The sequence below is a fragment of the Chitinophaga sp. sic0106 genome, from assembly GCF_019219075.1.
Classification (GTDB): domain Bacteria; phylum Bacteroidota; class Bacteroidia; order Chitinophagales; family Chitinophagaceae; genus Chitinophaga.
Genome location: NZ_JAHUWJ010000002.1, coordinates 115,062 through 230,404, shown reverse-complemented (window position 1 = coordinate 230,404; position 115,343 = coordinate 115,062). Strand labels below are relative to the sequence as shown.

Genomic DNA, 115,343 nt, shown 5'->3' with positions numbered 1-115,343 from the left:
GGAATAGTTGAGTACCATCTGGCTTAAACCTTGGGAATACCTGATCATCATCCACCGGAATGAAGTGGATCATATCCAGGTAGTTGTCGTTCTGTGTACCGTTGATTGGATTGAAGCGGATAATCTGGCGGTCGGTAGTGGTAAACTCATAGGTACCTACGAGGCGGCCCACCATTTGGGACGCAGCATTTTCCGTATACTGTTTGTATCCTATCGCTTCCAGCTCGGCATTAGTACCTGTTGGGCGTTTTACTACAAAGTTGAACGTACGTGGCATCAGGGTACCGTTTACGTATACTTCGCAGAGCTGCTGGGAGCTGGTAGACTGGTTACGGGCAGAGTAGCAGATCCAGATCTTATACTTTCCTTTAATGATCGGCGGGGTACGCAGCTCCAGGTAGGTAGGCCTGTTAGGTAATCCCAGTGGCATCTTGATGGCATCCTGGTAGTTGCAGTACTGGCCAATACTCACCGTAGGACCGTAGTAATAAGAGAGCACATTTGTTCCTGCCAATGCGCCCCAGCCCCAGGTAATGTCTTTCAGTGGCTGATCCGCTTCACTCTGTCTCACGAAATCTTTGGATGCTTTTCTGTAGGTAGCCGGCAGCTTAAGAATTTCTTCAAAGGTGGCCACATCCCAGTATACAGCTGTAGGTTTACGGTATTTCACCTGGTAGTGTCCTTCAATGGAATGCCATACACCGTTGGTGGCTGCGTTATCGCTGGCCACTCTGTCCACCGTCATTCCTTTTTCCAGCACGCCGTTAAACACATTTTCATTCACCACTACTTCCTGGTTAATCAACTGGGTGCTGATCACCTCCTGCGGTTGCAGGGTCTGGTGGGAAGGCGCGTTAATAATATCTCCCAGGAACTTAATACCACTCAGGATATGATAAGCCATATACATGTGCAGGCTATCTGTTGCACCAGCTGGATTGCCGGTATGACTATAGCGTGCCTTTAAATCAGCGAAGGAGAAGATACCGCTGTCGGCCAGTGCTTTATTACTTTCTGCGATCACGGTCATCCAGCGTTTAGCTGTATCCGCATCCACGGTATTGAGCCTGTCGTAGTAACCGGTTGCTTTCATGGCTTCCACAAAAATGCTGAAGTCAGGTTTTGCTGCCAGCTCTTCGGCGATGGTCAGTTTGGCTGGCTCCAGTACCTGGTCGATCACATGGATCAAACCATTACCTACCCGCACATTCGATTTGGTTACCGCACCCTGCCGGTTTACCAGGTAGCTAGAGCCTCTTTCTCCGGAGGCCACACCCGTTACCAGGAACTGGCCAAACATAGTAGGCACCGGCAGCTTACCATCTTTAAATGAAGCAGTGGTAAGGGTATCTGCAAGGAGATGGAATTTAACCATGTCCTGCAGGGTATTGATATCAGCAGCTTCTACATTGCTGGCTTTTACTTTATTGAGCCAGAGCTGCACAGCGCTGTTAGTAGGAGCAAAGCAGGTATAGGCACCATAGGCGTTCAGGTAATCGCTATAGCCTGCGCGCACCAGTACTTTTTCAAAGAGGGAGAAGGAATCCGGATGCTGCCGCAGATATCCAACTATATTAACATCCTCCGTAGTACTCTGTTTGAGCGTAGCTTTGGTGCAGGCGGTAAAAACACCGCAAATAAGCACCATCATGTAAAACAGTTTCTTTCTGGTCATAACGTGCGGTTGAATTATTTATAGAATGGATTCTGGACAAGCAGTTTATTCGTCTGTAATTCGTACAGAGCAATCGGCATGAACAGGCTGTTTCTGTCTCTCAGCTTGGCGTAGGCCGACTGCTGCATATCCGGTGCAATGCTTTTGGAGGCGGAATTGATCAGGTAGCGCAAGCCTGCAAAGTTGTTACGTTTTGCGTTTCTAACCAGATCGTACCAACGTTTTCCTTCAAAGGCAAATTCCCTGGAACGTTCCTGCAGGATATATTCTTCCATACCGGATTTGCTGGTGCTATCCATTGCATCACCAAAATCAAGTGCTGTAGCACGTTCCCGGATGGTTTTTACCAGGCGGGAAGCCTCTATAGGCTGATCCAGCTGATTGATAGCTTCTGCTTTCATCAGGAGGATATCGGCATAGCGGTAAAATATCCAATGTGCAAAGGACTGATCAGCGGTGCGTGTAGCCGTCCCCGCATCGTTGGCCCCCATATATTTCCAAATGGTAGCATCTTCGGCACGCAATGCCATACCGTCGCCACGTTTATCTTTAACCGGAATGGCATTCACCATATCTACACCATATACTTCTTCCATCAGGTGGGAGGCAGCGCTCCAGCGGCGGGAGTTGGCCGCAAACATCATGAAGAAAGGGTTGAGTTTTTGCGCATCATACTGTAATTCAAAAATGCTTTCTACGGAATTACCTATCCAGAACAGCGCATTGAACAGCGAGGTTTCCTGGTTTACCAGGCCATATCTGCCGGAAGCAATTACTTTATCGCATTGCGCCGCACATTCTGCATATTTTTCCATCCACAGATAAGTATCAGCCAGAATGGTAGCTGCCGTGTATTTAGTTGCGCGGCCCCTGTCCACGGAAGTGTTACCGTAGCTTTCAGGCAGCAGGTTTTCTGCCGCTTTCAGGTCAGATACAATCTGGTTAAGAATAGAATCTGAAGAGCTTTTCACCATGGACGACAGGTCGTTGTCACTCACTGTGGGTTCCAGTTTCAGCGGTACCTGATCAAAAGTACGTACCAGGTAGAAGTACATTAACCCGCGGATGGTAAGTGCCTCTCCTACTGCGCGGTTCAGCATATCCTGCGTGAAGGTGTTATCTTCATTCATCACATTCGGCGCCAGTTTTATAACGGTATTGCAGTAGTTGATGGTTTCGTAGAAAGTCCTCCAGTTGGCGTACGAGTTAGTTGGCAGGATGTTCATGTTGACGATGTCAATCTCCTCGGCCCTGGTGGCAAAACCCGGCGACACCATGTCTGCCCTGGCTTCTCCCCAGATAAAAAGATATTCCGGCATCGCCCACGTTTTACCAGTGGTATTATCCAGCATACTTGCATAAATGCCGGTAACAGCGGCAGATACCTGCTCTTTGGTTTTCCAGAAGTCCTCCCGTACAAGACCATCGTTAGGTTTCAGTTCCAGCCATTTATTACAGGACACGGACCCTGCCAGGATAAGGAACATGGAAATATATATCAGCAACTGCTTCATATCGCAAATCTTTTTTTAGGATCAAAAGTTGGCCATCAAACCGATCACATAGTTCTTGGATGGTGGTGTCATGGAGTTGTCGGTAGCTACGCGGAAAGGATCAGAGCCTTGTGGTGAAACTTCCGGGTCCTGACCGGTATACCTGGTGAGCGTGAACAGGTTTTCTGCGGTGAAATACACGTTGAGCGATTTCATTTTCAGTTTGCTCAGTTGTTTGCTGTCGAAGGTATAACGGACGGTGAACTGTCTGAAACGCAGGTACGATGCATCTTCCACATACCGGTCGCTACCCAGCCAGTTGTAAGCACCACCAATAACGGCGCGTGGCATATCTGTCACATCGCCTTCTTTTCTCCACCTGCGCAATACCGCCGTGCTCTGGTTATCGAAACCATACATATTGGTAGTATTCATCTTCGTCGCATTTACGATATCGTAATTCATACGGAAGTTGAAGAAAGTAGAGATATTGATTTTTCCTTTCCAGTTGATGGTAGGCCCGAAACCACCATTCAGCTTAGGGTTGCTGTTACCGAGGTATACCACATCCATGTAGTTGATGTTCCCGTCGTGGTTGATGTCTTCATAGATCGCATCTCCCGGCTGGAAGGTATAATCCACATTCGGATAGTTGAATCGCATTTTTACGATCTGGCCGTTAGGTCCGATAATAGGCTTACCGGATTCACCTTTTGCAATGGTCGCCTCTTCATCTTTATAAACTCCCTTGTAGCGATAACCATAGAAAGAGCCAAACGGATTATCTATTTGCAGCAGGCTCATATAGGAACCTAAAGCGGTTACGTCCCCTTTGCTGCTTGGGTAGAATTCGGAGATATTGCGGATGATATTTTCGTTTTTAGCCAGGTTCACATCGAATCTTACTGTCCAGTCCTTTGATTTGAAAGGAGTGGTGAAGATGGCGATTTCCCAGCCCTGGTTATCCATCGTACCCACGTTCATGTTCACAGCGGTATAACCGTTTTGGGAAGCCACTTTTAAATCAGGCAGGTACATGTCTTTGGTACGCTTGCGGTATAACTCTGCGTCAATACGGAAGCGGCCTTTGAGGAAGGAAGCATTCAAACCGAGGTTCTCGATGCTAACCGTTTGCCAGCGCAGGTTCTGCAATTCCATGGTAGAGGGATAAACAGCACTTTCTCCCATATACCCCCATCCGATAGTGGAATAGCGGTTGTAGAAAGTATAGTCTTTATCGGGCGACTGACCAGCCAAACCATAAGAAGCGCGGAAGCTCAGGTCATCCAGTTTTTTCTCGTAGCGTTTCATAAACTGCTCACCGGATAAGCGCCAACGGGCGCCTATAGAAGGGAAGTAGCCGTAGCGGTATGCAGGTCCAAAGCGGGAGCTGCCATCCATGCGCACGTTACCCATGATCATGTAGCGGTCGTCCCAGCCGTATTGTGCGGTGAGGGCAGCGCCAATGCTGCGGGTTTGTGAGGTGGTGTTTACCGCTTTCAACTCCTCATTTTGTGTACGGCCGCCGGCAGATGGATCTACCAGCAGAGAGGAGGCTGTATTGGAAACCATTACTTCCTGGTTCAGGCTTTTACCATCGTCCGTAATTACGTTGAGGAAGCCGGAGAACTCATGTTTTGGATTTTTGAAGCGCGGTGTATACTCCATAGTGAGCTTGGAGGTAACGCCGAACAGATCAATGTCCCCGTCGTAAGCGCGGTTTACTACTGTTTCCGTATAGGGGCGACCGGTAGCAATCTGCGGCAGGAAGCTGGTATTTTTTGTATTGAAGATATCAAACTGCACGTCTACAATAGCGCGGAGTACATCCTGGAGGATGTTATACTGCATCTGGAAACGAGGTACCACACGCTCGCCGAGCACACCGTACTTTGCTTCCTTAGCCATTGCCACCGGGTTGTAAATACGGGAGTACTGACCCTGCACGTTGGAAGCCGGAGAGAAATAGTTTGGCGTTACATTACCCTGCTCATCGTATTCAAACACACTCATATTCGGCATTTTCAGGTAAGCGACCCCTCTGATTGCATTCTCCTTTGTGCTCATATAGTTACGGCTCTGGTCCGTGTGCGTATAGGCAATGCTGGTAAATATTTTTATTTTTTCAGAGATATAGTAGTCGAGGTTGATACGGGTGTTCAGTCGTTGCAGACTGGTTCCTATGGTAGTACCGGTTTGATTGAAATAACCAATAGACGCATAGTAGCGGGCTTTTTCACCACCACCGTTCATGCTGATGGTATGATCCTGGATATACCCTGTTCTGGAAATCGCATCAATCCAGTTGGTATTGTTGCTATAGTTATGGTACCAGTAAGGATCATTTACATCGTAGTTGAATTCGCGTACAGTGTTAGTGTTGAGTGCCGAACCAATCCTGTTGATGAAGGCTTCCGGAATAAGGGTGGAATACTGATCACCCGTTAGCATGGGGATCGGTTCCGGCAGTTTCGACATCGTTCCTTTGAAGGAGTAGGAAATGGCAGGTTTACCGATACCACCACGTTTGGTGGTGATTACCAGTACACCGTTTGCAGCGCGCGCGCCCCAGATAGCGGTGGCGGCGGCATCTTTCAGCACGGAGATATCTTTGATATCTGCGGGAGCGATGTTGAGTAATTGCGCATATCCTTGTTCATCCGCGGTACCGAAGTTGAAGTCGCTCGGAATATCCGTCTGATAAGGCATACCATCTACGATGATCAGTGGGTTACCGTTACCGGACAGCGATGACACACCACGGATACGGATACTCATGGCCGCACCCGGATCGCCGCTGCTGGCGGTGATATCCACACCACTCAAACGGCCCTGAAGCGCCTGGTCAATACTGGAGGCTGGCATTTCTTCCAGTTCCTTGGCATCAATTTTAGCAATGGCCATGGTGGACTTTCTGTCCGGAATGCTGATCATACCATTGGTGCTGGTAGCTCTTGCTGACACACTGAATTCTTTCAGGTCGGTAGAGCCCGAGCCCAATTGAATATTAATGGTAGTACGGCCGTTGATAGCGTCTTTAAATGTGCCGTATCCGATGATGGAGGCGTTAATCCTGCTTCGGAGGCTAGTTACCTTCAGTACATACTGCCCATTTAGATCGGTGGTGGTACCTTTGAGTACGCGGCCGTCAGCATCTACTTCCATCACCGTTACACCAATCAGCGGTTCTTTAGTGCCTTTATCTGTTACCTTTCCTTTAATAAGTATGGAGGTAGCCGCAGTAGCCGGGGCCTGTGCCACAGCGGTTCCTGTGAGGAACAGCACTGCGCACAATAAGGGGAGAATTGTAAATAATTTTCGCATACTAAACTGGTATTGGGAACAGATTACTCTGTATATTTCAGATAGTTGTTAATAAGGTGAATTACACAGCGGTTGCCAAGGAAGTTGCTCTGATCCATTCTGATGGAAGAAATACGATTATCCGCATCCGTTACCGTCATAGAAGTACCTGTTTCATTGGTAACGAACAGGGTGGCGGCTTCTCCGTTCTGATCTTTGAACAGCGTTGGGAAAGCTCCACTTTGTACCCCATCGCTGGCCACCACTTTCTTATCCAGGATATGATACTGGATGAAGGATTCCACTGCAAACTGCTCTGCCGGGGTAAGACTGGTGTATTTTGGCACCTTGTTAGGCGCAGTGCCGGTACCAGGGAGTATGCCGGCATTTACCGCTGCCACGATGGCTGCATTATCAGGGATAAAAACGGTATAGAAGGCGCCACCCGATACACCAGTGATATCGCCGGTGGTAGCGTTGAACATGGTGGCATTTTTCAGGTATTGGTAGAAGTAGTTGAACTGAGAAGTAGTGGCGGCACCTAAGGCTTCAATGTGCTTACCAACGGTAGTTTCAGCAAAGCTCAGGGCTTTATCCAGGTATTGGGCAGTACCATTTTTTGCTGTTTTAGCCTGCACCACATTGGACGCGGTATTGGTGGCAAGTTCACCGCTCGCATATATTTTGTTGGCATTGAAACGGATATACTCTCCACCGTAAGTCATTACCACACCGGAACCGCTGAGATCTTTCAGGTCACGTTCAGGAATTACACAAAGGCTGAGTATACGCAGCAGTCGTAACAGCGCATCAGGGCCGGTAAGCTGCGTACCACCGGCAGGAGGCGTGTATCTCCACTGGTAGAGTGGGTTGGTGTTTACCATCGGATCAGCAAAGTAGCCGGCTGCATTCAGCACATCGTTGCTCAGCATCAGGATGGAATAACGTTGACGGATATTGGAAATCTGGAATTTCAGCTCCTGGTTGAGCAGGCTGGTCATCATGCTGTAAGCAGGGTCCAGGTAAGCTTTTCCGTAAACACTGCTGAATACGTTGGCATCCTGTACTTTGTTGGTGCCGTAGAAGATAGCGTTACTCAGGATCTTACGATCGGTGATATTGGCATTGGGATCGAAGCGGGCTTCTTCACCGGATGCATTGTAGGTAGTGGCAAACTTGGTGGGCCATACGGCTGTAGGCCAGAGATGCGCATTGATGAAATCATAGATGATATTCACTGGCATGTCCGAGAGTTTATTATAGTGTTCCAGCAACACATTTTTAATAAACGGCTCCAGGGCTTCGTTGGTAGGCACAAAAATGCTGTAGGCATTTTGCTGACCATCGTTGTCCTGCAGTTTCATGAAGTTCTCGTTATTGGGAGCAAATGTCATGGCGGCATTGAATACTTTCGTATATACGTTGAATTCGGAGCCGGTGATAGCCTGGTATTTGGCGGTCATGTTTACGTTGATGGCGTACTTGATCAGGAACTGATCGAAGATTTTCTTAAACTCGCTGTACTGCGGGTTTTGCGCCAGGTACTCATCGATGCCGGGTAAGGTGGTGATCACTTTGTTTACTACATGAATGATCCCGTTTTCAGCAGGTATATCTCTTTCAGTAACGTTTGCGTCCAGTACGTTAAACCCGGTATAGGTAGTTTGCGGGTAGAAATAATTGTAGTCGGCGGCAGACAGGCCTTTTGCCAACATGAAGTTATCCGTAAAATAAGTGATGTACTTGTTGTTGTTATCAGCATCGGCATAAATGGTAGTCCCGTTACGGTTGCTGTTGATAACTTTGATTTTGTTACCCAGGCTGTCGGTACCATCGTACACGCCGGTATAGGAGGCAGTGCGGCGGCGGAAGCCCAGGCCTGGAATCCAGCCGGTAGTACTCTGGTAATCAGCCAGGCGATCCAGGCGGAACGCGTTGTACACTAAGCAATAGGTAACAATTTTCTGACAGGCAGCGCTGTCCAGCTGTGCAACGCCACTGATGTTGTTTGCTTTGAAATACACGTCAAACGCGGAATCCGAAGGAGCAAAAAACGTCCAGTAGCCAGCGGCAGATAAAGTAGTTTTGTACCCTGCCTTATCAATGGCAGCAAGCATGGTTTTGAAGTTGCCCTTCTTTTCAAGTACCTGGTAAATAGGAGGCTCCAGATTGTCGGGGCGGCCGTAGAATTCATCCCATGCTTTCTTTTTGCATGACGGTAGCAGGATAAAAACGGATAAGTATAGAAATAGTGTGGAAGAAATTACTTTCATCCTGGATAGTTTGTAATCCATTACTATCGTGGTTTTGTACCCGGGGGTTGACTGCCCGGTTGTTTAATCAATAACGTGAATACTGTTCATAACGAGTGTCTACTCTGGCGACACCCTCTGTTGGTTGCTGGTGTGTTTCTGTTTTAAAAATATCTTATTTGTATAATAGTACTGTCCTGCGCCATCCTGTTTTGCTAAATTTAATTGTTATTTTGACACTTATTTTCAGGAGCGCAGGACTTCAACTTACTGATTGTTAAATTAATGCACAAAAAAAATTAATTTCCGTCAGGTTTAGCGGATGCTCTCAGTCGGCTCGCCGGCCAGTACAGCATTTCAGGAGAATCAGGATGGGCAGGATCAAAAGCAGGGAGATTTTTTCTCAGTAATTTCACAAGCGGAATATTGTTATCCTGGATTTCTTTTACCACACATTTGGCTACTTCCCAGGCGCCAAAATTGTTAAAATGAGTATTATCTTTTAGTTCGGCAGTTTGTCCGGGAAATGTGTTCGCAGGATAATGCACAAATGCCCTGATCGACTTTTCTTCTCCCCATGCCTCATACATTACCTTCGTAACTTTATTCAGGTCAATAACCGCCGTACCTTTTTCTTTGGCCACTGCACGTACGGCAGCAGGGTAATCGCCCAGGGTATGCTGAATATGACCTGTACTATCAAAACTTCTTCTCTGTACGGAAGTCACCAGCACAGGAATTCCCTTTTTCTTTCTTACCTCATCTATTACATACCTCAGGTCTTTACTGTAAGATGTAAAGGCGCCTATGCCCTCCCCTTTCTGTTTCTGATCATTGTGCCCGAATTCTACCAGCAGGTAATCACCTGGTTTCATTAAACGCAGTACTTTCTCAAAACGTTTGGCACGAATCCAGGAGCTGAGGGATTCACCGCTTTCCGCGTAATTGGCGATGGCCACTTTACCGGGTTGAAAAAACGCGGGAATCATTTGTCCCCAGGAAGCCCAGGGTTCTTTGTCCTGGTCTACTACAGTGGAATTGCCGGCAAGGAAAACAGTGGTGGCTTTGGTGTTTGGCGTAACAGCCAACGTTCTTACACTGGGGCTGTCACCTGCAAACTCAATGGTGAGGCGGTTATCCCATTGGGCATAATTTCTTTCCCGGGGCTTGATGCGTACACGGTCAGTGACTTCCCCGTTACTATTGCGAATGAAGGTATCCCGCACATGTACCGTGAAACTGACCTGCGTTAAATTAGCAGGCGCCAGGTCGATTTTACCGGTCATGTTACGCCGGTTTTCCGCACGAATGGCAACACTTTTAGGGTCGCTGCCCGCTACCAGGCCTACGGTAACATCATAATTACCTTCCGGTAATTTTACTGAAAAGAAGTAAGGGGACTCGCCGGTAATGAGGCTACGGCCTTTGGGGCGCACATCCACGACCTTTGATTCTTCAAATCCAAATCCGATACTGTCCGAATAAATAGCATTGGCTGTCACCTGTTTGCATCCACGTACATTTTCACCGCCGAAATAAAATTTCGTTGTGTCTGACGGAGGGATAAGTCCCGCCAGCAAGAGAGTCGCATGTAATAACATTTAAAGAGATTGTCGCATTGTTAAATAAAAAGGAACTTCTATTTGTGCGGTAGTATTTTCAAGAATCAGCTGTGCAGCTGTTTCGCCCATGTATTTAAAGTCGGTTGATATTGTGGTGAGTCCGTTGAGGATCAGCTTTTTCAGCGGTGTTTCGTTGTAAGAGATAATGCCAACATCTTTCCCGATTACCAGGTCCAGCGAGATAATTTTTTCTATTAAAGTAACGAGATCACTTTCCCGCAGGTTGATATACACATCTCCCCGGTTAATAGTTTCTTTATCAATATCTTTTACAATTTCATACTGGAAGGCATAGTTCTGGCAGAATTGCAGGAAGCCCTGCTGGATTTCTTCCGGATAGTAGCTATGATCCGGGAAGATGATTTTGAGCGTCTGGTACTTTTGCAGCCTGTCTTTGGCTTGTTCCAGCACGGAGATAATATCTTCCTGGAAATTTTCCACTACTGCTCCGTATTCTCCTGTTACCCCTTTCAATTTTTTATCGAGGAGAATCAGTTTTTCCTTTGGAATACTGTTCACGACTTCGTCTACGTTATCCCAGCGCTCCCGGAAGTGCGGCAGTATCACCACATGCGTATAGGCGTCCAGGTTCTGGGACAGCAGCTTACGAAACAGCCCGAAATCGCTGTTATAAATATAAAAGTCGATACTGGCCTGCTCCCCGAGCTTATCCGCGAAGCTGTCGTATATAATTTTCTTGTGCTCGCTTAATTTATTGAACAAGAGCAGTATCTTATACTGCTTTCCGAGGTTGGTATGTTTTATAAAGTACCCTTTTCCAGGCACAGAACCCAATATACCCAGTCCTTTCAGGTACTTATAGGCTTTTTCGGCCGTATCCCTGGAAATATCGAACACACAGCTTACCTCGTTGATGGATGGCATGATATCGTCCTGTTGCAGCTTACCGTCTGCAATGGATTTGATGATAGAGTTGGCCAGCTGGAAGTACTTCGGTGTAACCGAAAAATCATCAATATATATATACTTAAATAGCGGGTGTTGTTTGATCAAATCGCTGTGGAATTTATCGTTTCAGCAACAAGTTAGTAAAATTACTGAAAGTCTGTATCATAAGCATGACAGTACATGACAGTTAGACATCCCCCATTATATAACTTTAAATATCAAACCAAAAAACAACTTTAGCCTTAAAATTCCACCATGCAAGCAATTCTAGGTATTCTGTTCCACTTTATCGGTGGCTTCGCCAGCGGCAGCTTTTACATTCCATATAAAAAAGTAAGAGGCTGGAGCTGGGAAAGTTATTGGATTACAGGAGGTATTTTCTCCTGGCTGATTGTTCCTTTTATAGCGGCCTGGCTTACCATACCCGGCTTTATGGATATCATCGGCAATACTGATTTCACTACCCTTTTCTGGACATATACCCTGGGTGTGTTATGGGGTATTGGTGGGTTAACTTTCGGGCTGAGCATGCGTTACCTGGGCATGAGCCTCGGCATGGCAGTTGCCCTGGGCTTCTGTTCTGCGTTTGGTGCGCTCATTCCGCCTATTTATCGTGAGTTTACCGGTGGCAGCGAAGATACATTCTCCCGCATGATCCAGCAGCCCAGTGGTCATTTTATATTGCTCGGCGTGGTAGTATGCCTGTTAGGTATCGCCATCTGCGGCAGAGCAGGTATGTTTAAAGAAGGGGATTTACCTGAAGAGAAGAAGAAGGAACATATTAAGGAGTTCGATTTAAAGAAAGGCCTTACAGTAGCCATCATTTCCGGCATCCTGAGCGCCTGTATGAGCTTTGCGATTGCTGCCGGTGAGCCGATGGGCCGTGCCGCCGTGGAAAACCAGGCCAACCCGCTGTTCCGTAATAACGTAATATTTGTCATCATCATGCTGGGTGGCCTTACTACCAACTTCATCTGGTGCATGATCCTCAATACCCGCAACAAAACCTTTGGTGATTATACCAACCGCAGCACCCCGCTGGTCAACAACTACGTGTTTGCTGCCATTGCCGGTACCACCTGGTTTTTACAGTTTTTCTTCTATGGCATGGGCGAAAGTAAACTCGAAAATGCGCCCAGCTCCTGGATACTTCACATGGCCTTTATCATCCTGATTTCCAGCCTCTGGGGCTTTGCGCTGAAAGAATGGAAAGGCGTCAGCAAAAAAACTTTAACCACCATCCTTATTGGTATTACCACCATCATCATTTCCGTAATGCTGGTAGGATACGGTAATTCACTGGATAAATAAGATCAAGCGAAAATTATAGCAATTATGTCAATCAACAATGGCACTATCACCCAATTCAAACATGTAAGTTATTTGTGGGATGCTGAAAAAGCCGCATCCATGGCGGGTGACGAAGTTGCCCTCCTCATCTACCGCTCTAACCTGCTCGGCGCTGATCTGCGACTGACCAACTACGGCGGCGGCAACACCTCCTGCAAAGTAACAGCCACCGATCCATTGAGCGGTGCTGAAACGGAAGTAATGTGGGTGAAAGGCTCCGGCGGTGACCTCGGCACGCTTAAGAAAAGCGGCCTGGCAGCGCTGTACGTAGAAAAACTGCACCAGCTGAAAAATATCTATAAGGGTAAACAAATGGAAGATGAGATGGTAGAACTGCAAAACTACTGCATCTACGACCTCCAGTCCAAAGCCCCTTCCATAGATACCACCCTGCACGCTTTCCTGCCTTTCAAACACATCGACCACCTCCACCCGGATGCAGCCATCGCCATTGCTGCGGCAAAAGATGGTAAACGCATCACCCAGGAGCTGTTTAACGGTACCATCGGATGGGTAGAATGGCAGCGCCCCGGCTTTGACCTGGGTCTGAAACTCGCCCAATGCCTCGCTGAAAATCCAGGCATCCGGGGTATCATGCTCGGCTCCCACGGCCTCTTCACCTGGGGGGATACCGCTTATGAAAGCTATATCAACACCCTGGAAGTGATCGAACGCTGCGCTGCATTTATCGCCGAAAACGAAGGCGCAAAACGCCCCGTATTCGGCGGACAAAAATCAGCGCCCCTGCCTGCGGCCGACAGATCCAAACAAGCCGCCACACTGGCACCGGTGCTGCGCGGATTCTGCTCCAGCTACACCAAAATGATCGGCCACTTTACCGATGATAAACGGGTACTGGAATTCACCAACTCCAACGACCTGGAACGCCTCGCACCGCTGGGAACCAGCTGCCCGGACCACTTCCTCCGTACCAAAATCAGTCCGCTGGTATTGGAAATAGCCGCAGACACAGATCTCTCTAATACAAAAGAAATTAAAGAAAAGCTGGCACCGCAGTTTGAAGCGTACCGTAAAATGTATGCCGACTACTACGAAACCTGCAAACATGCCAACAGCCCAGCCATGCGCGACCCTAACCCGGTGGTGATCCTATGGCCAGGCGTGGGTATGTTTACCTTCGCAAAAGATAAACAAACTGCCCGCGTAGCCGCTGAATTCTATATCAACGCCATCAACGTAATGCGCGGCGCTGAAGCCATTTCGTCCTATACATCCCTGCCACGCCAGGAAGCATTCGACATCGAATACTGGCTGCTCGAAGAAGCGAAGCTCCAGCGCATGCCTAAGCCTAAACCACTCTCCGGCCGCATTGCCCTCGTTACCGGCAGCGCCGGCGGTATCGGTAAAGCTATCGCCCAAAGGTTCGCCAACGAAGGCGCAGTAGTTGTCATCTGTGATAACGATGCTAATCGCCTCGAAGTGGCCAACGCCTCCTTCGAAAAACAATATGGTAAAGACGGCTTCACCGCACACCTGATCGATGTTACCGCTAAAGACAGCGTAGTAGCCATCTTCCAGCATGCGGCCCTCACCTTCGGTGGTGTGGACATCGTAGTAAACTGCGCCGGCCTCTCCATCTCCAAACCGCTCGACGAGCATACAGAGGCCGATTGGGACCTGCTGTATGATGTACTTGTAAAAGGCCAGTTCCTCGTTACACAGGCAGGCGTAAACATCATGCGCAAGCAGGGTGTAGGTGGTGATGTACTCAACATTGTATCCAAAAATGCACTCGTATCCGGCCCTAACAACGCAGCCTACGGCTCCGCAAAATCCGCACAGCTGCACCTCAGTCGCCTCAATGCCGCTGAACTGGGCGCCGATCGTATACGCGTAAACGTAGTAAATCCTGACGCCGTAATCTCCGATAGTAAAATCTGGGAAGGCGCCTGGGCACAAGGCCGCGCAAAAGCTTACGGTGTGAAAGTGGAAGACCTGCCGGCATTCTACGCCAGCAGAACTTTGCTCAACGAAATCATCCTGCCGGAAGATATCGCCAATGCATGCTTTGCCTTTGTAGGCGGCCTGCTCAACAAAGCTACCGGCAACGTGCTGAACGTAGACGGTGGCGTGGCCATGGCTTTCGTAAGATAATCACCTAAATCCCGTAGTATGCCCAGGGTAGCATCTAAAATGAAACTCTTCAAAGGCTTTGAAGCTGAATATAAAAAACGCCACGATGAACTGTGGCCGGAACTGCACGCCCTGTTAAAGGAAAATGGAATAAGCAATTATTCCATTTTCCTTGATCATGATACGAATTACCTGTTCGCCCAAATGGACATTGAAGACCCGCAGGCGTTACAAAATCTGCCGGATCATCCGGTGATGAAACGCTGGTGGGCCTATATGAAAGACATTATGGAAACCAACGAGGATAATTCTCCTGTGAGTTTTCCATTAAAAGAAGTATTTTTTCTGGCCTAAAAACACTACACGTTATGGATATTGAGAAATACCAGATTGAAGCGTATAACGAACCACTGTTGGCCGCGCATGGTAAGGCTTTCGATTATATCGCCTCCACCGTGCCTAACGCTGCTGCTATTATCGACAAGCTACGCGCCTTCCAGATAGCCATCCCCAGCTGGGCACTCGGCACCGGCGGTACCCGCTTTGGCCGCTTTCCCGGTGGTGGTGAACCACGTAACCTGGAAGAAAAAATCTCAGACATCGGTATGCTGCACGCCCTCAACAGATCGAGTGGCGCCATTTCCCTGCATATTCCCTGGGACATCCCTTCCAATCCATCCCATATTAAGGCCTTAGCTGCCCAGAAAGGGATCGTATTTGATGCGATGAACTCCAATACTTTCCAGGACCAGCCAGGTCAGACACTGAGCTATAAATTCGGTTCCCTGCAACATGTAGACGCTGCCACCCGCAAACAGGCCATCGACCATAATATCGAAGTAATCAACTACGGTATCGAACTCGGTTCCACCTCACTCACCGTGTGGTTGTCCGACGGCTCCTGCTTCCCAGGGCAGCTCAACTTCCGTAAGGCCTTCCAGAACACCCTCTCCGGCCTCCAGGAAGTATACAAAGCACTGCCTGAAAACTGGAAAATGTTTGTGGAATACAAAGCCTTTGAGCCTAACTTCTACTCTACTACTGTGGGCGACTGGGGCCAAAGCTACCTGTACGCCAGCAAGCTGGGTCCGCAGGCGTATACCCTGGTAGACCTGGGCCACCACCACCCGAATGTCAACATCGAACAAATCGTTTCGCTGCTGCTCATGGAAGGAAAACTCGGTGGCTTCCACTTCAACGATTCCAAATATGGCGACGATGATCTCACCGTAGGTGCGATCAAACCTTACCAGCTATTCCTTATCTTCAATGAGCTCATCGAAGGTATGGACGCCAGAGGCATGGAACATGCCACTGACCTGGGCTGGATGATCGACGCTTCCCATAACGTTAAAGACCCGCTGGAAGACCTCCTGCAGTCCGTGGAAGCGATTATGATCGCTTATGCACAGGCGCTGCTGGTAGATCGTAAGGCCCTCACAGAAGCGCAGCTGCAAAATGATGTGACCCGTGCACAGGAGATCCTGCAACAGGCATACCGTACAGACGTTCGTCCGCTGGTAGCCGAAGCACGACTGCTGGATGGCGGCGCATTACAGCCGCTGGCAGCCTTCCGTAACGGTGAGATCAGAAAAAATCTCATCAAAGAAAGAGGCGCCGTGAGCATCGCAACCGGATTATAAAGAAACCCAATACTCAAGTTCAGCCATTCATGCGTTGGCCCCAAATCCTTGAGGCATGAAAAAGATTCCCGTTATAGTCGTATTCGATGTTGGTAAAACCAACAAGAAACTGTTCCTGTTTGATGAACAGTACCAGCTTATTTTTGAAAGAACAGCCCGATTCAATGAAACAACAGATGAAGACGGAGATCCATGCGAAAACCTCGAAAGTCTTCGCCTGTCTGTGTTTGATTCCCTGCGTGAAGTTTTCAAAAAGAAAGAGGTAGAGATCAAAGCCATCAACTTCTCCACTTATGGGGCAAGTTTTGTGTATGTAAATGAAGATGGTAACCCGCTTACCCCCCTTTATAATTACCTGAAACCCTACCCTGCCGCCTTGCAGCAGCAGTTTTATCAGGATTATGGGGGAGAAGATATTTTCTCTGTGCAAACAGCCTCGCCCGTACTCGGCAGCCTCAATTCAGGCATGCAGCTATACCGGCTCAAGCATGAACGCCCGGACGTGTTCCGCTCCACCCGCTATGCGTTGCACCTGCCACAATATATGAGCTACCTGCTCACCGGCCAGGCCGCCACCGACCTTACCAGCATTGGTTGTCATACCAACCTCTGGAATTTTGGAGAGAATAAATACCACCAATGGGTACATCAGGAAGGTATATACGAAAAGCTGGCACCGGTAATGCCGGCCTCCCAGGTGTTGCCAGCACTGTTTCCAGGAGGAGGCTACCAGATAGGCACCGGCCTGCACGATAGCTCCGCAGCACTGATCCCTTACCTGGTATGCTTTCATGAGCCGTTTATTCTACTGAGCACCGGTACCTGGTGTATCAGCCTCAACCCGTTTAACAACTCCCCGCTCACCGCTGAAGAGCTCCGCCAGGACTGCCTCTGCTACATGACCTACCAGGGTAACCCGGTAAAGGCGTCCCGACTCTTTGCAGGCTATGAGCACGAGCAGCAACTGAAACGCATCTCCGCACACTTTGGTCAGGCCGCCATGAAATACCGGCATATGGACTACCAGCCGGCTATTACCTTGCGACCGGCGGGCAACTTCGCTGACCGCGACCTCAGCATCTTCACAGATGATACGGAGGCCTACCACCAGCTGTTATTTGACCTGGCCACGCAACAATACCACGCCACCCAACTGGTGATGAACAATGGTGGTGTAAAACGCATATTTGTAGATGGAGGATTCAGCAAAAACCAGATTTATATGAACATGCTGGCCATGCTGTTTAACGGGATAGAAGTCTTTGCCGCTTCCATGGCACAGGCAACGGCTATGGGCGCCGCTTTGGCCATTCACCATTCCTGGAATTCAAAGATGATTCCGAATGGGATTATAGAATTGAAATACTATGCTGGTGGCCTTCCCACCATGGCGGAATAAATAATACCTGATCCTAAATTTTAGGATCAGGTACAAAGTTTAAAAAGGCCTGCTTATTAGCGTCGTAGCGCTTCCGGTCGATCCGGTAATAAAAGGCTCCTTTCTTGGAGTTCAACTTATCTTTATCTGCCAGTTTCACCAGCAATTTGGTGGACAGTATTTTGCGGGAGAAATTACCTTTATCAAATTCTGAATTGTATACTGATTCATACAACTGCTGTAGCTGCGGGATCGTGAATTTGGAAGGCATCAGTTCCAGCAATAACGGGTGCAGTGCTGCTTTATAGCGTAGTTGCTCCTTGGCTTTATTCACCATCAGCTGGTGGTCGAAAATCAGTTCCGGATGTTGATTGATAGGAAACCAGACAGCGTGGAAATCTTCATGCAGGTGCTGCTTGAATTTCTGCAGGTCTATGAGCGCCGTGTAGGCAACTGATACGGTACGTTCTACCGTGTCCCTCTGCGGGTGACTGAAGGTATGCAGCTGCTCCATATAGATGCCATCGAGGCCGGAAAGTTTTTTGAGAATCCTTGCTGCGGCAGCGTCAGCACTCTCATCGGGTTGAACGAACCCTCCTACCAGGCTCCACTCTCCTTTTCTTGGCTGAAACCCGCGCTGGATAAGTAACAGCTTGAGATCCTGCCCGTCAAATCCGAATATAATACAGTCCACTGCCAGGAGCATCCTGGTTTGTTGCGAGTACTTTTTCATAACTGAATTAAAAAGGGATCATCTTCCCGTGCAGCAAAGATAAGTGATTGCTTCGGGGGAAGATGATAAATTATTTGGGGTGATAGTCGTCATTTTTGTGGTGGATACCGGAGGAGCTAATGAGCTGAAGTCCTTAGCTGCTCCGGGTTTATCCCGAAGGTAAACCTGGAAAAACTGACCGTAATCATGGCCCTGTTTATATGTTATCCCGGTTCTTCCAGATATTAAACAGTACTAATCCTACCGCTAACACCAGGAAAATACCCCCGGTAATCAATGTTATTCTAAACTGGCGGCGCTCCAATAAAAGCTGCTCTTCCGGCGGTAATTCCCGCCGTCTTTCGTTTATATCCTGCTGCATATCAAGCAATATCAAACCACCGGTGATAAAGGCAATAAAAATAGCAACTACGAAAATTGTCCTATAAATTAAGCCGGAAGCAAGTAAACAGGCAAAGATGAGCAGCAGCGCGGAAATACCAAGGAAAGCAGTTTTTTTCATAAGTGAGGTGATCATTTCTAATAGCAGAGGGACCTTTGGCCCCTCTGCTGTTCCGCTCTTTCGCCTTCGGGGAAAGAGCGGAATACTTAAAATACCAAACCACTCAAAGATCGCTACTATTAACGAAAACTCGCATCATTCCACCTGATTTCATTTTCAAACTGGCGCAGCTGTGTATCCTGGTCGATCAGCAGCATTTCAATTCCGGCGATACCGGCAAAGTCCTGCAGCTGGGACGAAGTCACATTTTGACTGTAACAGGTATGGTGTGCGCCACCTGCGAGTATCCAGGAGGTGCAGGCGGTTTTCATATCCGGATAAGGCTTCCAGAGTACGCGTGCAACCGGCAGTTGTGGCAGCTCTCTTGGAGGTGCTACGGCCTGTACTTCGTTTACCACGAGGCGGAAGCGGTTACCCATATCTACCAGGGAAGCATTGAGCGCTTCACCAGGAGCAACGTTGAACACAAGGCGTACCGGATCAGCTTTACCACCGATACCCAGCGGATGCTTCTCACAGGAAGGTTTGCCGGCAGCGATGGAGGAGCAAATTTCCAGCATGTGCGCACCCAGTACCATTTCATTGCCTGGTTCAAAGTGGTAGGTATAATCTTCCATGAAGGAGTTACCGCCAGGGAGCCCATGGCCCATCACTTTCATTGCGCGTACCAGGGCAGCTGTTTTCCAGTCGCCCTCACCGGCAAAGCCATAGCCTGCCTGCATAAGGCGCTGTACGGCAATACCCGGCAATTGGATCATACCATGCAGGTCTTCAAAGGTATCAGAGAAACCTTTGTAGTTACCCGCTTCCAGGAAGGCTTTCATGCCCAGCTCTATCCTGGCGGCATCGCGCAGGGCGGGGTCCATGAGCAGGTTACCCGAAATCGTATAGGCGTCCGCGTATTCTTTTACCAGGTTATCCACTTCACCATCTCCGATCTGGTTGATGACATGTACGAGGTCCCCGATACCATGGGTATTACAGGAGAAACCGAACATGGATTCAGCTTCCACTTTATCACCGTCGGTAACGGCTACAAAGCGCATGTTATCGCCGAAGCGTACGTAGCGGGCGCCTTGCCAGTCGTTCCAGCCGGCGGCTACACGTGCCCATGCTCCCAGTTCTTCCAGCACATCAGCATCCTGCCAGTGACCGGTGATTACTTTGCGGTTCATGCGCATGCGACTCATCATAAAACCAAATTCACGGTCGCCATGGGCGCTCTGATTCAGGTTCATGAAGTCCATGTCAATAAACTGCCACGGGATATCGCGGTTGTATTGGGTATGCAGGTGGCAGATAGGCTTGGATAAGGCTTTGAGGCCGCGTATCCACATTTTCGCCGGTGAAAAGGTGTGCATCCAGGTGATCACGCCGATGCAGTTTTTGCTCACGCTGGCCTCCATACACACGTTGTAAATTTCTTCCGGTGTGGTGACTACCGGCTTGTATACCACGGTAACGGGCATACGTTTATCGTTACTTAAAGAAGCGGCAATTTCCTGGCTGTGTGCAGCTACCTGCTTCAGTGTTTCTTCTCCGTAGAGGTGCTGGCTGCCTGTAATGAACCAGAGTTCGAGTGTTTTCAGGTTGATCATAACGTATGAATTTATTGCCCGTAGTAGGAGTTAGGTCCGTGCTTACGTTCAAAATGTTTGCGAATAAGTGCATCTTTTAGTCGCGGTGCGTTGCGGTTGATGCTTTCAGTGAGTTGCGCCATTTGTGCGATGGACTCCAGCACGGCGCTGTTGTACACTGCTTTGGCGGCGGTTTTGCCCCAGGTAAAGGGGGCGTGGTTGCCTACGAGCACCATTTCAATATCGTGGTAGGTAAGTCCTCGTTGGGTAAGTGCATCCATGATCTGGAAGCCGGTTTGGTATTCATAGTCGCCGGCAATCATTTCGTCGGACATTGGAGCGGCGCAGGGAATATCCACGGTGTTGTGATCGGCGTGGGTGGTGCCGAAGAGCGGTATGTCGCGCTGACTCTGTGCCCATGCAGTCGCATAGGTGGAGTGCGTGTGTACGATACCGTTAATACCTTCCCAGTGTTTGTATAACACAGCGTGGGTGAGGGTATCGGACGATGGCCGGAGCTGACCGTCAACGGTTTTACCATCAAAGTCGACGATGACCATTTTGTCGGGCGACAACTCCTCGTACGGTACGCCGCTGGGTTTGATAGCGAAGAGGCCTTTGCTGCGGTCGGCAGCGCTCACGTTGCCGAAGGTGAAGATCACCAGGCCTAGCGCAGGCAGCTGCATGTTGGCAGCATATGCTTCCTCACGCAATGTCTGATAGGGCTGCATGTGCTTTGGTTTTAGTAAGTGTAGCGGTGAATTCGCCCAGTGCTTTGTAGCGCTGGTATCTTTTTGCGTATATGCTTACCCGTGAGTGATCCGGGAGGTATTCTTTTTCAAAGCCTTGTCCCATGGCTTCCATGGCGTCTTCCACTTTGCTGTACACGCCAGCGGCGGTGGCGGCAAACATGGCGGCGCCGAGGGCGCAGGTTTGTTCGGAGCGGTGGATGCGGATTGGCATGTTCATCACGTCTGCCATCATCTGCATGATGAAGGCAGATTTTTTGGCTACGCCGCCTATGCCTATCAGACCTTTCACGGGCACGCCTTCTCTTTCAAAGCGCTCCACGATGGCTTTGGCGCCAAAGCAGGTGGCCTCGGCAATGGCGCGGAAGAGTCGCGGTGCATCTGTGGCCAGTTGCAGGCCGGTGATGCTGCCTTTGAGTTCCTGGTTGGCGTCAGGAGTACGGCGTCCGTTGAGCCAGTCGATGGCCAGTTCACTGGATTCTTCCGGCGGGAGCAGGGCTGCCTGGCGGGAGAGTTCCGGAATCATCTTATCCAGCAGCGTTTGTTTGAGGTGGGCAGCTTCGGGTGTGTCGGGCAGGAGGTGCTGCAGTGGCCAGGCCAGCACGTTGCTCAGCCAGGCGTAGCAGTCGCCAAAGGCCGACTGCCCCGCTTCCATACCCATCATGCCGGGTATTACCGATCCGGGCACTTGTCCGCAGATCCCTTTTACCAGTGTATCGTTTACCTCTTCCATGGGGGCTACCAGCATATCGCAGGTAGAGGTACCCATTACTTTGGAGAGATGGTATGGTTCTATCTGGCCACCTACTGCGCCCATGTGGGCGTCAAAGGCACCGATACCCACGGTAACGGATGTACGCAGTCCCAGGCGTTCGGCCCATTGGGGCGACAGCTGTCCGGCGGCTTCACTGCTGGTGTAGGCTTTATCGAACAGGCGGGCGCGAAAGCCTGCCAATAGCGGATCTATGGCGGTAAAGAATTCTTCCGGCGGCAGTCCACCGAATTCGGCGGCGTATAGAGCTTTGTGACCGGCGCTGCAGATGCCTCTTTTGAGGTCCGCGGCATTGGTGCCACCGGTAAGCAGAAACGGAATCCAGTCGCAGTGCTCCACCCAGCTATGGGTGGCCTTACGTACCTTTTCATCTGCCCGAAGGATATGCAGCAGTTTAGCCCAGAACCATTCGGAAGAATAGATGCCTCCCACAAAACGCAGGTAGTTGCCCGGGAAGGTGGCGGCGGTGGCATTTATTTCAGCGGCTTCGCGGATAGAGGTATGATCCTTCCAAAGCACGAACATGGCGTTGGGGTTGTCCTGAAACGCCGGCAGTAGTGCCAGTGGCGTACCCGTGGCGTCCACGGCAACTGGTGTGGAGCCGGTGGTATCAACCGAAATAGCTACTACGGCGGCAGCCACCTCGGGCCCTGCCTGGGCCAAAGCTTTACGGATGCCTGTTTCCAGGCCTTCGATATAGTCGAGTGGGTGCTGGCGGAAGCGGCTTTCTGCGGCGTTGCAGTAAAGGCCTTGCTTCCAGCGGGGATAGTGCACTACAGCGGATGCCACCTCGTTGCCGTTGCCGGCGTCTACTACGATGGTGCGGACCGAGTCAGTGCCGTAGTCAACTCCTATCACATATTGGCTGCTCATATTAATTGTTTGTATGACAATTATAAAAATGGGTATATATTTTTTACTGTAAAATCCCTGGAACCTTCGGTTCCAGGGATTTTACAGTTTTGGTGGCACCGCAGGTGCCACCAAAACTGTAACTAAATGACTATTGCAACGTCAGCTCCACCACAGAAAACGGCGGCAGCTTCACTGCCAGCGTACCACTCTTAAGGGTAGCACCATTGAAGGCCACCGGCTTAATGCGGTCAGGGCGGGAAAAACTGTTATAATCCTGCAGTTTGGCGGAGGTCAGCACACGGCCGCTTACGTTTTTGTAAGCAGCATTTTTCGTGTCTATCGTGATCTCCTGCGTTTTACCGGCATCAATGTTTACCAAAGTGATATGGGAGACACCATTTTTATCTTTGGAAGCGGATACCGATACTGCCGGGAGTTTTTCTTTGCCATACGTATAGTCGTTGGCGTGAACCGTCATTGGAATCAGGGTAGCATCCTGGTGCACTTTGTACATTTCCATTACGTGGTAAGTGGGTGTCAGGATCATTGTATCTCCCTTGGTAAGAATAACAGACTGCAGCACATTGATTGCCTGGGCCAGGTTGGCCATGCGTACCCTGTCGGCGTGGTTATTAAAGATATTGAGGGTAGATCCTGCCAGCACGGCATCGCGCATGGTATTTTGCTGAAAGAGGAATCCCGGGTTGGTGCCTTCTTCCACATCGTACCAGCCACCCCATTCGTCTACCACTAAAGCTATTTTTTTCTTTGGATCGTACTTATCCATGATGGCGCTGTGGCGGGTTACCAGGGTGTCCATAAACAGGGCCGAACGCATGGAAGCGAAATATTGCTCTTCATTGAATTTCACCGCAGGACCTTTGCCTTCCCAACGGATCACCGCATAGTGGTGCAAGGCAATCCCTTCAATAAGTCCTTTCGGAATGTTGCGCATCAAGACTTCCGTCCAGTTGTAATCGGAAGAGTTGGCGCCGGATGCAATGCGGAAGAGTTTACCACCGCTGTTGCTCATAAAGGTGGCATATTTACGGAATTCATCTGCATAGTATTCTGCACGCATATTACCACCGCAGCCCCAGGCTTCGTTGCCAATACCCCAGTACTTCACTTGCCAGGGGGTGGCCCGGCCATTGTTGGCCCGTAAATCCGACATCGGGCTTTTTCCCTTGAAGTTGGTATACTGTACCCAGTCGCTGAGCTCCTGCACGGTACCGCTGCCCACGTTGCCCGATAAATAAGGCTCCGCACCCAGCTCCTCACACATATTCAGGAAGTCATGCGTACCAAAACTGTTATCTTCTGTCACATTCCCCCACCAGGTGTTTACGATGGTAGGCCTTTTTGCCTGCGGACCAATACCATCTTTCCAATGGTAAGTATCCGCAAAGCAACCGCCCGGCCAGCGCAGGTTGGGAATATTTAAGTTTTTAAGTGCGGCAATTACATCTTTACGTACACCGCTGCTGTTGGGGATATGTGAGGTATCACCCACAAAAAAACCGCCGTAAATGCAGTTGCCGAGGTGTTCCGCAAAATGTCCGTAAATATCCCGGTTGATCACCGGACCGGTAGAATCAGTAATAAAGCTGGCTTTGTTTTGCGCACTGGTGGCCTGCCATGAGAGCAGCAAACCCATTATACCCAGGCGGAAATAACGAAATTGTTTCATAACGAGGTATTACATGTTTATCATTGACGACGTGGACCGTCCTATACTCAAAAAAACAAATTAATTGTCAGATTAACAATTATTAACTGGAAAATATTTTACCGTTCATAAAATTACCCCTACCGGGGTTTCGGGAGGATATACGGACACCGCGAAAACCCCATCTTTCCTACAAACGATGGCGTTCAGCACTGAACTCAATCTGGTAACACTACCCCACATGATAATCCCCCATTAATTTCCCCATTCACCCTGTCATTTCTCGAACCTTTCCCTTAATTTCAGGTTCTATTAAGAAACGAGCGCCAGGAATGAAGACACTAACGCGTTTGTGCCTGTTACTGCTGATCACCGCAGCCGCACAGGCACAGCAAAAAAAGGAGTATACGAAAATGTTCAGGTTGTATGAAGACAATGACTTCATCAACTTCACCAGTTTTGACAACGACGAGGCGTATACCAACGGCACCCGCTTCGACCTCTTTTACCAGCCTAAAGAGCGGTCGCGCTCCATCATGGACTGCTGGATGCCGAAGGCGGGAAAAGCCAGTGTGAACACCTATGGATACGGTTTTATGCAAACGATGTTCACCCCGTCCCGGCTGATGACGCCAGACCCGGACCCTGCTGACTTTTACTACTCCGGTGGATTGTTCGTGACACATACCCAGCACTCCTCCAACCCGGAAAAAAAATACAACATACAAACGGAACTCCTGCTGGGCGTAATGGGCCCACCTGCACTGGCAGAATCAACCCAGCGCCTTATCCACAGCATTATGAATTATCGCAAGCCGGCCGGCTGGGACAAACAACTCAAAACCGACCTGCTGCTCAACCTCAATATAATTGTAGAAAAGGAACTGGTGGCCGCAGGCGATTACCTCCAGGTGAGCGGCGGCGCCCAGGGATTCCTTGGCACCATGGTAAACGGCATGGCCGTCTATTCCAATATCCGCATTGGCCGCATGACGCCCTACTACAATGGTTATATCCAGCAATACAGCTCCGGGGATAACTGGCAATTATATGGCACCATACGTCCGAGCCTGTCCGCCAACTTCCACAACAGCCTGGTGAGCGGAGGGTACTTTAGCAGTCTCCCCTACCCAGCTGCCCAGCCGGCGGACGAAAGACCGTTCGCACAGCATAAGATCCTGCCCCGGCTCGACGTCAGCATTGCCGCCAGCATTCAGCGGTGGGGCTTTTCCATCTCCCAGAAAACAACTACGCCAGTGGTAAATGGGCTGTCGGATATGGAGACCGGAAATTTATCAATCTATTATTCATGGTAAAGCCGCCATACTGGCGGCTCCCCGATAAGATCTCCTCCTTCTCCCAAAAAATCAATTGATTACAGTAGGGATATTAGCGGGGACTTTAGCGAGGAGCCGCCAGCATGGCGGCTCTACAAGATTTTGTTCCACTTTAATTTTACTGCCTGCTGATGCGGCCAGTGCTCAACCTGCCCTCATTGTTGAGTATCAGCAGATAATTTCCACTGCTCACATCCGACAATGGCACCGTATAAGTATGCTTACCTGCAGGCAATTTACCACCCACAATATGGCGGATAAATCTTCCGCTGACATCATACAAATTCAGGGCTACACGCGCAGGCTGCTTAAGGGTAAACGAAACCGTGGTCTGAAGGCCGGCAGGATTCGGATAGATATCCAGCTGCTCTGTAGTAGTAACTGCCAGCTTCGGCGTAGCAGCCAGCATGGCGCTGCCGGTAATGGCATCCAGCGAACTACCAGTAATCGCCTGCACTTCGGCATAACTGTTCCATAAGTTAGTGCTGTTACCATGACCAACTATTCGTACATACTTACCCGTTAGGGCTGTGAAGTTGAACGTTTCCAGCGCAGTGGAGGTACCGCTGCTTACAAGTCCGGTGGCTACCGTGGTAAGGCTACTGGTATCATTTCCCACCTTCACATCAAATGTGCTCGTACGGGTATTACCGCTGAAGAAGGCGATTTTAACCCCTGAAACGCTTTGCGCTGTACCGAGGCAGAGCTGTATCCACTGGCCATTACCACTGGCAGACCAGCGCGTGTTCAGATCCCCGTCCAACACATTGGCAGGCACGTTCCCATCGTCCGCACTGGCGATCACGGGCACACAGGGGGTGGTACCGGTTACTACCTGCACTTCGGTAAAGCTGTTCCAGGCATTTACGTTGTTGCCATGGCCTACAATGCGTATATATTTTGCAGATACCGGTGTAAAACTGAACGTTTCCAGCACCCTGGAAGCACCGCTGCTGGTGAGGCCGGCAACTACCGTACTAAAGCTGCTGCCGTCGTTGCTGGCAAGCACGTCGAAAGTACTGATCCTGCTGTCTCCATTGTAGAAAGCTATTTTCACCGCTGAAACCGACACGATGTTATCCAGGCAAAACTGAATCCATTGGCCGTTGCCACTGGCGGACCAGCGGGTGAGCGTATCCCCGTCCAGCACATTGGCGGGCACATTGCCATCATCCGCACTGGCGCTGGCAGGCACGCAGGTACCCACGGGGGTGTCGGAGCCGTTTACGCCTACCATAGTGCCATCCAGGATGCGGGCAGTTACCGCGGCGGTGGACACTTCGTCCGCACCAATATCAAAGGTGCCACTGCGCGATTGGCCATCCATATCCGTATTCAGTGTACTATAGCTGCCAGTAGCCGCATTAATGGCCGGGCTGCCGCTCTGAATGTGGAAGGTACCGGTGGCATCCCTTGCCAGCAAAGGATTACCGGTAGTATAGGTACCGGAAGGCACCGCTCCTGCGCCACTGGTGCTGTACAAAATATTTCCACCCCAGGTAGCATTCGTATAGGGGCCGGCGATAGAAGCAGCTGCACCACCGCCCTGAATGATATTGTTTACGAAGGTAGTATAGGTGGCGCCTAAACCACCGCTGCGGCCAGCTTGTACATAATTGGTAGCACAATTCACGAGGGTATTGAATGCAATCACGCAGCGGTCCGGCCGGTCATGACTGGTCAGCGCGGCACCATCAGCCACCTCTCCATCGCCATTCCCGATGTTTATACCGGGACTACAATTTTCGAAATGGTTACTGTATACTTTGTGGTCATCTCCGAAGATGCGGATACCCTGCGTGTTCAAAAAATAGTTGCCATACACGTTACAGAAATTACCGTGTCGCAGGGTAAACTGTGAAACGCAATCCCTGATAGTGTTGTAGCGCAGTGTTACTGCGGAAGCTTTGATGGAGATCATTTCATTCTCTCCCTCACAACCCTCAAATACATTATACTCTACAATACTATTGGAAGATGATAAGCTCAATCCGCTCAGCCCAAACTGTAATGTTTCAGCGCCATTGGCAGTTTGCGGTTGCTGATCATAAAAATAATTGTGATGGATATGCAGGCGCTGCGCAATCTGGCTGCCACTCCCGCGTACCGCAATAAAGCGGCCCATTGCATTTTTATGCTGAAAGGTATTGTAGTCCACTTCGTGGTCATTACCATTCAGCAGCAGGTTTTCACCATCGCCAGGTGTTTCAAACAGGTTGCGCGTCCAGCGGCAAAAGCTCGTACCAGTGGCCATGGTAGCCTGGCTGGCATTGAACTTAAATTTGAAACCTTTAATGATGATGTACTTCGCAGGACTCACAATATTAATCCCCGCAGTACCATTGATTTCCACCCCACCAATCGTTTGCGCCTGAATGGTAATAGGCTGTGAGGCAGTACCTTGTTTATTGATGGAGATGTCGGTGCTGGCAGTGTATACACCATTGGCAAGGATAATTACATCCCCCGCAACAGCACTATTGATCGCTGTTTGCAGGGCGGATAGAGAACTGACATTAATAGTGGCCGCAGATAGTTGTAACGTGGTAAATACAAACAGGAGTAACAACAGCCACTTGTGGGCACAACGGTTTAACCGTGAGTAGAGAACGGGAATCATTTGGGTGATTTTAAATAATGATAGATTTTGGTTTACACAACAGCGCATTTGTGTGACGGGGACTCACACACTATTCTCATAAAGTGGAACAAAATTTTGTATACTAAAAATAGTAAAAATCCATCGAATTGCAAACGATTGCAAAAATCGGTAATTTTAAACCGTAAGCCTTTACCACAAAGGATTTCAACCACAAAAAACCACTAATACTCCTTTCGCTGTTTACGGTATTTTTTTCACCGCAGCTTTTAAACCCCAATTTTCCTTGATACCAACGGCATCTTTTCTTATACAAACGACATTTTTCCTTATACACACACAAATGGCCATCACCACCATTTATAGTAGTTTTCAGGTTTGGGAAACTGAGAACAAAAGACAAATATCCAAGTATCAATATGAAGAAGTACATTTTATTGATTTCCACGTGGTTGCTATGTTGCTGTATCACCTATGCACAGGAATTAAAATCACCGAATGACCAATTTACCATGAGCTTTAGTTTGCTCCAGGATGGCAGCCCTGCCTACCAGCTGAGCTACAAAGGCAAACCAGTCATCAAACAGAGTACACTGGGCCTGGAACTGAAAAATGATAAACAGCCGCTGCTCCATGGCTTCACCATCTCCAACACCGCCAACGCGCAGGTAAACGAGAGCTGGAACCCGGTATGGGGTGAGGTTAAAACCATCCGTAATCAGTATAATGAAATGGCCGTAACCCTGCAACAACAGGAAACCAACCGCCACATCATTATTCGCTTCCGCCTCTTCAACGACGGGCTGGCTTTCCGCTACGAATTCCCGGCGCAGAAAAACCTGACCAACTTCGTTATCGCAGAAGAAAAATCACAGTTCGCCATGACCGGTGATCATACCGCCTTCTGGATTCCGGGCGACTATGACACACAGGAGTACGATTACACCACCTCCAAACTCTCTGAAATCAGGGGGCTGATGAGCAAAGCGGTTACACCAAATGTCTCTCAAACCACCTTCTCCCCCACCGGTGTACAAACATCGCTGATGATGAAGTCAGCAGACGGTATCTACATCAACCTGCACGAAGCAGCGCTGATCAACTACTCCTGCATGCACCTGGACCTGGACGATAAAAACTTCGTGTTCCAGTCGTGGCTCACCCCTGACGCACAGGGCGCCAAAGGCTATATGCAGGCCCCCTGCCAGAGCCCATGGCGTACCATCATCGTGAGCAATGATGCCCGCGATATCCTGGCCAGCAAAATGACCTATAACCTCAACGAGCCTACGAAAATTAAAAATACCGACTGGATCAAACCAGTGAAATATGTAGGTGTATGGTGGGAAATGATCACAGGCAAATCCACCTGGTCGTACACCAACCAATACCCCACTGTACAGCTGGGCACCACTGACTTTGTACACGCCAAACCAAACGGCACACACGGCGCCAACAATGCCAATGTAAAAAAGTACATCGATTTTGCCGCTGAAAACGGCTTCGACGCAGTACTGGTAGAAGGCTGGAACGTAGGCTGGGAAGACTGGTTCGGCAACTCGAAAGATTATGTGTTCGATTTTGTAACACCGTATCCTGACTTCGATGTGAAAGCATTGCAATCCTACGCTGCTTCAAAAGGCGTGAAAATCATTATGCATCACGAAACCTCCGGCTCCGTACGCAACTACGAACGCCATATGGATACTGCCTATAAATTCATGCGGGAGAATGGCTACGATGCCGTTAAGAGCGGCTATGTAGGTAATATCCTTCCTCGCGGGGAACACCATTACAGCCAGTGGATTTTGAACCATTACCAAACAGCCATCGAAAAAGCAGCGGACTACGGTATTATGGTTAACGCCCACGAAGCGGTACGGCCTACCGGTATCGCACGTACGTGGCCAAACCTGATCGGCAACGAAGCCGCCAGAGGTACCGAGTACCAGGCATTTGGAGGGAATAAACCGAATCACGTAACCATCCTGCCATTTACCCGCCTCGTTGGTGGACCGATGGATTATACTCCCGGCATTTTCGAAATGGACATCGATAAAATCAATCCCGATAACCATTCGCATGTAAACAGTACACTCGCCAACCAGCTGGCTTTATATCTCACTATGTATAGCCCCCTGCAAATGGCAGCCGATTTACCGGAACATTATATGCGATTTAAAGATGCATTCCAGTTTATTAAAGATGTAGCGGTTGACTGGGACGACAGCCAGTACCTGGAAGCAGAACCAGGGCAGTATGTAACAGTGGCGCGTAAAGCGAAAGGCACAGGACAATGGTTCCTCGGCAGCGTACAAGGTGATAGTGCCCGTACCTCCAATATCAGTCTCAGTTTCCTGGAACCGGGTAAAAAATATACTGCTACTATTTATGCGGATGCAAAAGATGCACATTATAAAACTAACCCACAAGCCTATACGATTAAAAAGGTAACGGTTACGAATAAATCGAAACTGGCTACTTATGTGGCACCTGGCGGCGGTTATGCGATTAGTTTTGTGGAAGAGAAGAAATAACTATCTCCTGATCAGGAACAAAAAAAGACAGCCGGCGGCTGTCTTTTTTTGTTCCTGATATTACGAGAGAGCCCAAGGACTACTGATACAAATAATCTGCCGCTACTACCTTACCCAAGCCGGATAAAGTATAATATAATGTTGCAGGAGTTGGATCAGGCGTGATTTTAAGCACATCCACCTTACCGGATACATCCGGCATCGACGGGTCGTATACGCCTACCTGTAAGCCTATTAATCCGGGTTCCAGCTGCCTGGTTACCGCCGGATTCGGGTTTACCGACACATATATCCAGGCATTTATCTGTGGATTCGTACGCGCCTTCATCATACTGATCTTAAAGTTGGAGGGATACTCCCTGAATACAATCAACTCCTTTGTATCTGTGTTATAGCGGTACACTTTATTACCGGCACTATAAAACAGGTAACCATACCTTTCATCCACTGCATAAAAATCTGCCTTGGTAATATCCGTAAGTGAAGTTATATCATCCATGGCAAACGGTTCTGCTATACCGTTGATATATTTCCAGGTAAGCCTTGCCAGGAAGCGCTTTCCTTTACCATCATCAAATACCCCAAGTCCGAGTCCTCCCTGAACAGGTGTATAGCCTAACCATACCACATCCATGCCTAAACTGTCTGGTTTAAACGAACCGTTCCCTGCTCCAAGCGCTTTCACCGTATTGGAGTTTTCACCATAATGCATCAACAGTCGTTTTTTGGTTACATCAAACATTAAGCATTGCATGAAGATCTGGTTATAAACAGTGGCAATCACCGGAGATACATCAAACACCAGTCCGTTGATCTGGTTAATAGGCACATCAAACCACTGATATCCAACCGCATTATTCTTGAACAATTTTTTATCCTGGTAGGCATACCCTACCCCAGTGTTTTGTCCACGTACCCAGTCCGGACGCTGGCACATTTTACTTATGGCCTCCATCTCGAAGTTGTATTTTGTTTTTTTCCAGATAAAACCATCTGTGATATTTACTTTTTCAATACCCTCTGATGTACCCACATACAACCAGGTCTTTGCCCTTGCCTCTGCCGGGGTAACCGTATTAGCCCATATACTCATAAACTTGGGTTTACCGGCAAACCGCAGCTGGGTACCATCAGTGGGATCAACCAGTCGCTGGCTAAAATCACGATAAACCTGCAGGTAGGTACCAAGTGATGCTGCATCTTCCTGGTAATAATCCAGGCGTGTGGCCCCATTCACTTCGGACATCACAAACCAGCCCTGTGGTTTTATGGCTCCTACAACTGCTAACTTAAATTGCTTTTGCCAAAGGATACCTGTTGCTGTTTCTCTCACCTGGAAAAACATGTCGTAAGTACCCAACGTCACCGGGATGAGCGCGGCCAGATTGCGCTTTTCAGATAACACCCTGTTAGAAGAGGCGCCGGCATTTCCCACGAGAATCCACTTATAGGTATAATCATTTTCGCCACCACCTTTTGTGAAGGTAATTTCCGGAGAAATGAACGCAGAATCTCCATTCATTACCACCACAGTATCCTTTATCCCTTTTATTTCTGCCGAATTAATAGCCACATAGTCGTAGTTGCCCAGATCCTTATAGCATCCGGTAAACAACAGGAACAAAATAGCAGCCGTCAGTATATATGAAATTCGCATATTTTTGTTTTGTGTTTGAGAGATATTATTACCCTTGCGCATAGCGGCCCATCGTCATAGCAGTACCGTCAGGGTTGGTATAAAAGCGGCCTTCTGAAGCCTCCTTTGCAAACCACCACACCATATATCTTGACCAGATAATAAAATTATTGAAGTTAAATCCAGTCTTGGGCATCACGGTAAAATCCGTCATCTGCAAGCCCATCGCCTTTATCATCAGCATCACTTTTTCCGCACTGTAATCACCAAAATAGCCCACGGTAGTGTTAGCCAGGGAAGTATTCGTCCACAGGTAAGGCTTGCTGGTGCTGTTATCCCCATACAGGGTATACTTCAGCAGGTTGATAGAATCGCGGTTGGAGGTAAATGCGGTTTTCGCAAAAGGCATATTTACATTCAGTTCCGGACCACCTGCCAGCATAAAATCCAATCGCAGCGGGGTCGTATTCATATTGGCATTTCGATGCACGGTAATCTTCAAACTATCCACAAACCTGCCGGCACCTATGATAGCCCGGGTAATTGAATAGTCGCGGCCTTCCTGCATTGTGGTGGAGTCCACCGCCAGCACCTTATATGCACGGTCATGATCCGCCGGCACACCCGATACCTGTACGGCAAAGTAGACCACGCTGTCTTTAAATTCTGCCGGCAAAAATCCCATACCTACCCAGAAAAATTTCAACGTATCATCCTGCACCAACGTTCCGGAAGATTTCCGGGAGGCATCAAATGGTTTCTTCAGGTAAATATTACTCTTTGCCTGTTCCTGGTCAAACAATTGAAGCGGCTCATGCTGGCAGGACCAAAGCATACAAGCTGCTGCTATAATGACGATAATTTTTTTCATATCTAATGCGTTTTAATTATCTGGAAGACATTTCAGAATCCGGGTAAGCGAATACAAAACGGCCGGCATCTACATTCAGGGTACCGTTTGCGGCATTAGGTGTAGGTAGCTGTGTAATATTCTTTCGCTTGTAGTAAAACCACAACTGTCCTTCCCCAATAAACTCCTTGCGGTATTCCTTCAATATTTCTGCCTCCAGTTTCGTAGGATCAGTGATCTTAGTGGTGATGCCACGTGCGGCAATAACGGTGTTCAGGTAATTGAGCCCATCCACCGGATCAGGGTCCGCCTCTGCCGCTATGTAATACACTTCACTCAACCGGATCAGCGGTTGCACATATCGCATGGTATAGCTGGTGAGCTTTACATCTTCATACCTCCTGAAAGTGCGGTAGCCGAGTGGCGATGATAGCTGCCACAATATGCTGTAACGGAAGTCTTCCAGCTTACTTTCAAAAATTTTATCTGTGAAATTCTGTGTGGCCGGTGCCGTGATCCGGCCACCCGCCAGGATGCGGAAGTCCAGCAGATTTTCATCATAAAGCGCCACCTGATTTGAATACAGCTGGCGGTTATAAATACCGAACAACACTTCCGTAGCAAAAACCTTATCTGTACTGTCCTGATTGAGCTTGATGTTATCCGGGTTTACCCAGGGAAACAACTTAGGGTTATTGGCGGCAATCACCTCTTTGGCAGCAGCAAAGGCAGCAGGCTTGTTGTTCCGGTATAAGAATACACGGGCTTTCAGGGCTTTTACACTGAAAAGGTTCATGCGCAAATTATTATAACCCCTGTAACCCTCCGTAGCTACAGGATCTGCTGCCAGCAACTCTTCTGCCTGACTAATATCCCTGCAGATCGTATCCATCACTTTTGTGGCTGGTATGAAATCACTCACGTCTACACTCACCTTATTGTACACAGGAATAGAATTTTTTACAGAATCTGCGGTGGAATAACGGGGCCCCCACATGCGCAACAGATCAAAATAAAGGAAAGCGCGTAATGCAAGTGCCTGCCCCTTGTAGTATTTGATCCTTTCCGGTGCGATGTTCCGGGCTTTATCAATATTCTCAATAAAATTATTAACATTGGCCACTGCGATATACATATTCCCCCATACGGCCTGTAGATTTTGGGACACAGTAGCATCTGACTGGTTGATCGCCGCAAATTGATACCATGGATAAGTAGTGTTGGTACACCAGTAATTTTGCGCAAATAAATCAAGTATGGTCAGCGTCAGATTCTTTCCGTATAAGGTATTATCAGCCATTTGGGCATACACTCCTGTGAGCGCGTCTGACACATTATTTTCAGCATTAAATACTGCCTCTTCTGTAATCCGGTCTTCCGGCTTTACATCCAGCCATTTACTACAGGAGCAGATCAGCAGCGATAATAACAGGTGGAGTCCATATATTTTCTTGATATTTTTCATCTTCGAATGTTTTAAAGTAGGCTGGCAGACAGCGTGAAAGAAAATGTTCTGGCATATGGATAGCTGATCCCACGCTCTCTCTTGATGGTAGAAATGCGGAACAGTTCATTAGTCATTCCCATCAATCGTATGTTAGACAGGTGCATATTGCGCAACCAGGCTTTATCGCGGAAGGTGTAGGACAAACTGGCCGACTCCAGTGAGAAAGTATTTTCTTCCTGTACAAAGCGGGAACTCATATAGCTTTTGTCGTAGATGCTGATACCTTTAAACTGTGTTTGGTCGCCTGGCTTTTTCCAGCGTTCATACAGCGCTCTTTTATCCTGGTTGTAATTGGCCATTTTCTCAAAAGATATATTCTCTACCTTATCATACAGGGCAGTGTTAAAGGCATCCTGTCCCTGTATGTAGCGACAGCTGAGGTTTAGCACGAAGTTTTTCACAGAGAGGTAGGAGCTTACCACACCTTGTATATTCGGGCGGGTATTCCCCATCACTACGCGATCTTTATAATCGTAGTCAAACGTTTGGGTACCATTTTTTTTCAGGAAGATTTCACGTCCGGTAGCAGGATCAATGCCCAGGGAAGGCACGGCCCATAGGTCATCCGGAGCATATCCATCGCGGTATTGTACCAGCGCATTGGCTTCTCTCAATTTATCATTTACCACATCGAGGTATTTATTCAGGTCGCTGTAACGGGAAGTGTAGTGCGAGCCCGTAGCGCTCAGGGTCCAGGTGATTCCTTTTTCCTGGTTAGCGATAATACTATAGGACAATCTAAATTCCTGACCTTTGGTGGTGAGTGTACCGGCATTAAATGGATAATTGGTTAAACCGGTGGATGCAGGTAAGCTCACGGCGATCACCAGTGGAGAGGTCCGTTTCTCGTAATAATCCAGCGATAGTTTCAGGCGACCACCGAGGAAGGCGGCATCCATACCCGTGGATTTTTCCGTGGTATTTTGCCATTGGAGATTTACATTACCTTTTGTGGCGAGATTAAGTCCCACCGCATTCACATAGGCGGCACCGTTATACACGTAGGTAGAAATCGAGCTAAAGGCATTAAAATTTTGGTTACCGGTAACGCCTATATTGGCGCGTAAACTTAACTGGTTGATCCAGGTAGTATTTTTCAGGAATCCTTCTTTGGCGAGGTTCCATCTTGCACCTACCGAATAAAATGGCGAATATTTATTGGCGGCACCAAAAGAGGTAGAACCGTCATAGGCCACCGTTCCATCGAAGCTGTACCGGTTATCATACGAATAGTTTACTGACCCGAGTACTTTGTTTTTACGGGAAATATTGGTAGTAAATCCTGGAACAGAGCCGAGCGCATAATCAAATGCAAATCGTGGGTTTCCGTTAGCGGTCATAGGAAAACCTTCCAACAGGTAAGATTCCCGTTTATTTTTAACCTCTGATATATCACTACGCAGGTTCGCATTAATCATATGTTTACCCAACATTTTATAGTAGGTAAGCATCAGCCAGGCGGCATAGTTAAAGGTGTTGGTTTTAGTATTGTTATAGGTGCCTTTTCTGGATGGATCAGTTTTATCAAACTGCAGGTCACGCGGGCTCCTGTAAACTTCACCTGTCAGGTTATTGGATGCCAGCTGCAACCCACCGCTGATACGTAGCGCATCTGTCACATCCGCGGTCAGGTTAAGGTTATTGGTGATATTCAGTGACTTACTTTTATCATAGTTCCCTACTGCCGCAGCATACAGCGGATTTTTCACCATCAGGTTATTCCAGTTTGAATTGGTTTTGTCCCTGGTTTTGTCGAGATAGGGTTCATACGACGGTAACTTTTCAAAGTAAGGGTTTGTATTCACCCAGGTAGAAAAGGAACCATATGGGGATTCGGTGGAACTATATCCCTGCACAAATACGCTGTTGGAGATATTTACCTTTCCCGTTCTATAACCCAGCGTCAGCCGGCCACTCCACTCATCGCGGCCGGAGCCTTTCATTACTCCCTGTACTTTCCGGTAGCTGCCGCCTGCATCAAAGGTAATGGGACCGGAACCACCGCCGGCATACAGCGAGTGGCGTTGTGTGATCCCGGTTCGTACCGGTTCATTGAGCCAGTAGGTATTTACGCCGCGTTCTACATCCTGGAGGCGGCGACTGTATAAGGAATCATAGTACAGGAACTGATCAATGGGCTGGTCAAAAACACCATTGGCCACGTACCTGCCGGCGAGCTTTTCAAATTCCAGCTTTTCACGGGCGTTCATCATGTTATAGCTGGTGAGGTCCGGTGCATCTACAGATAAATCATGTGTATACGACAGCGTTACCTTTCCTGCACCGGTGCGGATGGTTTCTACCACTACCACGCCGTTAGCCGCACGGCTGCCATATATAGCCGTAGAGGCAGCATCTTTCAAAACGGTAATAGAGGCGATGCGGTTGATATCCAGGTCCACGATCTGGCGCAACGAGGCTTCAAAACCATCGAGCATAAATAACGGCTGATTGGGATCACCCGAAAACTGGTCGCGCAGGTCATTGCTGGAAATGGCTGATTGCCCCCTGAGCTCAATGGTGGGCAGCACGTTGGGGTTACTACCGGCCATATTATTTTCCATCACAAGAAAGGAAGGGTCCAGCGTACGCAGCGCCTGCACTACGTTATTATTGCTCACTGTTTTCAGCTGTTCGCCGGTATATACATCCGTTTTTCCGGAGAAGCTGTTTTTATTACGTGTAAACATGCCCGTTACTACTACCTGTGATAAGCTCTGGTCGGTAGTTTTGAGTATTACTCTTACAACAGATTTGCTGCTGGCATTGATGGTTTGTGTTTTAAATCCGATGGAGCTGATTTGCAGCTGCACATTATCCTGGTCAGTTTTGAGTTCGAAGGAGCCGTCGGTGCGGGTAGCCACTCCTTTGGACTGGCCGGCGAGTGCTACGCTGGCGCCAGGGATGGGTTCCCCTTTTTCGTCCGTTACCTTACCGCGGATGATCACCTCCTGCTGCACCGGAGCGGGTGCAGTTACAGGAGGTTCATCCTCTTTTTTGCGCAGCACCACCGCAGTTTGGGTGATGCTGTAGGTAAATGGCTGGTTTTTGAAACATACTTCCAGTACCTCTTTCAACGTGGCATCCTGGAGATGAAGGTCTACTTTGCGGGACTGCGCCATGAGGTCATCGCGGTATACAAAAGTATAGCCCGTTTGTAGTTTAATTTCTTCGAACACCGATTCCAACCGGGCCGCGCGGGCCTCGATGGTGATGCGTTGTCCCATCGTTTTTGCAGAAATGTGCAAAGCGAAAAATAATGTTAAGCAGAAAGTCAGCTTCATTATGCGTCCTATTTGTCTGATATTCAGATACTGCCGCCAAGTCCCGCTCCTTCCGGGGGGCACGGCTTTGCCTTTTGCAAGTAATTGCATAGATTTGAATGTGTTTGGTTAGAAATAACAATCTTCCGGATTGAGAAAGCATACCAGACCCTGGCCGGGAATACTGCGAATATTTCCGGCTTTTTTATGGATATACTTTACTGTTAACTGTGCATACTACCTGATTATAGCAGCGGTTGTACTTTCACTGTTGGTTGATACATAAATGCTGATTTTGATTGATACTAATAAAATGGTTGGTTTCTGCTATTAATACACTACAATAGTATTTCCTTTCAGTTCGCAATTAATACCGCTATAGTTCATGATCTTCAGGGCGTCGGCTAAGCCCACCTTACGTTTGAATTCCCCTGACATAAGTACATCCGGGATGGCTCCTTCATAGGAGATATCCACATTATACCAGCGGGCAATCATATTCATTACGGCTGGTACTTCCAGCCTTTCAAAGGCAATCATCCCATCTTTCCAGCTGGCTACTTTATAGGCGTTTACTGTTTTCAGGGAGATGTCAGTGCCGTTGTTCACTACTCCTTGCTGATTGGGTCGTAATACCTGTTCTTTTGTTGCGGTATTTACTTTTACGGCGCCGGTGAGCACCGTGGTTTTGATCGTTTCTTCTTCCTCGTATGCGCTGATGTTAAAGCTGGTACCCAGCACCCGGGTGGTTACTCCCCTGGCTACTACTTTAAATGGCCTTTCCTGGTCCGTGGCCGGCTCAAAAAACGCTTCCCCTTCCAGTGCCACTACCCGTTCGCTGCCGGTAAATGCAGCCGGATAATGCAGCTTTGAATCAGCGTTGAGCCATACCTTGCTGCCATCGGGCAGCTGTAGCGTATATTGGCCGCCACGGGGCGTTACCAGTGTATTCATACCCGTAGTGGCGGCGGTGCCGTAGCGCAGGTTCCCATTATCCTGCTCAATAGCCTGCCGGCCCTGCAGGATGGTTTTCCTGGCGCTGTCCAGCTGCACCACCGTACCATCGGCCAGGGTGAGGGTGGCTTTGTTGCCTCCGGGCACGGCCACGGCCACACGGGCAGGTGCGGGTGGCTTATACAGGGATAAATATGCAATGGTTGAAATAATCAGTATAGCAGCTGCCGCAGCGGCAGCAATGGTGAGCATTTTCCGGATACGGCCATGTGGCGCCACGGCCGGCTCCTGCATCAGCACGGCAGGCAGCAGGGCCTGCAGACGCTGTATCACCACCGGGTCCACTTCGCTGGCATCGGGAATCGCCTCCAGCTGCTCCCTGATCAGCGCAGCTGCTTCCGGGTCCTCTGCCGCAGCAGCGGAACCCAGCCAGCTGATAATCGCAGCTGTGTCTGCCGGTGTACAGGATTCGGTCAGCAGCCTGTTAAACAGGGCCGCTTTATTTTCTGGTTGACTCATCTTACTATTATGACAATGGAAAACAGAAATGGAGGGGGTACCGGAAAAAATATTTTTTAATTTTTTCCCAATATGTTGAAAAACAGCAGCAACAGCAGCACTTTTCCAGGATCATTGCCGATGATACCCCGGATTTTGCGGTTGGCCTCTTTCAGGTATTCTTTCACGGTATAAATGGAAATGCCCAGCTGCGCCGCCGCCTCGCGGTTGCTCAGCCCATCAATGCGACACAGGCGGTAGGCCCTGGCCTGCTGCGGTGGCAGCTTTTGCAGTAGATCCTCCAGCATATCGCGACTCTCCTGGTAATGCAGCGCCTCTTCGATATGTGAATAGTGCGCCTCCGCATACTGACGGAACTGGTCCTGCCTCAGCTTATCTTGTTGTAACTGCCGGAAGTAATTGAAGACGCGGTTCTGGCCGGCCCTCACGAGGTAACCGGCAAAGTTGGCAATTTGTATCTCAGTCCGGTTTTTCCAGATGCCTGAAAAGATTTCCTGTATAATATCGGTGGTGGCAGCTTCATCTTTTATCATACCCTGCACTACCACGTACAACCCCGGGCTGTAGTGATAATACAGCGCCGTAAAAGCTGCTTCGTTGCCCAGCCGGAGGTCGGACAACAGCTCAGCTTCATTGGATAAGGATTGTACCGTCATGATAAGTTTTATAAGCTACGGACAAATCTACAAATTGGCGGCTCAAGTTCTCAAAAAAAATAGGTTTTATCCGCTGCCTACCGTGTGAATATATTGGCAGCGTCGCTTACAGGGGAGAAAAATCCATATGCATATTACGTACAGAAAAAAGCCGGGCCATGCAAAACTGCATTACCCGGCTGAAAAATAGTTGCTGGTTGCTAGTTGCTGGTTCCGGTAAATGTCACCACGCTGCTCGCCGGTACATTCACCACAAAGCCACCGGATGCGTTGGCGCTAACAGGCGTAGCTGCCGCCCAATGTGCTGAGCTGGAAGCGGCAGTAACATAACCGGTGAGTGTGCTGGCGGCAAAGCCGCTCAGCGCCACTGCACAGTTAACAGGTACTGATCCGGTGTTGATTACCACCACACTGAATTTGCCGGTAGTGGGGTCTTTATAGGCAGATACTTTGAGGTTGCCGTTATTGGATACGCTCGCTGCAAAACGGAAATAGCCGGGGCGCACAAACCTGGAGAACTGCCCCATCACATCATAAGTCTTGGGGAATTCAAGCGTGCCATCTGCTTTGGTACAAATGAGTGCTTCGTTATTCTGAAACGCCAGCATTCCGAGCCAGTACACATAGGCGTTTACGTTACACTCGGCCAGGAACTTATGCATGCTGGTAGCCAGTTTTAACCCCATGGTCATGCTGGCATCGTAGGTACCTGCATCATCAGAAGCTTCCGTTACCCATACCGGCTTGTTGGCGGTAGCGTAATTCCAGATGGAGGGGTTTTGATTGAGGCCGCGGTTACCCACAATCAGGTCGCCGATTTCTACGTAGCCATGTCCGGCGAGGATATCTACATTGCTTTTATCCATGGAGGACAGGAATGTGTTAGCGGTACCCCAGGCGGCATTTTCGGAAGAAATAATTTTCACACCATTGAGGCCTTGCGCATTTAATGCCGGGCGGAGGTTATTGGAGATGAACTCGCCGAGGTGGGCAGCGGTCCAGTAGCTGGCAGGCCAGTCGGAAAATACGTTTTCCGGCTCGTTGCTAGGTGATACCCCATACAAACTCACGCCTTCATTCTGATACCCTTTTACAAAGCCGGCTACATAATTGGCGAAGGAGCCGGAGCAGCAGTTGTAATTGAGGCCATTGAACCATTTAGCGCTCACCACGCTGGTATTGGTTTTCATGCTGAGTGGAGGGGTCCAGGTGCTGGCAAATGCAATGGGTGTGCTGTAGCGCTGCTTCACCGACTTCATAATCCACAGCTGGGAAATATGCGTTTTCTGGTCGGCGGTAAGGCCGGTGTAAGCGGCCGCGGTGGGCAGCACATCAATGTCTACCGTGGCTGGTTTAATGGTAACTGCACCGGTAGATGAATTAAAAGGATAGGTGTGTAATACCTCGCCACGAATCATGTTTAACTGCAAGCCGCTGTTGCCCCATAATAAGTCCAGGATGCTGTCGCGCTTAGGCGATTCGAAGAAAGGAGTAACACGGCCGGCAAAAGCACCAAAGCCATCGATCCGCTGATAGCCCTGTGCCCAGTTGAGGGAAATATTGGCACTGTCGGTACCAGGCGTAGCAGAGGCAATCTGCGTTTTCGTGCCTGTAATTTTCTGCAGGCTGCCCTGGCTGGCATCTTTAGAGCAGCTAACGCCGAAAAGAGCAATGATGGCCGGCAGCGCAAGCTGCCTTACGTAAGTGTTTTTCATTATTCAATTTTGGGTTTAGAGAAAAAGGATATTGCGTAGGGATACTCCCTTTTAAATGCTCTGTTAAATAACGCGGACAGCACAGCTCTTTTCGTAACTAAATTTAAATGGAAAAAAACAGGAAACAGCATTTGGGGAAATGGCTGCAAAAGTTTGGATAAAAAAGTATCATTAACAAATTGTGAAGTGGATTTTCATATAAACAAAAGCGTCCACCGCCGTTGGCGGTGGACGCTTTTGTTTATTGTGCGGACCATCGGCCCGCACAATAAACAAAGCAGGAATAACACTATTCCTCGCTCGCTTCCTCATTAATAGTACTCATAGCAATCTCTGTCAAAGCCACGTCTGTAGCTTTTTCATTTTCAAGTGTTTGCTCCAGCAAGTCCATTACATCGGTATGACCCATATTTTCCGCGAAAACACGTAAAGTACCATACGTGGCAATTTCATAATGCTCTACTTTCTGGGCAGCCAGGATCAGTGCAGCATCACGCACCATAGACCCCTCTTCTGTATCTTCAATGATACTCTGCGCTTCGGAGATCAGTCCTTCCATCGCATCGCATTTTTTAGCCTGTGCTTTTTTTCCCAGCAGCTCAAATATCTGCTCCAGGGTTTGCACATGTGTTTGCGTTTCTGCCGCATGTTTTTCGAAAGCATCCTGCAACTCTTCGCTGGTAGCGGCTTTCTTCATTTTAGGCAATGCTTTGGTCAATGCTTTTTCTGCCCAGTAAATATCCTTCAGCTCATCAACAAACATCTGGTGGAATTCAGAATTTTCCATTTGTTCGGAACGGGCGTTAGAACGGGAAGTTGAAGCACGTTTGGTGGTGCCATTGGAGTTAGACCTGCCGGCAACTTTGCTGGTAGCAGCAGAACGGGAGTCAGTGCCGGATTTTGAACGAGAAGTAGTTTTAGATGCAACTTGTGATGTAGCCATAAAAAATAATTTTTTAGGTTCTCAATATTTTTTAATTAGAAAACCAAATTGCATGCCTTGTATGCCAACACACTTTTTTAGAAAGGATTCCTTACCTATAAAACTAAATTTATCGTGCAATTCACAAACCATTCATTCTCAATTATTATCCCGCTTTACAATAATTATTTATCGTTTTTCGATAAATTTATGTTGTTTTTTAATAAATAATACATATCTTCGATTCATTAAATTCTCCCTAAATGAAAATCAAGCACCTGATAACCTTTCTTAAATCCATACTCATACTAGGAATCCTTATCGCTGTCGCCTCATTGGCTTTTTTGCTTGTCAATGTATTTATAGGCAATTATAACAGTCGTTATATTACAACCCCATCCTATGAAATGCAGGCCTTTGGTGTAAAAGAGAAACCAGTAAAAATTTACAGCGCTGATTCCACAGTAACGTATACGCAGTTGAATGACCGTTACACGGTTACTTTAGAAAAAAAAACACGCAACGCACTCCCCATTCTGTTATCGGTTTGCCGGTTGTTGACCGCAATAGCCATTATGTGGATATTTCTGCGTATACTGAAGGAATTGGACCTCAGCAAGCCATTCCACCCGCGGATAGTACGTTACGCTAAAATAGCAGCAGCGCTTTTTATCTTAACAGATGTGCTCAATCTGATAGAATATAATGTAGTAAACAGCCTGGTACGCCACGCAGTACCGGTGCCCTACTTATCGTACCTCAAGGAATTGGGCAGCAGCACTATCACCGGCGTTATCACTTTCCTGCTGGCGGTAGTATACCAGCGAGGCGTACAATTGCAATCAGAACAGGATCTAACTATTTAGTATGGCCATCATCGTAAACCTGGATGTAATGCTGGCCATGCGTAAGATGTCGCTCACAGAACTCAGTGAAAGAGTAGGCATCACCATCTCCAATCTATCCATCCTGAAAACCGGCAGGGCAAAGGCTATCCGCTTCGAAACACTGGAGGCTGTTTGTCGCGAGCTCAACTGTCAGCCAGGCGATATTCTGGCTTATCAGCCTGATGAATAAAAAAGCTCCTGCTGACGCAGCTACAAGTGGCGCGCTCTTTGGAACCCCATTATTAAAACTATTATCATGACCAAACATACCAATGCAAAAAAGCAGGACACCATCCAGGAAAAGGTGCAGCCCAATACAGCTGATTACCAGCAAGCCAATAAAAATCCCATGCAAAAACCGGAAGAAGGACTAAGCAGAGGGCCACTAAAAGGGAAAGATCAAACAGACGAGGAACTTGCAGCAAAAGCCAATGCGCCGGCTGAGAAAAACGGCCCTAAGACAGGCAAACAGAAAAATGATGTGGCTGATGAAGAGGACGTTTCGGATATTGATAACACTGATCCTGATCCGGATGAAGAAGACCTGGAAGAAAATGATCTTACGGATGAAGAGGCCGACGATATTGAGTGGGACGATGACGACGATGTACCAGAAAAATAAGGATAGCAGCGGGAAAATACTTTTCCCGCTGCTATTAAAAATTTATTCGTCCTCTCCGGTATTCTTCAATTTCATTAATAACGTATAGGCGTTTTTCGTTACCACCTGCTTCCCGCTAAGGTCCGTTGTTACAGCAGTAAACCCGTCGAACTGCGTACCGGTTTCTACCGGCAGCATGGTAAAATTATTAGCCCCATCTGCAATAAATACATAAGGCTTATTACCCCATTTCACCACCGCATCATCCGGCACTGCCTGTACCTGTGCATTGTTCAGGGAAATTTCTGCGTTCATAAACATACCCGGTACCAGCTTTTTATCGAACTTGTCAAAGTGGCAATGTACCTCACTGCTGCGACTTTCATCCACATTCCTGTTGATCAGGTGCACTGTGGCAGTGTATTTTTCAGCGGGGTTATTTACCGCATAACAGGTAATTTTTTGTCCTTCGGAGATGTGATCGATATCTTTTTCAAACACCGTCAGACTCAGGTGCAGGTCCGCAGGATTGATGAGTTCAAACAGCACATCTGTAGGGCTTACGTAACGGCCAGCGTTCACGTTTACTTTAGTTACATAGCCGGAGATGGGTGAATAGATGCTGGCGGACCTGGTGATATTACCGTCCGACAACCTATCCGGGTTGATGTTGATCAGCAGCAGCTTTTCGCGGAGGGCACCGGCGGTTACGCGCTGCCCTTCATACTCAGCCTTGGCCTGCTGGAATACTTTATCGCTGTTGGCCTTGGACTCATTGAGTTCTTTCTGGCGGAGATAGTCGGCCTCGAGGTAGCGCAGTTTACTTTTTGCCATGAGGTAATCCTGCTGCAGCTGGATATATTGCGGGTCTTCAAGTGTAGCCAGCACCTGGCCTTTACTTACCGGCATCCCTGGCAGCAGCTTCATGGTTTTAAGGTAGCCACCGAGCGGCATGCTCACAGATACTACGTTTTGCGGCGGCACATCTACTGTACCGTTTACACGCAGCAGCGCTGCCATGGAACGGGTGGTAGCGGTACCGATTTCTATATTTCCGTTTTTAACCTGTACCGGCGTAAGTGCTACGGTGGTGGCTTCCACTACCACGGCAGCAGTGTCTTTAGCGGCCTCCTGTGCTGGCCTTTCGCCGTTTTTACACGCAAACAGCACGCATATAATAGGAATAATCTTTTTCATCAATTGTATATTAAATGTTACCGCTCAATTTTTCTACTGTGAATGCAGCGTTATTCAGCTGCTCTATGGTGCTATAATAGCTGCTTCTCATGTCCAGGGCCTGGTTGATGAGGATCACCCAATCCAGGTAACCGATTTCGCCGCTTACCATACGTTTGTTAGCCGCATCGATTACCAGCCTGGCGTTGCGCAATGTTACCGTTTCATAATTCTGCAACAGGCCAAGATTACGGTTATACACTTCAATCGCATTTTCCAGGGCATTTCCCAGTTGCTGCCTGGAGGCTTCCAGTTCGCGCTGCTGCTGCATTATCTGTACATTGCCGGCCTTGATGCGGGCGCGCTGCCCGGTATTGAAGATGGGCACGCCCACGCCTACACTAACAGACGAAAAGCGGTCCCCGCTGCCGAAATACTGTTCATCATTGCCCACCCGCTGATAACCGATAATGCTCATATTATTATAGCCGAGGTTCAGCGTAGGCAGGAGTTTACTTTTTTCGAGACGGTACTCCTGCTGACTTCTGTTGACCAGTTGCTGCTGCATGGCTACCAATGGTGTGCTGTCGATAGCGGTAGTGTCGGGCACTAACGGTAAGTGATATACGAGCTTTTCCTGCTGCGGCACTACGATCGTTTGTTCATTCAGCAAAATCCTGAATTGGTTTAATGCTACGTTGTAGTCTGTACGCAGCGTAGTCAGCTGGTTGGCAATTTGCTGACGCTGGTTTTCGGCAGTCGATTTTTCGAGTATATCCGTATCCCCTACTTTGAAGCGCAGCGAGGCTTTTTGCAGGAATACATTGTACATGCTGTCCGCCTCCAGCAGCAGCCGTTCGCGCTGCTGCATCACCAGCAGTGAATAGAACAGTTCTTTTACGGCTGCTTTAATTTCCTGCTCTTTCTGTAAGGTATTGATCTTACTCAGGAGAATGTTGGTATTATTTACTGCACGCTGGCGGGAGTACACCGTCGGAAACTGTATTCCCTGTGATACGGTAAACTTGTTATCGTTCGCAACGCTGTTGATTTTGCCATACTCCACGCCAACATTGGTTTTATCCAGGTCCAGGTTACTGCGTTTAAGTGCCTGGTGGTACTGCTCTCCCAAGCGGGAAGCCTGTATGTTCAGGTTATTACGGACAGCCTTCTGCAAGGCGCTGTCCAGTGTAATGGACTGCTGTGCATGGGCTGCAAACGGCAGCGATACACACAGTATAGCCATTACCGTGAGTACTTTCTTAGCTTTAAAAAAGCTGAATCCTTTTTCAAAAAGGATATAGAACACGGGCAGCACAAAGAGTGTGAGCATGGTTGAAATAATTAATCCTCCTATCACCACGGTGGCCAGCGGCTTTTGCACTTCCGCACCTGCTCCCTGGCTGATAGCCATAGGAATAAAGCCGAGGGAAGGCACCAGCGCAGTCATGAGCACGGCGCGGAGTTTTGTTTTGGTAGCATGAATAACGATTCTTCTGACGTCCGTCCAGCCTTCATTACGCAGGCGGTTAAATTCCGTTACCAGCAATATCCCATTGAGTACCGCCACCCCAAAGAGCGCAATAAACCCAACGCCGGCGGATATACTAAAAGGCATATCCCGCATCCAGAGGGCGAGGATACCACCAATGGCTGATAATGGAATAGCGGTATAGATCAGCAGTCCCTGCTTCACGGAATTAAAGGCCATATACAGCAGGAGGAATATTAGGAGTAACGCTACCGGCACTACGATGGACAAGCGTTGTTTGGCAGCGGTGAGGTTATCGAACGCACCACCGTAAACGATAGAATAGCCTGCCGGCAGTTTCAGGGTGGCGTCTACTTTTTGTTGCAGCTCATGTACAATAGTTTGCACATCGCGGCCACTTACGTTAAAGCCTACTATAATACGGCGGCGGGTATCTTCGCGCTGTATCTGGTTAGGACCTTCTATTTCTTCCACCTTAGCCACCTGTTGTAACGGTACCTGGTTACCTGAAGGTGTGGGTACCAGCAGGTTTTGTACATCGCTGATGTTAGTGCGTGCATCTGCGGCGAGACGCACCACCATATCGAACCGCTTTTCACCTTCGTATACCACGCCGGAGGCCTGCCCCGCAAAAGCGGTATTGACAACGCGGTTGATATCTGATACATTAAGGCCGAACTGCGCCATGGCATCACGGTTATAGGTGATCACCAGCTGTGGCATCCCTGTTACCGTTTCTACGTAGAGGTTTACGGCGCCGTCTACTGTTTTAATAATGTCTCCCAGATTATTAGCATAATGAGCCAGGGAATCCAGGTCCTCCCCGAAAATCTTGCACACTACATCCTGTCGCGCACCGGTCATCAGTTCATTAAAGCGCATCTGCACCGGGAACTGGAATCCTACGCTGATCCCAGGAACGGCGGCCAGCTCTTTGGTCATTTTTTCCGCCAGCTCCGGGAAAGATTTCGCAGAGGTCCACTGCTTTTTATCTTTAAGGATCACCATCATATCGCTGGCTTCCAGCGGCATAGGGTCCGTAGGAATTTCAGCGCTACCTATTTTGGTCACCACTTTTTCTACTTCAGGAAATTTCTTTAACAGGATACCGGAGGCCTGCTGGGTAGCATGGATGGTGGTATTAAGATTACTACCTGTGAGCAGCCGGGTTTCAACGGCAAAGTCGCCCTCTTCCAGCTGCGGGATAAATTCACCCCCCATACCTCCTAAGATAATAACAGCCACAACAAACAAGGCGAGCACCCCGGCAATGATAGTTTTAGGATAGTACATTACCTTCCCTAACAAGGGCTGGTAGCGTCTCTCCAACCAAATCATCATTTTATCCGCTACTGATTTTTTATGACTGATTTTTTTACTGAGGAACAAGGCACTCATCATCGGCACATAGGTGATCGATAGCAGGAAGGCACCCAATATCGCAAAGCCTACGGTAAAGGCCATCGGCTTGAACATCTTCCCTTCGATGCCCTGCAGCGTGAGGATAGGAATGTATACGATGAGGATAATGATCTGACTGAAAACGGCCGACTTAATCATGGCGCCGGTGCTGTTATTTACCTCCGCATCCATAGTGGCCTGATCAATTTTCATCAGTGTTTTAAACTTCTTTGAATGGCTGAACCGGTGCAGGATGGCTTCCACCACGATCACGGTACCATCCACAATCAGCCCGAAATCAATAGCACCCAGACTCATGAGGTTACCACCCACCCCAAATTTGTTCATCAGGATGATGGCAAACAGCATGGACAACGGAATTACTGAGGACACAATAAGGCCTGCACGTAAATTACCGAGGAAGAACACGAGCACGAACACGACGATCAGCGCTCCTTCTATCAGGTTTGTTTCCACGGTTTTAATGGCGTTGTTCACCATTTTGGTACGATCGAGGAAAGGCTCTATCACCACGCCTTCCGGCAGCGATTTCTGGATGGCGGCTACTTTATCTTTCACGCGTTTGATTACCGCAGAAGAGTTTTCCCCTTTCAGCATCATCACTACGGCACCGGCAGCTTCGCCTTTATCGTTGAAGGTCATGGCCCCATACCTGGTGGCAGATCCCAACTGCACTACCGCCACATCGCGGATCAGCACGGGCATACCACCCGGCAGCGTTTTCACCACGATCTTCTCAATATCCTCCATGCTCTGGGTAAGCCCTTCGCTTCGTATATACAATACGGTTGGTCCTTTTTCAATATAGGCACCACCAGTGTTTTCATTGTTTTTTTCCAGTGCGTCGAAAATATCTGCAATGGTTACATTATTGGCCTTGAGCTGACCCGGGCGTACGGCTATTTCATATTGCTTGAGGCGGCCGCCAAAGCTGCTCACATCCGCAATACCGGGAGTGCCCAGCAGCTGTCGGCGTACAATCCAGTCCTGAATAGTACGCAGCTCCATAGGACCGTACTTGTTTTCGTAGCCGGGCTTGGGTCTTACCACATATTGATAAATTTCCCCTAAACCGGTGGTCACCGGGGCCATTTCGGGAGAACCTACCCCCGCAGGAATCTGTTGCTGCACCTGTTGAAGGCGCTCGGCAATCTGCTGGCGTGCCCAGTACACATCCGTTTCATCGTTGAATACGATGGTAACCAAACTCAATCCAAAGCGGGAGAAACTACGAATTTGCTTCAGTCCGGGGATATTACTGCACGACTGCTCAATCGGGAAAGTGATGAGCCGCTCTACATCCGGCGCGCCCAAAGCGGGCGACACAGTAATCACCTGTACCTGGTTATCGGTAATGTCGGGCACAGCATCGATAGGCAGGCGGGTCAATTCAAAGCTCCCCCAACCAATCAATGCAAGTACAAACAGCCCAACGATCAGCTTGTTCCTTACGGAAAAGCTAATAATCTTATTAAGCATGATAATAAAAAATTGGCATTAATAATTGCTCCATGCCAGTTGCATGGATAACAGCATAAATCGGGTAAGGTTTATACCTGCGGAGGGCGGAATAAGGAGGATAAGGCAGGTTCAGGAAGATGAAACTGCTTCAGCACAGGGTAGTTGATAGCAATCGTACGGCTGATCTGTGGCCTTTCGGCAATTACTTTTGCCAGCGGTACATAGGCATGCTGGAACCCTTGTGCGTTTACACTTTTGTAGGGCAATTGCATATCGCGGTCGTAATCATCATCTTTATCGTCATCGCCGATATAGTGCATACATAAGAAGTCTGTCACAGTAAGATTTTGGTTCAGCAGGTGATGCTCCTGGTAATGGGTAACCAGGATAGGCAACTTCAGCAGCTGATCTACCGTTGTGTTTTGCAACAGAAATATGCTCAATAATATGTATGCGATGATACGTTTCACAAGGATGCAAAGATATAAAAATACCCCGTATAACGAAAGAAAGGGCCCATGGCCCTTTCCTAACTAAATTAACTCCTTTCGCAAGCTAATGATTCTTTATCCAGTCTAGTATTTCCGAAGCATCGTCCTCCCAGGTGGGGAGTCCGAGTACATAATGGTTACGTGCTTTAACGATAAAATCTGTAACAGAATCCTTATCCTGATAAGCCCTGAAATTACGGCGGTTCAGCGTCCAGGGGATACAGTGATCGTTAGTACCGGCTACTATCAGCAGTGGCGCATGTGGCTTTTTAAAATCCACTTTTGCCGCCTGGCTTAGTCCTCCCCGGATAGCCCGCTTGGACTCGGGGATACAATGGTCGTAGTAGGCCTCCTGTTGATCTGCAAACGACATCCCGTTGGTAAACACCTTACGCCAGCTTTTGAAGGGCATCAGGTAGGTTTTACTGATATCGGTAAACAGGCCGAGTGAGGCTGTATTACTGAGGTAAAACCGGGGCTCCCAGGGGATAATACCCTGGGGAGGTACGGAATGGATGGCAACGCCTGCTGCTGCCAGATCGCGGTTTAGCAATATCTGGATGAGCAAGCCTCCGAAGGAGTGGCCAATCAGAATCGGGGCTTCCGGCAAACTATGGATGACGGCAGCATAATAGGAAATCAGCTCCCGGATAGTAACTGCGGCCAGCACCGGATCGGGATGCCTGCCACGCAGGGCCTCTGCACTGGCGTCTTTAGCCGGCCAGGGCACTACTATCGCTCTGTAACCTTTATGCTTAAAAAACTGCTTCCAATTGTCCCAGCACCTATGGTCTACAAATGCACCTGTAATAAACAGGACCGTTTTAGATGTGATCCGGGTCATAAAGCAGCATAGTTTGTATGCACAAAGATAACTGCCGTCAACACCCTGATCAACGGACAAATTGAGCTTACATATGTATATTTCAAATATCAGTACCGGGCTTTATCAATCCCCAGTTTTTTTATGCGAGAGTTAAGGGTGGATACATTCATGCCCAGCAGCTCGGCAGCTCCGTTTTTACCGAAGATTTTACCATTGCATTTGATGAGTACGGAAATGATATGCTCTCGCTCGTTTTCCTCTATGGTCTTGACTTTCGGCGGTTCGGCAGGTTTAGCTGCCGGCATGGGTACCTGGTTAATGGTTTTCCCGTCGCTCAGGAGTACCGCTGTTTCCATCATATGCTCCAGCTCCCGGATATTGCCTGGCCAGTCATAGTTCAGAAACATATCCATTATTTTGGGAGAGATGGATTTGATCTGGCGTCCGGCCTTCACGTTGTAAATATGCAGGAAGTGATAGGCCAGCAGGTGGATATCCTCCTTCCTGTCCCGCAGCGGGGGCAGCAGCAGCGGGAATACGCGCAGGCGGTAATACAGGTCCATGCGGAAGCGGCCTTCAGCCACTTCCTGCTCCAGGTTGCGGTTGGTGGCGGCAATAACCCGCACATCGATTTTAATGGTGGCATTGCCGCCAATACGTTCTATTTCTCTTTCCTGCAATACACGCAGCAGTTTCATTTGCAGGTCCATTGGCATCTCCCCTATTTCATCCAGGAAAATAGTGCCTTTGTTGGCCTGTTCAAATTTACCGATGCGGCGCTCCGTAGCACCAGTGTAGGCACCTCTTTCATGTCCGAACAGCACTGATTCAATCAGGGTGGCCGGCAGGGCCGCGCAGTTGACCTTCACGAGGGGCTGATGGCTTCTGGCCGACAGCTCATGCACCAGCTCCGCCACTTTCTCTTTCCCTGTACCGCTTTCGCCCAGGATCAGTACAGATGTATCTACCGGGGCCACTACCTGCAGGTGCTCCAGCATTTTTTTGAGGCTGCTGCTATTGCCAATGATCCCATGAAAATTGCTGTCGGTGTCAATTTCCGGTTCGGGAGATGTTACCGTATTCCGGATCATGGACTCGAGACTGTGCAGATGCAGGTACCTGGCAACTTCCAGTGTAACCAGCACATCTTTTTCTCGAAATGGCTTGACGAGGAACCCGTACGGATAGGTAGCCTTTGCGGCATCCAGAATTTCTTTGTTGGAATTGGCAGACAGGTAAATGAACGCAATATTTTTTTCGCGCAGCACCTTCGCCAGGTCTATACCGGTGGCGGGGCCTTGTAAAAAAATATCCAACATCACCATATCTGGCTTGTCCTGTTCGATGAGCTTCAAGGCTGCCGGCATTGAACGTGCGATCCCGCTTACGGCATATCCAGCGCGGGTTAAAATCATTTCGAGGTTGTTGGCTTCAATAAACTGGTCTTCTACTATCAGAATTTTCTCCTTCATGCTGAAAACGACATGGCATTTAAATCAGTACTGGCTGCAGGCATGTCCGCTATTTCACTACGGGCAAACACCACGGTAATAATTGTTCCGTTTTCGGAACGCACGGTAAAGATACCATTTAAATCATCAGTTAGTCCGGCCATCAGTCGCATACCCAGGCTTTCCCGGCGTTTGCTGTTGAAATCAGGTGGCAACCCGATACCATTGTCCGCCACTACCAACTGCACCTGCCCATCGGCGGCATCACTCATATGAATTAAGATTACATTATCTTTTTTGTTAGCCGGGAATGCATACTTGATACAGTTGGTAATGGCTTCATTGAGTATCAGTCCCAGTGGTACTGCCTGGGAGATATCAATTTCTATCCGCTCGGTTTGTAAGTCAAAACGGATTTTGCTGCAATTGTCGAAGCTGTCTTTCAAATGCGCGACCAGCTCACGCAGGTATTCCGCAACGTCCACCGTGGATACATTATCGGTTTGATATAATTTCTGGTGTATTAACGACATCGCATATACGCGGTCCCGGCTTTGGGCAATCGCCTGTACGGCGTCGTCGTTACGCTGGAAGGCCGACTGCGACTCCAGCAGGCTCATCACCATATGGAGGTTGTTTTTTACACGGTGATGCAGTTCTTTCAGGAGCCATTCTTTTTCACCTACCAGTTGTTGCAGGGAGTTATTTTTACTTTCTATTTTTATCTGCTGCACTTCCAGTTCCTTGTTATGCCTGTTTTTCACTACGTACAGGTAATAAAGCAGCCCTGATATGATTACCAGCACGGCAATGCCCCCGAGTGTAACATGCTGTTTGAATGCTGCCTGCCGCAGCTGGGCCGCCTGCAGGGAAGATTGGTTATTCAGGTCCTGTATATTTTTTTCCTGTTGCACCGTCTGGTATTTTACTTCCAGTTCACTAAACTGCTTACTCCTGTTTTCATCGAATAAGGAGTCAGATAGTTCTTTGTTGAGTCGCAGGTGATTGAGGGCCGACCTGTAATCGTTTTGCGCACTATCCACTTTGTACAGCATGTAATGGATATCCATGAGGGAGGAGACGGCATTTTTCTGCGGGTAATAACTCAGTGCTTTACGGAGAAAAGTGCCGGCACGCTGATAATCGCCCCGGGAGAGGTAAAACCTGCCGATGTGCTGCTGCAGCTGCTGCGATCCTTCGAAGTCCATGTCAGCTTCCTGGAATTTATGCAGTGCTGATAAATAATATTTTTCTGCGAGGGGATATTGCCGGAGTGCTTCGTAGCAGTGTGCCCTTGTTTGTGCGATGATGGCATGCTGAATCAGTGTAATTGGCGGCACTTCGCTTTGCAGGCGATTGATAAGTTCCAGTGCTTCCCGGGCATGGCCCTGGCTGATCATTTCACGCACTACCTTACTGGCGGCAAAAAACATAGCAAAGTTGGGCAGGCCTTCCTGCCTCCAGGTATCCAGTGAGCGCTGGAAGTATTTTATACTTTCCTTGTGATTACCTACGTCTTCATATATCCTGGCGAGGTCGCCATAGAAGCTGGCGGCACTGAGGGTATCCTTTGTGGCCTGCATGGATTCCACTGAGGCGATGGCATACAGCAGTGCTTTATCATTATCTCCCTTTACCCTGCTGGCCACAGAAAGCAGGTTATAGGTATAGTGTAATTTCTTGTATCCGGCTGCTTTATATCTCTCTAAAATTTCCAGCAGCATATCTTCAGCCAGCTGATTTTTCCCTTCTGTAAGATGCATCCATGCGATTTCTTTTTGCATCTTTATTTCGTTGAGCGTATCGTGCAGTTCTTTATACAGCTGCATGGACCTGGCGTAGGCATGCAGCACTTTGGTGTAGGAGCCGAAGCGTACCCGCTCCCATATGCCCATGCGGAAGAGTGTAGCGGCTTCCGTAGCTTTATCGTTGGTACGTCTGCATTCTTCTATGAGGTGGTTGTAGATCTTTCTGCCCCCGGCGGAGTCGCCCCGTTCCATGGTGAGCACCATTACCAGACTTTTAATTTCATGTTTCCATACTTGCTGACCCAGGGAATCACTCAGTTGTGCGGCGGCCTGGAGGTAGTGCTGTGAGCTATCCAGGTCAGCTTTGGCTTCGCCGGCTTTGTACAGCTGGTATTTTCCCAGTTCCACAAGAATTCTTATCCTTGCGGTGTCCGCATGGCTGTTGTGCAGTTCCTCCTGCAGCAACGCTACCATCTGCCGGTTAATATTTTGTGCCTTTACAAGTGAGCATAGTAACAGGAAACAGGTGAGTACTAGTATTGGCGCTCGTTTCAACTTCATATTTGCTGGTTGTGAACAGTCCGATCCCGCCGGGTGCAGTTTTGACCTTCAAATATAGCGGGTTTTTCTGTTTTACACCATAGCTTCCTGGCATACGTGCTGGTCTTTGAGCACCTGCCGGCGGAAATCTGTGAAATTGACACCTGAGTTATTACGGAAAAATTTACTGAAATGGGATGCGTCTTCGAAGCCCAGGTCGTAGGCTATTTCTTTCATGCTCATTTCCGAGTAGCGTGCTTTCCTTTTGGCTTCCAGGATGATCTGCTGCTGTATGTGATAGCTGGCAGGAAATCCGGTTACATGTTTTACTGTTCTGTTGAGATGTCCGGGTGTTACCCAGAGTATGGCTGCGTAATCGGCCACCATCTTGCGGGTACGAAATTCTGCCCGTACTGCCTGCAGGAATTTTTCTGCCAGCATTTGTTCAGCACTAACGGTGGCGGTTACACTTTCTGACACCGGTTGTTCTGCCAGGTATAATAAGAATAATTCAAAAAATCGTTTGAGGATAGGTTGCCTTACGGTAGTGTGCATCATATATTCCCGGCGCAGCTTCAGCAGAATTTCCTCTGTATCTGCCAGCAGTTCGCCGGTTACGGATATTACCGGGTTAGCCCGCAGAAACTGTTCCATACCATGCATTTCATGCTGCTCCATGAATTCACGGGTAACATGAATACAAAATCCATCACAGTATTCATCTAATATCAGCTTGCGGAACTGGCCGGGTTTCAGGATATGTACCGTGTGCGCCGACAGGTCCCAGTCCGCCAGGTCAGCGATCATAGTGCCGCTGCCGGATTTAACCCAGATGATTTCATAACAGTGCAGTTGTGTGGCAGCGGTCTGGTTTTGCTGCACCAGCCACGATAAAGGTTCAATGCTTATACCTCCGTTAATGGTAACAGCTATCATGTTGCTCCGGTACTTCCCGCCATTGGCAGGAGTCAGATGTGGTGTTGCGTAGTATGAGGGTGCCATCTTCTATTGATTTAGTATGATGGCGTGTAGTAGTCAAGCGGCGTGCCACAGCTGTATAATATTAAATATCAATCAGTTACAATGATGAAAATAAAAAACTCTAGCGAAATATCGCTAATTGCCTCCGTGTATTAGTGATATTTCACCATTTTAGCAAGAAGCGGGTTTACAAGGCGTTACGCCGGGTATACTTTTACAGAAAAAAATGATGGAGAAAATAGCGCAGCTACCCTGGCAAGATTACTGTGAAACGCTGCACAACAAAGGATTTGTAATTATTGAATCCCTGCTGAGCGATGAACAGTGCGATGCTTTGAAGCAAGGCTACGACAATCCCGGGCTGTATCGTAAAACCATCACGATGGAACGTTATCGTTTCGGAAAAGGGGAATACAAATACATGAAATATCCCCTGCCTCCACTCATACAATCCTTACGGGAAGCGGTTTACGAGCAAATTGTGCGCGTTGCTAACCAATGGATGCAACAAGTAAAATCCGACACCCGATACCCTCCGAAACTTTCGGAGTTACACGAAATATGCGCAGCGCATCAACAGGTGTTACCCACTGTATTAATATTAAAGTATCAGCAGGAAGGATTTAATACCCTCCACCAGGATTTATATGGTGATGTCTTTTTTCCGTTGCAGATGGTATTCATGCTCAGCGATCCGGAGAAAGATTACAGCGGCGGTGAATTTGTGATCACCGAACAGATACCACGGGCACAATCAAAGGCAAATGTGCTTCAACCACGCAAGGGCAGCGTATTAATATTTGCTACTAACTACCGCCCTGTAAAAGGCAGCCAGGGGTATTACCGGGTGAATATGAAGCACGGCGTGAGTACAGTGCATGATGGACAGCGGTTTTCGCTGGGGGTTATTTTCCATGATGCGTTGACGTGAGGATTTTGCCCGCAAAGATTTGTAAGGATGGTATTTGTCTTTTCGCACAAAGCGTGTAAAAGTTTTTAAGCACACCCGGGTAGACATGTTGGCTTTTTTGCTCGCAAAGCAGTTAAGGATTTTGTTTTAATAGATATAATCAACAGAGGTCCGCTGCAGGCGGACCTCTGTTATTAATAAGGGTTCGTACTTCTCCTTATTAATCAAATAGGTTCTGGTAAAAAACAAAACCGGGGTGCAAATGGCTTGTGGGGTGCTAAATCCCACATTTTTTAATGCGTCATATTAAAACAAAACCATCAAGGTCTTTTTAGTTGTCCATGCTAACCTTATCCGTGTGATAAGTTTAGCAGTACAACTTAAAGTACTGTTCGATTTTATACATCCAGTACTTCACAACCTGGGTGTTCATAGCATCCAGATTATGAATACAAATTTAGGAACATCTATTTCAATTCACAAATTGAAATAGTTACTTTTTCTTGTAAACTTCTGTAATTCATTAACGTGTGACGCTTGTTTTAAATCAATCAAACTCATTTTAACAGAACGCAACCTTTGTTACTATTGAATCTTACAGCATTCCGCGAAACAAAAAAAACTATTCTTTTAAGTAATCTGACACTCAAATCAACTACTACAAATTCAGTTTGCAATCCTAATTATCCAACAAATACTCATTTTGTTTTTGGATTAACCAATGCATAACACGCGTTGCATAGCATTAGCAAACCATAAGATATTATTCTAAGTATATTTGTGGAATGATCTACGAAATCAGAGATTATGAGGTAGCTAACATAATCCAGATTCATTAATAATGGCCACTGCGATCAGGAGCGCAAACGGGCTGTGGGGCATAAAATCCCACATTTTTATGAATCCTATAAAAACAAAACCATCAAGGTTTTTAGTTATCCTTGATGGTCTTATCAAATTGGTAAGTTTCGCTATCAAACTAAAAGTACTATACGATTTATTCTTCTAGTACTTCACAACCTAGGTGTTCGTAGCACCTAGGTTATTAACTCAAATATACAACTTTTCGAATTATCCAACAAAAAGGCACTTATTTGCTATTTTGTTCTCCTTCACAGCGCTACTCCTATTTCTTCAACTCCTTCTCCAGCACTTCATGCAGCTTTTCACCACGCAGGTTAGAGGCCACAATCTTTCCGTTAGGATCGATCAGGAAGTTAGCAGGAATACCGGAGATCATATACATTTTAGAGATATCACCGTTCCACCATTTCAGCTCACTCACATGATGCCATGCCAGTCCGTCTTTTTCGATGGCGCCTACCCATGCATCTTTTGCACCTGGTCTGTCCAGAGATACACCCAGGATATCGAAACCTTTATCTTTAAACGCGTTGTAAGCACTTACTACGTTCGGGTTTTCCGCGCGGCAAGGTCCGCACCAGCTGGCCCAGAAATCAATCAGGATATATTTACCACGCAGGTCAGAGAGTTTCAGTGTTTTACCGTCTGGTGTTTCCGCTGCGAAGTCAGGAGCTACCTGGCCTTTGGCGAATTTGGCAGATTTTTCAATCTGGCCGGCAACGTATTTACCCAGCTCGGTGCTACGCAATTTGCTGTTTAAGGCATTGAAGGTTTTCTGGAATTCTTCCACATCCTCAATTCTGCGGCCAGCCATGCCACTCACCAGGTATAAAGTGATGTAGCTGTTGGTATTTTTCTTAATGAAGTTGTTTTTGATGTTCTCGTTTTGTTCATACAGCACTTCCCATTGTGAACGCAGTGCATACATACCCGTGGTATCACTCTGCATGGTAGTCATGGCGATGGTACGAAGGGAATCCATACCCTTGTTACCTGGCGCCAGTAATGCCTGGTAAGCATCATACTCTTTCTGCAGTTTGGAACCGCTTACTTTTGCACCTTCGAAAATATTAGCACCTTTTGTGTCTTCAGGTACTTCAATTTTCACCTGATCTTTTTTATCCACAAACAGCCCTTTTTTGCCACCGAGACTGATGTCGCCTGCGCGTTTCATCACGTATACGGTTAAAGCTTTAGGCTCTTCGGTTTGACCTTTAATACTAAATGCACCATCAGCAACCACGGTGGAGTCGAAAGGCGCACGGGACATAGTCTGACCTTCGCCTTTGAACACGTATACTTTTTCGCCGTTCAATGCAGAAGGAACTTTTGCGGAAATGCTGTAATCCTGTGCCATGATAGTCATGGACGACAACAGTGAAGCTGTCAGGAATAAGGCTGGTTTCATGTTTGATTTCATTTGGTTGGTTAGTTATATGCCAACAAATCTAACGTATTTGGAGTAACGGCGATGCAGGTCTGTATAAGTGGCAAGTTTTCCTTGTTCAGCGGGGATTCTTGTTTTATCGAAAGGGGATGTATCAAAAGAAAACGAGCGTCCTGAGAATTACTTATATGACTGCCTGACTCCATCAGGTACCCAAAAAAGAAAGGGGGTGTATCTGACTTTTGATACCCCCCCTTTCGATGCTGTATGGCCCCATCCGGGCCATACAGCATCGAAACTAGTTGGGCGTATTCCCATCGTATTTCTCCAGCAGCGCCTGCAATTCCTTCACCTTTTCCGGATACTGCGCGGCCACGTTATACTGCTCTCTTACATCTTCTTTCAGGTTAAACAGTTCCATGATTTTATCCGCAGGATTACCGCCACAGCGGTATTTCCAGTCGCCCACCCGAATCGCCTCTACTTTTCCATAATTGACGTAGTAGATAGGAGAATGCACGTAATGCTCCACTTTCCCGGTCAGCAGGGCATCCACCGGCTCACCATCCAGCTTGCGGCCGGCAGGCAGCGGGGCATTCGTCCATTTGGCCAGCGTAGGCAGCACGTCCATGCTGGTAAATACATCTGATATTTCCTTACCCACCGGTACCTGATTTTTCCAGTAGAGGATGAAAGGCACCCGGTGACCACCTTCATAGGTATCCCCTTTTTTGCCCCTGAATATACCCTGACTACCTACATGCCATGGCTTGGTATGATTATCCTTTGCCATACGGTCCGGGAAATCTATCCATGGTCCATTATCACTCGTGAATATAAAGATGGTGTTATCTGCCAGCCCCTGTTGTTCCAGTGCCTGCCATATCTGGGCGAGGCCCCCGTCTATCTCCTCAATTACATCTCCATACAAACCTCCGGGGGAATGACCTTTATATTTACTGGAAGCATCCACCGGCAAATGAGGCATATTATGCGCCAGGTACAGGAAAAACGGCTGATTCTTTTTCTGCTGCCGGATATATTTGATGGCCTCTTTGGTGTAAAGTCCGGTCAAACTGGTATCCTGCGGCTTGATCACCTCCGGTGTAGTATTACGGAAAATTCTTATGGTTGTATCCGTTTTTACGTAAGGGAAACGGTAGTCATGACTGTACAGCATCCCGAAATACTGCTCAAAACCCTGTGCAGTAGGGAGGTTGTAAGGTTGAATATCTCCCATATGCCATTTCCCGATCATGGCCGTATGATAGCCCACCCCTTTCAGCATTTCTGCAATGGTGACATCCTCATCCGGCAGCCCGATTTTGTAGCCCGGAGGAATGGGGAAGTTCAGCTGCGACCTGGTAGGATACCGGCCAGTCATAAGCGACACACGGGAAGGCGTACACGTAGGGGACGACACCATATAACCCGTGGATTTCACTCCCTGCCGGGCCATCTTGTCCAGAAACGGCGTGCGGATCAGCGGATTGCCGTAACAGCTCAGATCACTGTAACCCATATCATCCGTAAGCACCAGGATCACATTAGGTCGCTTTTGCGCAGAGGCTCCCTGGATCAACCCAGCCACCAGCAATAAACTAAGCAGTCTTTTTTTCATATGTTCAACGTTTTGCATTTATCTTTCAGAGAGATAAAGATAATAGCAATTCCCAATTTTCTCAGTCACCTTCGGTAACGGGAATATTCAGAGGTGCGTCCCCGCCAGGCGCACCTCTGAATAGTTATGAATTACGGTGCAGGGCAGAATAAAAAAGGCTCCCGAAGGAGCCAGTTTTGATTTTAGTGCCTCAGCATGTCGTTTCCGTAGGGGGTATTCAATATTACTCTTTCAAAATTTCTACTTCTGTACGCCTGTTTACCTCATGTTCTGCATCCGTACAACTCACACCTTTTTTGCAATGGTTCAGCAGGTTCGCATCGCCCCTGCCGGCAGAACTGATCCGCTGCTTGCTGATGCCGTGGTTAATCAGGTATTCCACAGCAGATGCGGCGCGTTTCTTCGACAGCTGCAGGTTATAGGCAGCCGAACCGCGACTATCTGTATAAGACACCAACCGCACATGCATGGTAGGATGCGCACGTAGTATGTTCGCCAGGCTATCCAGTACGAGTGCAGCATCAGGGCGTATATTCCATTTATCAAAGTCGTAGTTGAAGTTTTGGAGTACGAACTTGGTACCAGCTTTCAGGGGTTTATCACGACAGATAATTTTTTCGATCGTTTGTCCATCCTGCATGCCACGGGTATTAAACTCAATAGAATCCACCCGCACACCATTTTCAACTATGCGGATCACATAGTCCGTTTCTTTTTCCAGGGTGAGCTGAATTTCCCGGTTAGGGTCACCGTTAAAGCACCAGCCCATATCCCGCTGGCGGTTGTATATGTAGATGCAGGCGCCGGTCAGCGGTGGACATACTTTACCAATAAACGGTATCGTGAGCGGCGGTGGCACATAGCGATGAATAATTTCCATCTCATAAGTCGCATAAATATCATCACTGCCATAACCACCGGTGCGGTTGGAAGCGAAGTAGCCACCACCATCTTCATAATTCATATAATAGAAATCATCAGCGGAGGAATTATACGGATAGCGAAGGTTTTGCGGTGTGCTCCACTGTGCTTTACTGCCACTGCTGCTAAACATATCAAAGCCTCCCATGCCGGCATGGCCTTTACTGCTAAAGTACAGTGTACCATTTGGTGCGATGGTGGGAAATTCTTCGTCGTCAGCGGTATTAACTGCAGGGCCACAGTTTACGGGTGTACCCCAGCTCCCACCGGACATTCTTTCGCAATACCAGATGTCAGTACCACCGGCACCACCTGGCATATCAGAGGCAAAGTAGAGTATACTCTCATCATTGCTGAGGGCGGCGTGGCCCAGTGAGTACTGATCAGGCTTGTTGTATTGAAATGCCTTGGGCTCGCTCCAATTACCGTTTGTATCTCTCTGGGAAGTAAATAACTCCAGCCTCCTGTAACCATATTTAATTTTAGGACGGGTATCGGATTTTTGAGAAGGCATTTTTTTATCCGGGAACGTGAAAGTCACAAAGCAGTTGTTGAAAGACTTATCGAAAGCGATAGGTCCTACGTGATAACGGGAGTCGTTAAACGAAGGTGAATAATCATCTATGAAAACATTGTCATAACTGCCGGTATCGGCTACATACAACGTATAGTAAGGCCGGTTCGTACGGCCATAATCATTTCTGTTAAACTTACTGCCGGGCTTCAGCTTATTCTTCATCAACGTATCAGACATATACACCACCCCATGTGGTATGCGGGTAGCTCCCCAGTCGGAATGCGATGTATTGAGCCGGTGTACATTGGTAATACTTGCATCTACCGGGTGCTGCATCCACTGTACTGCGGAATCGCAGCCGGCAATCCTTTCATTTATCAGCAATGCCTGCGGATTACTTTGTGCATATTGTGAATAGGCTGTTTTAGCTTCTTCATAACGTCCAAGGCTCTTTAACGCATCAGCATAAAACAACCTGCTTTCCGCCGGCGCATCACTGCGTGCTATCACTTTGGGATACCATTCAGCAGCTGCTGCATAGTTATTTTTTTGCCGGTAGCAATCTGCAAGTTTCACCAGTACTGCCGTGCTGACTTTATCTTTCTTTTTATCGGCAATACGTTTGTACATGGAAGCGGCGCGGGCATATTCGTATTGGTCATACAATATATCCGCCTGCGCTTGTAATGTTTTCTGCTCCTGTGCCCGGGCTACAAGACAAAAGGAAAACAAGATGAGTATGATTGAAATTCTTCTCATAGACTTTATTTACAGCGTCAAGCACTATTAGAAATAACGGGGACTGGTTACCCTTGGTCGTTTTCCGGTGAACAAATAACCGATAGACAGCTCGTGGGTACCACTTTGATAAGAAGCCATTTTGCTAATGGTCAGATCATATGCATAACCGATTCTTAACTGCTGGGTTACGTTAAACTGTACAATAGCGCTGGCCGCATCCAGTTGTTCCAGATTTTTGTCAAGGGCAGGCTTGCTCCACAGCTTCACCCCGGTACGGTAAGATCCGCCTACCCATAATCTGTCTGCAATCAGGAATAATGCGGTGAGGTCCACATTGGTAGGTCCTTTAAAATCTTCTTTAATGAGAATAGAAGGTTTCAGCTTGAGGTTATCAGAGAAATTGAACATCACACCGGCATTTACATACAAATGCTGGGTTTTCCTGATGGTTTTATACTGATATCCTTTCCAGTAGTACCGGGAAGCGTCTGTATAGAGAGAGAAAAGATCCATCACAGCAGCTCCTACGTACCAGGTAGGGGTATAATAGTAAATTCCGAACCGGGCGTCCGGCACCCAGGTGGAGGCGCGTCCCATGGGTATGCTCGGGTCATTATCATCATTATATAGCAGCACCGATCCGTCGATGGCGTATTGGGTAACGCCGGCGCCTATCCCAAAGCACAATCTTTTATCCCCATCTTCATTCATCGGGATACGGTAGGAGTACATACCATATATAGAGGTAGCATCCTGTGGCCCTAGTTTATCATACATGATCTGGGCGCCCAAACCTACCCTTGCATCGCGGGAGGAATTAAGCGCTCCGTCCACCGATACCCCACCGGTTTGGGGGCCACCGGGGAAGCTCACCCATTGTTTGCGGTAGATGGCGTTAGCAAACAGGTCTTCCTTATAGCCTGCATATGCGGGGTTAACAGCAAGCATGTTAAATACATATTGACTAAACTGAAGATTTTGCTGAGCTACAGCACTATCCGGCGACAGATATACCGTTGCTGATAGTGCCATAATACACAGTCCCTTTGTTAAACTTCTTCTCATAGGAGTTTCATTTTTATGCCAATAGTAATTTTTAGCGAATCAGTTCAATCCAACCTTTGTATTCACGTACACCTGTGGTTGTTTGAGTTGCCGTATTACCTACGTCACCGCCGTTAATCAGTTTAACCGTAAACGTGAGTGTTTCCGTATTTACCATTTGGCATTCCCGGAATAGCCCAGGCATTGTTGCCCGTATTTTGGTCGAATGTAGCGGTACCTTTGCTCGTGGTGAAGCTCAGCGGCACAGCCAGCATACTTTCAAGGTGATCCGCCATCACTACGTCATGTACTGTATCAGGGCGTTGATGGTCTCGTTGATGGTGAATTCCAGGATTTGGCCCACTATCATTGAATACTTCCGTCACCTTGATGTTTGCATAACGATCACTGTCAACAATTAACACCGAAGTATCTGGAATTGTTACGGCCGTTGGTCCTGTGATCACAGCTACATTCCTGACCTGCCCACTACCGGGTACAGGTGCTGAGTAACTCCAGTTCAATGCCTTCGGAAGCACTGTAATAACAACAGTCTGGCTGGTATTGTTGGAACTATCCGCAGCCGGCAGTGGCCCCCCAATACTTACCCGGTTACCGCTGCCGGAATCACCGGTCGACACCTGTGCAATGGGCGTACCATTAGGGTTATTTGCGTCGAGGATATCAGAACCAAGACCTGGATTGACTATAATGGTTATTTACGGCAGCTACGTCGTGGTCAACATAGACTCAGTTTATCCTCTTTCAAAGGTGATGGGTATAAGCAGGTGTTTCAGCACAATCCCGGAGCAGGAAATTTCATACATATATCGTTAAATATCAACAGCATTATAACAACTGCGAGGGGATATGGTTCAATAAAACTTTTTTACAATAGTCCACAAACATTGTGTACTAATAAAAATATTGCAACTTTTGCCACATTGTAAGGTAAAGGCATTGTACTCATATACCACTGGAACGATAGCACGTAACGGGACAAAAATTTCATTACACCCTCATCGTAGCTCCATTCAAGGTGGCATCGAGCCACTATATGATGGGTTTCCCATCCTTAACAGCAGCAGCACCGCAGGTGTGCTTAGCGGCGTACCCGCCAATCCTCTCGCCAGTATCAACCCTTCCAATATTGAAAGCATAGGCCACCACCTATGAACCGGATGGCAGCTATACTTTACGCAAAATTCTCTGTGCTCTGCAAAATTTTCAGTAACTTATTACTAATGCAGACGCTGGACACATATCGACTATCCTGGTGGAGGAGCACCCAACTCCGTATCCGCCGCTTTTTTCAACTGAAATCGATCTACCGTAGTCAGGAAATCAGGTGGTTTTTTACTAAAGATGATCCCGGTATCAATACCTGGTTTATGCAACAGGGGAAAAGCCTCGGAGAGGCGGTACCACGTACCGATACCTACTTCTACCTTCCACATATGGACCACTCCAGCATTAAGCTGCGGGAAGGAAATATGGAACTGAAAAGAAGGGTGACCCCTGCGGAAATAGTAAGCTTATCTTCTACCGTACAAGGCCTCATTGAAAGCTGGGAAAAGCTGATCGGTAAAGATATTCCCAATCGCGTGCTGGACGATGTAAATACCAATAACAGCTATCTGCGTGTACGCATACATAAACGGCGTATAGGCGTGAAGGTAACCCGTAACGGCACAACGGACTACACCGTACATGACATCTCTCAAAAAATAGAAAGTGGCTGCCAGATTGAATATACAGCAGTAGAAATACAAGAGAAACAGTATTTTACTTTTGGGATAGAATGGTTTGGAAGAGCGGACCCACGGGAGTATGCGGGCTATATTGGCAATGTGGTGGCCGATTGTAATTTACCGGCAACGAATTCGCTTACTTATCCGATGTTTATTAAACAGATTATGATGGACGTGTAATATTTTAAATAAAAGCGACCTACGGTCTCTTTTATTTAAAATGCTTCCCCTCCCGGACGGGAGGGAAAGCATTTTAAGTTATTTATTTATGAGCAAATCTTTGCCTGCAATATCTTCCCAGCGATAAAAATGAAACGATTTATCATCACTCATCACCACAAATAATCCGTGCCTGAAAGTGCTGTCCAGCGGCGTGCTTACGATATCAGAACCATCACTGTGGCCCGCAGCAACGGTCACTGTTTTTAACAATTCGTTGGTGCTATCCCGTTTGAAGATCTGAAATTTGTTGGCGCCCTGGTCGGATACCAACAGGTAACCTTTACCCGGGGCTGTTTTATAGATACTAATCCCTTCGTGATCTTCGGTGAAACCGGTTTTCGCAAATACCGCCAGCTCGTTGTCGCCTTTGGCAGGGTCCGCGTAGTACTTCCGTACACCAAACTGCTCGTCGGAATAGTAGATGTATCCCAGCTCGTTATCTACGGCGATGGCTTCAATTTCTTTCTTGCCGCTGTATTTGCCAAACTTACGTACCAGCGTAGCTTTTACTTTACCCTGGCCGTTATCCGAGAGTTCGTATTGCCACAGGTAACCACCTTCGGTAGGGCCGTTTTTACGGCCTGCGATGGCGTAGTGCCTGCCTTCCGGTGACGTATATACGGCAATGCCCATCAGGTCGCGGTACATGTCGCCGGTTTCACCTTCAAACACCGGTACACCACCGTCATCGATTGGCTTCATATCCGGCAGGGAAAAGAAACGCAGCTTACCGGTCATGCGCTCACTGGTTACGGCAAAGTCCACCGGCTGGCCGTTCAGCACCAGTCCGTATGCGATATCCACATTGTTAGGACGTTTGATATCCCGCACTACCAGTTCAGGAATGATTTTCCCTTTCAGGTCAAATACATACAGGGCGCCATCTTCTGCTTTATCAGTACCTAGTACCAGGCTTTTGGAAGGATCGGCTTTATTGATCCAGATAGCAGGATCATCAGAATCATATTTTACCGGTTCTGTTATAATTACCGGTTGGATGGTGTCAGCTGTATTCCGGTTGCCGTTCTTGCAGCCTGCAGTCAGCAGCAACGCCGCAGCGGCAAGAAGGATAAAATTATTTTTGTTCATTCGATTAGCTTAAAACGTGATGAGCTTATTTAACTCCAAATGCACCGATGTTAGCAGAAGGCGCTGGTGAATTATATACTGTACCATTGATTACAATACCGCCGGCCCAGTTGCGGGTGAAGGTATTGATACCCGCTCCGATCGCGGGAGAACCAGCCTGGAGGCGGAAGTCCCAGCTTTGATCAAAGTCAGGGCTGCTCATATCTGTTGACAAAGGATAGTTTACAAATTTAGGATCATTTTCACCGGCTTTTGTACCACGGATTTCATTTTTGCCACCAATAATATCGGCGCCTGGCTGAAACTGGTTAACGGTTGTTTGATCATAACCGTAATACAGGTTGTTGCTGATGGCGGAGCGTGCATCTTCCAGTTTTTTGGTATCGTGTTTAATGCCGAAACGGGTGTTGGCGAAGATGTTGTTATATATCTCTGCGTATACAGATGCTTCCAGCCATACGCTCCCGCCTTTGATGGTAGGCCTTCTCCAGCCGGTAGTCATAAAGGTATTATTGTACGCTACTACGTGTGCCTGTGGCGTTCGGTCGCCGGAATTGGAGAGTTTTAAGGCGTTGGTGTTGGTAGAGTAAAACAGGTTGAAAGCCACATCAGCAATACAACCGGATTTAATATTGATACCTTCACCACCGGTTAAGCCGGTAGTATAAAATTTATTGTTGGAGAAGAGGATGGAACCTCCTTCGATATAAGTGCAGTCTTCCTGAAAGTTGCGGAAGATACAGTTGGTTACTACCAGTTTACCTTTGCTGTTGATAAACCAGAGTGCTGGCAGGTTTTCCCCTGCTACTGCTTTATACAAACCTTCTTTCACAGAGGCAGATGCCTCGGTGGTAGTAGATCCGCCATATTCGATAATCGCATTATCCAGCAGCAGCTCCTGGCAAGTAGGTGCCGCCAGGATACCGCCCCATTGCTTACCAAATCTTTTGGCAGCCGTTCTGTAACCTTCTTCGATGGTGATTTTCACCGGGAACTCAGGCGTTCCCACTGCATAGAGGTTTCCCTTTACAATAAATTCAGGCTTTGCCAGTGTATCCATGATAACGGTTACACCTTCTTCGATCGTAAGGGATTTACCTTCGGGCACGGTGATATCTCCCACTACCCGTTTCACACTACCCTTTGCCCAAATACCATATACATCTCCCTTTATACCATCGGTGCCGGTTTCCGTTCCGGTGGTATCTACGTCGATATTTGCCTTCTTACATCCGGTGGCGATTATTACAGCCAGTACCAGGAAACAGATATATTTATTGAAAGTCATGATAGTCGTTTTTAAATTTATCAGAATTTATAGCGTGCTCCCAGCAGATATGTTTGTCCGTAGGTTTCTTTGCGGATGAGTGTTTCCTTGCCGTTGAGCGGCTGACCAGGCACATCATCGTTTTCTTTGTTATAGCCTTTAATAAAAATAGTAGCAGGTGTATTCAGCAGGTTGCCGGCTTTGGCATACACGGTGAAATGATTTTTGAAATGTTTTTCGACAGACAAGTCCATCTGGATAAACCCTTTCTGCCACAGGTCATTATCAAGGAACTGGGAAACAGTGTTGATGCGGGGACCGGTGTAGGCACCCGCCAGCTGTGCGTCCCAGCCGTTGCGGGTATCCTTGTAGAGTAAGGACAGGTTGGCAATGTGTGCGGACTGACCATACATTGGCCGGGTTTGATCTACCTGGATCGTTTGCAGATCACCTTTCTCATCGCGGATACGTTTGCTCTTGTTGGTAGTGATCGCAGAATGCGTATAAGTATAGTTAGCTTTCACACCCAGCTTGCTGAAGAAGTGGATATAATCGGCCTCAAAACCATAGTTGCGGGCAGTACCAAAATTTCCCGGTGTGTAATAGATATCCTGCGGGCGGGAAGCATCCGGCTGCAGCGTATATTCGATCGGGTTAGAAATGATTTTATAAAACGCCCCTACCAGCAACTGATCACCCGCTTTGGGAAACAGTTCATAGCGTACATCAAAGTTATCTGCCAGTGCACGTTTCAGGTCGGCGTTACCACGTTCCATATAATCTTCCAGCACAATTTTAGCCGGCACAATTTCAAAGAAACCAGGGCGGTTAACCGAGCGGAAGTAGCTGGCGCGCAGCTGCTGATGACGACCCAGGTCGTACTTCAGGTTCAGACTTGGCAATACATCGGTATATACCTGGTTGTTCACCGGTCTTTTTTCTCCCTGCGGGAAGAACATATGGTAACCCTGATCGGTGTTTTCGATACGTATACCACCGGTTACATCCCAGCCGTTCACCTTGAATTTAAACATACCGTAACCCGCAGCGGTTTTTTCGGAAGCATCGTAGGTCAGTGCATTTGCCACGGCACCACCCGGGTTCTGAATATCCCATTTGATATCGGTGTATTTGGTAAAATCAATACCATAGGCTGCTGCCGCTACCGCTGGCAGGAAAGTATAGTTATTGAAGAAATTACTGCGTTGTTTATCGCGGTACAAACCACCGGCGCTAAAGTCTACTTTGGAGCTGCCAATTTTAGTGGAATAGGTCAGGTCCAGGTATCCGGCCAGGTCGTTGTCGGTATTTCTTTCCCAGCGGCGGGAAGCTCTATCCACATTGGTGCGGGCAGATACAAAGTTGGTTTGCTTACCGTTTACTGTAATGGTGGTATTATCCGGCACATCATTTCTGGCGGTGGACACCACTGCTGACCAGCCCAGCTTCAGTTTACCCGGTACCAGGTCGTGATCCCCGTGCAGGGTACCATTATAAATCTGCTGATCGATTCGGCGGGTGCGGGTTTCATATTTCAGCTGTGCATTTCCCTTTTCAGGATCATAGCCACCGATACCAAACTCCGTGATGATACCATCGCGGGTTTGCAGGTTGGTGAGCATCATAAATGCGTTGTAGAATGAGATTTTATTATGATCGTTGAACACGTAATCCACTTTACCATGGAAGCCGCTGCGGCGCTGCTGCTCATAGTAAGTACGGTTGTTCATACTGTTGATGGCTGCAAATTGCTGTACGTCATTCACACTGTGATCGTAGAAGCTGGAGGTGGTGGTGCGGAAATTATTCTGATAGCTGGCAGCCACAATTACACCCAGTTTGTTGTGAAGGAAGCGGTTTCCTACGCTGAAGCCTGCCACTGTATTGGGTGTGAAGTTACGGCGCTTGTAATCAAACATGCCACTGTTGAAATCTGATGGAGTGGCCTGGTAGCCTTTACCATTGAGTTCATAGGGAGATTTGGTGCTCATTTTATCAGCGGTGAAAGCGGTATATCCTTTATCGTGCGTCATCTGGCTGTAACCTGTAGCAATGTTGGCATTCAGTTGCAGGCCGGCGGTGGCGTCCTTCATCACCATATTCACTACTCCGCCAATGGCGTCGCCTTCCATGTTAGGAGTGAGTGATTTGTATACTTCCAGTCTTTCCAGGAGGTCAGCCGGGAAGAGATCTAATGGCACATAGCGGTATTTATTATCCGGACTGGGGATTTTCACCCCGTTGATCAGCGTATAGTTGTAACGTTTATCCATACCCCGGAGGATGGCATACTGGCCTTCACCGTTGCTGCTGCGTTCAATGGACACACCGGAAACGCGTTGCATTACGTTGGCTACGGTGAGGTCCGGCGATACTTCGATGGCGGCGCCGGAAACGGCGTTCATCACAATCGGCGCTTTCTGCTCCAGCTTGCGGGCCGTATTTTCAGAAGAGGCTTTACCGGTGGCTGCAATTACCACCTCCGTCAAATCTTTACTGCTTTTTTCGCTGAGGTATATTTCAAAACGGGGATTATCTTCTTTTAGGATGTTAATGTCTTTTTTCAGCGAGCTGTAGGTAAGGTGGGATATCACCAGGGTGTAGTTACCTGCCGCCACCTCCTTAAAAGCGTAGGCGCCATCCAAACCAGTAACCGCCACCTGTTTGGTGGGCTGTAATAATACAGTTACTCCCGGGAGTGGTTCACCGGATTTTTTGTCGTACACATGCCCTTTAATTCCTCCGGCCAGCACGTTTGCCATGCCGAGAAAAACAAAGAGAAAGATTTGTAGCAATGATTTCATTGGTAGTTGTTTTTTGCAGGACCGGTGGTTTTTCCGAACCCGGTGCAAATGTGCTGACCGACCTCAAAATTGGCAAGAAACAGGCGTAAGCAAATTGTTATCAGCGTTAACAGGGCCGTATACAAAGCGTTAACCGTGTATACATTAACGTTATAACTATTTAATTTTCAATATATTAACCGTTACATGTTTCACCATTACCATTACGTTAAGCCAATATTACGGGAATGTTAACACCTACATTTGCTGCGCGAAAGTGTTTAAGGAGTCCCCTTCCGGAAGGTTTAATTTTTTACGTACGCGGTACCTGGCTACCCGTAAACTGTCCTGCGAAATGCCTAAAATGGTGGCCATATCTTTTGAATTGATATTCATTTTATGGAGGGCTACCAGTTTAATATCGTTGGGGGTGAGGTCAGTATGCAAGGCATTGAGTTTATCAAAAAACGCCTGGTGTACCTGCCCGAAGATGCTGTTGAATTCTTCCCATTGTTTATCGTGGTGTTGATTTTGTTCTATTTTATGCAACAGTTGCTGCAATTGTTTTTTATTATCACGCTTCTCCTCTTTCACAATACCGGAGATACTTTCCTTCAGCTCGTCCATAAACTGGGTGCGTTGTATAAGTTGCAGCGTATGGTTAGCGAGCTTTTTGCTGTTGAGTTCCAGCTGGTCTTTCTGTGCGAGATGTAGTTGTTCATTCTTCTCCGATATCGCCTTTTGTTCAGAAATCCGGAGTTTTTGGCGGGAAATCACCAATAATCCCACCACCCCCAGCAGCAGTACAACCGCTCCCAGGGCACAGTATATGATCACGTTCATGCGGTGACTCCCTTCCAGCCGGAGTATTTCATCATTTTTTTTATTCACATCATACATGATGCGGAGGAAGTTCATTTGGCGGTTGCTCTGGTCGGAATATATATTAAGGAGAGATTTACGGCTTTGCTCCATGAACAGGTAGGCGCTGTCGTTATGGTGCAGGAGGTGATAGGTTTGGGCAATATCCTTACAGGCGGCAGCCTGCTGGTAGTTATTGTTAGTGGCCTTTGCCAGGTCAAGGGCCTGCAGGGAGTAGGTCATCCCCTGGCGGAACCGGTTAGTTTTCCGGTATACATCCCCGATATTGTTGACGACTTCTATACTACCGGTTTTATCGTTGTTGGCTTCGTAAATTGCCAGGGCTTTTTGAAACAGCACCAGGGCGGAATCGTATTCTTCCTGGTCCTCGCAGATGCTGCCGAGGTTTTCGTATATCCCTGCAATCCCATAATTATCCCGGATACTTTCGTAAGCTTTAAGGGCCAGTTGCTGGTAGGCATAGGCGCTGTCGTGCTGTTGATTTTTTTCAAAGAGATGGCCAATGTAGCCGTAGGTTGCTGCCACGCCGGCGGTATCCGCGGCTTTCCGGTATAGTTCCAGTGCGCGCAGATGCAGTTGTTTGGCGGCGGCTTTGTTGATATTATGGAAGTACAGCAACCCCATATCATTGAGGTTGGCAGCATGGAGGCGGCGATTATTGGAGGCGGCCAGCAGGGTTTCGGCCTGCTGATAGTATTCCAGTGCTTTGGAATAATAGCCCTGGTCCATACACAGCTTCCCCATCTGCTGTAAGCAAATGGCGGAGGTGAGCTGGTCCTTATTATTCGCAGCGGCATCCTGGAGGGTGCGCAGCAGTTGGAATGCCGAATCAGGAAACTGCCTGCCCAGCGCTATGGCTGCGGTAATAGCAGGTTCCTGCTTGGTTTGGGCGTTTGCAAAAGAAATGACGGAAAGTAAAATGATCGTTATAAGCTGACAAAACCGGTACATGCAACACTGAAATATGTAAAACAATGCACAAAGAAATATTTTTAGTGTTACCTGTATGTTATCAAATCATAAACAGGATCATCCGGCCGGCACCAATGGCTTTTTGCGGGGAGCCATCACCTGCTGCAGGCGTACCTTTAAGCGGCCAATGAGGTTAAAAACCTTATACTCATCGTAAGTAAAATACACTTCATCATACTGACTAAAAACGATGCTGACATCCGTCAGGCCGGGCAATACCTGCACGGCTGTACTGAACGACTGGCGCGCATGAAAGCTGTCATTCACATTTACAAATACATATTCGGGACGAAATTCCGGATGCTGTTGCAGGTAGGCTAACCCTTTGTTCATATCCGCAAAACAGATACATGCCTTGCAGTTTCCCAACAGATCCAATGCATAATAATATTGCACGCGGCGGTCCTGATCCGCATCAATCAATAAGCAGGTAATTTCCATTTTTCAGAATAGTTTAGATGGCGTATAGTTCCCAGGGTTCGCAAAGTTACAGTTAATCACTTTAGCATCTCGGGCAACAACAGTTAAATTAATATCAAATTGGATTCCGATTTTTTACTCATTCATGTAAAACTGCGCCTACACTGCAACCTACTTTTTACGGTTCGTTGTACCAGCATTTTCCACGAAATATGTGTGGACTTTTTCGGACATTTACTGTAGAGCCGTAATGCTTGCGGCTCCTAGCTTCAATCCTGCTGTTAAACGGGATCAGAGCGAGGAGCCACAAGCATTGTGGCTCTACAAGCTGTATTTTAGCGATTGCTGATAATATCTTATCATGCAGAATTGATATTGGACAGGCCAGCTTACCTTCAATATCAACCTGTAGATCAACCAAATTGTTCGTCCTGTTATGATGTATGTAGGGAGATTCCCACTGCTGAAATATTTTTTTATTTGTACCCTCCTGTTTTTTTTCCTGCCTTCCTTTGCGCAGGAAAACAGGGTCAATTTTACCCGGCTTGGCATTGCACAAGGCCTGCCTCAAAGTACCGTCCATTGCATATTACAGGATAGCAAGGGCTTTATCTGGATCGGCACCGAAAATGGACTTTGCCGTTACAGCGACGATGAAATAAAAATCTTCCGTTACAGCAAATCCAATAAATCTGCCATCAGCAGCAACTTTGTATATGCGCTTGCGGAAGATGATAAAGGTAATATCCTCGTTGGTACTGCTAACGGACTCAATATTTACGACACCCGCAAAGAAGCGTTCCGCCTGGCAACAGGCGCACCCGGTGTTCATGATATATGTGCTATTTATAAAGATGCAAAAAATCGTATATGGGTGGGCGCTGCCAGCAGGTTTTTCAGTTACCATTCAGCAACAGAAGAACTCCGGCGCATTCCGCAGCAGCAGGATCGTTCCAATGCCGTTATCCGCGCGCTGGCCGAAGACAAGGACGGTAACCTGTGGATCGGCTACGGTATATCTCTCCTTAAATATAATCCCACCACCGGTGTAACGCAGCCTGGGCCGGCGCAAATAAAAATTAAGTCCACCATTCATTGCATTACGCTACATAACAGTGAAATATGGGTAGGCACCCAGGGGCACGGCCTTCATATGTTTGATACCGCCACATCTGCCTATATCAACTACCAGGCGGGCGATGACAACTACAACATCACCAATGAAATGGTGAAAGCCGTGAAATTTATTGGTGATGATTGCTGGGTAGGTACCCGCAGAGGAATCTATGTGCTGCGCAATCGTGAGGTAGTAGCCCATTATACCAATGATAAATATGATCCCGGATCACTCAGCTATAATTCCGTGTGCTCCATCATCCAGGACAAGGCCGGCACTATCTGGATTGGTACCTACTGGGGCGGGGTAAGCCAGGTACATCCCGGCAGCGATATGAACTACATCTCCTGGCTGATGAAAGACGGCATAGGCATGAACAGCCGCATTGCGATGGCGGTTGCGGAAGATAAACAGCGGAACCTCTGGATAGCCACGGCCGCCGGCCTTAACTACTACAATCCCGTCGAACATTCCTTTAAATACTACCGCATTCCCTCGCCAACGGACAATGCCAACACAGAAATTATTAAGTCTGTTTTAGTAAAAGACGATCAGCACATAATCGTGGGCAGCCTGGAAGGATTGTATTTATTCAATATCCCTTCGCACTCCTTCACCCGGTTACCGCTGAAATCCATCAGGGATATGGAAGGCAAACGAAACCACGCCTGCTATGCGCTGGAAAAAGGTAAAAACGGCTGGTGGATAGGTACAGAAAACGGTTTGTATTTTTTAGATAAAACGCTGAACTCCTATAGCTATCATCATAATGTGAAAGACTACAACAGCCTCACCGATGGGGAAATAAACTGTTTATATGAAGATAAACACGGCACCCTTTGGGTAGGCACCACGGAGGGGCTCTGTTACCTGCCTTATGGCAGTAACAAATTTACCAGGATCAGCAGCCGCTGGGTGAGCATGGCCGATAATCCCAATAATATACATTGTATCCGGGAAGATAGTCATGGCTACATTTGGGCGGGCACACATGATTTTGGATTAATGTATGTAGACACTATTTCCAATATGCTCAAAGGCCTGGGGATGGAAACAGGCCTCTCGGATATCATCATCAGGGGTATTGTGGAAGACGACGCCGGTAACCTCTGGCTGAGTGGCCAGGATAATATTATGAAGGTATTGCAGGAAAATCCCGGTACGGATACCAGTCGCCTCGCCGTCACAAACTACGGCGCCGCCAGCTGGGCAGGCACTACTGAATACTTAAGCCCGGCAGTAAAAACCCGCAATGGCGATATCCTGTTTGGCGGTATCAACGGCATCGTAAGGTTTAACCCTGCTACCATTTTTAATAATACAGCAAGGCCGCAGGTAATCCTCACCGGGATGCTGATCAAAAATATTCCGGTAAATGTTTCGGATAAAAATTCCCCGCTCAAACAATCCGTGACATATACGGATAATATCACACTCACACACGACCAGGCTTACTTCACGCTGCACTTTGCCGCACTGAACTATATCAACCCGGCCTCCAACCAGTTTGCTTATAAAATGGAGGGGCTTCATTCGGATAATAAGTGGCATTATGTAGGTCATCAAACATCTGCTACATTTACCAACCTGGACCCCGGCAACTATACCTTTAAGGTAAAAGCGGCCAATAACGACGGTTTATGGAGCCAAACACCTACTGAACTCCATATAAAAGTATTACCACCGCTCTGGAAAACATGGTACGCCTACCTGTTTTACGTGCTGGTGCTGGCAGGTCTCCTGTTATGGTATTATTACTATACCGCCCGCACTACCCTGCTGAAACATGAAATTTTAAAGCAGCAGGTATTCCGGGAAAAAGAGCGGGAGCTGGCCAAAAATAAAATGGACTTCTTCACCAATATTTCCCATGATATTAAAACCCCGCTGACACTGATCATGGCGCCGGTGGAAACGCTGCTACAGCAAACCACTACCGGCAAGGCCGGGCGCCAGCAGCTGCTGCTAATACAGCAAAACGGGGAAAGGCTCATGCGACTCATGGATCAGCTGCTCGACTTCCGCCGGCTGGAAGAAGGAGGGATGCCGCTGAAGGCCGCCCCTTCCAACATCGTGGTGTTCTGCAAAGAGATAGTAAGTGCCTTTGAAAGCCTGGCCGCCACGCGGCACATCACCCTCGCCTTTACGGCGCAGCAGCCCGAAATGATCGTTTGGTTTGACCCGGACAAGCTGGAGAAAATACTCTTTAACCTGCTGTCCAACGCACTGAAATTCACACAAACAGGGGGAAAAGTCGAAGTTTCGCTCCATTTCGAAGGGGATAAACTACTGTTACAGGTGGCAGACAATGGCATTGGCATTCCTGAAACACATTTCGATAAAGTGTTCGGGCAGTTTAACCACTATGATTTCAAGAACCTGCAACCCGGTGGTACCGGTATAGGGCTGGCTTTTGTAAAAGGGCTGGTGGCCCGGCATTATGGTACTATCAACCTGGAGAGCAGTGTGGCCACCGGAACGGAAAGAGGCTATACCTGTTTTAGTATACGCATTCCCGTTGGGAAGGAACACCTGAGCCCTGCTGAAATGGAAGATGCCGGCCAGGTAAGCATGCTGCGGCCGGAGCTGCCGGAGGAGCACCTTCAGCCGGTGATGCCCGCCGATGAAGGTGACCGGCCGGTAATGTTGATCGTGGAAGACAACAAAGACGTACTGAAATACTTAGCGGATATGTTCAGGGCGCACTACACCCTGCACCTGGCCGCCGATGGGTTGCAAGGGCTGGAACTGGCCACCACCCACCTGCCGGATATCATCATCAGCGACGTGATGATGCCAGGCATGAACGGCGTAGAATTGTGCCATACCCTGAAAAATGATACACGCACCAGCCATATCCCGGTTATTATGCTGTCGGCCAGAAGCACCGTAGCCCATATACAGGAAGGCTATGAAACCGGTGCTGACGACTACGTGACCAAGCCCTTCAGTGTAACGCTGCTGACTACACGGGTGCAAAACCTGCTCGACTCGCGCAGGCGCCTCCGGGAGAAATACAGCCAGGTGGCCACCCTGGCACCAGACGAAATTCCGGTGACAGGTCCGGATGATATCTTCCTGAAAACCGTAATAACCTATATAGAAGAAAACATAGCCGAGCCCACCCTGAATGTGGAAGACCTGGCAACAGCAGTGAGCATGAGCCGTATTACCCTTTACCGCAAACTGAAGGCGCTCACCAACCAAACCACGATAGAGTTTATCCGCAGCATCCGCCTGCGGCATGCTGCCCGCCTGCTGGCCACCCAACAGTATAATGTAAATGAGGTGGCGTATATGGTGGGCTTCTCTGATGTGGACTACTTCCGCAAATGGTTTAAGAAGGAATTTAACCAGCTGCCATCCGAATACAGACGTAATTAAAAGATAATCAACACTTTAAAAGGCGGGCTCCCTGTTATTGCAACAGGTGATCCGCCTTTTTTGAAACAAAATACAGGTAGTTTAGAAGGATATGACCGGTATCCGATTCTGTGAAGACGCTATTTTTACGCACAAGAAAATGAACCAGAATCACAAGTAAGTTACAGGACTCGTCAACAACCTGAATCGATCATGATGTAGAAAAAAACACCAACAAGCTATTTCCAAGTGAATAATGAAAAACTGCAGGCGGCTGTCATGGGACAGTTGAAGCCCCTGCTATTGCATTACTTTTTTAAATCAATTTACAATGCGCCTGATTCCCTTATTCCATTTTTGCATGCTAATACTTGCATGCTCATTGGTGGGCTGTAAAAAAGATCCTGAGTCGGATCTGTTCGTCAAAAAGCTCTGGAATATCCAAATGAAAGGTATCAATGTGGTACCTGCTACCCCTGGCAATGGTGCCAGTGCCAGTGCACTGCTGTACCTCCGGGATGATTATCAACTGTATTATGATATTTATTTCGACTCCCTCCCTGCCGGGATTACGCCGGATGGCATCGACATCCGTATAGGCGGTCCCGTAGAAAACAATGCCGCCGCCCTCCTTACCATCACCGGCACTTTTACCGGCAATAAGCTGAAAGGTAACATGGCAATGCCTAAAGAAGTGGCGGACAGCCTGATGAAAACTTCCGCGTATATGACTATTACGAGTAAGTCGGCCCCGGGAGGCCTCGTGCGCGGGCAGCTCGACAAAAAAGTCAGCTGGACCATGGATGTAAACCTGACGCCGGGGCAGGTGGTTCCCGCCGCAAATAACAGCGCTTCCGCAAGATTGAGTATGCGCCTGATGGAAGATAACACGCTCTTTTATGCAATCGATGTAAATGGCATTCCGTCCGGAGATGTGCTCAAAGAAGCGCATATACATACCCCGGTAGGTGCCAGTTTGCTGAAACTAACCAGTACAGCGGCCGACTACAACAAGCAACTGAGCATGTCCGTTACCGGGGAGCCACAGCGTGCCCTGAAATCAGACCCTTTGTATGTAGACGTTCATTCCACCCTGTTTCCAAATGGACTGGTGCGAGGCACTTTGCGATAAACCTTTACATCCCTAAAATCTAAATCAATGAAACACTTATATAAAGCAGTGCGTGTATGTATGGCCGTGATGACCACCGCCGGCATCGGCAGCACCGCGGCAGCGCTGCCACAGGATACCGGCGCCATCAAAAAAATTACGCCGGTAAAAGACAGTGCCTGGTTTGCCCAACCGGTGTACCTGTGGAATAAGACTATCAGCCGCGCCAACATGAGCGGTGCCGCCAGCTCCATCTATAATAACGATGTACAAAGCACACCGGTAGCCGATATTTCCAATGTACTCACCGGCCGCATGTCAGGCCTGCTCAACATACAATACGGCGGCGCCCCGGGGAAAGATGCCGCCACCATGACCTTTCGCGGCAAAACACCCCTGATCGTGATCGATGGGGTGGTGCGCGATTTCACGGCATTCAACCCCAACGACATCGAAAGCGTTACCCTGCTCAAAGATGCAGTGGCCAACGCCATGTACGGACAACGCTCCAGCAACGGGGTACTGATGATTACTACGCGTAGCCGTGGCCGTAAGGACTTTGAGGTAAGCGCCTCCGCCCAATACGGCGCGCTGGAACAGCTGTACCGCCCCAAATTCCTGCAAGCCTACGATTACGCCACGCTTTACAATGAAGCACAGCTGAATACCAACCCCGGTGCCACCCCACGCTTTACCCAAAGCATGCTCGACGCCTGGAAAAATCATACGAATGACCCATACACCCAGCCTGATGTAAACTGGCAGGATGCCGTGACTAAGTCCAACGGTACCCAGCAACGCTACAACATTAACATGGGTGGCAAGGCAAAAAGCTACCACTACTTTGCATCTCTGGAACATTTTGGTCAGTCGGGGATGTTTACCACCTCGCCACTGAACAGCTACAATACCAACAATGATTACAAACGGTATAACATCCGCACCAACGCGGCTGTAGCGTTCAACAAGGACATTGAACTGACGCTGAATGTATTCGGCTCCCTGGCCACAGGCTATGAGCCCGGTGCCGGCACCAATAATACATTGGACAATATCAGCTATACGTCACCGATTGCCTTCCCGATATATAACCAGAACGGCTCTTTTGCCGGTACTAATATTTACCGGGATAATCCAATGGCCATGGCCATTAACTCCGGTTACCTGATGAATACCCAACGCCGCATCAGCGCTGATATGGCCTTGCAGTATAAACTGGATGACTTTGTGAAAGGCATGTGGGTAAAAGCGCAGTTGTCAATGAATAACTTTTACAGTGAACTGATTGACCGCTCTAAAACCTATGCCGTATTTGAACCAGATACCAGCGCAGGCGCACTGCCTGACACCTACATCCAGTATAATACTGAAGGTTTTGTGAAAGCCGGCAGCGCCAGCGTAACCACCCAAACGCGCCAGAACTACTACAATTTCATGGTGGGCTATTCCCATAACTGGAACGACCACACGCTGGACTTATTAGGCACTTACAACCAGGATAATAATATCGCCAGCTTTTACCAGCTCAACACGGTGTATAGCAACTTCGGCGTAAACGCCAACTATAACTGGAAGAACACCTACCTGGCAGAACTGGCGCTGGTATATGGTTCGCTGAACCGGTACCAGGCTGGTAGTCGCGGCGCTTTCCTCCCGGCATTAGGCCTGGGATGGGTGATCAGCAATGAAAACTTTTTCAGCAGTCACCTGATCGACCGGCTGAAAATCCGCGCTTCCATTGGTAAAAATGCCTACGGTGATCCGGATAACTACTACCCTTACCTCTCGAACTATAAAATTGATACCACTGGTTATAACGTCGGAGAATCTGCCTCCGCTGTTTCCGGCGCTACCAAGTCACAGGTGGCTAATCCGGGTTATACCTGGGAGAAATCACTGAAGCTGGAAGTGGGCATAGAAGCGGCTTTACTGCATAACCAGCTGTCGGTAAGTGTAGACTACTACCGCAATAAATTTTATGACCTGCTGCAAACCCGTGGTAAAAACAGTGGCATTTTCGGTCAGCCGTATCCGTTAGAGAACATCGGCACCAACCGCTACAGCGGCATTGAAGCAGTAGTGAATTATAGTCCCGAAGTGCGTCGCGGATTTAAATATTATATAGAAGGAAATATTTCTGCCGCTTACAGTAAAGTGATCAATACGGGCGACCAGCTCTATCCGTATCCCTGGCTGTACCGCACCGGACAGCCGGCTAACCAGCTGTTTGCGCTCGTGGCCGATGGGTTTTATCAGACCGGCACTGACATCTCCAAAACAGCTAACTACCAGGGCTACACGCCGGCACCAGGTGATATCAAATATAAAGATCTCAACAACGACGGTGTTATTAACGAGCTGGATAAAAAAGGAATCGTTACTACCAAACCTACCATTTTCTATGGCGTTACAGGTGGCTTTAACTACAAAGGATTCGACTTCAGACTGCTCATTCAGGGTGTGGCCAATCGCCAGATCATGATGTCGCCCACTTCCATGATGCCTTTCTACACCACGGCCTACGCCAACGCGCAGGAAATGCACTTCAACCGCTGGACGCCGGCGAACAATGTAAATGCGGAATTCCCCCGCCTCACCCTCGGCAGCAATGTGAATAACAGCCAGCTGTCTACCTTCTGGCTCAAAAACGGCAGCTACCTGCGTCTGAAAAATATTGAGCTGGGATATGATTTCAAAAATATTGCTTTCCGGCAGAGCAAGCTGAGTCAGCTGCGTGTATTCGTGAACGCATATAACCTGTTTACCAGCAGCCACCTGGGCGACCTTGATCCGGAATCAGTAATGGCGCCGATCAGCAACCAGCGCATCATTAACGGAGGAATCACCATTGGCCTGTAATTCAAAACGAAATTAGTCATGAGAAAATATACCTTATTACTCCCAGTGCTTGCCTGTATCGGCTTTGCCGCCTGTCAGAAAGATGTGATAGAGAAAGAACCACTGGAGTTTATTGATGACGACCTGGTATTCGACAAGCTCGACTCCCTGGGTGTTTACGCAGAAAGATACCTGTATAATGTTTATGCAGATTTACCCAGTGGCTTCAACCGCGTATCCAGCCACATCCTCGATGCTGGTACCGATGATGCCGTACCTAACAACGCTACGGCCACCGTCCAGTACTTTTCCAATGGTCAGTGGACCCCGTATAACCTGCCCGATAACCGGTGGACCCAGAACTATAATATCATCCAGAAGGTAAACCTGTTTCTCTCTAAAATAAACCAGGTACCGCTTAAAACAGCCGGCCTTAAAGAGCAGTGGATAGCGGAAGCGCGACTCATGCGTGCCTGGGCATATTTCGAGCTCACCAAGCGCTGGGGCGGTGTACCACTGATAGGCGACCAGGTATTTGACATAAACAGTGATATTTCGTATGCCCGTAACAGTTATACCGATTGTGTAAGCTACATCGTGAAAGAAGCAGATACTGCACGTAAATATCTGCCGGCGGCCTATGCTACCGCGTACTATGGCCGCCTTACCAGCGGCGCCGCTATGGCATTGAAATCCCGTGTATTACTATATGCCGCCAGTGAGCTCAACAACCCTGACCATAACACCGAAAAATGGCAGGCCGCCGCACAGGCAGCAAAAGATGTGATGGACACCAAAGTATATTCCCTGCCCACCGCTTTCGACGACGTGTACCTGAAGCGTAAAAACAGTGAAATCATTGTGGCTTATATGACCGGCCAGGGATACACGGTGGAAATGCTCAACGGCCCTGTAGGCTCCAAACGCGGGGATGGCGGTGCTACCAACCCTACACAGGAACTGGTGGATGAATTTGAAATGGCCAATGGTAAAATGATTACCGAAGCAGGTTCCGGCTATGATGCGGCCAAACCTTATACAGGTCGCGATCCAAGATTTTATTACACAGTGTTTCATAATGGGATGTCGTGGCTGGGCCGTACCGTTGAAACATTTGATGGTGGCATTGACCGCGCACTTGGCTTTGGCAATACCGTAAGTGGTGAAACCCGTACCGGTTACTACATGCGCAAGTTCCTAACCACAGCAGGTACTGCCAGCAGTTACACCAGCGCCGACCACTGCTTTCCTATCATCCGCTATGCCGAAATCCTGCTCAACTATGCAGAGGCGCTGAACGAAGCCAGTGGCCCCGTAAAAGAAGTATATGACGCACTGCACCTGATCCGTCAGCGTGCTAAACTCAACCCATACACGCTGCCGGCAGGACTCAACAAAGAGCAGATGCGCGAGCGCATCCGCCACGAGCGCCGCATAGAAATGGCTTTTGAAGAGCAACGCTTCTGGGATATACGCCGGTGGAAGATGGCAGATAAAGTACTCAACGGATCACTGCATGGTGTGCAGATCACCAAAGCACAGGATGGCAGCCTGACTTACAAAAAAGTGGAAGTAACACCAACTAAATTCCTCGCCGATCGCATGTACCTGTATCCCATCCCTTACCAGGAAATGATTTCCAACGGTAAAATGGACCAAAATCCAAACTGGTAATCACTAAAAAAGGCTAACAATGAAAAAGTTCATATATCCCGTTTTATGCATTTGCCTGCTCCTGATGGCCATGCCAGCCATCGCACAACAGGCGGTGAGCGGCGTGGTAACGGAAGGTGCACAGCCACTCATCGGTGTATCTGTATTCGAAAAAGACGTCCCTTCCAATGGGGTAGCTACGGATGAAAAAGGCCGCTACTCCCTTACCCTGAAAGGTAAATCGCATATCCTTATATTCTCCTATGTAGGTTTTTTAAAGAGAGAATTACCTGCGGCACAGGCCAGCGGCACCGTAGTGCTCAGTCCTGACGTGAAAGGCATGGAAGATGTGGTAGTCATCGGTTATGCGACGCCCAAAAAGCCGACCGTAACCGGTGCTGTTAGCTCCATCTCCGGCGCCCAGATACGCCAGAGCCCAAGTGCCAGCTTGCAGAATGCCCTGGCAGGGCGGCTCCCCGGCCTGTTTACCCAGCAACGCGGCGGCCAGCCAGGTAAAGATGGTGCGGTGTTTTCCATCCGCGGTAACAGCTCCTACAATACCTCCGATGGTAACTCAGCCAACAATCCGCTCATCATCGTGGATGATATCGAGTTTTCCTATGAGCAGGTAGCCCAGCTGGACCCGAACGAAATTGAAAGCATCTCCATCCTTAAAGACGCTTCTACCACCGCCGTATACGGTATCAGAGGCGCTAACGGCGTAATGGTGATCAGCACCCGCCGTGGTAAAAGCGGTAAGCCAATGCTCACCGTTCGCAACGAAACCGGTGCACTCACCCCTACCCGCCCACCAAAAATGAACGACGGCTATACGACGTTGAGCCTGCTCCGTGAGTATGAAACACTGGGGCTGCGTGACCCCGCCGTGAAATATCCGCAGTTCTTCGCCAACGATAACCTGGAATACTATAAAGATAACAGCGATCCATACCTCCACCCTTACGTGAACTGGTGGGATGTGCTGATGAAGGATTACAGCCTGCAGAACAGAACCAACTTCGATATCAGCGGCGGCTCCGACCAGATCAAATACTTCATCTCCCTCGGCTACCTCACACAAGGAGGTATCTTCAACAACTTCAGTAAAGGAGAAGGCTATAACAGCAATCACTTTTATAACCGTTATAACTTCCGCTCCAACATTGATATCGATCCTACCAAGGATTTGCATATTCGTGTAGACCTCAGCGGTAGATTCGGCACCATCAACGAGCCGAATGACAAGGCTTTCAACGGAGGCGGTACTACTTTCCAGTATATGTGGAACGGTGAGTTATCCTCCTTCGGTTATCCGGTGTATAACGAGAACGGTACCTTCGGCAGCAGCCTTGGTGCCGCCAGCTCAAGTGGCACCAAAATGAACCCGGTAGCGGTGCTTAAATACTCCGGTTACAGACGCAGCTATGAAAACAACTTCAACGTAGTAGCTTCAGCAGTACAAAAACTGGATCGCGTCACCAAAGGATTAAGCGCAAACCTGCTGGTGTCGCTGGCGAGCGACTATTCATTTGAAAAGAGTCTGACCCGCGCCAACAATGAAATCCTCACCTACTACTACGACGCCGTAGCCGAAGCCTATAAGCCTACAGTGAATAACCTGTACCGCATGGGCCGCCTCAACGCGGACGGCGGCTACCGTGGCAGCGCACGCAAGCTGAACCTGCAGGGATCACTGAACTACGCCAGAAGTTTTGGCGACCATAACATCACCGCCCTGGCACTTTTTAACCAGATCACCAATACCACCAATGCCTGGAACAGCAGCAGCTCAGTAGTGGATGCCGGTATCCCTAATAACTTCCGTGGCTTCACCGGTCGCCTCGGTTATAACTACAAATTAAAATACCTGCTGGATGTAAACGCCGGTTACAACGGTTCCGACAGATTTGCAGGCGGTAAAAAATACGGCCTGTTCCCTGCCATCGGGGTGGGCTGGAACATCAGCGAAGAACCATTCTTCAAAGAGAATATCCACTTCATTGATGCATTTAAAATCCGCGGCTCCTACGGCCTCGTAGGCAGTGATAAAGTAGGTGCCTACAAATACCTGTACGAGCAGATTTATAAAGATGGTAAAGGCTACAACTTTGGAGAGAACTCCACCAACGCCAGCGGCATCATCGAGGGCGACCTCGGAAACGACCAGGTAACCTGGGAGAAAGAAAGGAAAACAGATATAGGGGTAGATATCAAATTACTCAATGGTAAAATTGGTATCGTGGCGGATTACTTCGACAACTATCGTTACGATATCCTGTCCACCCGCGGCACCGTTCCCCTGCCAATCGGTATTGGCCTGCCACCAATGAACCTGGGCCGCGTGAGCAACAAAGGATACGAAATAGAAGTGGAATACAACAACCGCTCTCACAAATTACAATACTTCATGAGAGGACAGGTGAGCTATGCCAAAAACAAAATCCTGTACATGGACGAAGCCAATGCCAAATATCCATGGATGGCGCAAACAGGTAAGTCCATCGGACAGCAGTTTGGCTATAAATACATCGGTATGTTTGAAGACATTGAAGACCTCTACAAAAGTCCGAAACTGGTAACCAGCATCCCGCAGCAAAACCTGTTCCCTGGGGCGCTGAAATTCGCTGACCTCAATGGCGACGGTATCATCGACGAGAATGACAAAATGGGCATGGGCGTAAACCTCCCAAGGTATATCACTGGCTTCAGCTTCGGCATCTCCTACAAAGGCTTCGACTTCAGCACACTGTTCCAGGGCTCCTTTGATTATGTGATCAACATCCAGCGTGGCAGCCTCGCTTACAGCCGCCCGGAAAGGCAGTCCACTCCGTTTAACCTCGGCAGGTGGACACCATGGGCTACCGATGCATCCTACCCATCCATAGGTGATGGCCAGGGTAGTCCGCAGACCTCTACCTACTGGTTCAGACGCGGTGATTATGTAAGGTGGAAAAACGTGGAAATCGGTTATGCCGTACCCGCATCCCTGCTGAAGCATAAGCTGATCAAGAGCATCCGCATCTATGGCAACGGTTACAACATAGCGCTGGTATACAACAAGCTGCCGGTAGCTATTGACCCTGAATCAGCGGTAACCTCCAGCATTGGTGAGTATCCGCAGCAGCGTATTTATAACCTGGGTATCCAGGTGGGACTGTAAACACTGGCATTACATCAAAAATTATCACATGATCCAACAACTCTTTAAATATACCGCCGCAGGATGCATGGCCCTGGCCTTGTTTGCCGCCTGCAAGAAATCAGACAGCTTTCTGGATAAAAGGCAGACAGAAAGCTTAACAGAGCAGATGGTGTTTTCGGATTCCGCCAAAACACTTAGTTTTCTGACGGATATGTATGTATACACCGGCTCTGACATTATACATGACCGTTATACATTGGTAACCTCTGTGGTAGGTAACGACTATGCCTGCTTTGAGGACATGACCTCTCACTCCGTATCCTATTACGGTGATCCGCAGGCTGCATTTATCACGGGTGCCAGCACACCTAAAAACTTTTTCTCCAATAACTATTACAAAACCTATTACCTGAAAATACGTGCTGCCAACCAGTACATCGCTAAGGTGAAGAAATCACCGCTTTCACCTGCTGCACAGGTTCGTACTGCTGCGGAAGCCCGCTTTTTGCGTGCCTTCTTTTATTCGCAGCTGGTTCGTTTATACGGCGGCGTTATGATTGTGTCAGACACGGCATATGACCTCAACACTCCCATGACGTATAAGCGGAACAGTTTTAAAGAGTGTATTGATTACATAGCTGCGGAGTGCGACAAAGCCGCGGCCGACCTGCCAGGTAGCCTGGAGCAGCCGGCGGCCGACTATGGCCGTATCACCCGTGGTATGTGTCAGGCTTTGAAAGCGAGGATGCTGGTATATGCCGCCAGCCCGCTGTTCAACGGCAGTGCCATCACCACAGATCCGCAGTTACAGCCACTGGTGAGCTACAGCGGTTCCTATGATGCCACGCTCTGGCAAAAGGCTGCCGATGCCTGCAAAGCAATCATGAACAGCAGCGAATATGCACTGTTCGAAACAGAAACGAATGCCAGCGCACGCCCCGGTTACAGCTTCTGGAAAATGTTCCTGCTCCGCAAAAACAGCGAATATATTATGCCGTACATGTTTGCACCGAATACTAAAATTGAAGGTGCCCGCTTCCCGCTTTCAAGAGGTGGCAGCGGCTGGAGCACACCAAGTCAGAACCTGGTAGATGCTTTTGGTATGGCCAACGGTAAAGCTACCAGCGCTCCCGGCTCCGGCTACGATCCTAAGTTTCCGTATAACAACAGGGACCCTCGCTTCTATTGCACCGTCATCTATAACCAGGCAAACGTATATAACAACAGTACCAAAAAAATGGACCCGGTTGATATTTACAAAACCTGGCAGGGACAGCTCACCTCTGACGGGCTGCAGGCATATTCCAGCAGAACCGGCTTCTATAGCCGCAAAATGGCGAACGACAGCACCGGCAGGTATACCAACCAAAATCGTGTATTACCAGTGATTCGTTACACTGAAATCCTGATGGGTTATGCAGAAGCGATCAATGAACTCAACGGCCCTACGCAGGAGGTGTACGACATCATCACCGCTGTGCGACGCAGAGCGGGCATTACACCTGGCGCTGATAACCTCTATGGCCTGGAGGCAGGCATGAGCAAAGAAGTTATGCGTGGCATTATCCGCAGTGAGTATGAAGTAGAATTTAGCTACGAGGGCCACTGGTACTATGATACCAGGAGGTGGAAAACAGCGGAAGTAACAGAAAACAGACCTATACAAGGGATGATGGTGACCAAACAACAAGATAACACCTGGGCCTACCAGGCGGTGACTGTCCTCAACGCAGTTTTCCTCTATCCAAAAATGTATTTCTGTCCATTTCCATTTGACGAAGTGAACAAAAGCAATGACCTGATCCAAAACCCAGGATGGTAATACCATCTCCCTACAAAAATGAAAAAGATAATAATAGCAGCCGCCCTGCTGGGAGCCATATTCCAGGCAGGTGCACAGGAAAAGAAACAAAGCGCCATACCCTTACAGTATGGCGCACAATACAGCGGCAAACGTACAGACGAGGCCATGAACAAGTGGCGCAGCAACCGGTTCGGGCAATTCATCCACTGGGGATTATACGCAATTCCAGGTGGTATCTGGAATGGCAAAACCTATAATTATGCAGCGGAGTTCCTGAAATCCAGTGCCGGCATTTCTACCGCCACCTGGGACTCATTGATGTACCAGTTCAATCCCGTGAAGTTTGACGCTAAGCAATGGGCTAAAATGGCGAAGAAAATGGGCGTGAAATACATGACCATCACCACCAAACATCACGAGGGCTTCTGCCTGTGGCCTAGTCAGTACACGGATTTTACCGTGGCTGGTACACCCTATAAAAAAGACATCCTGAAGCAACTGGTGGAAGCCTATAATGCGGAAGGCATCGATGTAAATTTTTACTATTCCGTACTCGACTGGCATCACCCTGACTGGCGGTATGATATTAAGTCGGCCGAAGACAGTGTAGCCTTTAAACGTTACCTCGATTTCGCTTACAACCAGCTGAAAGAGCTGGCCACCAACTACCCTACCGTAAAGGCTTTCTGGTTTGATGGCACCTGGGACAACTCCGTAAAAAAGAACGGCAAATGGACTTATGAAGTGGAAAAAATGCTGAAGGCGGTGAGCCCCGGAGTGGTGGTAAACAGTCGCCTCCGCGCTGATGACTACGGCAAGCGCCACAAGGATTCCAACGGTCAGCTGATGGGTGATTACGAGTCCGGTTACGAACGTCGTTTACCCGATCCCGTTATAGACACCGCCGTTACACATTGGGATTGGGAAGCCTGCATGACCATCCCTGAAAACCAATGGGGTTATCACAAAGATTGGACGGTGAGTCACGTAAAATCACCGCTGGAGCTGCTGGAAATGTTGGTGCATACCACAGCTATGGGCGGTAACTTCCTCTTAAACTTTGGCCCTACCGGCAATGGTGATTTCCGTAAACAGGAACAGGACATTGCTACGGTGATCGGCAACTGGATGGGTAAATATGGTGATGCTATCTGGAATTGTGATTATGCCGGTATGAAAAAAGAAGACTGGGGTTATTACACTAAAAAGAAAGGCAGCAACCAACTGAACATGGTGGTGTTTAACTGGCCATCCAGCGGGCTGCTCAAAGTGCGCACACCGAGAGGCATGGTGCTGGACAAAGCCGCATTTGCCGATAGTAAAGGGAATGCGCTGAAGGTAGAAGAGATTGCCGATAATCAGTACCTCATTCACGTACCAGTAAAATTATATACTTCGCCACAGGTCATAATGGTGGACTTCCATCAGGGAGCTACTAACGGAAAATACCAGAAAGCGAAGACTTAAAGAATATGCATGATCGGTTAGCCCCAAATGAAAAACGGCATCGGCTTTCGCCGATGCCTTACTTTTTTAGTCTTTATAATCACTCACCGTTTTCTTTTTGGGAACCGGCTCCGGATGTATGTTTGGATTAAACGGATCATAGTAATACAAGCCTGCAGCTTCAAATAATTTCAGCTGTGGTTGCAGCCGCTGCATAAAGTCCGCTTCGTTTTTCCTGTCAGGTGCGGTCCAGCAGATTTCTGCGAGGGCGCAGATGCGCGGGAAGGTCAGGTAGTCGAGGCGTTTAGTGTCGGACACGGTTTCTGTCCACAGATTAGCCTGCATGCCTGCTATCAGCGATGGGTTTCCATCAGCAGGTAGCAGCGTGAGCGGATTGAATTTATACACGCTTTCAATCGGGTTATACAGCTTGCTCCATTTGCGGCCATGCCTGTTGGTGCTGTCCTGCACAAAATCAAAGTATAGTGGCAGTCGTGGACAGATAACAGTTGTGTAACCTTTTTCCAGTGCCATTTTCAGCGTATTAGGCTTATCGTGGCGCCACCAGTAGATGATGGTTTTATCTTTCGGCAGGGATACTTCCGCCATCTCGTCCCAGGCCAGCATTTTGCTGTTCAGCTTATAGAGCGAGTCGGACATACGCTGCATGAAATACAGCTCTACTTCTTTTATATTCGCCAGGTGTTCCCTTTGCATGAGTGCCTGGATATCGGTGTTGGTATTCCATTTTTCGTTGCCATAGCTTACTTCATCGCCACCGAGGTGGATCATATGTGCGGGAAAGAGGTCATTTACCTCCCGCAGGATATTGGTGAGGTAAGTGTAGGTGCCTTCTTTTGCTGGGTTGAAAGTAAATTCCGGATGCCCTTTTGAACCGCCCCCGCTAAATTCAGGATAGGCGTTATTGGCTGCAGTGGCGTGTCCTGGCATATCAATTTCCGGGATCACGTCGATGTTTCTGTCTGCGGCGTATTGAACGATTTCTTTGATTTCCGCTTGCGTGTAATAGGTGGCTGGCGCCTTTGGATCGGTGAAGTTGCCGATACCGCCAACGGTAGTCAGTTTGGGATATTGTTTGATTTCAATGCGCCATCCGGGCTCGTCTGTCAGGTGCCAGTGGAATTTATTGAGCTTGTAGTAAGCCATCCAGTCGAGCAGGGATTTTACTTTTTCCTTTCCGAAGAACTGGCGGGATTCATCCAGCATAAAGCCGCGCCAGGCGTATTGCGGAGCATCTTTGATGACCCAGCTTTGCAGTTGGCCTTTTTCATTACGGAGCAGTTGCAATAATGTAACAGCACCATTAAACAAGCCTTTCTCTGTATTTGCACTGATTTTGACACCCTGCGTGTTTACGACCAGTTCATAAGCTTCCGGATTATTATCCTGCATCCTAGCAATCACCAGGAGTATCTGCTGGCCCCTGCCGGTGGAAGCTGGCAGTTCAGGGAGTTTTGCTATTGCTGATTTCAGGAAATCAGCTACAGCCTGAACCTGGGTAGCTTTCGTTTTTCTGTCCACACGAACTTGCACGCCTCGGGTAATAATAGTTTTATCATTGGCAGTAGCAATGGTGGCGCTTGCCGGCATTGGTATCACTGGGCACTTCGTTTGTGCGTACGCGTGGTGCACACAAAGGAAAGCTAAAAGTGCAAAGGTTTTCTTTAGTATCACTGTTCTTATGATTTAGGTTGACATAAACTGTTACAGCACTAAGGTTTCCAGTAACCGCTGCAGGGTAGCTGCAGGGTCGGCGGTTAGGCCTGGGTGTACCTTAGATGTTTGCAGCATGGTGCTGCGTGTGGCGGTAAGCCAGCGGAAGCGACCGGCAGCATCCAGTTTGGCAATAGGACTGTGGGCTGTTTCGGCGGCGCAGATGTTGGTAAAAGCATCCAGGTAGGATTTAATCAGTGTTAAATCCGTGAGTGGAGAAAAGCAGCGGAGCCGTTCTTCGTCCAGTGCTACGAGCGACTGTAAAAATTTTTGCTGGCGGCAATACAGCACCACTCCTACGTTGAGGAACTCTTCCCGCTCTACCCTGGGCACAATGCGGATCACCGCATATTCATATTCAAACAAGCGTTTCTCTTGCATCTTGGGCTGCTTTTACAAAAATTTCTGATGAGGCAATCCTGGTAGTCAGGAATTCAAAATATACGTTGCGTACTTCGTCCGGGGTTTCTTCCCAGTCGCCGCTGCTGGTAATCCATACATCGGGGATCAGGTTCACGATGCCACGGATTACTTCCGGCGTGAGGATAGCGCGGTATTGCTTGTCCACTGTTTCCAGTTCAGTAGCCTGTGGCAGCAATACGTGATTGGCTATTTGCGCAAAAGGGCGTACTGCCTGGTCTTTCCAGTTTTGCCAGGTATGATGGAAATATAAAGCTGCGCCATGATCTATCAACCACAACTCATTTTTCCACCACAGCATATTGGTATTACGTGAAGTACGGTCTACATTGGTAAGCAGGGCATCCAGCCATACGATCTGGGAAGCAAGCATGGGTTCCACGATGGTTACTGCCGGATCGTAGGTGGCTGCGGCCGACAGGAAATGCAATGCGAGGTTGAGTCCTTCGCTGGAGCGTAGCAGGTCTTGTATTTCCTCATCTGCCTCCGTTCTTCCGAAAGCCTCATCCAGCGTGGCAAATACCAGCTCGGGCACCCGTAGTTTGAGGGCCCTGGCTATCTCCCCACCTAATAATTCTGCTATTAATGCCTTTACACCCTGGCCTGCGCCACGGAATTTCAGGACATACATAAAGCCATCGTCAGCTTCTGCAAGGCCCGGCATGGAGCCGCCTTCCCGCAATGGAGTAATATAGCGGGTTACATGAACTGTCCTAAGCTGTGGTTCCTTTTCATTCATACATACCGTATTTTCATGCCCAACAAAGACAGTCCGAAAATTAGCTCATTTTTTTCAGAAAGTGGTAATATTTGACAAGCGGGTACCGCTGCTGTTAACGATCCGGATGGCTTGCTGCTGCGCCGGTGTATGCTGGATACGCAGGCCTTTTAACGTGGCGCCTACGACATCTTCCAGAAAAATCCCGTACCGGTGATCCGTTTGTTCAAAGTCAAATACGGAACTTTCAATCACCAGTTCCTGCACATGCCGGGCCCAGAGGCCGTATGATGGCTGGATTTTAAGGTCCGCCGCATTGTACTGCCCTACTCCTAACTCTTGTGGTACCTGCGCCGTATCAGTAAGCGGGTGGCCGCCTTTGGCGGTGAGGTGAATATCTTTAAAACTAATATTGGTAATATACCCGGTAGCGCGGCCGTCAGGCAAGGTGAAGCCCATATTTTGCGGCAGTGAATAACCAGCCACAATGGCGGCAAAGTGGCGCTGGGTGCCGTCAAACGCTTTCCAACGGTTACCACTAAACGAACTTCCGCCATATACTTCTGTGATATCAATACCATTGAGCTGAATGTTTTCCACCTTTCCAATGCTCACGTTGGTGATCAGCAGTTCCTTATGATCGCGGCCATGCTCGTGGTAATTGAAAGTTTCCGCTTTGGCCCCCAGGATGCGGGCACGGTTGGAAATAGAAATAAAGAAAGGCGCCGCCGCACGCATCATTTTGGAACGATGGTGTAGCGGTCCCGTATGACCGCAGTTCAGGTGAATATCACTGATATGCGCGCCATCATTGGTGGATATAGAGAAGCCTGCTTTGTTGGCACCCAGTACATAAATGTTATCCACACAAATATCTTTGATATCATCTGCTGTTTCGGAACCAACCTGGAACAGGTTGCAGTTAGTATCTCCGATAATATTACGTACCCTGTAATGCTTTGCCGGCCTGGTAAATCCAAGTGAACAATCACTCCCAGGCTTCACAATATCATCAGAGCTTACCCGCGAATAAATATTTGTTACGGTAACATTATTGCAGGCCATGAAATCATAAATATCCCTGGCATTTTTCGGACTGTGCTTACCAAAATAAGTATCATGTACAAAGATGTTATCTGTACCGGTGGCCAGCAGCACGAAATGCCCTGCCTGATCGATGTGCAGCATATTATCCGTATCTGCATCACCGGAGATGTAATACGGCTCGTCTTTCTGTTCATCGTACCACAAGTCGTCTTTGCGGTATACTCCGCCAATTTCTATGTTGGTACAGAGTTTCAGGGAAAACATTTTATCACTGCGATTATCCGGTGCGTTATTCATTACCTTATCGCTGGTCACCAGGTTGCCGTTGCCGGTGATACGTCCGTTGCCGATGATTTTGATGTTATCCAGCCGTTCACCGGTAAACATGGCGTTATGAAAGTAGTGATGCCCTGCGTCTTGTTTGGTGAGGTAGTTTTCCGGGTCGTCGTAAGGTCCGTGATCGGTAGGGGATGTTCCGGAGCGATAGGCTTTATCGGAGAACCAGGTGGTTTCAGGGGCGTCGCCACCTTTTAAGGCGGCGATGGTAGCGCCTTTGCTGATATATAAATGCACATTACTCTGCAAGTGTACCGTTCGAATCTGGTACAGTCCGGGAGCAAAATAAAGCATACCACCTCCCTGCTGATGCAGTTTTAGTATGGCGGTATTAATTGCATCCGTATTATCGGTAGAGTCAGTACTACTGAATACTACTTTTTTGAGAAGCGGACTACGGTTTACAAATGGAGGTGCTGTAATACCGGCAAAAGCGTATCCACTCCAATGTTGGTCAGGTTCCGCTGTTCTATATCTGGCTTTCACCTGTAGTTTACCAGGTTGCTTAATAACGGCATCGGTTATACGTAGTTCAATATCATTTCCGTTATCGGGGCGTAGGTCCAGGTGGGAAAATTGCAGCACCGTATTACCCCTTTTGTCCTTCGACACCACAGCGGCTCCGATTGTAGGAAAGCGATAACCAGCAGCGGTTCTGCCGGAGCTGGTAGTAGCTAGTTTATCCAACAGCACCTCCCCTCTTCCGATGATATTTGCTGTTATTAAATCGGGGCGCGCGATGTGTACTGTTGCCGGCAGGGTGATTTCTACGGTAGCATCCGGGCTCCTTTGCCCGACTTTGAACCGCAGCAATATTTCTGTTGGCTGATTGAGTTTCCCTGTTTCACTTTGCACAGTCAGTTGCCCGGTAAGGGCTGCCGGCACCTTAGCAAGGAGGTAGTGTTTAATTTTTTTATTGGGAGATGTAACCGCTAATGCATCGGCATTGGTGGCTTTAAATGAATAAGCAGGATAGGCATTAGCCAGCTGCTGGGCCAGTACATATGCATCCTTGAAGGTGGAAACCAGTCCTGCCCCGGGTGCAGTATCCACCGTGTAGGCGTACGTACTTCCTGCCGGCACGTACATGGTATCCCCGCTAACGGACACCAGGTTTGGTATATTGGTAAATTCCTGCGCGTGCAGGCGTGTACTTACAACGGTCATACAAATGATGCCGCCTATCAGCCAGGTGTTTTTCATAACGTAAATCCTATAGGTACTCCCAAGATAGGACAGCACTGGCTATACTACTAATACTTTATTACCTTATCGCTGTACTATCGCCACCAGGCCCATGCCACCGGCTGTACAAATAGAAATCAGCGCTCTGCCACCGCCACGCTCATGCAGCACCTTGGCGGTTTGCCCCAGTATACGTGCGCCGGTAGCGCCAAACGGATGGCCGATCGCCACACTGCCACCGGTAGTATTAAGCTTGCTGCGGTCGATGCTGCCCAGCGGCTGGTCGTAGCCCAGCTTCTGGCAGTATGCCGGATCTTCCCAGGCTTTCAGAGTACACAATACCTGCCCGCAGAAGGCCTCATGTATTTCATAGAGATCGAAATCCTGCAGGGTAAGGTTGTTACGCCGGAGCAAACGTGCTACGGCATACGTGGGCGCCATCAGCAGTCCCTCTCCGTTTACATAATCCACCGCAGCGGATTCAGCGTCTTCCAGGTAGGCCAGCACGGGTAAGCTACGCTGACGCGCATACGATTCGGATGCCAGCAGCACCGCGGCCGCACCGTCGGAATATAAAGTACTGTTGCCTGCCGTTAAAGAACCAGTACCGCTGGTATCAAATGCCGGCCGAAGCTTTGCCAGCTTTTCCAATGTAGTATCCGGGCGAATAATGGTATCCTTGGTAACACCCTTGTATGGAAAAACAAGATCACTGAAAAACCCTGCCTGGTAAGCCTTTTCGGCATTCATATGGCTATGGTAAGCCAGCTCGTCCTGCGCTTCACGGGTAATGCCCCACTCCTTTACCATCCGCTCGGTATGCTGCCCCATGGATAAGCCCGTGCGGGGTTCTACAATGCTGGGGTATACGGGCGATAAATCCCTGATCCTGAATGAAGCCAGCACCTTCAGCTTTTCACCGAAAGTTTTTGCATGGCGCAGCGCGATCATCTTCCAGCTAAACTGCTTACTGAATAAGATAGGCAGGTCACTGTTCGTATCACTGCCGCCGGCAATACCAATGGCTATCTGCCCGGCTTTAATTCTTAAACCTATCTGCACAGCAGCATCCAGGCTGGTACTACAGGCGCGCACCACATTATAGCCGGGTGTAGGCGGGTCCAGGCCGCTGCCCAGCACACATTCACGGGCAAAGTTCCAGTCCGTACTGCGGTTCATAATAGCGCCCAGCGCTACATCACCCAGTCGCTCCCCGGTAAGGTTATATTTAGTAACAAGCTGCTGCAGGCATGCCGTAAGCATATCCTGGTTGGAGGTACGGAGGTAGTGCGTAAAGGACTTCACAAATGGAACGCGCTGTGATCCGATGATGGCTACTTTTTCCATGATAGCAGGGTTTTATTAAAGTTAAGATTAATTGGGAGGATGGATGGCAATAGCAATAACATCTACATCCAATTGCACGAAATATACCTTGGTAGAATTTAAGTAAGAATGAGTTTTGGGATGGAAATGCGGTAGCTAAAAGATCCTGCCTTACTCAATTATTATAATATAAATATCAAAATGACTTTTGAACTATACATTTGACATTCAATATTATATGGTATATAAATTTATATAAATAGTTTCTTTTCCGTTAATTATATCTTCAATAATTTTAGAAAAATAGATTCAATTTTCCGACTCAACTTTTAAAAAAATGGAAATCAACTTAGTTAAAAAAGAAATGATTTTATTTCGTGAAATAAGCACACTCATTGCAGGTAGCAAACAAAGATTCCTTATAAAAGCCAACACCGAACTGGTAATGCTATACTGGTATATAGGAACAAAGTTGAACAGTTACATATTAAAAAATGAAAGAGCTGGTTATGGAAAAGAAATAGTTAAAAAGCTGTCTATCCAATTAATATTGAAATTTGGTAAAGGGTGGGATGAGAAGACATTGAGACATTCTCTCCGCTGCGCGGAGATTTTTACTGAAGTTCAAATTGTCTCCGCAGTGCGGAGACAATTGAGTTGGACACATATCAAAACTATCATATACATAAAAGATGAACTACAGCGTGAATTTTATCTAACCATGACCGCGCATGAAAGATGGAGCAGTAGACAGCTACAGGATCGAATCAATTCAATGTTATATGAACGTACTGCCATCAGTAAAAAACCTGAACAGGTGATAAAGAATGATTTGGAACTGTTGCAACGTGGAAAAGAGATGACGACAGACCTCACTTTTAAAGACCCATACATTCTTGACTTCCTCGGATTATGCGATACTTTTAGTGAAAGAGATTTAGAACAAGCAATTGTTTATCAATTACAATTGTTCATTTTAGAGTTGGGGAATGATTTCGCTTTCCTGGCAAGGCAAAAAAGAATTGCGATTGGAGACACTGATTATTTTATCGATTTGCTATTTTATCACCGAAAACTAAGGCGATTAGTTGCAATAGATTTAAAATTGGGTAAGTTCGAACATAGTCATAAAAGTCAGATGGAACTTTATTTGAGATGGCTGGCAAAAAACGAGCAACAACCACATGAGCTGCCACCAATTGGCTTAATACTTTGTGCAGATAAGAATGACGAATTGATAGAGCTCCTTGAGCTGAATAGTTCGGGCATTCATATTGCCCAATACCTCCTTGAATTACCACCGAAAGAGGTGTTGCAAGAAAAACTTCATTTAGCAATTCAAGTAGCTAAACAGCGAATTAATAATAAGTATGAGGAGCATGTTTAGCTAATTATCGGGATGCTATAATGCACCTGATGAACAAGTTGCTTTACGCTGCTGCATCGCTACTTTTTCGAGCAAAAATAAAATCACAATCCTTTGCTTCTTTGCTTGAAAAAAATAGCTCTTATGACCTCAAAGGTTCTCTAAGCTAAATTAATCTTAGCGCACTCAAACCCCTTCCCCCCTCTGCGAAAAAAAAGCGGTCGCTCTGAGATCAGAACGACCGGTGCGCGTAGGACGATTATTAACACATGTATGATTAATTGCTTCATCAGGCGGGCGACAGCCTGCGCGACCTCAGATATACTGCCGTACGGTTCAGGTACGGAAACAACAGAATGAGCAACAGTGTAACGATGATCAGACACGACATCACTTCATAGTAATCCATCGCAAAGCGCAAATGCCCCTGTGTGTTTACACTATTGACCAGCAACTTGTCAGATGCCCGCATAGCCTTGCCAGCAGCCATTCCCTTCGCCTCAAGATGATGGGCCTGCATGCGCAGGGATTGCTTTACAACAGGATCAATTTTGGTGAGGTGATCCTGAAATGCGTTATAGTGCCTGCTTTTACCAAATAATTCAAAATAGTTGATGAGCGCAATGCTCACACAAAAGCCCAGGAAGCGGATCGCCAGACATACCGCCGAAGCGCTGGCGCCCCAGGCCACCGGTACGGCGGATATCGTGTACACGATCGTAGGTACCATAATAAAACCAACACCCGCTCCCTGTATAAACAGCGGCAGAAAATAATTAAATTCATCCGCCTGTATGTCGAACAGGAAAAACATCCACACATGGAATATGAGTAACAGTACAAAGCCGGGCACCCATAATGTACGGATGTGATGCTTCTTTATAATCAGCCAGCAGGCGGCGATTACGCCAAACACCAGTCCCGCAATATTCAGCAGGTTGATGTACGACAAGTGCATCGGATCAAACTTCAGCACGCTGGTATAAAACGTATTGGTGATACCGGATGCGAAGCGACAAATGTACATGATGAACAAAACCAGCAAGCCCACCCTGAAATTGCGAAATTTAAAAATCCCCACATCCAGGTACGGGCGGCGCATCTTATACTGTCGTATGATGTAAATCAGCAGCAGCACAGCAATACCAATCACGCTATTGCGTATACGTACATCTTCGAGCCAGTAATATTCCTGCCCGAAGATCATGATATAAGCGAATAGACATAAAGCGGTACTATATAATGCAAAACTTTGCCAGTCGAGGTTATAGAGCGGAAATTTCACTTTCAGCCGTACACTGTTCATCATCAGCAGCAGTAACAATAATCCTGGAACATATGTAAAGGCGACTGCCTTGTATACGATGTTAAAATCGAAGGCATCAATCATATCTGCTGTCACAAAGTTATTGAACGGCACGGCGCAGAGCAGGAACCCGAAGAAAACAGAAAAACTCACTTCCCTGGCCCTTTCACTCACCAGCCTGGTAAACATCAGAGATAGCGAGAGGTTTACCGTGCAGGCAAACAACATCCCCTGTATAAACCGGACCGGCAAAAAGATGTACAGGTCGTTGGTGAGGTAGCAAATAATACAGGTAACTACTTGTAAAAAAGTAAATATTACGTAGTACTCCTTTGCTGCCAGATAGGCAAAAAACCTACGTTCCAGGCTGTAAAAGCCAACATATCCCGCGTAGAACAGCGCCACTGCAAACTGTATATCAGCGGGCTCGCTGCCGTAGTAGCCTGCTGCTGCGTTGATGTTGGCCATCGGCAAAAAGAAGATGACGATACCCGGCAGTATCAGCAGGAACAGCACCGCTTTGATGAGCCATTCCGGTGCCCAGGATTTGAATATGGGAATGTGAATACCCTTATCCATGATGTTGCTTTTTAGGAAGATATACGTTCACGTTCATGCCAACCTTCAGCCGGTCGATGTCCTTGCGCTTACCATCCACACGGATACGTACCGGTACGCGCTGTACTATTTTTACGTAGTTGCCGGTACTGTTGTCCGGCGGCAACAGGGAAAAGCTGGAGCCTGTGGCGGGCGACAGCGAAATGATCGTCCCTTTGAACTGTTCATCCGGGAAGGCATCGGCGATGATATTAACGGTATCGCCTACACGCATTTTTTCTACCTGCGTTTCTTTATAGTTGGCTACTATCCACTTATCCGTTTCGTTGTTGACGATGTAGGCCAGCGTTTCACCGGCGTCGATCATCTGGCCTACTTCTACGGTGCGGCGGCCCATGCGGCCGTCGTAGGAGGCGCGGATAACGGTGTAGGCTACGTCGAGACTGTGGCGGTCGCGCAGTGCTTTTAGCCGCGCTATTTCCGCCTGTACTACTGCTTTCTCCGCGTATACATCCTGTATATGTGCGGTGGCGGCGCCGTAGTTTTCTTCTGCGGTTTTATAATCACTCTTGTTGATATCGAGGGTAGCCTGTACGTCTTCCAGCTGCTGTTTGGTGGCGGCTTCGTCGGCGTACATTTCTTTATAGCGTTTATATTCCAGTTCCTGCTTCCATACTTTTGCTTTGGCGCCACTGATGCGCGATTGTGCAGCGCCGGCGGTTTTTTGCAGGGTATTGATGTTAGCGTCGAGCACTTGCAGCTGCGCTTCAGATTTACGTATAGCCGCTTCCGTTTGATCTACTTCCAGGGTGTATTCCTGGTTATCGATGACTAACAGTGTATCCCCTTTTTTCACGAGCTGATTTTCTTCAAACTTAACGGCTACAATGAAGCCACCGGCGCGGGAAATAACAGGGTTCACGTATTCCTGCACCTGTGCATCGTTTGTTTGTTCGAAGAGATAATAAGAGCGGAGCGATTGAAAGCCCCAAACGGCCATAGCGAGTACAATAATCCCAGCCATCCAGCCTGTGATCCTGGTGATCAGCCTGTCGGATACGATGTATTTCTTTTTCATTTTGTATTATAGCGTTCCTGTGATGTGGCGGAGTAAGTAATATTTATTTTGGGCGAGAATTCTTGCGGCAGCCAGCTCAAAGCGGGTTTCCAGCAACTGCACATCTGCATCCAGCAGATCAGTTACCAGTGAGGCCTGATGAAAGTAAGCGCTTTTGATAATGCGTGCATTTTCCTGTGCCCGGGTAACGTTGGTTTGAGCAACGTCAATTTGTACCAGCGACTCCTTATAGCGAAGGAAGGCTTCCTTCACCTGTTGCCGCACCTTATCTTCTGTGTCTTTATGCGCTTCTTCTTCTTTCTCCAGCTCGATTTTCGCAGCGCTTACTTTATGTGTGTTATGGTATAGCGATGATAGTGGGAATGATACTTTTACACCTGCAATGCCAAGTGAATACCAGCTTGGATTGTAGGGATATAAGAATATTTGCGGGTTGGCGTAGTAGAAATCGCCGTACAGGCCTGCTTTTGGCCGTACATTCGCTTTTACCTGCCGGAGGTTTATTTTGCTGAGTGCTGTTTGGTTTTCGGAGAGATGATATGGATACGAGTGCGCCAAGGCTTCCTCCAAACAGTGGTTGTAATCAATCCCAGTTTCGGGCATCTCCAGTGCCGCCGGGGTGACCGGCCTTTCATCTGCTTCTCCCAAAATAATATTCAGCTTTTGGGTAGCTACCAGGATATCATTTTCAATTTTCACCAAGGTGAGCTGGCGTTTGGAGAGGTCCAGCTCTACGCGCAGCACATCACTTTTGAGTACGGTTCCGTTTTTATAAAACGTTTTAATTTCCTGCAACTGCTTTTCCTGATCGGCAATATCGCTTTTGATCAGATCCCTGAACACCAGTGCCTGCTGAAGTTCCAGGTAATGTGTAGCGGTTTCGTAGCGGATAGCGGATGTTGTTTCCTCTTCCCGGATGGTGGCCATCTGGTGCAATATTTTATCCGCCTGCAGGTGAAGATTTAACTTGTTACCGTTGTAAATGTTGAAGTACATATCTGCCCCTACTTTATATAAGGTATGAATTACTTCATGCTGACTGGTAGGTTTTGTGAAGACGCCATCGCCGTAGATAGGGATGTTGGTAGCCTTTTCAGCACTGCCTGCCACATCCAGTTCGGGGAGTCGCTCTTTCTTACGATCCTCAATATCTTCGGCTGCAATGGCCGTACTTTTTTTCCTGATGGCAATTGCCCTGCTGTAGGCTTCCGCTTTCTGCCATGCTTGTGGCAGCGTAATCTTCAGGGTATCATTTACAGTGGTTGCCTGTGCGTAAATGTGCGATGAATGAATTGCCAGGAACAGTCCCGTGGCAATAATTCCTTGTCTGTGATTCATAATAATAGATACCTGTAATCAATATCCGGGTGCAAAATTATTACGAGTTACGATATGCCGTTTCAGATAAAACGTCAATCTTTTCATCATTCCAGCCAAATTAAATTTTTACCTTTACACGACATTAAAGAGCAGGTTATGGGATTGATAGCATCGTTACCGGAAATCAACAAGCAGCGCAATGCCGTGTTTGTGATGCATGAAAAATCGGAGAAACTGATACCCTTACATACTCATAATAAAGGGCAATTGAGTTATGTAGAAGGAGGTATCGCCTATATCACCATTTCCAACCGTACCTATGTAGTGCCCGCCAGGCATTACTTCTGGGTACCGCAAGGCATGCCGCATATCCTGCGCATCGGGCATTCGGCCACCGTATTGCGCTCACTGTATTTTTATGCACATGATGATGACAGCAACGATTTTTATAGTCAGCTCGGCATTTATCCTGCCAGCGAGCTGCTGATACAAATGATCAACTACTCCGAACGCTGGGATGGTCGTCATGTTACCAGTCAGGACGATAATTTCGAGTTCCTCGTGGCCATGAAAAAATTATTGCCGGAGCTCAACAACAAGGCGCTGCCCATCATCCTGCCAACTACTGATGATGACCAGATGCTGAGGATTATCCGTTACCTGGAAAAAAATATCGGGGAGCGACTCACCCTCGCTGAAGTGAGCCGGCACTTCAACCTCAGCGAGCGGTCCATGTCCCGCTTATTCCAAAGTTCCCTGCAAATTTCGTTTTTACAGTACCTGAAAACACTGCGTATGGTAAAAGCGATAGAAATGATTCTTAAAACAGCGAAGCCTGTCAGTGATATAGCCTATGAGGTGGGGTATACCTCTATCAGTAGCTTTTCGGATGCGTTTCATGAGTTTACACATTCCAGGCCTACGGATTTCAGGAAGCGTTGATTTTCCGAATTCACCCAGCCCCATCTTTATGCGTCAAGCACGGCCCCCGCGTTAAGCCGGCATCTGTTGGCGGTAACGTTGCTTGCGCCGCCGGCGCAAGCAACCCTTGTTGCGTCAGGACCAAAGGTCCTGACGCAACAAGGGTTAGACCAAAAAAAAGAGGGCCCACAAGCCCTCTCTAATAGTTTTCAATAAAAATAGTCTTGATTTAATTTAGACAGCTTCCGCCATCTGAGAGCTGAGGTACATGCGCGCATAACGGCAGGCATTCCATTCAGCGGTACTGCAGTCCAGTGGAGACACCTCATCCAATGCGGATTGTAAGAGCTCCAATGATGCAGCCTTGTTTGATTCAGACAGATCACCTACAGCATGCTGAATGATCTGTTCTACTTCGGCGATGCTTTCACCTTTCTTAAGTTGACTCATTATCATCGGGATATTTCCTTCTGCTTTCATCATGCTTTTGTTTATCGCTTATCAAATTATTTTTTAATGTACATCTTCAAGAGGGTATCTACCGAGCAATCCACCAAATGATAGGCAGGTGGCACTTCATCGCCGAGACTGTGAAAAGTAACCAGCCGCGTCCCCGAAGGTTTGGCATCCAGTACTTTAAACAGATACTTACAATAGTAGACGTATAGGCTCTGTGAATATTCTATTTTATGATCTATTCTGTCCTGGTGATCCAGATTCTCGAAAAAAGCGTTGTAAAAGTAGAAATTATCATAATCATCCATGTCCAGATGAGTAAAGTTTCCGTGTATAAAATCTACATTAAATTTTCCTGTCATATTTCGGGCATCCATGGCAAGATCATATAGTTCCTCCCGTTGTTCTACCCCAATAAAGGTGGCATCCGGGTTATAATGACCGCCTACCAGGCAAAATTTCCCTACACCACTGCCAATATCCAAAATCCGCTTTCCTGGTGCATCTGCGAGGAACCTTGCGGAAGCCTTTGCTACTCCCAGTGGTGTCCAGTGCCGCCTTGATAATCGTTGTATACGCTCAGGATACAGCCAGTCAAATGCCCCGTCATTTAAAAAACAGTTAGGCTTAACCAATCGCTCACTCAAGCCAAAGCCTGTTGATAATTCCATCCTGCAAAGTTAACTTTGCATTTAACCTGTTGCGTTGATAAAAATCAATTTTTCAGGTTTTGGTATAATCGTGTGTATGAGCTTAACTGGCATTTTTCCGATAGACAAATGGAATTTCAGGTCACAATCGATCTTCCTGAACTTACCCGATGAAGAGTATGAGCTCCTCTGTGCAAACCAGCAGGAGCAAGTGTTTGAGCAGGGTGAAATCATCTTCCGCGAAGGCGGAATTCCCTCCGGTATTTACTTTATTAAATATGGGAAAATAAAGAAATATAAGGCAGATAAAGACGGACGGGAGCAAATAATTTATGTGGCAAATACCGGCGAAATAATCGGTTATCATGCCATTTTGGGCGACGATCGCTATCCCGATTCTGCCGCCGCCCTGGAAGATTGCCTCCTGAAATTTGTTCCTAAAGAGGATTTTCTGGCCGCATTACAACAATCTCCCATACTTACACAGCGGCTACTCAAGGCCCTTAGCCATGAATTCGCTGTGCTGAGCAACACCATATCGGTGTTTGCCCAACGCTCCGTAAAGGAACGGCTCGCCATCGCCCTTATCGTATTAAGAGAAAAATATAAAGATGACGGAGCTCCCGGAGAACAGGTGATCATCAACATCTCCCGGACAGACCTGGCAAACATCGTTGGTACAGCCAAAGAAAATGTAGTCCGATTCCTCAAAGAATTTAAAGAACAGCAACTCATTCATACCAACGGCCGGAAAATCGCCATACTTGATATCAAAAAATTAATAGAGATATCGAATTACGTTTCCTGAAAATGAGTTGTAAACACATATTAATCTTTCACCACCTGTAGCACTATTTTGCCGATATGCTCACTGCTTTCCATCAACGTATGGGCAGCAGGAGCTTCTGCCAGCGGAAAAACCTGGCTGATCACCGGTTTAAATTTCCCTGCTTCAATCACCGGCCATACCCGCTCCCGGATCTCCTGCGTAAGTGCCGCCTTAAACGCAAGATCCCTGTTACGTAACGTACTGCCCGTAATCGTCAACCGCTTCTGCATCACCGCCAGCGCATCCAGCGTATCCTTAGCGCCCCGCATCACATTGATAAAGACCAGTCTGCCCTCCACATTGAGCAGATGAACGTTTTTGTGGATATAATCGCCACCAATCATATCTAAAATCACATCTACCCCTTCCGGTTTTAAGTGCACCTCAAAATCTTCCGTGCGGTAGTTGACACAAATGTGCGCACCCAACTCCATGCAGGCCGCACATTTAGCATCTGTACCTGCCGTGGCGAACACCCGCGCACCAAAAGCCCGCGCCAGCTGAATGGCCGTAATACCAATACCGCTGCTGCCACCATGAACCAGGAAATGCTCGCCCTCCTTCAGTCGCCCCCGCTGAAATACATTGTGCCATACGGTAAACACCGTTTCAGGTAACGTGCACGCCTGTATGAAATCCCATCCGGCAGGAACCGGCAAACATTGCCCCGCAGGTGCTACGGCATATTCCGCATAACCACCACCGGCCAGTAACGCACATACTTTATCCCCCGCTTTCCATTGGCTCACACCCGGCCCTGCCTCCACAATTTCACCTGCTACCTCCAGCCCGGGAATATCCACCGGCGCTCCCGGCGGCGCCGCATAATTACCTTTTCGCTGTGCTACATCCGGGCGGTTGACCCCAGCAGCATGTACTTTTATCAATACCTCTTCTGCCCCCGGCGTCGGTGTATCTCTCTCCATCACATGCATGACCGATGGCCCACCAGGCTGCACAATAATAATTGCCCGCATAACATATTTTTTGTAAGTTGAATGTAATTAAGCATTCCAAACAAACTGCTCTCACTGTAAATAACCACAAATTGTGGTATTTCTTTTGATCAAGCTATCACACCCGTTATATTCATAACAACCATAACGCTATTTGATTGTTCTTTCATTAAAGTAAATAACTTGATCTTATGCAAACTATTCTGGCATTAACCGATTTTTCTGACACAGCGTTCCATGCGGCTGAATATGCCAGCTTCCTGGCTAAATACTATAAAACCCAGCAATTAATCCTCTTAAACAGCTACTTCCTCAACCCTACGGCCCTGGCCAATCAACCTGTGGTGGCCTTTAGCGTACCGGACATTAAGGAAGAAAGCGAAAAACTCATCGCACAATGGCAAACAGAAATGAGCGTGATCACCGGCGAAACTACCAAAGTACACGGTATTACCTCTAACCTGCCCATTAACGAAGTCATCGAACAACTGACCGTAGAAGAGGATGTCCGCTGCGTGGTGATGGGCATGAAAGGTAAATCCAACCTGGAAAAAGTACTGGTAGGAAGCACCGCCATCCGCACCATGAACAGCATTAATCTCCCATTACTGCTCGTACCTGCTGATGCCCCAATTACTATTCCTAAAAAAATTGTACTGGCGGTTGACCTGGAAATATTTAAAGATTCAGAGAAGTCACAGCTCACGCGCATACTGGATCTCTTCCAGGCCCAGGTGCTGGTATTAAACATTGCTAAAAATGATAAATATCAGACAGAACTGAGAGATGAAATTCAACAGTTGCACACGCTGCTGGAACCATATAACGTAGAATATACCTACAACTCCGACAGGGATGTGGCAAAAAGCATCAGCGAGTTTGCACAGGCAAACAGCGCAGATATGATCATCACCATTCACCGTAAAAATAACAGCGTACTTTCCTTCTTCCAGAAAAGTATTACACAAAAACTTGCCTGGAATACGAACATACCTTTAATGGTGCTCCCTAAGTAAAAACATGCGAATGACAACAGTAACCGCCGGCTGGCTGCAAACCGTAGACGCGCTGAAAGATGTACCGGTGAGCCAGCTCCAATGGTTCATAGACAACAGCGAACAATACCACTATCCCGTTGGCAATACCTGGTTCAAAGCCGGCGATGCCGTGCCGGGCACACATATCGTTATTTCAGGCCGCGCAAAACTATACCTGCAGCAACACAACGATATGGTGGAGCTGATGACCCTGGAACCTCATTCCATCACCGGCTACCTGCCTTTTTCCCGCATGACCAAAGCTGCCGCCAGCTGCGATGTGGTAGAAGAAATGCAGGTACTTACCTTCCCCCGGGAAAAAATCGATGACCTGATTCATCATCATTTTGAACTCACACAGGCACTGGTACATGTGATGACCAGCCGCGTGCGCGACTTCACCAGCCTGCAACAACAGAGCGAAAAAATGATGGCACTCGGTAAGCTATCCGCAGGACTCACCCATGAACTCAACAACCCCGCCTCCGCTGTGCTGCGCGGCGCCAGAAGTCTGAAACAACACCTGCAGCTGGTACCCGATGTATTTAAAGCACTGATGAATCTCCAGCTTTCTGAAACACAGGTGGATGCGGTGAACAACATAATGTTTGAAGTCATCCACCAGGGCCCGCCACCACCCATGGGCATGCTGGAACGCAGTGATAAAACCGATGAGCTGCTGGATATTCTCGATAAATACAAAGTGGATAACGCCATGGACATCGCGGAAAACATGGTAGATTTCGGGTTTTCTGATGTACATATTGAGCAATTCAATCAACATATACCACCAAACGCCGTTTCTCCGGTATTGAACTGGATTAACACCAACCTGGTGACGGAAAAAATGGTGACCGACATTGAAGAAGCCGCCGCGCGCATCAGCAAGCTGGTGGACTCTGTAAAGTCGTTTACCCACATGGATCAGGGGCAGGACAAATCCTGGATAGACGTACATACCGGCTTGCAAAGCACGCTCAATATGCTGGAGTATAAACTGCGAAAAGGTAATATCGAAGTTAACCGTAACTTTGATACCTCACTGCCGCAAATCAGTGCGTTTGCAGGTGAGCTAAACCAGGTATGGACCAATATCATCGACAATGCCATTGATGCCATGGAACCTAACGGGAAAGGACAAATTACCGTAACTACCGCCATGGACGGCAAATGCCTGGCCGTAACAGTAACAGATAACGGCCCTGGCATCTCACCGGAAATAAAAGACAAAATTTTTGACCCCTTCTTTACCACCAAGGATATTGGTAAAGGTACCGGAATGGGACTCGATATTGTAGCACAGATTATCCGCCACCACCGTGGCAATTATAAAGTAAATAGTGAGCCGGGCAACACCACCTTTACGGTATTGCTGCCGCTGCACGACTAACAAATTATGAGCCTCCCGATTATTCTTTGTATTGACGACGACCCGCAGGTGCTGAGAGCGATTGTACGCGATCTGAAAAACAAGTACCGCGAACAATACCGCATTATCAGCACTGCTTCTGTAAAAGAAGCCAGGGAAAGTTTGACTGAGCTAAAAAACAAAGGCGAAAACATCGCCATGTTTATATCCGACCAGCGCATGCCGGAAATGGACGGGGTGAGCTATCTCGAATATGCACGCAAGTTTTATCCGGAAGCCAAGCGGGTACTGCTTACCGCCTATTCGGATACAGAGGCCGCCATCCGCGCCATCAACAAAGCCCAACTGGATTACTACCTGGTAAAACCCTGGGACCCGCCGGAGGAAAAATTATATCCGGTACTGGATGAACTGCTGGACGAATGGCAACACAGCTATCGCCCCAGCTTCAAAGGCATTAAAGTTGCCGGCTATCAGTACAGCCAGAAATCCCATACCATCAAGGACTTCCTGGCAGGCAACCTGATTCCCTACCAATGGCTGGACATTCAAACATCAGAAGATGCACAGCAACTGCTGCAACTCAATCAGCTCACCACTAAGGAGTTACCGCTGGTTTTTTTTGAAGATGGCAGCTGGCTCTCAAACCCCGCTATCCAGGAACTGGCAAAGAAAGTAGGGCTGAACCCACAGGTAAAGCACGATGTATACGATGTAGTGATCATTGGTGCAGGCCCCGCCGGCTTAGCAGCCGGTGTGTACGGCGCCTCCGAAGGATTAAAAACATTATTGATTGAAAGACGCGCCCCTGGCGGCCAGGCAGGCACCAGTAGTCGCATCGAAAACTACCTGGGCTTCCCTACAGGCCTCAGCGGTGCTGAGCTTACCCGCAGGGCCATTACGCAGGCTACGCGTCTCGGTACGGAGTTCATTACGCCACAAGCCGTATCCAGCATTGAACAGATAGACGGTTATAATAAAATCAACCTGGAAGATGGCAGCTCCGTCAATACCCGCAGCATCATCATCACTACCGGCGTGGATTACCGCACACTGGACACCAAAGGCCTCTCCGATTTTACCGGCGCCGGCGTGTACTATGGCGCGGCCATGACGGAAGCCACCGCCTGCATGGGCGGCGATGTGTATATTGTGGGCGGCGGCAACTCCGCCGGCCAGGCCGCCATGTATTTGTCCAAGTTTGCCCGCAAAGTGATTATCCTCATTCGCAAGCCCGATCTGACCAGCACCATGTCCGCCTACCTGATCGATCAGATCAATGATACGCCTAACATTGAAGTGCATGGTAAATCAGAAGTCATCGAAGCCAAAGGAGGCGACCGACTCGAACAACTCGTGATCAGTAATATCGACACCGGCGAATCAGCCACCGTGGAGGCGGTAGCACTGTTTATTTTCATTGGCGCCAAGCCCATTACCGACTGGATCTCCCTGAATATTATCCGGGATGGAAAAGGTTTTATCGAAACCGGTAATGAACTGAAAAATTACAGCGATTTTAAAACAATCTGGAAACAAACCCGCGATCCGTATTTACTGGAAACCAGCTGTCCTGGCATATTTGCAGCCGGTGATGTGCGGGCGAGAGCGATGAATCGTGTAGCCGCCGCCGTTGGAGAAGGATCGATGGCAATTAGTTTTGTGCATAAGTATCTGGCAGAGGTGAAGTAATACTTTTGAAGTTTTTCCATTTTGGAAACAATTCATTAAGCCAGCCAGCAGTGAATTTGCTGGCTGGCTTTCCTGTAAGTTTATCCTATTGCCGGCCTCCATCTGCACGTAATATCATTCCTGTTTTGCATCGTATATACATTATCGTTATCCTTTAATTTTTTTGGGAGAGATTTATGTCATCACCCTTGAAAGCCCCAAGGTAACTGGCTGTTGCCACTTACATCTTTAACCATTCAACTACTATCAGCGCGAGACGCCTGACTTACAAGGAGTTGCCGTATACTACTCCGTCCTTATACCGACTATGAATTAAAATAGTTAATTCCGGATGTATTCACTAACTTTATCCAACCACCATATCTATTTCAGCAGAGAATTTACTATTAATCGAAAAAACCTGGTCTCAGCAAAACCCGGCGCTAAAACAAAATAATAAACCATGCATAAGCGTACAATTATGATGATAGATGATGATGCCGATGACAGGCAACTGTTCTGCGATGCGTTGCAGGAAGTAGCCCCCGGCACACATGCGCTTGTGTTTGAGAGCGGCGTGGAAGCATTATCCAGATTACAGGATAACAGCGTATCCGTACCTGATTACATCTTCCTGGATATTAACATGCCGATGATGAATGGAAAGGAATGCCTCACCGCCCTCAAAAAAATCGCACACCTCAAACTAACGCAAATTATTATGCTGTCTACCTCCGCCCTGCGGGAAGACTTCAACGAATCCATCGAACTCGGCGCGCAGTTCTTTATGACTAAGCCCAACTCTTTCACAGACCTTTGCGAAAATATCCGCAGTGTACTGGAAAACAAGTTCAAACACATGCTCAGAAATTAACCTATCACCGCACATCATTTTTTCAGACCCACCTTTGCAATCGTTTGCAATAAAGCTTACTTTAGCGGAATAACTTTCTCCGCGATATGAAAATGAAGGCTTTATGCATCATCTCAGTCATGATGCTCTCTATCCCTGCCATGGCAGCGAAAATTAATGTCAACACCATCGGCGCACTGCAACAGGCCATTAAAAACGCAGTACCTGGCGACGAAATTATCCTGGCCAACGGCACCTATACCACCGAAGCAGATATTACCATCGCCTGCACAGGCACCGCCGCCAAACACATCACCATCAGAGCCGCATCACCATTAGGCGCCGAAATCACCGGCAATGGCGGGTTTATGCTCATTAGTCCCGCCACCTGCGTGGATATTACCGGGTTTAAATTCACCCACCGTGCCAACCACACCAAAACAGCACCCGGCACCAGCTTCTGCAGGTTCACCCGCAACCTCTTCGAAACCACCGGTGATGGCGAATACCTGATGCTCGCCGGCAGCGACCACCAGGTAGATTACAACACCTTCCAGCATAAAAACAGCATGGGCCGCTTTATCGCCATCCGCGGACAAGGCAGCCAGATCGCTGAACGCATATGGATACACCACAACTATTTTAACGACTTTAAACCTCAAACTGGCAACGGCGCAGAAGCCCTGCAGTTTGGCCTCAGCGGCTTCAGTATGTCCACCAGCAACAGCATTGTGGAACATAACCTGTTTGAAGCCTGCGCCGGCGAAAATGAACTGATCTCCGTGAAATCCTCCGGCGTTACCCTGCGATACAACACCGTCCGCAATTCCAAAGCACAGTTTACCCTCCGCCATGGTAACTACTGCCAGGTATACGGCAACTACTTCTTCCAAACACCAGGCCTCCGCATATTCGGTGATCATCATCTGGTGTACAGCAACTACTTCAAAGACTGCCAAACCGCCATCACCATCGGCAATGGCGACGGTGAAGTAGCTACCGGTAGTCTGCTCACCTGTCATGACCGCCCTGATTCCGTATACATCGGCTTCAATACACTGATCAACAACAAAAGCAATATAGAACTGCCGGAACGCAAAAACGGCCTGGGCGCCACCTATGTTACGGTAGCATATAACATCATTCAGGGTGGCAACGCGGCAGCACTGATCAAAGGCACCTATCCAGGCGCTGTTTGGACCAGCAACTATATTTACCAAACCGCCGGCGCCGGAGATATGCCCGCAGGCACCTACCAGGAAGTAAATCCAAAGCTGCAACAAAACAAACAGGGTATATGGCACCTGACAAAAGGTAGTCCTGCCGCCGCAGCCAGCAAAGCTGCCATCACCGGCATCGGCTGGGATATGGATGGTCAGCCCCGCACCACACCGCTGGATGCAGGCGCCGATCAGCTGTCGCCCGCACGCATCACCGCACGCGCACTTAACGCCGCAGAAACCGGCTGCTTCGCTAAATAATTTAGCAGCATTTCTTATCTTCGGACCTTTAATTCAGGTATGAAGGTTTGTATTGCTGAAAAGCCCAGCGTAGCACGTGATATTGCTACCGTTATAGGGGCCACTCAACGAAAGGATGGATATTACGAAGGAAACGGTTTCCAGGTAACCTGGACATTCGGGCATTTCTGTACCCTGAAAGAACCACATGATTATTACGAACAGTGGAAGTTCTGGCGCCTGGAAGACCTGCCCATGATCCCCCCCAGCTTCGGCATCAAGCTGATAGAAAACAGCGGCGTAGCCAAGCAGTTCAAAGTCATAGAACAACTGGTGCAGCAATGTGAAGAAGTGATCAACTGCGGGGATGCCGGCCAGGAAGGTGAACTCATCCAACGCTGGGTACTGCTGAAAGCCAAATGCACCGCCCCGGTGAAGCGGCTATGGATCTCCTCCCTAACGGAAGAGGCTATACGCAACGGCTTTCAGCAGCTAAAGGACAGTGAACAATACAACAACCTGTACGCTGCCGGCAGCGCCCGCGCCATCGGCGATTGGCTCCTCGGCATGAACGCCACCCGTCTCTTTACAAAAAAATTCGCCGTAGGAAAAGTAGTGCTCTCCATAGGTCGCGTGCAAACCCCTACCCTGGCCATGATTGTAGCCAGGCAAAAGGAAATCAACGCCTTTGTGTCAGAGGAATACTGGGAACTGAAAACCATCTACCGCGAAACGGAGTTTACCGCCACCATAGAGCGACTCAAAAACATTGAAAAAGCCAACAAAGGCCTCGCCTACCTCAAGGAACATCCTTTCGAAATCACCAGCTTCGAAAAAAAGGAAGGTAAGGAAGGCAACCCGCGGCTGTACGACCTCACCGCACTCCAGGTAGACGGAAATAAAAAATTCGCCTTCTCTGCGGACGATACACTCAAATATATCCAGAGCCTGTACGAGAAAAAACTGGTTACCTACCCCCGCGTAGATACCACTTACCTCTCTGAAGACCTGCACCCTAAGATCCCAGGCATACTACAGGATATGACGCCCTATGCTGCACTCACCGCACCATTGCTGGCAAAGCCTATCCCAAAGCTGAAAACAGTTTTCGACGATAAAAAAGTTACCGATCACCATGCAATCATTCCTACCGGCGTATATCCGCAAGGGTTACCCCTGGAAGAAAAACGCATCTATGACCTGGTAGCCCGGCGCTTTATTGCGGCCTTTTACCCGGAATGTAAAATCTCCAATACCACAGTACTCGGTGTAGTAGGCCAGGTTGAATTCAAAGCCACCGGTAAACAAATCCTCGAACCTGGCTGGAAAGAAGTATATGCCAACGATCAGAAAGATGAAGAGGAAGAAGGTGAAAAAATTATTCCTGAATTTACCGTAGGCGAATCCGGCCCACACGAACCACGCATCCACAAAGGCAAAACCACGCCACCCAAAGCCTACACGGAAGCGACTTTGCTGCGTGCCATGGAAACCGCCGGCAAACAGGTAGAACAGGAAGAAATGCGCGAAATGCTGAAAGATAACGGCATCGGCCGCCCTTCCACGCGCGCAAACATCATTGAAACACTGTTCAAGCGCAAGTACATCGACAAAAAGAAAAAGAATATCTATGCCACTCAAACCGGCATGGACCTCATCGATACCATTGAAAATGAAATCCTTAAAAGTCCTGAACTCACCGGACAGTGGGAACTCAAGCTGCGCCAGATCGAAAAAGGCGAATACGCCATGGAAACGTTCAAGCAGGAGCTGATCCAAATGGTGATCGACCTTACCAAAGAAGTGAAAACAGGCAGCTACAAGGTGATCACCATTGCGCATGAACCACCACCATCACCGGAAGTAAAAGAAAAGAAACCAAGAGCACCTAAAAAGCCGGCACCGGAAATTGCGGAACTGCAATGCCCTAAATGCAAATCACATCCGCTCAAAAAAGGCAATACAGCTTACGGCTGCAGCAACTTCCAGGTATGCGGATTCAAAATCCCCTTTGAAGTTTTCGGCAAAAAATTATCAGATAAACAAATCAATGATTTGGTTACAAAATCCAAAACAGGAAAAATAAAAGGGCTGAAAATGACCGATGGTAGCGAGAAAGAAGGGAAAGTAGTATTAGGTAAGGACTTCGGATTAACCATAGAATAATTTAATCTTCCACCACTGTCAGCTTATAACTCTTCGCATGCCTGCGCGGTATGATTACCTGTCCGTTTACTTCCGCCCAGGCTTTGGTAAACGCTGCGCCGAAATAAAATATCATTGCGGTATAAAATACAAACAGCAACAGCAGCACTGTGCTGGCAGAAGCGCCATAAATATTGTTAATACTGCTGTAATTCAATGCCACACGCAGTATCAGCTTACCTATATTAAAGAGAATACTCGTTACAAAAGCGCCGGTAAACAGCACGTTGCGCTGCGGTCTGCCCGCAGGCAGAAAATAAAATACCAGTGCAAACCAGATAGTAACAGTAACAACGCCCAGGCCGTAATTCAAGGTACTGTTGAAATAGCCCGTGAGTGCGGGCACGTAATAATCGATGAAGCGCCCGATGAGTTGCTGACCGGCACTTGCCACCAGGTCAATAATAAATATCACCCCAATGAAACAGATGACCAGTAAGCCTTTGAGTCGCGCCAACAGTATATCCCCAAAATTTTCCTTATCTACCACACGCACACTCCACAATTGATTGAGACTGCTGCTGATGACC

Annotated in this window: 78 protein-coding genes (2 of these 78 cut by a window edge); 28 read left to right on the top strand and 50 right to left on the bottom strand. The window is 48.1% G+C overall.

The genetic code is table 11. The annotated features are described in order from the left end of the window. From KW844_RS03745 to KW844_RS03720, 6 genes are all read right to left on the bottom strand, one after another. Positions 1-1,675: the 5' portion of a fasciclin domain-containing protein gene (locus tag KW844_RS03745; protein ID WP_218375375.1), read on the bottom strand. 5 nt of this gene lie to the left of the window's left edge; the window shows 1,675 of its 1,680 coding nt (coding positions 1-1,675); its start codon is at positions 1,673-1,675; the stop codon falls past the left edge of the window. 14 nt (positions 1,676-1,689) lie between these two features. Continuing rightward, the gene (locus KW844_RS03740) at positions 1,690-3,189 is read right to left on the bottom strand and encodes a RagB/SusD family nutrient uptake outer membrane protein (protein ID WP_218375374.1); all 1,500 of its coding nucleotides are present in this window, start codon (positions 3,187-3,189) and stop codon (positions 1,690-1,692) included. A 21-nt stretch (positions 3,190-3,210) separates the two neighbouring features. Continuing rightward, entirely contained in the window at positions 3,211-6,492 is a 3,282-nt protein-coding gene (locus KW844_RS03735; RefSeq protein WP_218375373.1) for a SusC/RagA family TonB-linked outer membrane protein, read from the bottom strand. A gap of 23 nt (positions 6,493-6,515) precedes the next feature. Further along, positions 6,516-8,765: a fasciclin domain-containing protein gene (locus KW844_RS03730; RefSeq protein ID WP_218375372.1), complete on the bottom strand. Its 2,250-nt coding sequence runs from the start codon at positions 8,763-8,765 to the stop codon at positions 6,516-6,518. Positions 8,766-9,022: 257 nt separating this feature from the next. Then, a complete protein-coding gene (locus KW844_RS03725; protein WP_218375371.1) occupies positions 9,023-10,324 on the bottom strand; it encodes a rhamnogalacturonan acetylesterase in 1,302 nt (433 codons plus the stop codon). Continuing rightward, positions 10,325-11,359 (bottom strand): GntR family transcriptional regulator, encoded by a 1,035-nt coding sequence (locus KW844_RS03720; protein ID WP_255578199.1) that lies wholly within the window; start codon positions 11,357-11,359, stop codon positions 10,325-10,327. It lies immediately after the preceding gene. A gap of 150 nt (positions 11,360-11,509) precedes the next feature. On the opposite strand from KW844_RS03720, the gene rhaT reads away from it, so the two are divergent. The 5 genes from rhaT to KW844_RS03695 are packed head-to-tail and all read left to right on the top strand — an operon-like array spanning position 11,510 to position 17,740. Then, on the top strand, positions 11,510-12,565 hold the full coding sequence (rhaT, locus tag KW844_RS03715; protein WP_218375370.1) for an L-rhamnose/proton symporter RhaT: 1,056 nt from the start codon (positions 11,510-11,512) through the stop codon (positions 12,563-12,565). Between the two features lie 24 nt (positions 12,566-12,589). Then, on the top strand, positions 12,590-14,719 hold the full coding sequence (locus KW844_RS03710) for a bifunctional aldolase/short-chain dehydrogenase (protein WP_218375369.1): 2,130 nt from the start codon (positions 12,590-12,592) through the stop codon (positions 14,717-14,719). 18 nt (positions 14,720-14,737) lie between these two features. Beyond that, entirely contained in the window at positions 14,738-15,052 is a 315-nt protein-coding gene (gene rhaM, locus KW844_RS03705; protein ID WP_218375368.1) for an L-rhamnose mutarotase, read from the top strand. Between the two features lie 14 nt (positions 15,053-15,066). Next, positions 15,067-16,341, top strand: a complete 1,275-nt coding sequence (locus tag KW844_RS03700; protein WP_218375367.1) for a sugar isomerase — start codon at positions 15,067-15,069, stop codon at positions 16,339-16,341. A gap of 55 nt (positions 16,342-16,396) precedes the next feature. After that, a complete protein-coding gene (locus tag KW844_RS03695) occupies positions 16,397-17,740 on the top strand; it encodes an FGGY-family carbohydrate kinase (protein WP_218375366.1) in 1,344 nt (447 codons plus the stop codon). Between the two features lie 13 nt (positions 17,741-17,753). Here KW844_RS03695 and KW844_RS03690 read toward each other — a convergent pair whose 3' ends face one another. The 6 genes from KW844_RS03690 to KW844_RS03665 all read right to left on the bottom strand — a co-directional run bounded on the left by KW844_RS03690 (position 17,754) and on the right by KW844_RS03665 (position 24,597). Then, positions 17,754-18,452, bottom strand: a complete 699-nt coding sequence (locus tag KW844_RS03690; RefSeq protein WP_218375365.1) for an NUDIX domain-containing protein — start codon at positions 18,450-18,452, stop codon at positions 17,754-17,756. Between the two features lie 196 nt (positions 18,453-18,648). Continuing rightward, entirely contained in the window at positions 18,649-18,954 is a 306-nt protein-coding gene (locus KW844_RS03685; RefSeq protein WP_218375364.1) for a hypothetical protein, read from the bottom strand. 119 nt (positions 18,955-19,073) lie between these two features. Beyond that, positions 19,074-20,552 carry an L-arabinose isomerase gene (araA, locus tag KW844_RS03680; RefSeq protein WP_218375363.1) on the bottom strand — a complete coding sequence of 493 codons (1,479 nt, stop codon included), beginning with the start codon at positions 20,550-20,552 and terminating at the stop codon, positions 19,074-19,076. Positions 20,553-20,563: 11 nt separating this feature from the next. After that, positions 20,564-21,262: an L-ribulose-5-phosphate 4-epimerase gene (locus tag KW844_RS03675; protein ID WP_218375362.1), complete on the bottom strand. Its 699-nt coding sequence runs from the start codon at positions 21,260-21,262 to the stop codon at positions 20,564-20,566. Next, positions 21,237-22,925: a ribulokinase gene (locus tag KW844_RS03670; protein ID WP_218375361.1), complete on the bottom strand. Its 1,689-nt coding sequence runs from the start codon at positions 22,923-22,925 to the stop codon at positions 21,237-21,239. The genes KW844_RS03675 and KW844_RS03670 overlap by 26 nt, the downstream gene beginning before the upstream one ends. A gap of 130 nt (positions 22,926-23,055) precedes the next feature. Beyond that, a complete protein-coding gene (locus KW844_RS03665) occupies positions 23,056-24,597 on the bottom strand; it encodes an alpha-N-arabinofuranosidase (protein WP_255578198.1) in 1,542 nt (513 codons plus the stop codon). Positions 24,598-24,908: 311 nt separating this feature from the next. Here KW844_RS03665 and KW844_RS03660 point away from each other — a divergent pair, with 311 nt between their 5' ends. Then, complete coding sequence (locus KW844_RS03660) at positions 24,909-25,892, top strand: lipid A-modifier LpxR family protein (RefSeq protein WP_218375360.1); 984 nt, start codon at positions 24,909-24,911, stop codon at positions 25,890-25,892. A 139-nt stretch (positions 25,893-26,031) separates the two neighbouring features. On the opposite strand, the gene KW844_RS03655 is transcribed toward KW844_RS03660, so the two are convergent. Beyond that, positions 26,032-28,533 carry a discoidin domain-containing protein gene (locus tag KW844_RS03655; protein WP_218375359.1) on the bottom strand — a complete coding sequence of 834 codons (2,502 nt, stop codon included), beginning with the start codon at positions 28,531-28,533 and terminating at the stop codon, positions 26,032-26,034. A gap of 398 nt (positions 28,534-28,931) precedes the next feature. On the opposite strand from KW844_RS03655, the gene KW844_RS03650 reads away from it, so the two are divergent. Then, positions 28,932-31,049, top strand: a complete 2,118-nt coding sequence (locus tag KW844_RS03650) for a glycoside hydrolase family 97 protein (protein WP_218375358.1) — start codon at positions 28,932-28,934, stop codon at positions 31,047-31,049. 79 nt (positions 31,050-31,128) lie between these two features. Here the strand turns inward: KW844_RS03650 and KW844_RS03645 are convergent, their stop codons facing one another. The 8 genes from KW844_RS03645 to KW844_RS03610 all read right to left on the bottom strand — a co-directional run bounded on the left by KW844_RS03645 (position 31,129) and on the right by KW844_RS03610 (position 43,092). Further along, complete coding sequence (locus KW844_RS03645) at positions 31,129-32,706, bottom strand: PKD-like family lipoprotein (protein ID WP_218375357.1); 1,578 nt, start codon at positions 32,704-32,706, stop codon at positions 31,129-31,131. A 28-nt stretch (positions 32,707-32,734) separates the two neighbouring features. After that, positions 32,735-33,556 (bottom strand): DUF4843 domain-containing protein, encoded by an 822-nt coding sequence (locus KW844_RS03640; RefSeq protein WP_218375356.1) that lies wholly within the window; start codon positions 33,554-33,556, stop codon positions 32,735-32,737. Positions 33,557-33,572: 16 nt separating this feature from the next. Next, entirely contained in the window at positions 33,573-35,000 is a 1,428-nt protein-coding gene (locus KW844_RS03635) for a RagB/SusD family nutrient uptake outer membrane protein (protein ID WP_218375355.1), read from the bottom strand. Positions 35,001-35,011: 11 nt separating this feature from the next. Next, complete coding sequence (locus tag KW844_RS03630; protein ID WP_218375354.1) at positions 35,012-38,326, bottom strand: SusC/RagA family TonB-linked outer membrane protein; 3,315 nt, start codon at positions 38,324-38,326, stop codon at positions 35,012-35,014. A 309-nt stretch (positions 38,327-38,635) separates the two neighbouring features. After that, complete coding sequence (locus tag KW844_RS03625) at positions 38,636-39,778, bottom strand: FecR family protein (RefSeq protein ID WP_218375353.1); 1,143 nt, start codon at positions 39,776-39,778, stop codon at positions 38,636-38,638. Between the two features lie 56 nt (positions 39,779-39,834). Beyond that, on the bottom strand, positions 39,835-40,434 hold the full coding sequence (locus KW844_RS03620; protein ID WP_218375352.1) for an RNA polymerase sigma factor: 600 nt from the start codon (positions 40,432-40,434) through the stop codon (positions 39,835-39,837). Between the two features lie 200 nt (positions 40,435-40,634). Continuing rightward, the gene (locus tag KW844_RS03615) at positions 40,635-42,149 is read right to left on the bottom strand and encodes a glycoside hydrolase (RefSeq protein WP_218375351.1); all 1,515 of its coding nucleotides are present in this window, start codon (positions 42,147-42,149) and stop codon (positions 40,635-40,637) included. 289 nt (positions 42,150-42,438) lie between these two features. Then, the gene (locus KW844_RS03610) at positions 42,439-43,092 is read right to left on the bottom strand and encodes a ferritin-like domain-containing protein (RefSeq protein ID WP_218375350.1); all 654 of its coding nucleotides are present in this window, start codon (positions 43,090-43,092) and stop codon (positions 42,439-42,441) included. A gap of 242 nt (positions 43,093-43,334) precedes the next feature. On the opposite strand from KW844_RS03610, the gene KW844_RS03605 reads away from it, so the two are divergent. The 3 genes from KW844_RS03605 to KW844_RS03595 all read left to right on the top strand — a co-directional run bounded on the left by KW844_RS03605 (position 43,335) and on the right by KW844_RS03595 (position 44,580). Then, on the top strand, positions 43,335-43,937 hold the full coding sequence (locus KW844_RS03605) for a DUF2975 domain-containing protein (RefSeq protein WP_218375349.1): 603 nt from the start codon (positions 43,335-43,337) through the stop codon (positions 43,935-43,937). Between the two features lies 1 nt (position 43,938). Next, on the top strand, positions 43,939-44,148 hold the full coding sequence (locus KW844_RS03600) for a helix-turn-helix transcriptional regulator (protein WP_218375348.1): 210 nt from the start codon (positions 43,939-43,941) through the stop codon (positions 44,146-44,148). Positions 44,149-44,214: 66 nt separating this feature from the next. After that, on the top strand, positions 44,215-44,580 hold the full coding sequence (locus tag KW844_RS03595) for a hypothetical protein (protein WP_218375347.1): 366 nt from the start codon (positions 44,215-44,217) through the stop codon (positions 44,578-44,580). A 42-nt stretch (positions 44,581-44,622) separates the two neighbouring features. On the opposite strand, the gene KW844_RS03590 is transcribed toward KW844_RS03595, so the two are convergent. The 7 genes from KW844_RS03590 to KW844_RS03560 form a co-directional block, all read right to left on the bottom strand. Further along, complete coding sequence (locus KW844_RS03590; RefSeq protein ID WP_218375346.1) at positions 44,623-45,756, bottom strand: efflux RND transporter periplasmic adaptor subunit; 1,134 nt, start codon at positions 45,754-45,756, stop codon at positions 44,623-44,625. A 10-nt stretch (positions 45,757-45,766) separates the two neighbouring features. Beyond that, a complete protein-coding gene (locus KW844_RS03585) occupies positions 45,767-50,128 on the bottom strand; it encodes a CusA/CzcA family heavy metal efflux RND transporter (RefSeq protein ID WP_218375345.1) in 4,362 nt (1,453 codons plus the stop codon). A gap of 71 nt (positions 50,129-50,199) precedes the next feature. Then, positions 50,200-50,580 (bottom strand): hypothetical protein, encoded by a 381-nt coding sequence (locus KW844_RS03580; protein ID WP_218375344.1) that lies wholly within the window; start codon positions 50,578-50,580, stop codon positions 50,200-50,202. 85 nt (positions 50,581-50,665) lie between these two features. After that, on the bottom strand, positions 50,666-51,445 hold the full coding sequence (locus KW844_RS03575; protein ID WP_218375343.1) for an alpha/beta hydrolase: 780 nt from the start codon (positions 51,443-51,445) through the stop codon (positions 50,666-50,668). 89 nt (positions 51,446-51,534) lie between these two features. After that, a complete protein-coding gene (locus KW844_RS03570; RefSeq protein WP_218375342.1) occupies positions 51,535-52,899 on the bottom strand; it encodes a sigma-54 dependent transcriptional regulator in 1,365 nt (454 codons plus the stop codon). Next, positions 52,896-55,187, bottom strand: a complete 2,292-nt coding sequence (locus KW844_RS03565; protein ID WP_218375341.1) for a histidine kinase dimerization/phosphoacceptor domain -containing protein — start codon at positions 55,185-55,187, stop codon at positions 52,896-52,898. Before KW844_RS03565 ends, KW844_RS03570 begins: the two co-directional genes overlap by 4 nt. 72 nt (positions 55,188-55,259) lie before the next feature. Continuing rightward, entirely contained in the window at positions 55,260-56,168 is a 909-nt protein-coding gene (locus tag KW844_RS03560) for a helix-turn-helix domain-containing protein (RefSeq protein ID WP_218375340.1), read from the bottom strand. Between the two features lie 205 nt (positions 56,169-56,373). Here KW844_RS03560 and KW844_RS03555 point away from each other — a divergent pair, with 205 nt between their 5' ends. Beyond that, positions 56,374-57,078: a 2OG-Fe(II) oxygenase gene (locus KW844_RS03555; protein WP_218375339.1), complete on the top strand. Its 705-nt coding sequence runs from the start codon at positions 56,374-56,376 to the stop codon at positions 57,076-57,078. Between the two features lie 1,105 nt (positions 57,079-58,183). Here KW844_RS03555 and KW844_RS29285 read toward each other — a convergent pair. The 5 genes from KW844_RS29285 to KW844_RS03530 all read right to left on the bottom strand — a co-directional run bounded on the left by KW844_RS29285 (position 58,184) and on the right by KW844_RS03530 (position 64,793). Next, complete coding sequence (locus KW844_RS29285) at positions 58,184-59,329, bottom strand: TlpA disulfide reductase family protein (RefSeq protein ID WP_218375338.1); 1,146 nt, start codon at positions 59,327-59,329, stop codon at positions 58,184-58,186. Between the two features lie 277 nt (positions 59,330-59,606). After that, positions 59,607-60,929: a sulfatase gene (locus KW844_RS03545; protein ID WP_218375337.1), complete on the bottom strand. Its 1,323-nt coding sequence runs from the start codon at positions 60,927-60,929 to the stop codon at positions 59,607-59,609. 223 nt (positions 60,930-61,152) lie between these two features. Continuing rightward, positions 61,153-63,126, bottom strand: a complete 1,974-nt coding sequence (locus tag KW844_RS03540) for an OmpA family protein (protein WP_218375336.1) — start codon at positions 63,124-63,126, stop codon at positions 61,153-61,155. Positions 63,127-63,153: 27 nt separating this feature from the next. Further along, complete coding sequence (locus KW844_RS03535; RefSeq protein WP_218375335.1) at positions 63,154-64,173, bottom strand: type IX secretion system membrane protein PorP/SprF; 1,020 nt, start codon at positions 64,171-64,173, stop codon at positions 63,154-63,156. Between the two features lie 122 nt (positions 64,174-64,295). Beyond that, on the bottom strand, positions 64,296-64,793 hold the full coding sequence (locus KW844_RS03530; protein WP_218375334.1) for a hypothetical protein: 498 nt from the start codon (positions 64,791-64,793) through the stop codon (positions 64,296-64,298). A gap of 603 nt (positions 64,794-65,396) precedes the next feature. Between KW844_RS03530 and KW844_RS03525 the strand changes: the two genes are divergently transcribed. Next, entirely contained in the window at positions 65,397-66,083 is a 687-nt protein-coding gene (locus KW844_RS03525) for a hypothetical protein (RefSeq protein WP_218375333.1), read from the top strand. 78 nt (positions 66,084-66,161) lie between these two features. Here KW844_RS03525 and KW844_RS03520 read toward each other — a convergent pair whose 3' ends face one another. The 5 genes from KW844_RS03520 to KW844_RS03500 form a co-directional block, all read right to left on the bottom strand. Then, positions 66,162-67,214: a phytase gene (locus KW844_RS03520; RefSeq protein ID WP_218375332.1), complete on the bottom strand. Its 1,053-nt coding sequence runs from the start codon at positions 67,212-67,214 to the stop codon at positions 66,162-66,164. Positions 67,215-67,239: 25 nt separating this feature from the next. Beyond that, positions 67,240-68,502 carry a right-handed parallel beta-helix repeat-containing protein gene (locus KW844_RS03515; RefSeq protein ID WP_218375331.1) on the bottom strand — a complete coding sequence of 421 codons (1,263 nt, stop codon included), beginning with the start codon at positions 68,500-68,502 and terminating at the stop codon, positions 67,240-67,242. A gap of 20 nt (positions 68,503-68,522) precedes the next feature. Next, the gene (locus KW844_RS03510; protein ID WP_218375330.1) at positions 68,523-71,285 is read right to left on the bottom strand and encodes a TonB-dependent receptor; all 2,763 of its coding nucleotides are present in this window, start codon (positions 71,283-71,285) and stop codon (positions 68,523-68,525) included. Between the two features lie 237 nt (positions 71,286-71,522). After that, positions 71,523-73,097 carry a tetratricopeptide repeat protein gene (locus KW844_RS03505; protein WP_218375329.1) on the bottom strand — a complete coding sequence of 525 codons (1,575 nt, stop codon included), beginning with the start codon at positions 73,095-73,097 and terminating at the stop codon, positions 71,523-71,525. 78 nt (positions 73,098-73,175) lie between these two features. Continuing rightward, complete coding sequence (locus tag KW844_RS03500; RefSeq protein ID WP_218375328.1) at positions 73,176-73,559, bottom strand: hypothetical protein; 384 nt, start codon at positions 73,557-73,559, stop codon at positions 73,176-73,178. A 415-nt stretch (positions 73,560-73,974) separates the two neighbouring features. Between KW844_RS03500 and KW844_RS03495 the strand changes: the two genes are divergently transcribed. The 7 genes from KW844_RS03495 to KW844_RS03465 all read left to right on the top strand — a co-directional run bounded on the left by KW844_RS03495 (position 73,975) and on the right by KW844_RS03465 (position 90,033). Beyond that, positions 73,975-78,039, top strand: a complete 4,065-nt coding sequence (locus tag KW844_RS03495) for a hybrid sensor histidine kinase/response regulator transcription factor (protein ID WP_218375327.1) — start codon at positions 73,975-73,977, stop codon at positions 78,037-78,039. Between the two features lie 340 nt (positions 78,040-78,379). Beyond that, positions 78,380-79,150 (top strand): CHRD domain-containing protein, encoded by a 771-nt coding sequence (locus KW844_RS03490; RefSeq protein ID WP_218375326.1) that lies wholly within the window; start codon positions 78,380-78,382, stop codon positions 79,148-79,150. Between the two features lie 27 nt (positions 79,151-79,177). Next, positions 79,178-81,988, top strand: a complete 2,811-nt coding sequence (locus KW844_RS03485) for a SusC/RagA family TonB-linked outer membrane protein (protein ID WP_218375325.1) — start codon at positions 79,178-79,180, stop codon at positions 81,986-81,988. A gap of 18 nt (positions 81,989-82,006) precedes the next feature. Continuing rightward, positions 82,007-83,641, top strand: a complete 1,635-nt coding sequence (locus tag KW844_RS03480; protein WP_218375324.1) for a RagB/SusD family nutrient uptake outer membrane protein — start codon at positions 82,007-82,009, stop codon at positions 83,639-83,641. A gap of 19 nt (positions 83,642-83,660) precedes the next feature. Next, positions 83,661-86,780, top strand: coding sequence for a TonB-dependent receptor (locus tag KW844_RS03475; RefSeq protein ID WP_218375323.1), 3,120 nt, complete (start codon positions 83,661-83,663; stop codon positions 86,778-86,780). A gap of 28 nt (positions 86,781-86,808) precedes the next feature. Then, positions 86,809-88,584 (top strand): RagB/SusD family nutrient uptake outer membrane protein, encoded by a 1,776-nt coding sequence (locus KW844_RS03470; RefSeq protein ID WP_218375322.1) that lies wholly within the window; start codon positions 86,809-86,811, stop codon positions 88,582-88,584. 18 nt (positions 88,585-88,602) lie between these two features. Further along, positions 88,603-90,033 carry an alpha-L-fucosidase gene (locus KW844_RS03465; RefSeq protein WP_218375321.1) on the top strand — a complete coding sequence of 477 codons (1,431 nt, stop codon included), beginning with the start codon at positions 88,603-88,605 and terminating at the stop codon, positions 90,031-90,033. 66 nt (positions 90,034-90,099) lie between these two features. Here KW844_RS03465 and KW844_RS03460 read toward each other — a convergent pair whose 3' ends face one another. The 5 genes from KW844_RS03460 to KW844_RS03440 all read right to left on the bottom strand — a co-directional run bounded on the left by KW844_RS03460 (position 90,100) and on the right by KW844_RS03440 (position 96,799). Continuing rightward, positions 90,100-91,707 carry a beta-N-acetylhexosaminidase gene (locus KW844_RS03460; protein ID WP_218375320.1) on the bottom strand — a complete coding sequence of 536 codons (1,608 nt, stop codon included), beginning with the start codon at positions 91,705-91,707 and terminating at the stop codon, positions 90,100-90,102. A 30-nt stretch (positions 91,708-91,737) separates the two neighbouring features. Continuing rightward, entirely contained in the window at positions 91,738-92,127 is a 390-nt protein-coding gene (locus KW844_RS03455; RefSeq protein WP_218375319.1) for a DUF3037 domain-containing protein, read from the bottom strand. Continuing rightward, positions 92,105-92,905 carry a HipA family kinase gene (locus KW844_RS03450; RefSeq protein WP_218375318.1) on the bottom strand — a complete coding sequence of 267 codons (801 nt, stop codon included), beginning with the start codon at positions 92,903-92,905 and terminating at the stop codon, positions 92,105-92,107. Before KW844_RS03450 ends, KW844_RS03455 begins: the two co-directional genes overlap by 23 nt. A gap of 54 nt (positions 92,906-92,959) precedes the next feature. Beyond that, positions 92,960-95,470, bottom strand: coding sequence for an endopygalactorunase (locus KW844_RS03445; RefSeq protein WP_218375317.1), 2,511 nt, complete (start codon positions 95,468-95,470; stop codon positions 92,960-92,962). Between the two features lie 66 nt (positions 95,471-95,536). After that, positions 95,537-96,799 carry an acetyl-CoA C-acetyltransferase gene (locus tag KW844_RS03440; RefSeq protein WP_218375316.1) on the bottom strand — a complete coding sequence of 421 codons (1,263 nt, stop codon included), beginning with the start codon at positions 96,797-96,799 and terminating at the stop codon, positions 95,537-95,539. A 316-nt stretch (positions 96,800-97,115) separates the two neighbouring features. On the opposite strand from KW844_RS03440, the gene KW844_RS03435 reads away from it, so the two are divergent. After that, positions 97,116-98,165: a YhcG family protein gene (locus KW844_RS03435; protein ID WP_218375315.1), complete on the top strand. Its 1,050-nt coding sequence runs from the start codon at positions 97,116-97,118 to the stop codon at positions 98,163-98,165. A 268-nt stretch (positions 98,166-98,433) separates the two neighbouring features. On the opposite strand, the gene KW844_RS03430 is transcribed toward KW844_RS03435, so the two are convergent. Genes KW844_RS03430 through KW844_RS03420 form a run of 3 tightly spaced genes read right to left on the bottom strand, consistent with a single transcriptional unit; the run spans position 98,434 to position 102,424 of the window. Next, positions 98,434-100,029 carry a beta-carotene 15,15'-monooxygenase gene (locus KW844_RS03430; RefSeq protein ID WP_218375314.1) on the bottom strand — a complete coding sequence of 532 codons (1,596 nt, stop codon included), beginning with the start codon at positions 100,027-100,029 and terminating at the stop codon, positions 98,434-98,436. Beyond that, positions 100,022-101,086: an HlyD family secretion protein gene (locus tag KW844_RS03425; RefSeq protein WP_218375313.1), complete on the bottom strand. Its 1,065-nt coding sequence runs from the start codon at positions 101,084-101,086 to the stop codon at positions 100,022-100,024. Before KW844_RS03425 ends, KW844_RS03430 begins: the two co-directional genes overlap by 8 nt. 6 nt (positions 101,087-101,092) lie before the next feature. Continuing rightward, positions 101,093-102,424 carry a TolC family protein gene (locus KW844_RS03420; protein WP_218375312.1) on the bottom strand — a complete coding sequence of 444 codons (1,332 nt, stop codon included), beginning with the start codon at positions 102,422-102,424 and terminating at the stop codon, positions 101,093-101,095. A gap of 138 nt (positions 102,425-102,562) precedes the next feature. On the opposite strand from KW844_RS03420, the gene KW844_RS03415 reads away from it, so the two are divergent. Beyond that, complete coding sequence (locus KW844_RS03415) at positions 102,563-103,348, top strand: AraC family transcriptional regulator (RefSeq protein WP_218375311.1); 786 nt, start codon at positions 102,563-102,565, stop codon at positions 103,346-103,348. Positions 103,349-103,561: 213 nt separating this feature from the next. Here KW844_RS03415 and KW844_RS03410 read toward each other — a convergent pair whose 3' ends face one another. Continuing rightward, entirely contained in the window at positions 103,562-103,777 is a 216-nt protein-coding gene (locus tag KW844_RS03410) for a hypothetical protein (RefSeq protein WP_218375310.1), read from the bottom strand. A gap of 56 nt (positions 103,778-103,833) precedes the next feature. Beyond that, on the bottom strand, positions 103,834-104,454 hold the full coding sequence (locus tag KW844_RS03405; protein WP_218375309.1) for a class I SAM-dependent methyltransferase: 621 nt from the start codon (positions 104,452-104,454) through the stop codon (positions 103,834-103,836). A gap of 76 nt (positions 104,455-104,530) precedes the next feature. Between KW844_RS03405 and KW844_RS03400 the strand changes: the two genes are divergently transcribed. After that, positions 104,531-105,241: a Crp/Fnr family transcriptional regulator gene (locus KW844_RS03400; protein WP_218375308.1), complete on the top strand. Its 711-nt coding sequence runs from the start codon at positions 104,531-104,533 to the stop codon at positions 105,239-105,241. Between the two features lie 20 nt (positions 105,242-105,261). Here KW844_RS03400 and KW844_RS03395 read toward each other — a convergent pair whose 3' ends face one another. Further along, positions 105,262-106,239, bottom strand: coding sequence for an NAD(P)H-quinone oxidoreductase (locus tag KW844_RS03395; RefSeq protein WP_218375307.1), 978 nt, complete (start codon positions 106,237-106,239; stop codon positions 105,262-105,264). Between the two features lie 170 nt (positions 106,240-106,409). Between KW844_RS03395 and KW844_RS03390 the strand changes: the two genes are divergently transcribed. The 6 genes from KW844_RS03390 to KW844_RS03365 all read left to right on the top strand — a co-directional run bounded on the left by KW844_RS03390 (position 106,410) and on the right by KW844_RS03365 (position 114,774). After that, positions 106,410-107,234: a universal stress protein gene (locus tag KW844_RS03390; protein WP_218375306.1), complete on the top strand. Its 825-nt coding sequence runs from the start codon at positions 106,410-106,412 to the stop codon at positions 107,232-107,234. A 10-nt stretch (positions 107,235-107,244) separates the two neighbouring features. Then, a complete protein-coding gene (locus KW844_RS03385; protein WP_218375305.1) occupies positions 107,245-108,645 on the top strand; it encodes an ATP-binding protein in 1,401 nt (466 codons plus the stop codon). Between the two features lie 6 nt (positions 108,646-108,651). Then, positions 108,652-110,316, top strand: a complete 1,665-nt coding sequence (locus KW844_RS03380; protein ID WP_218375304.1) for an FAD-dependent oxidoreductase — start codon at positions 108,652-108,654, stop codon at positions 110,314-110,316. A gap of 442 nt (positions 110,317-110,758) precedes the next feature. Further along, on the top strand, positions 110,759-111,169 hold the full coding sequence (locus KW844_RS03375; protein ID WP_218375303.1) for a response regulator: 411 nt from the start codon (positions 110,759-110,761) through the stop codon (positions 111,167-111,169). Positions 111,170-111,255: 86 nt separating this feature from the next. Continuing rightward, positions 111,256-112,629: a polysaccharide lyase 6 family protein gene (locus tag KW844_RS03370; protein ID WP_218375302.1), complete on the top strand. Its 1,374-nt coding sequence runs from the start codon at positions 111,256-111,258 to the stop codon at positions 112,627-112,629. A 39-nt stretch (positions 112,630-112,668) separates the two neighbouring features. Next, positions 112,669-114,774: a type IA DNA topoisomerase gene (locus tag KW844_RS03365; RefSeq protein WP_218375301.1), complete on the top strand. Its 2,106-nt coding sequence runs from the start codon at positions 112,669-112,671 to the stop codon at positions 114,772-114,774. Position 114,775: 1 nt separating this feature from the next. Here KW844_RS03365 and KW844_RS03360 read toward each other — a convergent pair whose 3' ends face one another. Then, positions 114,776-115,343: the 3' portion of a YihY/virulence factor BrkB family protein gene (locus KW844_RS03360; RefSeq protein WP_218375300.1), read on the bottom strand. It continues 329 nt past the right edge of the window; 568 of the gene's 897 nt are visible here — the last part of the coding sequence; its start codon lies beyond the right edge, outside the window; the stop codon is at positions 114,776-114,778.

Excerpts from the sequence above, each read along its gene's own strand:
- KW844_RS03690 (WP_218375365.1), bottom strand. The coding sequence starts at position 18,452 with ATGAAAAAGTACTCGCAACAAACCAGGATGCTCCTGGCAGTGGACTGT.
- KW844_RS03405 (WP_218375309.1), bottom strand. The coding sequence starts at position 104,454 with ATGGAATTATCAACAGGCTTTGGCTTGAGTGAGCGATTGGTTAAGCCT.
- KW844_RS03500 (WP_218375328.1), bottom strand. The coding sequence starts at position 73,559 with ATGGAAATTACCTGCTTATTGATTGATGCGGATCAGGACCGCCGCGTG.
- KW844_RS03665 (WP_255578198.1), bottom strand. The coding sequence starts at position 24,597 with ATGAAACAATTTCGTTATTTCCGCCTGGGTATAATGGGTTTGCTGCTC.
- KW844_RS03735 (WP_218375373.1), bottom strand. The coding sequence starts at position 6,492 with ATGCGAAAATTATTTACAATTCTCCCCTTATTGTGCGCAGTGCTGTTC.
- KW844_RS03545 (WP_218375337.1), bottom strand. The coding sequence starts at position 60,929 with ATGAAAAAAAGACTGCTTAGTTTATTGCTGGTGGCTGGGTTGATCCAG.
- KW844_RS03370 (WP_218375302.1), top strand. The coding sequence starts at position 111,256 with ATGAAAATGAAGGCTTTATGCATCATCTCAGTCATGATGCTCTCTATC.
- KW844_RS03710 (WP_218375369.1), top strand. The coding sequence starts at position 12,590 with ATGTCAATCAACAATGGCACTATCACCCAATTCAAACATGTAAGTTAT.
- KW844_RS03600 (WP_218375348.1), top strand. The coding sequence starts at position 43,939 with ATGGCCATCATCGTAAACCTGGATGTAATGCTGGCCATGCGTAAGATG.
- KW844_RS03435 (WP_218375315.1), top strand. The coding sequence starts at position 97,116 with ATGGAAATCAACTTAGTTAAAAAAGAAATGATTTTATTTCGTGAAATA.
- rhaT (WP_218375370.1), top strand. The coding sequence starts at position 11,510 with ATGCAAGCAATTCTAGGTATTCTGTTCCACTTTATCGGTGGCTTCGCC.
- KW844_RS03585 (WP_218375345.1), bottom strand. The coding sequence starts at position 50,128 with ATGCTTAATAAGATTATTAGCTTTTCCGTAAGGAACAAGCTGATCGTT.
- KW844_RS03540 (WP_218375336.1), bottom strand. The coding sequence starts at position 63,126 with ATGAGAAGAATTTCAATCATACTCATCTTGTTTTCCTTTTGTCTTGTA.
- KW844_RS03620 (WP_218375352.1), bottom strand. The coding sequence starts at position 40,434 with ATGACGGTACAATCCTTATCCAATGAAGCTGAGCTGTTGTCCGACCTC.
- KW844_RS03415 (WP_218375311.1), top strand. The coding sequence starts at position 102,563 with ATGGGATTGATAGCATCGTTACCGGAAATCAACAAGCAGCGCAATGCC.
- KW844_RS03450 (WP_218375318.1), bottom strand. The coding sequence starts at position 92,905 with ATGAATGAAAAGGAACCACAGCTTAGGACAGTTCATGTAACCCGCTAT.
- KW844_RS03730 (WP_218375372.1), bottom strand. The coding sequence starts at position 8,765 with ATGGATTACAAACTATCCAGGATGAAAGTAATTTCTTCCACACTATTT.
- KW844_RS03385 (WP_218375305.1), top strand. The coding sequence starts at position 107,245 with ATGACAACAGTAACCGCCGGCTGGCTGCAAACCGTAGACGCGCTGAAA.
- KW844_RS03635 (WP_218375355.1), bottom strand. The coding sequence starts at position 35,000 with ATGAAAAATATCAAGAAAATATATGGACTCCACCTGTTATTATCGCTG.
- KW844_RS03625 (WP_218375353.1), bottom strand. The coding sequence starts at position 39,778 with ATGAGTCAACCAGAAAATAAAGCGGCCCTGTTTAACAGGCTGCTGACC.
- KW844_RS03455 (WP_218375319.1), bottom strand. The coding sequence starts at position 92,127 with ATGCAAGAGAAACGCTTGTTTGAATATGAATATGCGGTGATCCGCATT.
- KW844_RS03655 (WP_218375359.1), bottom strand. The coding sequence starts at position 28,533 with ATGATTCCCGTTCTCTACTCACGGTTAAACCGTTGTGCCCACAAGTGG.
- KW844_RS03495 (WP_218375327.1), top strand. The coding sequence starts at position 73,975 with ATGATGTATGTAGGGAGATTCCCACTGCTGAAATATTTTTTTATTTGT.
- KW844_RS03490 (WP_218375326.1), top strand. The coding sequence starts at position 78,380 with ATGCTAATACTTGCATGCTCATTGGTGGGCTGTAAAAAAGATCCTGAG.
- KW844_RS03695 (WP_218375366.1), top strand. The coding sequence starts at position 16,397 with ATGAAAAAGATTCCCGTTATAGTCGTATTCGATGTTGGTAAAACCAAC.
- KW844_RS03390 (WP_218375306.1), top strand. The coding sequence starts at position 106,410 with ATGCAAACTATTCTGGCATTAACCGATTTTTCTGACACAGCGTTCCAT.
- KW844_RS03615 (WP_218375351.1), bottom strand. The coding sequence starts at position 42,149 with ATGAAAAACACTTACGTAAGGCAGCTTGCGCTGCCGGCCATCATTGCT.
- KW844_RS03505 (WP_218375329.1), bottom strand. The coding sequence starts at position 73,097 with ATGTACCGGTTTTGTCAGCTTATAACGATCATTTTACTTTCCGTCATT.
- araA (WP_218375363.1), bottom strand. The coding sequence starts at position 20,552 with ATGATCAACCTGAAAACACTCGAACTCTGGTTCATTACAGGCAGCCAG.
- KW844_RS03675 (WP_218375362.1), bottom strand. The coding sequence starts at position 21,262 with ATGCAGCCCTATCAGACATTGCGTGAGGAAGCATATGCTGCCAACATG.
- KW844_RS03510 (WP_218375330.1), bottom strand. The coding sequence starts at position 71,285 with ATGAAATCATTGCTACAAATCTTTCTCTTTGTTTTTCTCGGCATGGCA.
- KW844_RS03575 (WP_218375343.1), bottom strand. The coding sequence starts at position 51,445 with ATGACCCGGATCACATCTAAAACGGTCCTGTTTATTACAGGTGCATTT.
- KW844_RS03590 (WP_218375346.1), bottom strand. The coding sequence starts at position 45,756 with ATGAAAAAGATTATTCCTATTATATGCGTGCTGTTTGCGTGTAAAAAC.
- KW844_RS03485 (WP_218375325.1), top strand. The coding sequence starts at position 79,178 with ATGAAACACTTATATAAAGCAGTGCGTGTATGTATGGCCGTGATGACC.
- KW844_RS03670 (WP_218375361.1), bottom strand. The coding sequence starts at position 22,925 with ATGAGCAGCCAATATGTGATAGGAGTTGACTACGGCACTGACTCGGTC.
- KW844_RS03660 (WP_218375360.1), top strand. The coding sequence starts at position 24,909 with ATGAAGACACTAACGCGTTTGTGCCTGTTACTGCTGATCACCGCAGCC.
- KW844_RS03700 (WP_218375367.1), top strand. The coding sequence starts at position 15,067 with ATGGATATTGAGAAATACCAGATTGAAGCGTATAACGAACCACTGTTG.
- KW844_RS03440 (WP_218375316.1), bottom strand. The coding sequence starts at position 96,799 with ATGGAAAAAGTAGCCATCATCGGATCACAGCGCGTTCCATTTGTGAAG.
- KW844_RS29285 (WP_218375338.1), bottom strand. The coding sequence starts at position 59,329 with ATGAAACCAGCCTTATTCCTGACAGCTTCACTGTTGTCGTCCATGACT.
- KW844_RS03605 (WP_218375349.1), top strand. The coding sequence starts at position 43,335 with ATGAAAATCAAGCACCTGATAACCTTTCTTAAATCCATACTCATACTA.
- KW844_RS03525 (WP_218375333.1), top strand. The coding sequence starts at position 65,397 with ATGCAGACGCTGGACACATATCGACTATCCTGGTGGAGGAGCACCCAA.
- KW844_RS03640 (WP_218375356.1), bottom strand. The coding sequence starts at position 33,556 with ATGAAAAAAATTATCGTCATTATAGCAGCAGCTTGTATGCTTTGGTCC.
- KW844_RS03395 (WP_218375307.1), bottom strand. The coding sequence starts at position 106,239 with ATGCGGGCAATTATTATTGTGCAGCCTGGTGGGCCATCGGTCATGCAT.
- KW844_RS03465 (WP_218375321.1), top strand. The coding sequence starts at position 88,603 with ATGAAAAAGATAATAATAGCAGCCGCCCTGCTGGGAGCCATATTCCAG.
- KW844_RS03685 (WP_218375364.1), bottom strand. The coding sequence starts at position 18,954 with ATGAAAAAAACTGCTTTCCTTGGTATTTCCGCGCTGCTGCTCATCTTT.
- KW844_RS03555 (WP_218375339.1), top strand. The coding sequence starts at position 56,374 with ATGATGGAGAAAATAGCGCAGCTACCCTGGCAAGATTACTGTGAAACG.
- KW844_RS03475 (WP_218375323.1), top strand. The coding sequence starts at position 83,661 with ATGAAAAAGTTCATATATCCCGTTTTATGCATTTGCCTGCTCCTGATG.
- KW844_RS03365 (WP_218375301.1), top strand. The coding sequence starts at position 112,669 with ATGAAGGTTTGTATTGCTGAAAAGCCCAGCGTAGCACGTGATATTGCT.
- KW844_RS03645 (WP_218375357.1), bottom strand. The coding sequence starts at position 32,706 with ATGCGAATTTCATATATACTGACGGCTGCTATTTTGTTCCTGTTGTTT.
- KW844_RS03375 (WP_218375303.1), top strand. The coding sequence starts at position 110,759 with ATGCATAAGCGTACAATTATGATGATAGATGATGATGCCGATGACAGG.
- KW844_RS03740 (WP_218375374.1), bottom strand. The coding sequence starts at position 3,189 with ATGAAGCAGTTGCTGATATATATTTCCATGTTCCTTATCCTGGCAGGG.
- KW844_RS03380 (WP_218375304.1), top strand. The coding sequence starts at position 108,652 with ATGAGCCTCCCGATTATTCTTTGTATTGACGACGACCCGCAGGTGCTG.
- KW844_RS03650 (WP_218375358.1), top strand. The coding sequence starts at position 28,932 with ATGAAGAAGTACATTTTATTGATTTCCACGTGGTTGCTATGTTGCTGT.
- KW844_RS03560 (WP_218375340.1), bottom strand. The coding sequence starts at position 56,168 with ATGGCACCCTCATACTACGCAACACCACATCTGACTCCTGCCAATGGC.
- KW844_RS03570 (WP_218375342.1), bottom strand. The coding sequence starts at position 52,899 with ATGAAGGAGAAAATTCTGATAGTAGAAGACCAGTTTATTGAAGCCAAC.
- KW844_RS03425 (WP_218375313.1), bottom strand. The coding sequence starts at position 101,086 with ATGAAAAAGAAATACATCGTATCCGACAGGCTGATCACCAGGATCACA.
- KW844_RS03445 (WP_218375317.1), bottom strand. The coding sequence starts at position 95,470 with ATGAAAAACACCTGGCTGATAGGCGGCATCATTTGTATGACCGTTGTA.
- rhaM (WP_218375368.1), top strand. The coding sequence starts at position 14,738 with ATGCCCAGGGTAGCATCTAAAATGAAACTCTTCAAAGGCTTTGAAGCT.
- KW844_RS03420 (WP_218375312.1), bottom strand. The coding sequence starts at position 102,424 with ATGAATCACAGACAAGGAATTATTGCCACGGGACTGTTCCTGGCAATT.
- KW844_RS03430 (WP_218375314.1), bottom strand. The coding sequence starts at position 100,029 with ATGGATAAGGGTATTCACATTCCCATATTCAAATCCTGGGCACCGGAA.
- KW844_RS03480 (WP_218375324.1), top strand. The coding sequence starts at position 82,007 with ATGAGAAAATATACCTTATTACTCCCAGTGCTTGCCTGTATCGGCTTT.
- KW844_RS03470 (WP_218375322.1), top strand. The coding sequence starts at position 86,809 with ATGATCCAACAACTCTTTAAATATACCGCCGCAGGATGCATGGCCCTG.
- KW844_RS03515 (WP_218375331.1), bottom strand. The coding sequence starts at position 68,502 with ATGACTTTCAATAAATATATCTGTTTCCTGGTACTGGCTGTAATAATC.
- KW844_RS03400 (WP_218375308.1), top strand. The coding sequence starts at position 104,531 with ATGAGCTTAACTGGCATTTTTCCGATAGACAAATGGAATTTCAGGTCA.
- KW844_RS03520 (WP_218375332.1), bottom strand. The coding sequence starts at position 67,214 with ATGAACAAAAATAATTTTATCCTTCTTGCCGCTGCGGCGTTGCTGCTG.
- KW844_RS03610 (WP_218375350.1), bottom strand. The coding sequence starts at position 43,092 with ATGGCTACATCACAAGTTGCATCTAAAACTACTTCTCGTTCAAAATCC.
- KW844_RS03630 (WP_218375354.1), bottom strand. The coding sequence starts at position 38,326 with ATGAAGCTGACTTTCTGCTTAACATTATTTTTCGCTTTGCACATTTCT.
- KW844_RS03725 (WP_218375371.1), bottom strand. The coding sequence starts at position 10,324 with ATGTTATTACATGCGACTCTCTTGCTGGCGGGACTTATCCCTCCGTCA.
- KW844_RS03535 (WP_218375335.1), bottom strand. The coding sequence starts at position 64,173 with ATGAGAAGAAGTTTAACAAAGGGACTGTGTATTATGGCACTATCAGCA.
- KW844_RS03410 (WP_218375310.1), bottom strand. The coding sequence starts at position 103,777 with ATGAGTCAACTTAAGAAAGGTGAAAGCATCGCCGAAGTAGAACAGATC.
- KW844_RS03565 (WP_218375341.1), bottom strand. The coding sequence starts at position 55,187 with ATGAAGTTGAAACGAGCGCCAATACTAGTACTCACCTGTTTCCTGTTA.
- KW844_RS03595 (WP_218375347.1), top strand. The coding sequence starts at position 44,215 with ATGACCAAACATACCAATGCAAAAAAGCAGGACACCATCCAGGAAAAG.